The organism is Rivihabitans pingtungensis (genome assembly GCF_003201855.1).
In the GTDB taxonomy this organism is placed as follows: Bacteria; Pseudomonadota; Gammaproteobacteria; order Burkholderiales; family Aquaspirillaceae; genus Rivihabitans; species Rivihabitans pingtungensis.
This window is the reverse complement of sequence record NZ_QJKI01000002.1, coordinates 57056-171890: the sequence shown is the minus strand read 5'-3', so window position 1 is coordinate 171890 and position 114835 is coordinate 57056. Positions and strand designations below refer to the sequence as shown.

Sequence of the window (114835 nt, the reverse complement as noted above, 5' to 3'; positions counted from 1 at the left end):
TCGGCAAAGTCGGTCAGCGCGCCGGCCGGTTCGAAGCGCAGGTCGCCTTGTTGCAGGTGGGGGTCGTCGGCGGCGATATAGGGTGGGTTGGACACCAAGAGATCAAACTGTTCGCCCGTCACGGCGGCATACCAGTCTGACAGCCGCCAGGTGACCGCCAGGTTCAGCCGCTGGCCATTGGCCTGTGCCTGCGCCAGCGCCTCGGGCGAGGCGTCCAGCGCCCAGATGTCGGCGTCGGGACGGCTGTGCGCCAGCGCCAGCGCCACCGCGCCGCTGCCGGTGCCCAGGTCCAGCGCGCGGCCGTCGGCTGGCAGCCGCGCCAGCGCTGTGTCCACCAGGATTTCCGTGTCCGGGCGCGGAATCAGCACGGCCGGCGACACGGCCAGGTCCAGGCCAAAAAACTCGCGCTCACCCAACAGATAGGCAATCGGCTCGCCCGCGTGGCGGCGGGCGCACAGCGCGGCAAAGCGCTGAGCCACCTCGGCGCCGGCTTCGCGCTCGGGCCAGGTCAGCTGGGTGACGCGGTTGCCGCCGCCGGCCATGTGCAGCAACAGTTGCGCCTCCAGGCGCGGCAGGCCAGCGTCGGCCAGCAGTTGGGCAAGGGTGCTCATAGCAGGAACAAGGTCGCCAGGCCAAGAAAGATAAAGAACCCGCCAGAATCGGTGCAGGCGGTGATCATCACCGACGAGCCCATGGCCGGGTCGCGGCCAGCGCGCACCATCAGCATGGGAATCATCACGCCAATGGTGGCGGCCAGCATCAGATTCAGCGTCATCGCCGCCGTCATCACCAGCCCCAGCGAAGCGCTGCCGTACAAGAGCGAGGCAATCAGGCCGATGATGCCGCCCCACACCAGGCCGTTGACCATCGACACCCCCAGCTCCTTGCGCCACAGCCGCATGGCGCTGCTGGTTTGCAATTGGCCCAGGGCCAGCGCGCGCACGATCATGGTGGTGGTCTGGTTGCCGGAGTTGCCGCCAATGCCGGCGACAATCGGCATCAGCGCGGCCAGCGCCACCAGTTGCTCGATGGCGCCTTCGAAGACGCCAATCACCCGGCTGGCGACAAAAGCCGTCACCAGATTGATGGCCAGCCAGGCCCAACGGTTTTTCACCGAATCCCACACGCTGGCGAACAGGTCTTCTTCTTCCTTCAGGCCGGCCATGGACAGCACTTCGCTGTCGGATTCCTCGCGGATCACGTCCACCATCTCGTCCACGGTCAGCCGGCCAATCAGCTGATTGTCGGCGTTGACCACTGGCGCGGTGATCAAGTCATAGCGTTCGAAGGCCTGGGCGGCGTCGCCGCTGTCGTCTTCGGGGTGGAACACCACCACGTCACGCGCCATCACCACTTCCACCAGCGCATCCGGGTCGGACACCAGCAGGGTTTTCAGCGGCAGCACGCCTTGCACGCGGTTGTCTTCGTCCACCACAAAAATCTTGTCGGTGTGATCGGGCAGCTCTTCAAAGCGGCGCAGGTAGCGCAACACCACTTCCAGGGTGACGTCGGCGCGAATCTTGACCAGCTCGAAGTCCATCAGGCTGCCGACTTGATCTTCGGTGTAGGACAGCGCCGATTGCAGCTGCTCGCGCTCTTTGCTGTCCAGGCCGTCCATCACCTCGTACACCACCTGCTGTGGCAGGTCGGGCGCCAGGTCGGCCAGTTCGTCGGCGTCCAGCTGTTCGGCGGCGGCCACCAGCTCGTGGGTGTCCATCACCTCGATCAGCGATTCGCGCACCGCGTCGGAGACTTCCAGCAGGATGTCGCCGTCGCGCTCGGCCTTGACCAGCTCCCACACCACCAGCCGGTCTTCCAGCGGCAGGGATTCCAGGATATAGGCCACGTCGGCGGTGTGCAGTTGGTCGAGCTTTTTTTGCAGGGCGCGCAGGTTCTGCTTGTGCACCAGCGATTCCACCAGGGTATGCTTGGGCATATCCTGTTTGTGGACGAGGTTTTCCACCAGGCGGTGGCGATGCAGCAAAGCCAGCACCTGCTGGAGGCTGCCTTGCAGGCTATCCTGCGTTTTTTGAGTATCGAGCGTATTCATGCGCGCATCCTCTCCCCGGCCCTTGGCGTCACGGGCATGGTGAGAATGCGGTGAGGCGGGCGGTCAGCGGGGAAGTGCTGTTATGGCGTTCAGTAAGCGGTAACTGGGTAAGTCCATGGTCGTAACTGGGCGAAGCCCGAGCATTTCAACGGAAGGCGTAAATATACCACTGGCGGGCTAGGCCTGCCAGTGGCCGGATGTTGCAGTGCAATGAATCTTGCTTGATGTCCTCAGGTTCGCGCCAGGGCCAGCGCAACCAGCGCCAATGTGGCTGGCGCGCCCTGAATCCAGAAAATCTTGCGGCTGACGCTGTAACCCCCATACACACCCGCCACCAGCACGCAAGCCAGAAAAAACCACGGCAATTCCGCCGGGCTGCCCGGCCACAGCGACCACGCCAGCCCCGCTGCCAAAAACCCGTTGTACAGCCCCTGATTGGCAGCCAGCCGGCGGGTTTGTTCAGCAAACTCAATGGTCAGCCCAAATGCGCGCCGGCCTGCCGGGCGCGTCCATCCACACATTTCCAGCCACATAAAATAGCCGTGCAGCACGGCAATCAAGGCGGTCAAGGCGGTGGCGATTGTCATCCACATAGTGTTGTCTCCAGTGTTTTTAGTGTAAATGCAGCAAGGCGATAGGCCGGCTTGCTCAGGCGTCCGATTCAGGCGCTGCGGTATTGCGGTTGCGGCAGCGGGGTGAAATCCACCTGTGTCAGCGCGGCAAAAATCTCAGCCAACACGGCAGGCGGCGCAATGAGTTTGCGGGTGGCCAAATCCAGCCAGGCGCCCGCCACGCGATGGGTGGCGGCCAGACGGCCGTCGGCCTTGTGCATATCCTGGCGCAGCTTCCAGCGGCCATAGTCCGGGCTGGCAGCCTCCAGGCGAATGTCGATGGTCAGCACTTCGCCCAGATGCACTTCACGAAAATACTCGGTGCTTTCCTGAAACAGCACCGGCCCCAGGCCCAGGCGGGCGAATTCGCCACCGGCAAAGCCGGATTGCGCCAGCCAGCCCAGCCGGGCGTGGGTGCATAAGTCAGCATAGGCGCTGTGGCGCATGTGCTGGTTGGCGTCCAGATCAGACCAGCGCACCTCGACGGTTTGGGTGAAAATAGCCGGGGACATGATTCCTCCAATAAAAAAGCACGAACGGTCGTTCTTTTTTTACCGTAAAATCGAACGGATGACCAGTATGACAGCCAAAAAAATGCAAACCCGTGAACACATCCTGCGCCAGGCGTTGGCGCTGGCCAGCCAGGTGGGGGTGGCCGGGCTGACCATTGGCAGCGTGGCCGAGGCCTGTGGTTTATCCAAAAGCGGCATGTTTGCCCACTTTGGCAGCAAAGAAGCGCTGCAATTGGCGGTGGTGGAAAACGCTCAGCAGCACTTTGTACGCGAGGTGTTTCAGCCCATTCTGACCCTGGAGCGCGGCTTGCCACGCTTGCAGGCCTTGATGGCCGCCTGGCTGGGCCGGCTGGACGACGGCCACGACCTGCCCGGCGGCTGCCCGCTGATGGCGGCTGTGTATGAATTTGACGACCAGCCCGGCGCGGTGCGCGATGCACTGGTGGCCGGCCAGGGCTGGCAGCGCGACACGCTATTGCGTCTGGTGCAAAGCGCCTGCGAAGCCGGGCAGCTGCCGGCCGACACCGACGCCGAAGTGCTGGCGCTATTGCTGTTTGGCCTGGTGCAGGGCGTGCACCACGACGCACGCCTATTGGGCCGCGCCGACAGCGCCGCGCTGGCCCGCCGCGCCTGCGCCATCTTGCTGGCGCAACCGCCCCGCCTGAGCACCATGCCAAGGTGACACCTGCCACCTGGCCCGGCCTGAGCCCACCGCGCCCGGCGCATACAAGCGGTATAATGGTCGGCAAGACGCGCCACGCGCGCGCAACGCACACGCCAACATCTCGATATCAGGATTTTTTCATGCTTGACATTCAACTGCTTCGCAACGAGCTGGACGCCGTGGCCGCCCGCCTGGCCGCCCGTGGCTTCACCCTGGACGCCGAGGCGTTTGCCCAGCTGGAGCACGAGCGCAAAACCCTGCAAACTCGCACGCAAGACCTGCAAGCCCGCCGCAACAGCCTGTCCAAACAAGTAGGCGAAGCCAAGCGCAAGGGCGAAGACGCCTCGGCGATTCTGGCCGAAGTGGCCGGCCTGGGCGACGAGCTGAAAGCCAACGAAACCGCGCTGGCGCAGCTGCAAGACCGCCTGTCGGCCCTGCTGATGACCATCCCCAACCTGCCGCACGACTCCGTCCCGGCCGGCCGCGACGAAAGCGACAATGTGGAAGTCCGCCGGGTGGGCGAGCCGCGCGCGTTTGACTTCCCGGTGAAGGACCATGTGGACCTGGGTGCCGCGCTGGGCCTGGACTTTGACACCGCCGCCAAGCTGTCGGGCAGCCGCTTTGCCGTGCTCAAGGGCCAGATGGCCCGCCTGCACCGCGCGCTGGCGCAGTTCATGCTGGACACCCACGTCAGCGAACACGGCTACACCGAAGTGTACGTGCCGTATATGGTCAACGCCGACTCGATGCGCGGCACCGGCCAGCTGCCCAAGTTTGAAGAAGACCTGTTCCGCATCCCGCGTGGCGACGACACCTTCTATCTGGTGCCCACCGCCGAAGTGCCGGTGACCAACTTCATGCGCGACGAGCTGGTGAAGGCCGAGCAACTGCCGATGCGCTACTGCGCGCACACCCCGTGCTTCCGCTCGGAAGCCGGCTCGTATGGCCGCGACACCCGTGGCATGATCCGCCAGCACCAATTCGACAAGGTGGAAATGGTGCAGATCGTGCGCCCGGAAGAGTCGTTTGCCGCCCTGGAAGCGCTGACCGGCCACGCCGAAGCCATCCTGCAAAAACTCGGCCTGCCCTACCGCACCATCGTGCTGTGCACTGGCGACATGGGCTTTGGCGCGTGCAAAACCTACGACCTGGAAGTCTGGCTGCCGGCGCAGAACACCTACCGGGAAATCTCCAGCTGCTCGAATATGGGCGACTTCCAGGCCCGCCGCATGCAGGCACGCTTCAAGAACGAACAAGGCAAAAACGAGCTGGTGCACACGCTGAACGGCTCTGGCCTGGCCGTGGGCCGCACTCTGGTGGCGGTGCTGGAAAACTACCAGAACGCCGATGGCAGCGTGACCGTGCCGGAAGCGCTGCGTCCGTATATGGGCGGGCTGGACACCCTGCGCCCGTAATCGGAACGGCGCATGGCGGGCGATGCTCGGTCACGCCGTGCATCAAAAATTTGCCCCCGGCCAGTGTTCTGGCGCGGGGGCAGATTTTTTGATTCGCCTGATTTGATAAGCGTCGCTCACAAAATCCAGCAAAGCGGTCCTGGCTAAGCGTGTGCAGACAGTGCAACACGTACGGCAAGGTCACACCACAACGCCAGGAGGGTTTTGTCAGCGGCGCTACGCTCAGCGCGCGCTCATCGCCTCCCCCATCCGCACCGGCCGTGCCGGAACCCAATCCGGGTTGAAATCCAGCATGCCCTTGGGGAACAGCATCACCACGGTGGAGCCCAGCAGAAAGCGGCCCATTTCCTCGCCCTTGGCCAGCTGCGGCGCATCGGCGCCGTCGTAGCGCCATTCGCGCACAAGGCCCGGACGCGGCGGGTTGATCACGCCATGCCAGGTGGTGGCCATGCTGCCGACAATGGTGGCGCCGACCAGGGTCAGCACAAACGGACCGTCGTCTGATTCAAACACGCACACCACCCGCTCATTGCGGGCAAACAGGCCGGGCACGCCGCGCGCGGTGGTCGGGTTCACCGAAAACAGCGCGCCGGGCACGTAGATCATCCGCGTCAGCCGGCCAGCGCACGGCATGTGGATGCGGTGATAATCGCGCGGGCTGAGGTAGAGCGTGGCAAACGCGCCATCCTGAAACTGCGCCGCCAGCGCCGCATCGCCGCCCACCAGCGCGGTGGCGCTGTAGTGATGGCCCTTGGCCTGAAAAATCTGCTCGCCGGCAATCGGCCCACACTGGCTGATGGCGCCATCCACCGGACAGACCAAGGCCGTTTGCGCCAGCGGCCGCGCGCCGGCTTTAAGCGGGCGGGTAAAAAACGCATTAAAGCTGGGGTAGCTGGCGATGTCCGGGTTGGCCGCCTCGTGCATGTCCACCTGATAGCGCTGCACAAACCAGCGGATCAGCTGCGTGGTCAGGCCGCCGGCCTGGGCTTGGGCCACTTTGCCGGCCAGCGCAGTCAGCGCCTGCTTGGGCAACAGGTATTGGGGCAATACGGCAAGACGGTCGGACACGGCGGCGGCCTGAGAATGAGAAAAAGGGCGCTTATTATAGCCAGATTGCCGGGAAATGCGGTTTGATGCGCGGCAAAAGGCCGCGATGCTGAGGGCGCGAAAAACAAAAAGCCCGTTGATTGCTCAACGGGCTTTTTCGCCAAATTCTGGCGGAGAGGGGGGGATTCGAACCCCCGATAGGCTATTAACCTATACACGCTTTCCAGGCGTGCGACTTAAACCACTCATCCACCTCTCCGGGACAAGAGCTGCGCATTATAGCCAGGGTTTTTTCTGTACGCAAGCCCCTGCGCTATTCTGCGAGGGCACCGCTTAAAGAGTCGCTCACAAAACCCAGCGCAGCGATCCTGGCTAGGCGTGTGACCGCAGACAGTACAAGCAGTACGGCAAGGTCACACCACAAGGCCAGGCGGGTTTTGTGAGCGGCTCTTAAACGGCCCGGCAGCGCTTTGCTCGTCAATCCAGCCGCGCACGGCCTGGGCTTCTTCCGCCAGCCAGCGGCTGACTGCCTGCTGAAACATCGGCGACTGCAAGCGGTGCAGCGAGCAGGTTTCCACCGGGGTGAAGCCGCGCGCCAGCTTGTGTTCGCCCTGGGCGCCGCCCTCAAACACCGCCAGCCGCTCGGCCAGCGCGTATTCGATGCCGACGTAGTAACACAGTTCAAAGTGCAGGCAGTCTACTTCTTCCAGCGCGCCCCAGTAGCGGCCGTACAGACGCTCGGCGTCGCGCAGGCACAGGCTGGCGGCAATCGGCGCGCCGTGGCGCTCGGCGATGAACAGCACACAGCATTGCGGCAGACGCTCGCCCAGCTGCAAAAAAAAGCTCAGCGGCAGATAGGGCTCGCCGCCGTGGGCGTGGTAGGTGTGGCGGTAGCAGCGCTCAAAAAACGCCCAATCCGCCTCGCCAATCTCCCGGCCAACCAAGGTGCGCACAGTCACGCCAGCGCGCGCCACCTTATTGCGCTCCTGGCGGATTTTTTTGCGCTTGTCCTGGCGCAGCGCCGCCAAAAAAGCGGCAAAGTCCGGCCAGCCCTGGTTAAACCAATGAAACTGCACGCCCAGCCGCAAGGCAAAACCGGCGTCCAACAATGCCGCGCGGTCGGCCTGTTGGGCAAACAGCACATGGCAGCCGCTGACGCCATCCTGCTCGGCCGCCAGCGCCTGCGCCAAGGTCGCGCGGCTGGCCGCATCGCCAGCCAGCAAGCGCGGGCCAGGAATCGGCGAAAACGGCGCCGCGCACAGTTGCTTGGGGTAGTAGCGCAGACCATGCTGGGCGTAGGCGCGCGCCCAGGCCCAGTCGAACACATATTCGCCGCGCGAATGGGTTTTCAGGTAGCGTGGCGCGGCGGCCAGCAATTGGCCGTCGCGCCATAGCGCCAGATGCGCCGGCCGCCAGCCACTGTGCGCGCCCACCGCGCCGCTGTCTTCCAGCGCGGACAATAAAGCATGCGACAGCCACGGCGAATCGCCAGCCAGCGCATCCCAGTCGGCGGCGGCAATATCATGCAGGCAGCCCACGGCAGAGACGGTGACGGTCATCGCTCAATGCTGCTTGTAGTAGTCATAGGCTTGTTCAGCAGACATCGGCAGTACCTGGGTGTAACAGCGCTGATACAGCTGGTTTTTTTCGGTGGCGCGGGCGCGTGCCTGGGCGTCGTGCTCGGCCAGTTTTTCTTTTTCCAGCGCGCCGTCGATCGGCACCGGAATATCCCGGCAGATGCGCTTGTATTTGCCGTTTTGCTCTTTGCTGCACCGCGTGTCGCCGCTGCGGCTGGCGCTGGACGGGCAGACAATCTCTGGCGCCTTGCTGGCCTCGACCGTGCGGCAGGATTCATGCAGGCGATAACCGCGATCCAGCACCTGGCGTATCTCGGCCGCCTTGCGCGCGTGCTCGCGCTCGTCACTATCCAACTGAGTGTAAGCATCGATGCCGGTGCACACCTCGCGGGCGCGTTGCGCTGGCGTCATCTTGCGAAAGCTCTCGACACTGGCGCAGGCCGACAGCCATAGCGCCAGCATGAGCAGTATGCCGGTACGAAACACCATGAAAGCCGCTCCCTGAAGTGTGCCAGCCCGCACAGTACGGCAGTGTCGCCATTTGCGCCAGCTACCCCACTTCAAGAAAGCGGCCACATCAATCCGGCCGTCACCAGCAAAAAGCCGACAAACACCGCGCGCAACACGCGCTCGGGCAGCCGCCGGGCGCAGGCCACGCCCCAGGAAATGGTGGACAAGCCGCCCAATGCCAGCGGCGCGCCCAGCGACCAGTTCACCTGATCGGCACGGGCATAGGTGGTCAAGGCAATCAAAGACCCCGGCACCACCAGGGCCAGCGCCAGGCCCTGCGCCGCCGCCTGCCGCTGGCCAAAGCCGCGCACCAGCATCGGCGTGGCCACCAGGCCGCCGCCCACGGTAAACAACCCCGAAAACACCCCGCTGACCACGCCCACCAGCGGCAAGCAGCGCGGCGACAACAGCCGTGGGGCGTGCTCAGGCTGCGGCGGGCGCGCCACCAGCCAGCTCAGATAACCGCACAAACCCAGCAGGAAGGCAATGAACACCCATTGCAGGGTGAGGTGATCCAGCGTCACCGCCAGCCGCGCTGCCGGATACGAAGTCAGCATGGCCAGCGCGCCCAGGCCCAGCGCCAGCCGCAGCGAAATGGCGTGATGTTGGCGATAGCGATAAAACGCCAGCAGCACATTCGGCACAATCATCACCAGCGCGGTACCCTGCGCCATGGCCTGCTCCATGCCAAACAACAGCGCCAGCACCGGGATGGCCAACAGGCCGCCGCCAATGCCCAGCAGGCCGCCAATGCCGCCCAGCGCCGCGCCCAGGCCCGCCATGGCCAGCGCCGTCCCCAGCATGCCCCAATGCGCCATCATGACAAAATCCTTGTTCAGCAAACTCAGCAGCCGACAGTGTAATCCATTCTCCCAACGCTATAATCCACGCTATTGACAAGCTATTATTGTGCTGGAGGTCAACAATGGACGGATGGTCAGACCTGGCGTTTTTTGCCGCACTGCTGCGTGCCGGCAGCCTGACTGCGCTGGCGCGCGAGCAAGGCGTTACCCCGCCGGTGATCAGCCGACGGCTGGCGGCGCTGGAGGCGCGACTGGGCATGCGACTATTGCAGCGCACCACCCGACGCATGCATTTAACCCAGGAAGGCGAGCTGTACGCCCAGCGCGGCCAGGTGCTGCTGGCCGAGCTGGAAGCGCTGGAAGCCGACGTCAGCGCCCGCCACCAAACCGTCAGCGGGCTGTTGCGGGTGAATGCCTCGTTTGGCTTTGGCCGCCGCCACATCGCCCCGGCGGTGGCGGCGTTTTCGCGCCAGCATCCGCGCGTCAGCGTGCAACTGACGCTGACCGACCGGCCGCTGAACCTGGTGGACAGCGGCTTTGACCTGGGCATTCGCGTGGGCGGCCTGCCCGACAGCCGCGACCACGCCTGCCTGCTGGCCGGCAATCGCCGGCTGCTGTGCGCCGCGCCCAGCTATCTGGCGCGCAACCCGGCGCCCGAGCGGCCCGAGGCGCTCAGCCGGCATCAATGCATTGTCATTCGGGAAAACAATCAGGCGTATGGCAACTGGCAGCTCAGCCGCGCCGGCCAGCAGGTGACGGTCAAAGTCACTGGCGGGCTGTCCACCAACGACGGCAGCACCGCGCTGGCCTGGGGGCTGGCCGGCCACGGCATTTTGCTGCGCTCCACCTGGGAAATCGCCCCGCATTTGCGCGCGGGCGAGTTGCTTGAAGTGCTGCCGGACTGGCGCTTTGCCCCGGCCGACGTGTATGCCGTCTACTCGCAGCGTGCGCAAGCGCCGGCCAAGCTCAGCCGGTTTGTGGCGTTTTTGCAGGCGCACTTTGCCGCGCACCGGGACGGGTTGGCGTGGTAGCGTCCCCTAGCCCTTCGGCAGCATCAACACCACGGTGATCATCAAGAACACCAGAAAAATCCCACGCAATTTACGATCCGGCAGGCGCTGGGCCAGCGCCACGCCGCGCGAGATGGTGGACAGCCCGCCAATCGCCAGCGGAATACCCAGTTGCCAATCCACCACGCCGGCGTGGGTGTAGGTGCCCATGGCCACCAGTGAGCTGGGCACAATCATGCACAGCCCCAGGCCCTGCGCTGCCGCCTGGCGGTAGCCAAACAGGCCCACCAGCATCGGTGAGGAAATTGTGCCGCCACCGACGGTAAACAAACCCGAAAACGCACCCGCCACCACCGACACCAAGGGCAGCCAGCGCTCGGACAGTATGCGCGGCGCCGGCGCACCCTTGGTGCGACGGGCGTACAGCTGCCAGCCCAGATAGCCCACCAGCCACAGCAAAAAGCCGATGAAAATCCAGCGCAGGGTGTGATGATCCAGCGACACCGCCAGCCGCGCGGCAGGATAAGACACCAAAATAGACACCGCGCCCAGCGTCAGCGTCCGCCGCAGCGCAATCGGGTGATGCTGGGAATAACGCCAGAACGCCAGCACCACATTGGGCGCAATCATCACCAGTGCCGTACCTTGCGCCGTGGCCTGATCCATGCCAAACAACAAGGCCAGCACCGGAATGGCCAGAATCCCGCCGCCGATGCCCAATAAGCCCCCCAGAAACCCCACCAACGCGCCCAGGGCCAGCATCCCTGGCCACACCACTATCCAACTGCTCATACCCACTCATTCGTTTTGCCTATGCACCTTGGCAGTGTAATCCATCCATTTGTCGTGGCAATTGCGATTTGAAGAAAAGTTCAGGATTCGTGCGCCATGGCCCTGCTGACGCATTGCCTCTTGCCTTGTGGGCAAGGCATCCCATCTAATACCGGATTCCCCATCGCATATGATGAATCATGGTTGCCGTTACCCGTCCCCTGGCCGACTCGCTGGCCGACGCCGCCGACCCGCAGCACTGGCTGGCCTCACTGGCCCCGCAATACACCGATGCCGAATTCGCCATGCTCGACAAGGCGTTCCGGCTGGCGCGCGAGCAATACCAAGGCCGCACGCTCAGCCACACCGGCGAAGACATGTTCAGCCACGCGGTGGCGGCGGCGGCGATTGTGGCCGACCTGAACCTGCTGGCCGACGCGGTGGCGGCGGCGCTGCTGTTCGCCACGCCAGACCTGCGCGCCGACAGCGAAGCCTGGCTGGCGCGCGAATTCAACCCGGTGGTGGCCAGCCTGGTGCAGGGCTGCCTGCGCGTGCGGCAGATTCAAGAACTGGGCAGCCAGCACGACGCCGCCACGCCTGAAGCCCGCCGACATCAGGCCGAGGCCCTGCGCCAGATGCTGCTGGCCATGGTGGCCGATATCCGCGTGGTGCTGATCAAGCTGGCCTGGCGCACGCAAACCATGTATCACCTGTCCAAAGTACCGGACGACGCCGTGCGGCGGCGGGTAGCGCGCGAAACGCTGGATATTTTTGCCCCGCTGGCCAACCGCCTGGGCGTGTGGCAAATCAAGTGGGAGCTGGAAGACCTGGCGTTTCGCCATCTGGAGCCGGACACCTACAAAAAAATCGCCAAGCTGCTGGACGAACGCCGGCTGGATCGGCTCAGCTATATCGAACAGGTGCTGGCCACGCTGCGCAACGAGCTGGCCGGCGCCGGCCTGCACGCCGACGTGGCCGGCCGGCCCAAGCACATCTACAGCATCTGGAAAAAGATGCGCAAAAAAAACCTGGATTTTTCCGAGCTGTACGACATCCGCGCCGTGCGCATCCTGGTGGATTCGATCAAGGACTGCTATACCGCGCTGGGGCTGATTCACAGCCTGTGGCAGCCGGTGCCCGGCGAATTTGACGACTACATCAACCAGCCCAAGGCCAACGACTACAAAAGCCTGCACACCGCGGTGATTGGCCCGGAAGACAAAGTGGTCGAGGTGCAAATCCGCACCTTCGAGATGCACGAGCACGCCGAATTTGGCGTGGCGGCGCATTGGCGCTACAAAGAAGGCGGCAAGGGCGACGCCGCCTACGAAGAAAAAATCGCCTGGCTGCGCCAGCTGCTGGACTGGCGCGAGGATGTCTCCGACCGCGCCGGCCTGGCCGACGCCTTCCAGACCGAGCTGTTTGCCGACACCATTTACGTGATGACGCCAGTGGGCAAGGTGCTCAGCCTGCCCACCGGCGCCACGCCGATTGATTTTGCCTACGCGGTGCACACCAATATCGGCCACCGCTGCCGCGGCGCCAAGGTGGAAGGACAGATCGTGCCATTGTCCACCCCCTTGCAGAATGGCCAGCGGGTGGAAATCCTCACCGTCAAGGAAGGCGGGCCGTCGATCAACTGGCTGCACGACGGCTGGGTGGTCAGCCACCGCGCCATCAGCAAGATTCGCCAGTGGATTCGCCAGCAAAACGCCCATATCGCCATCGACGCCGGCCGCGTGCTGTTCGACAAAGAACTGGCGCGCCTGCCCGGCCTGCAACCCAATCTGGAAGCGCTGGCCGAGCGGCTGAACCAGCGCGGCATGGACGAGGTGTACGCCGCGCTGGGCCATGGCGAATTGTCGCTAAAAGCCCTGCATCAGGCGCTGACCAGCTTTGCCGCGCCCGAACCCGCCGCCGAGCCCGACCCGGAAAGCCTGGTGCGCCGCAGCCGCGCCGGCCACGACGCCGGCGGCATCCTGATCGAAGGCGTGGACAACCTGATGACCGTGCTGGCCAAGTGCTGCAAACCGGCGCCGCCCGACCCGGTGGTGGGCTTTGTCACCCGTGGCCGGGGGATTTCCATTCACCGGGTGAATTGCCGCACGCTCAAGCGCTTGTCCGCCGACGCGCCCGAGCGGCTGATCGCCGCCGACTGGGGACGCCAGGACAACAGCCTGTTCGCCATCGACGTGGACGTAGTGGCGCGCGACCGCCCCGGCCTGCTGCGCGAATTCTCCGAAGTACTGTCGCGCGACAAGGTGAATGTCACCGCCGTGCACACCCTGAGCCGCGACGCCCACGCCCGCATGCGGCTGACCGTGGAAGTGCGCACGGTGGCCGACATCCAGCGCGTGCTGTTTCATCTGATGGAGGTCAAGGGCGTGCTGGAAGCGCGACGGGTGTAGCCGCCGCCTGGGCACGCGGATTCAGTATTTTCCGGGGGGCGCAGGCTGCCGGTTTGTGCGCAGCAACAATTTATACTGCACTGCACAAAAAATACTTGCCAAACCGCCGCGCCGGTTCGATAATCAAACCTACATCAGGACGTTGCATGCAATGTGTGCGTTTTGGTGTTGTCTCCTCCATCCTCCTTCTATAGGTGGAATTCAGCGCAACCGCCCAACCGGCCGTTGCGCTTTTTTTTTGCGGGTCTGGCCGGTAGCGGGCACCAGCACACAGTGATTTTGCAGTGCAAGATAAGTACCCTATGTGCAAGGTTTTTCTCCTGCCTTGGCCCATCACGGTTTTGCCAGCCAAAAACCGCCCCGTCACACTACACGTGCAGCCAGAAAAATCAGGCCCTTGCTGACTTTCCTGTGCGGTTTGACAGTGGTCTTCGTGCTGTAATAGAATCTACAACTTTCAAGAATTTTGACTGGAAGAGTTTCCATGAAAACCTTTTCTGCCAAGCCGCACGAGGTAAAGCGCGAATGGTTCGTGGTGGACGCCACCGACAAGGTGCTCGGCCGCCTGGCCGCCGAAATCGCCCGTCGTCTGCGCGGCAAGCACAAGCCGGAGTTCACCCCGCACGTTGATACTGGCGATTACATCGTGGTGGTTAACGCTGAAAAAATCCGCGTGACCGGCACCAAGGCCCAAGACAAGAAGTACTACCGTCACTCTGGCTACCCGGGCGGCATCTACGAGCGCACCTTTACCGAAATGCAACAGCAATTCCCGGAACGCGTGCTGGAAAAAGCCGTCAAGGGCATGCTGCCGAAAGGCCCGCTGGGCTACGCTATGCTGGCCAAGCTGAAAGTGTACGCCGGCAACGAGCACCCGCACACCGCGCAGCAGCCGAAAGCGCTGGAAATCTGATAAGGGCTGGATGAAATATGAACGGTAAATACTACTACGGCACCGGTCGTCGCAAGAGCGCAGTCGCTCGCGTCTTCCTGGCCAAGGGCAACGGCCAGATCACCGTTAACGGCAAGCCGCTGGACCAATACTTCGCCCGCGAAACCGGCCGCATGGTCGTGCGTCAACCGCTGGCGCTGACTGAGCACCTGGAAAGCTTCGACATCATGGTGAACGTGACCGGCGGCGGCGAAACCGGCCAAGCCGGCGCAGTGCGCCACGGCATCACCCGCGCCCTGATCGACTTCTCTGCCGAGCTGAAGCCGACCCTGTCCGCCGCAGGTCTGGTGACCCGCGACGCACGTGAAGTTGAACGTAAGAAGGTCGGTCTGCACAAGGCCCGCCGTCGCAAGCAGTTCTCCAAGCGTTAATCCGCTGGACTGCCGAAAAAAGCCGCCGCGAGCGGCTTTTTTCATGCCTGCGCTCTTGCGCGTGGGGTGATTGGCCTTATTTGGCAAAGTGGCTGCGCTGCGCGCAGCGCTACATTTTGGGCGGGGTTTCACCCCGCGCCCGACCCTATTTCTTTGTCTCGCCAAAGAAATAGGGGAAAGAAAGGCGACCCGGGTGTCGCGGTCAGCCCTGCGGGCTGACCGCCTTGCGCTTCTCGAAAGTCAGGGCCGGCCCGGAATGACGCGCCGCCTGCGGCGTCGCTTAGCCGGGCCGGACGACCCCCTGACTTTCTGCGATGCTCAGCGCGCCACACGGGAATCACCCCGGCTAAGCACCACCGTCTGGGCACAGCCACACGGCGCCAGAAACACGCACAAAACACCCGATGCCCCTGCTGGCAACCCTGTTGATTTTCCGCCACAGCAGTGGATAATCAAACCATCCCCCATTCTTGCTGGAGAACACTCCCCATGACTGCCGCAACCGAAACCCCGATGCCGTTCGTTTTCACCGATAGCGCCTGCAACAAAGTCAAAGACCTGATCGCCGAAGAAGGCAACCCCGAGCTGAAACTGCGCGTGTTTGTCACCGGCGGCGGCTGCTCCGGTTTTCAATACGGCTTCACCTTTGACGAAATCGCCAACGACGACGACACCCTGGTAGAAAAAGAAGGCGTGCAACTGCTGGTTGATCCGATGAGCTACCAATACTTGGTGGGCGCAGAAATCGACTATCAAGAAAGCCTGCAAGGCTCGCAGTTTGTCATCAAGAATCCGAACGCCAGCTCCACCTGCGGCTGCGGTTCGTCGTTCTCGGTGTAACAACGATTCACCCTGGCGCAGGTTTTGCCCGCGCGCACAAAAAGACGGAATCGTGCGCACAATCGCCACGCCCTGCCCTTGACGCCGCTCAAGCAGCAGGGCAGACTGAATCGAATGTCTGTCCGTCAGATACAAGCCCAAGCTCACGCTTGGGCTTTTGCCATCCTGCCGGCCAGACCCGTCACGACAGAAGAAACCAGGTGTCATGAAAACCCCGCTGCCGCCCGCCATTGTGCTGCCCAAACTGCCGCCGATTCAACGTGAATTTGTCTTCACCGACGACGACTTCGACCGCATCCGCCGCTTTATCCATCAGCGCGCCGGCATTGCCCTGAATCCCAGCAAGAAAGACATGGTGTATGGCCGGCTGGTGCGGCGCATCCGCGCATTGCAACTGCCGTCATTCACCGCTTATCTGGAACGGCTGTTTTCCGAGCGCGGTGGCGAAGAGCTGGAGCACTTTGTCAACGCGCTGACCACCAACCTGACCTATTTCTTTCGCGAAGAACACCACTTTCCGATTCTCGCCGACCACCTGCGCAGCCGCAGCAGCGAAGTCAGCATTTGGTGCTGCGCCGCCTCCACCGGCGAAGAACCCTATTCGCTGGCGATGACCGCACTGGAAGCCGCCAGCAACGGCGCGCGTCAGAATGTCAGCATTGTCGCCACCGACCTGGACACCAATGTGCTGCGAGTGGGCGCCGAGGGCATTTATGGCGCCGAGGCGATCAACAAACTGGCGCCAGGCATGGCCAGCCGCTACTTTGACCGGCTGGATGACCTGCGCTGGCGCGCCAAGCCGGCCTTGCGCCAGATGATCCGCTTTCAGCAACTGAATCTGGTCGATACGCAATGGTCGGTGCGCGGGCCGTTTGACGCGATTTTCTGCCGCAATGTGATGATTTATTTCGACCGCGACACCCAACTGGCGGTATTGCGCCGCTTTGCGCCACTGCTTAAACCGGATGGCCTGTTGTTTGTGGGTCATTCGGAGAATTTTTATCACGCGACCGATCTTTTCCGCCTGCGCGGCAAGACCGTGTACGAGCGGGTCAGCAAGGCGTAATCCCGCACAGCGGGCTATGGCGCGCCTCAACGGCGTGTCATAATCTGACGCAAGAAATTAAGAGCCGCTAACAAAACTCAGCGAAGCGGCCCTGGCCAGGCGTGTGACCGCAGACAGTACAACAAGTACGGCAAGGTCACACCACAACGCCAGGGGGTTTTGTTAGCGGCTCTAAACGCCGACGCATGCGCAGCCTTGGGCGCCTGCCGGTTATGGACCGCAATCACGCCAGCCCCGCTGGCACAAGAATGAGAAAACCCTATGAAAGTCGTGGTGTTGGGCGCCGGCGTTGTCGGAGTTTCCACTGCCTGGTTCTTGGCCAAGGCCGGTCATGAAGTCATCGTGATTGATCGCCAGGCGCAAGCCGGCATCGAAACCAGCTATGCCAATGGCGGCCAGATTTCTGTCAGCCAGTCCGAACCGTGGGCCAACCCCGGCACGCCGATGCGCGCGCTGAAATGGATGTCCAAAGAAGACGCCCCGCTGCTGTTTCGCTGGCGCTTTGATAGCCGGCAATGGTCGTGGGCGCTGAAATTTCTCACCGAATGCCGTCCGGGCCGCGCCAAGCAGAATATCCGCCAGTTGCTCAATCTGGGGCTGTACAGCCGACGGACCTTGCAGGATATCCGCGCCGAAACCGGCATCCACTACGACGAACAAACCCGTGGCATCCTGGCCATCTACCAAACCCAGCAAGCGCTGGACGAAGCGGCCAACACCTGTTTGCTGATGCAAACCTACGGCATGGACCGCAAGGTGGTCACTCGCGACCAGATTGTGGAAATCGAACCCGCCCTGCGCCATATCGCCCCCAAGCTGGCCGGCGGCACCTATTGCCCCAGCGATGAATCCGGCGACGCACGCATGTTCACCCAGCGCCTGGCCCTGCTGTGCGAAGCCGAAGGCGTGGAATTCCGCTACCACACCCGCATCAACGCCCTGCTCACCCGTGGCAGCAGCCTGAGCGGCGTGTCCATCACCGGCTCGGATGGCCAGTACGAAACGCTGACCGCCGACGCCTTTGTGATGGCCATGGGCAGTTATTCGCCGCTGCTGGCGCGCACCATCGGCATCAATCTGCCGATTTACCCGGCCAAGGGCTATTCCGCCACCGTGCCGATTGAAGAACCCGAAGTCGAAGTGCAAAACGGCGAATTTGTCGAAGGCGACAACGCGCCGATGGTCAGCATCACCGACGAAGAACACCGGCTGGTGTTCTCCCGGTTGGGCGACCGCCTGCGCATTGCCGGCACCGCTGAGTTCAATGGCTATTCCACCGAGCTGAACGCCGTGCGCTGCACCGCGCTGATCAACCGCGCCAAACAGCTGTTCCCCAGCGGGGCCGACTACAGCAACGCCATGTTCTGGACCGGCCTGCGCCCGGTGACGCCGTCCAATGTGCCGATGATTGGCCGCACCAAGGAATACAATAATCTGTTCCTGAACACCGGCCATGGCGCGCTAGGCTGGACACAAGGCCCCGGCTCGGGCCGCGCGCTGGCCGACATCATCAACGGCGACCGCCCGGAAGTGGATTTCCGCTTTATGGGCCTGTAAAAACCCGCTTCAGGCCGCAGCCACTTTTCACCCCGCCCCGCGCCACCTGCGCCTGGCGGGGTGAAGTTATTGCGGCCCCCCACGAGGATACGAATCATGTCTGAACTGTCTTTTGGCACCCCGCTCTCGCCCAACGCCCTGAAAGTCATGCTGCTGGGCAGCGGCGAGCTGGGCAAGGAAGTGGTCATCGCCCTGCAACGCCTGGGCGTGGAAACCATCGCCGTAGACCGCTACGCCAACGCCCCGGCCATGCAAGTGGCGCACCGCAGCCATGTAATCGCCATGACCGACGCCGCCGCGCTGCGCGCGCTGGTGGAAAGCGAGCGCCCGCACCTGATCGTGCCGGAAATCGAAGCCATCGCCACCGACGAGCTGGCGCGCATCGAAGCCGACGGCCTGGCCGAAGTCATCCCCACCGCCCGCGCCGCGCAACTGACCATGAACCGCGAAGGCATCCGCCGCCTGGCCGCCGAAACCCTGGGCCTGCCCACCTCGCCCTACGCCTTTGCCAGCAGCCTGGCCGAGCTGCAAGCCGCCATCGACGCCGGCATCGGCTACCCCTGCGTGATCAAGCCGGTGATGTCGTCCAGCGGCAAGGGGCAAAGCCTGGTGAAAACCGCCGACGCGCTGGCCGCCGCCTGGGATTACGCCGCCAGCGCCGGCCGGGTGGACGCCGGCCGGGTGATCGTGGAAGGCTTTATCGACTTTGACTACGAAATCACCCAGCTGACCGTGCGCGCCCGCAACGCCGATGGCGACATCGACACCTATTTTTGCGAGCCCATCGGCCACCTGCAACAACATGGCGACTACGTGGAAAGCTGGCAGCCGCAGGCCATGAGCCCGGTCGCCCGGCAAAAAGCGCGCGACTACGCCGCCGCCGTGGTCAACAACCTGGGCGGACGCGGCCTGTTTGGCGTCGAGTTGTTCATCCGTGGCGATGAAGTGTGGTTCTCTGAAGTCAGCCCGCGCCCGCACGACACCGGCCTGGTCACCCTGGCCAGCCAGACGCAAAGCGAATTTGAACTGCACGCCCGCGCCATCCTCGGCCTGCCGGTAGACACCACCATGCGCGCGCCGGCCGCCGCCAGCGCGGTGATTTACGGCGGCATGGACGCCCAGGCCATCGGCTTTGCCGGCGTGGCCCACGCCCTGACCGTGCCCGGCAGCGACCTGCGCCTGTTTGGCAAACCAGAAAGCTTTGTCCGCCGCCGCATGGGCGTGGCGCTGGCCAGCGGCGAACACGAAACCCAAGCCCGCGAGCGCGCCAAACTGGCCGCCAGCCGCGTCACCCCCGTGCAAGGAAAACCCTGATCATGAGCACCGCCACCCCCACCGAAAGCAACCCGCTGCACACCGTCACCCCGTATGAGCTGCTGGGCGGCGAAGCCATGCTCGCCCTGCTGGTGGACCGCTTTTACAATGTGATGGACCACGACCCGGCGGTGGCCGAAATCCGCCGCCTGCACCCGGCCGACCTGGAAAGCTCGCGACAAAAACTGTTCATGTTTCTGTCCGGCTGGCTGGGCGGCCCCAATCTGTATATGGAACAATTTGGCCACCCACGCCTGCGCGCCCGCCATTTGCCGTTTCCCATCAATCAATCGGCCAGCGACCAATGGATGTACTGCATGGAAAAAGCCTTTGAAGGCCTGGCAGTCGATCCCACCCTGCGCGACCAATTGATGGCCGCGCTGCGCAATACCGCCAATTTCATGCAAAACCAGCAGCCCCACCCCTGAACGCCACAGGAGCCCCCATGCAACACTGGACCGCCCTACTGGGCATCACCGCCGCCATTGGCATCGGCGCCGCCAGCCCCGGCCCCAGTTTTGTCATGGTGGCGCGCACCGCCGCCAGCCAGGGCCGCCCGCATGGCCTGCTGGCCGCCGCCGGCATTGGCACGGGCGGGCTGATATTCGCCATCCTGGCGCTATTGGGCCTGCACAGCCTGCTCAACCTGGCTCCCACCCTATACCTGGCGCTGAAACTGGCCGGTGGGCTGTATCTGGCCTGGCTGGGCTGGCGCATCTGGCGCGGCGCCCGCCAAGCGCTGGCCCTGCACGCCGCACCCAGCCCACACAGCCAGCACCGCGCCTTTGCCGCCGGCCTGGCCACCCAGCTGAGCAACCCGAAAACCGCCATCGTCTACACCAGCGTCTTTGCCGCTTTTCTGCCCGAACAGCCCGAACTGAGCTTTAAAATCCTCACCGCCCTGGCCGTGCTGCTGGTGGAAACCGGCTGGTACACCCTGGCCGCCTGGGCACTCTCCGCCCCACTGCCGCGCCAAGCCTACCTGCGCAGCAAAACCTGGGTAGACCGCGCCGCCGGCGGGGTGATGATGGCGCTTGGGCTGAAACTGGCGTGGGAAGCGGTGGAATAAAAGTGGCGCAGAACCACACACAACGCCTTAACCCCGGTACACGACCACAGATAGTGCGGGCAGTACAAGACCGTGCAAACACGCCAGGGGACTTTGTTCGCTACTCTTTATTTTGCTGCGGCATATCTCTGCTTACGCGGGGGACACTGCATCTTCGACGATCTCAATCGGGGCAAAACCCGGCTCATCCCCGCTTACGCGGGGAACTCGCGCCCTCAATTTCGCCAAGCAGCGCATACATCTTTTCGTTGAGTTTGAGCGTATTACTTGCTGTGCATACATGATGCTCAAGTTCCCCTGAAGGCTGGTCTTCGCAAGAAAACCAAGACGTTGCGCCGATGCAGTGCGCGCATTTTCATGTCACCCACCCGCCTTTTTGATCCACGAGTTCAGCACCTTGACCCGAGCTGAGTAAAAATCAGAATGGCACGAATAGTTGGCATCCGCCCATCCCAGTTCGCCCTGGTCAAAATTTGACAAAAACCCACAGGAATCTGAAACAAACTTTTCCCAGCTCACCTGGGAGGCGCGAAGATCGTTCAGTAGGTCGGGTTTTCGCAACAGCTTTCGCTCTAGCTTTTGATAGGTAGCGTTTACGAACTTGTATTGCTCATTCTGCATGCAGGCATATACGGCAGACATTGTTCCCCCGCCTGATTCTGTTTCGCAGTCCTTGGCCATCGCCGATTGCGAGCCGGCCAGCAGCACTGCCAGCAATATACGCTTCATCATGATGTCTCTCCGGTAGGCCCGGCCTGCACCAGCAGGCCGGAAATATCACGATATCATGCAGCGCAACGGAGGGCGAATTACTTCGCCAATTACTTCGCCAATCTCTCGCGCTGCTGAGTCGAACATTTCGAGGTGGTAGCGCATGGATTTCAGTTCGAGCCTAAGCGCGCCAACGTCCATGCCCAGGGCGTCGAGCTCGCGCAGCAGGTTGTCCAGCGCCGTGATTTGGCGATCCATGCCGAGGCTGACCATCACTGCGCCAGGGGAAAATCGCGGCTCATCCCCGCTTACGCGGGGAACACCTCAATCCACTGGCGCATTTTTTCAGCGGCGGCGGTTCATCCCCGCTTACGCGGGGAACACCACGTCAGTTTTTTTGCGCCATGTCGTTGCATCGGTTCATCCCCGCTTACGCGGGGAACACGCCACATCTGATTTTTTGAAAAATTTCGCCTGCGGTTCATCCCCGCTTACGCGGGGAACACTCCCTCAGCTTCCAACCAGTCGTATTCATCGACGGTTCATCCCCGCTTACGCGGGGAACACATATCGTCAGATTGGCGTTGAGTCATCGCTTGCGGTTCATCCCCGCTTACGCGGGGAACACCATTGATCCAATCAATTTCGGCAAGGTTATTGCGGTTCATCCCCGCTTACGCGGGGAACACGTTTGGATTTCGTCTGCGTTGCATTTGGTGATCGGTTCATCCCCGCTTACGCGGGGAACACGCTTAGCGCAGTTTACTGGAGAGAAAACAAATCGGTTCATCCCCGCTTACGCGGGGAACACGCGGCTGCGGCTGTGCTTGCGGCTGCGGCTGTGCGGTTCATCCCCGCTTACGCGGGGAACACGCAAGCGGCGGTCGCTGACGGCTATACCGGCACGGTTCATCCCCGCTTACGCGGGGAACACGTGGCCGGGTGATGGCGGTGGACAATCAGGTGCGGTTCATCCCCGCTTACGCGGGGAACACCGCGGCATGCGCTTCAACTTGGCGCAGCCGCGCGGTTCATCCCCGCTTACGCGGGGAACACAAGATGCGCTGTCGCAGTACACAATTCCGAAACGGTTCATCCCCGCTTACGCGGGGAACACCCGGCACGGAGTGGGCCATCCGAGATGGCCAGCGGTTCATCCCCGCTTACGCGGGGAACACTGGCCGGTAATCCGGGCGTCGGCGGCGTCCAGCGGTTCATCCCCGCTTACGCGGGGAACACCTCGATCACCTACGTTGTGCGCGATGGCAAATCGGTTCATCCCCGCTTACGCGGGGAACACGTGCGCCATGTGTATCCGGTTGACCCAACCGTCGGTTCATCCCCGCTTACGCGGGGAACACGCGGTCGATTTCAGCGGCAATAACTGCCCGACCGGTTCATCCCCGCTTACGCGGGGAACACGCTAACGGCCGACTGGATGCTGTCGAGTTTGCCGGTTCATCCCCGCTTACGCGGGGAACACATTCGCTTGATGTTGTCATCATCGGAACGATTCGGTTCATCCCCGCTTACGCGGGGAACACGGGTCTCGCGCGGGTGCGCCATTACAGCACCCGCGGTTCATCCCCGCTTACGCGGGGAACACCCGGGTTCCGGTTTTGGCCGCATCGGCCGCACCGGTTCATCCCCGCTTACGCGGGGAACACAGTTTGGCCGCCGGTGGCGCGCACGGCCCAGTAGGTTCATCCCCGCTTACGCGGGGAACACGAGCTGAAGAAGGCACATATTGAAGACCCTGACGGTTCATCCCCGCTTACGCGGGGAACACCATGGCCTGCCTGTGTCGTTTACCACAGCGGGGCGGTTCATCCCCGCTTACGCGGGGAACACCCAAAGCCATTCAGGCCGGAAATGGGGTTGATCGGTTCATCCCCGCTTACGCGGGGAACACTTGATTTTCAGCACCATTTCGACAAAGTACGGCGGTTCATCCCCGCTTACGCGGGGAACACGATGCTCCCCGCGCCAAACAACTCTGCAGCCACGGTTCATCCCCGCTTACGCGGGGAACACGCGCGGCGGGGACCTGGGCGATGGGGAGTTCCGCGGTTCATCCCCGCTTACGCGGGGAACACGTGGGACATAGCGCAGCGCGCGGGCGGGTTCTACGGTTCATCCCCGCTTACGCGGGGAACACCCGCTGCGCGATTGACGAGAACCACACCATGAGGGTTCATCCCCGCTTACGCGGGGAACACTCTGCCAAAGCGTAGTTCTTGGCAAAAAACGCCGGTTCATCCCCGCTTACGCGGGGAACACAAACACGGCCCGCCGGTCTATCTCTCGTCTGTCGGTTCATCCCCGCTTACGCGGGGAACACCCTTCGTTAAGCTTTTCATGGGCTAAACCAGTCGGTTCATCCCCGCTTACGCGGGGAACACTTCCGAGAGTTGCTTTTCGGCTTCAATGCGCGCGGTTCATCCCCGCTTACGCGGGGAACACAGATTCCCCGCGAATCGCTGGGGGTGGCGGTGCGGTTCATCCCCGCTTACGCGGGGAACACTCAAAAAAAATCCTTCAAGGCCACACGGGCATGCGGTTCATCCCCGCTTACGCGGGGAACACTTAGACCGCTCACTCACCAAATCTTTCCAGCGCGGTTCATCCCCGCTTACGCGGGGAACACAATTTTTGGACGGCTACGGCATGCCTATGCGCCGGTTCATCCCCGCTTACGCGGGGAACACTGGTCGGTATGCCATGGGCTGTTTTTCCCGCTCGGTTCATCCCCGCTTACGCGGGGAACACCAAGATTTTAGCGATTGACCGCATCGACACGTCGGTTCATCCCCGCTTACGCGGGGAACACGTTATTCCCTTTCAATCGGATTTTTCTTGCCGCGGTTCATCCCCGCTTACGCGGGGAACACCAAAATTTCGCGAGCGCGAAAAATCGCGCTGGCGGTTCATCCCCGCTTACGCGGGGAACACCCAGCACCCACAAGGCGCGGTTCAGCTTAACACGGTTCATCCCCGCTTACGCGGGGAACACGCTGCTTGGCGTCCATCCGATGGTCATCATGACGGTTCATCCCCGCTTACGCGGGGAACACCTATTTGGGGCTGTGCGCGACCACATGCATGACGGTTCATCCCCGCTTACGCGGGGAACACGCCTTGATTGAGTCAGTGAGCTGGTCAACCTGCGGTTCATCCCCGCTTACGCGGGGAACACAGGTAGGCGCGTCGCATTTTGACCTGTTTTACCGGTTCATCCCCGCTTACGCGGGGAACACTTTGCCGTCGATGATTTTGCAGATGGCGTTGTCGGTTCATCCCCGCTTACGCGGGGAACACCTGAAAATGAAGGACGATGAACAACTGGCTGCCGGTTCATCCCCGCTTACGCGGGGAACACCGCTGAGATAGCCGCTTCCAGTGCAGTTTGCCCGGTTCATCCCCGCTTACGCGGGGAACACACCAAATCCAAGCAACTGATCCAAAACAGCTTTTTCCCCCATCAAAAATCCACCAACTTTTTCCGTGGTGAACTCCCTCCAGGCGGCCATCCGGATCGACCATTAATTTAGCATTTTTTAACCTGCCAGTTACACTACGTTACAAAACCCGGCGCGCTCGACACCCTGGGGACACATGGCTCTGTTTCAATGGTCTGATGCGTTCAGGCCCGGCGTGTGGCCGGGGCGGACAGGGGAGGATGGCGTGAAATTTCCAGGCAAGTGGCCGGCATGGGGCTGGCGCGGGTGGGGTGTGGTGGTGATGCTGTTGGCGGCGGCCGGGTGGTGGGGGTGGCGGCAGTGGTCGGCGGCGGCGCAGCCGGGCTATGTCACCCAGACGGTAGCCGTGGGCACGCTGGAAAAAGTGGTCACCGCGCTGGGCAGTGTGCAGCCCAAGGATTATGTGGATGTCGGCACCCAGGTGTCGGGGCAGTTGCGTGAGCTGCACGTGAAAATTGGCGACACGGTGCAAAAAGGCCAGTTGCTGGCCGAGGTGGACCCCACCGTGTACGCCACGCGGGTGGCGGCGGATAAGGCCAGTTTGCGCGATTTGCAGGCGCAGCGCGCGCGCCAGGCCTCGGTGTTGCAGCTGGCCGAGGTGCAGAAAAAACGCACGCGCGAGTTGCTGGCCTTGAGCGCCGCTTCGCAGGATGCGGTGGACATGGCCGACGCCGCAGCGGCGCAGGCGCGCGCCACGCTGGAATCGCTGGCGGCGCAGATCGACAAGGCGGAATCCACCCTGGCCGGCGACGAGGCCAATCTGGGCTACACCAAGATTTATGCGCCGATGGATGGCGTGGTGGTGTCGCAGCCGGTGTTCAAGGGTCAGACGGTGAATTCGGCGCAGCAGGCGCCCACGCTGATGCGGGTGGCCAATCTGGATGTGATGACGGTCAACGCCCAGGTGGCCGAGGCCGATGTGCCGCAGCTCAAGCCCGGCATGCCGGTGTATTTCACCACGCTGGGCCACGCCGAGCGGCGCTATCAAAGCCGCATTCGCCAGATTTTGCCCACCCCGGAAAAAGTCAACGATGTGGTGTTGTTCACCGTGCTGATCGACATCGACAACCGCGCGCGCGAGCTGATGACCAGTATGACCACGCAAACCTTTTTTGTGCTGGGCCGCGCGGAAAATCTGCCGGTGGTGCCGCTGTCGGCGCTGCGGCCGCTGGGCGAGGGCGGCAAGCTGTATGGCGCGCGGGTGCTCACCGAAAACGGCATTGAGCGGCGCCAAGTCAAGGTGGCGTTAAGCAGCCGCACCGAGGCGGCGATTGCCAGCGGCCTGGCGGCGGGCGAGACGCTGATTGTCAGCGATGGCCGGCCGCGCGCGGGCAAGGCCGGCGGCGGCAAGAGCAATAACCCCAGCGCGGGCGCGCGTCCGCCCGGCCCGCCGGGAGGCCCGATGTGAGCGCGCCCCTGATCGAACTGGCGGCGGTGTCGCGCTGCTACCCCAATGGCGACAGCGAGGTGCGCGCGCTGGATGAAGTCAGCCTGCGCATTGCCCAGGGCGAGTTTATTGCCCTGCTCGGGCCGTCCGGCTGCGGCAAGTCCACGCTGATGAATGTGCTGGGCTGCCTGGATCGGCCCAGCAGCGGGGTGTATCGGGTGAATGGCCAGGATGTCAGCGCGCTGGATGCCGACACGCTGGCCAGCCTGCGCCGCGACACCTTTGGCTTTGTGTTTCAGCGCTATAACCTGATCGCCACCGCCAGCGCCACCGACAATGTCGCCCTGCCGGCGATTTATGCCGGCCTGCCCTTGGCGGCGCGTCAGGCGCGGGCGCGGGCGCTATTGGCCAAGCTGGGTCTGGCCGAACGCGCCGGCCATCGGCCCGGACAGTTGTCCGGCGGCCAGCAGCAGCGGGTGTCGATTGCCCGCGCGCTGATGAACGACGCGCCCGTGGTGCTGGCCGACGAGCCTACCGGCGCGCTGGACACCCGCAGCGGCCAGGAGGTGCTGGCGCTGCTCAAGCAGCTGCACGGCGAGGGCCGCACCATTATTTTGATTACCCACGATCTGGACATCGCCCGCCACGCCGAGCGCATTGTGCGCCTGCGCGATGGCCGGGTGGAGTCCGACAGCGGCCCGGTGGCGCGCGCGTCTGCGCCGCTGCCGGCGCGGCCGCCCTCCGGCCAGCCCAGCTTGCGCGCCGAGCTGGGCGAATCGCTGAGCATGGCGTTTACCGCCTTGCGCGCCAATGTGTTTCGCACCGTGCTGACCTTGTTGGGGGTGATTATCGGCGTGGCGGCGGTGGTGGCGATGATGGCGATTGGCGACGGCGGCAAGCGCGATGTGCTGGCGCGGATTTCCGCCATGGGCACCAATCTGCTGCTGGTGCGCCCCGGCGCGCCCGGCGTGCGCCCCAGCGGCGAGCTGGCCTCGCTGACCCTGGCCGACGCCGCCGCGCTGGAAAAAGTCAGCGGCGTGGAGGCGGTGTCGCCCGAGCGCGGCGGCAGCGTCACCTTGCGGGTGGGCAATCTGGATTACCGCACGCAAATCAAGGGCGTGTGGGCCAATTATCCGCAGGTGCGCGATTGGCCGGTGGCGGAGGGGATGTTTTTCAGCAAAGCGGACGTGGACGGCTACGCGCCAGTGATTGTGTTGGGCAGCACGGTGGCGGACAGTTTGTTCCCCGATGGCCGCTCGCCGCTGGGCCGCTATGTGCTGGTGAAAAACGTGCCGTTTGAAGTGGTGGGCGTGCTCAGCAGCAAGGGCGCCACGCCGTTTGGCAGCGACCAGGACGATATTGTGCTGATTCCGCTCACCACCGGCTTTATGCGCGTGTTTGGCAAGCAATACGCCAGCTCGGTGACGGTGCGAGTGAAAGACGTCAGCCAGATCGACGCCGTCGAGTCCGCCGTGCGCGAGCTGCTGCTGGCGCGCCACCAGACCGAGGATTTTCAGGTGCGCAATACCGCGTCGATTCTGGAAACCGCCAGCGAAACGCAAAACACCCTGACCGTGCTACTGGGCTCGGTGGCGGCGATTTCGCTGCTGGTGGGCGGCATTGGCGTGATGAACATCATGCTGGTGTCGGTGACCGAACGCACCCGCGAAATCGGCGTGCGCATGGCCACCGGCGCACGCATGCGCGACATTTTGCTGCAATTCAATATCGAAGCCATTGTGGTGTGCGGCGCTGGCGGCGCGCTGGGCATTGTGCTGGGCGTGCTCAGCGCCTGGCTGGCCGCCAGCGCCGGGGTGAGCGTGGCGTTTTCGCCCTGGCCGGCACTGCTGGCCTTCAGTTGCGCCTTTGTCACCGGCTGCGTGTTTGGCTACCTGCCGGCGCGCAAGGCAGCCAGCATGGACCCGGTGCAAGCCCTGGCGGCGGAGTAAGCCATGCGCCGCCATCCACTCCTGCCAGAAAGAACCCAGATGATGATGTCTCTGCGCCCCTTGATCCGCCTGACCTGGCTGGCCCCGGTGCTGGCGCTGGCCGCCTGCGGCGCGCAGGTGGCCCCGTTGGTGAAACCCACGCTGCCGGCCAGCCACTGGCAAGCCGCCCTGCCGGCCGACACGCCGCAGGCCCACGGCTGGCAGGATTATCACAGCGCCGAATTGCTGCGCCTGCAAGCGCAGGCGCTGGCCGGCAACCCCGGCTGGCAAGCGGCGCTCAGCCGGGTGGCGCAGGCGCGCGCCAGCCTGGCGGCGGTGGACGGCGCCCGCCAGCCGCAACTGAACCTCAGCGGCAACCGCGCCAGCAGCCAGACCCGCCAGCAAGGTAGCGAGCAAAACACTGAAAACTGGCAGGCCGGCGCCAGCGTGGCCTACGAAGTCGATCTGTGGGGCCGGCTGGCCGCAGGCAGCCGCTCGGCACAAGCCAGCGCCGAGGCCAGTGAATACGCCGCCGCCAGCACCCGGCTGCTGCTGGAAACCGACGTCGCCAGTGGCTATTTTCGGCTGTGCCTGCTGGACGAGCGCCTGCGGCTGAACGACGAGGACATTGCCGCCGCCCGCACCATCCTGCGTGGGCTGGAAGGCAAGCAGCGCGTCGGCGCCGCTTCGCAGCTGGATATCGCCCAGCAGGCGCAATTGCTGGCCACGCAAGAAGCCGCGCGCGCCAGCCTGCTGGCGCAACGTGGCGCGGCGCTGACTGCGCTGGCGGTGCTGGTGGGCGCGCCGCCGCAGGGCTTTGCCGTGGCCACCCAGCCGCTGGCGCAGCTGACGGCGCTCAGCCCGGCCTTGCGCCAGCCGGGCGAGCTACTGGCCCGTCGGCCAGACATCGCCCAGGCCGAGGCGCTGTTGCGCGCCGCCGATGCCGATGTGGACGCGGCGCGGGCGGCGTTTTTCCCCAAGCTCACCCTCAGCGCCAGCAGCCTGTGGGCAGCCAGCGGCGGCGGGCCGGCCGGGCTGGCGGCGTCTTTGCTGGCCGGCTTGTCGGCGCCGCTGTGGGACGGCGGCCAACTGAACGCCGGCTTGCAGCGCAACGCCGCCCGCCGCGACGAACTGACCGCCAACTACCGCGCCAGCCTGTTGACCGCGCTGAAAGAAGGCGAAGACGCGCTGGATGGCCTGGCCCGCCAGCAAAGCCGCGACGCCGCGCTGGCGCGGGCGCTGACGGCAGCTGAGCAAAGCTACGCGCTGGCGCAAGGCCGGCTGCGCGCCGGCGCGCTGGACGGCCTGTCTTTGTTGAATGCCCAGCGCACACTGATCGCCAGCCGCGACAGCCGCGCGCAATCGCGCTTTGACAGCCTGCAAGCCGGCATTGCCTTGTACAAGGCGCTGGGCGGCGGCTGGACAAGCGAGCACTGAGCCGTGCGCGCCGTCATGTGACACACCTGCGCTGCGCTTACAGCGTGCCCAGTACGTTAAGAAACCAGCCCCGGCTACGGTAGGACAGATCCGTCAAGTCGTCGGAATAGCGGGTGAAGTTGTAGCCCACGCCAATCTTGACGTGCTTGTCGATATGGCGATACACGCCCAGCAGCAGGCCGGCACGGGCATCCTGGGCTTCTTTGGCACGCAGGGTGCGCCATTCGGCCAGCGCGTCCCATTCTTTTACCACGTGCCAGTCGGCGCGCAGCACCAGCAGGTCGGCGCGGCTGGAAAACCACTCACCACTGGTTTTGTTGGCGCGCAGCTCGCCAATGCGCAAACCATATTTGGCCCCTAGCGACAGCCTGGGCCAGACGTCCCAGACGGTGTCCACGCTGAACACCTGGCTGCGCTGGGCATAATCAGCGCTGCCCACGCCCGAGGGCGCCAACTGGCCGGCGGTGGGGGCGTTGTACAGATTGGTGTATTTGAACAGCGTGTTCCAGCGGTCGTTATCCACCGGACGATAGGCAGCGCCGAGCACCACTTCATGAAAATTGCCGTCGTAGAACGCGCCCTGGCTATTGCTGCTGCGGGAGAGATTCAGCTTACCCAGCAGGCGCCAGGCCGGGTCCAGCTGATAGCCCAGGCTGTTGCGCAGCAGCCAGACTTGCCGCTGGGTGCGGGTGCCAGCGCTGTTGCCGTGTTCGTTGCGCAGCTCCAGCGCGCCGGCATAGCTGAGTTGCTCGAATTTATACGCCGCCGAAAAGCCCAGCGCCAGGCGCTTGAGGTCGCCGCCTTGCATATCGCTGAGCGTGCCGGCTTCGGTTTTCACCCCCAGCGTCCAGCGGTCGTTGGGGGCCAGGTCCACGCCAAAGGCCTGGGTCAGGCTTTGCGGGCCGGCGCCGTGCACGGCGCGGGTTTCGCCAAACAGGCGCATCTGCTCGCTCACCCGATAATCCGCCCCGCTCACCCAGGCGCCGCTGCGGCCGCGATAGCTGTGCTCGGGGTTGTCGCTTTCCAGCCGGTAGTCCAGATAGGCGGTGCTACGGTCGGAAATCCGGTAATCCACCCCCAGCTTGCCACCCACGCCCAGGCTGCCGTCCGAGGCTTCGGCGTTCAGGCCGGCGCGGTCGTTCAGGCGCAGGCGGCCACCCAGGCCAGCGCGGTGGTTGGCCTCGCGCTCGCCACTGCGCGCCAGCGTGGCCTGCACAAAGCCATAGGCCGACCAATCTTCGGTCTGTCCGGGCGTGCCATCTTCCTTGGGCGGGGTGTAATCAGCGCGGACAATGGCATCGGTGCGCGCGCCGTTTTGCGATAGCGTGGGGCTGGCGTTGGCCACGGCGTTGTCGCGGCGGTCGTGGCGCAGCGCGCCAGAAAGCTTCCACTGGGCGTCCAACTGGGTGACCACACCCACTTCGACATTGCGCTGGGTTTGCGTGTCGGCCACGCGGCTGTCGGCCTTGACCCGCAGTTCGCTGGCCTCGCTCAGCGCCATGCTGCCCTGCACGCCAAACTGACGCACCGCTTCGCCATTGCCAAACACCTGGCCCGGTGCGGCAAAGCCGCGCTCGCGCTGCTGCCAGTAGCCGGTGAACTGGCCCTGGCCGCCGTCGATCCAGTCGGCCAGGTCCAGCCGGGCTTCCAGCCGGCGGGCACTGGCATCGCGGATCACGCTGCTGGCCTGGGCATTAAAACCAAAGCCGCCGTCCTGCGAATAAAAACTGGTGGTGCCCGGCCCGCTGGCGCGGGCAAATTCGGCGCGCAGCTGGCTGCCGGCAGACAGGCGCAAGGTGGCGTCCAGCCCGCGCAAGGTTTGCTGGCTGGCATTTTCGCCCTGACGATACTGGGTAATGCCCAGTAGCAGCAGATCATTCAGCCAGTGGGTGGCGCGCAGGCCGACGGTCTGATTGCCGATTTCGCTCAGGCCCGGCACATATTCATAGCTGCTGACCAGATACAGCGGCCGCCCGCTCAGGCTGCTGGTATACACCAGCCCGCCGCCGCTGGCGGTGGACGGCAAAGGTTCGCGCAGCAGGATGCGGCCTTGCAGATAGTTCACTTCGTAATCCGCGCCGGCGGTCAGTTGGCGGCGCTCCAGCACCAGGCCAGAATCCGGGTCGCGTACTTCCACCCACACGCGCTCGGAACCCTGGGTGATGTCCTGGTGGCGCAGGTAATACAGCGAGCCGCCGGTTCCGCGAAATTCTTCGCGCGCGCCCAGTGTGCCAGGGTCGGCGGCAAAGGCTTCCAGCTGGCTGCGTCGCTCGCCAAACGGGGTGGCGTCTTCCGAGCGCCAGCGCGCCAGCGCGCCGTACAGGCCGCGCGAGTATTGAATCAGCTCGCTGCCTGCCCATTGCGTCTGGAAGTTCCCCCACATCACCTGTGAGTCGCCACGCGCCAGACGCACAAAGAATTTGCCCTGGGTGGGGGCGTCGTCCACCGTGCTGCTGTCGTCGCCGTATACCGGGTAATACTGGTTGGGGTCGATATTGCGCAGCAGATAGCGCGGGTCTTTGGCGGTAAAGTTGGAAAACAGATTTTTTACCGGCTGTTCGCGGGTGTCTGCGGCGGCGGTGAGCAGCCAGTCGCCCTTGATCTTGCCCTTGAGGTAAAACGCCGCGCGGCCGTCCAGATGGCCGCCAGAGGTGGCCTCGTTGTCGCCGCTCACCAGTTGCGCCGGGCCGCTCACCTGGCTTTGGCTGAGGGTCAAATCCCCCACGGCGATATAAAACCAGTCCTGATCGGGAATGGACACATTGCGGCGGAACATCGCCTCGCGGCCATCCGGCTCGCTGACGATCACGTCCAGCTGATGCGGGCCGGCGGGCAGAATCTGGCGCAGCACAAAGCGGCCTTGTCCATCCACCGGGGCGGACAGGCCCAGCGCCGTCACGCGCTGGCCGGGACGCAACTGGCCGCTGACGCTGACCGTGCCGCCGGTGACCGGAATATGCCCCAGCGCGCGGACGTTTTCGCCCCAGCCGGTCAAGGCTTCGCGCGCGGGCGCCTGCAAGTCGGCCAGCGGCCGGGCGCGGCTGGCAAGGTTCAAGGCTTTCAGCGCGGTTTCGTCAAAGCGGCCATCGCGGTCGTACACGCGCAGCAGATAGGCGTATTCATCCTGGCCTTCAGCCGGCGGCGTCCATTCGCCCCCTTTGGCCCAATCCAGCGGCGCCACCGCCAGCGGCCGTTCGTCCGGGCGCTGGCCGCGCTTGAACACCCGCAGTTCGGCGCGCTGAATCCAGCGCACATAGTTGCTATAGGCGGCAAACGCCACCGGCTGGCCACGCAAGGCCAGGTCACGCAGCGTCCACACATTCAGGCTGGGGGTGGCCGCGAGGTCGTCGTACTTGATCTGGATGTCAGCTTGTTCCAGCGCCACATCGGTGCAGCGCTGGCGGTCGGCCTCGTTCACCGGCTGGCCCAGCACCAGCGGCTCACCGTCCACGGTTACCCGAAACGGCAGATCCGGCTGTTCGGCCTGGGCGGCGCAGGCCGGGCGTGGCGGCGTCACGGCGGCAAGCGGGGCATCGGTGGCGGCCCACAGGCGGATATCCACCCGGCGGTTGCGCGCCATGCCGGCGGCACTGGCATTGCTGGCGCGCGGCGCGCGCGCGCCCTGGCCGGCAATCGACACCTGTTCTGCCGCCAGTTGCCAGCCCTGGCGCAGATACTGCGCCACGCTCAGCGCGCGGGCTTCAGACAGCGCCTGGTTGTCGGCAAATTGCTGACGGGCGCGCGCCGACAAGCGTTGATTGTCGGTGTGGCCCACCACCGCCAGGCGCAGGCCAGGCTGACCGGCATGGCGCGCCAGCAGCGCATCCAGCGCCTGGCGGGCGGCCGGGGTCAGCTCGGCGCGGCCAGACACAAACAAGGCGCCGCTGGCGTCGTCCAATGCCAGTTCGCGCAGCGGCGCGGCGGCCGGTGGGCTGGCGGCGCGCCAGGCGGCCCAGTCGGCGCGGCTGACGCCGGAAGGCAGCGGATAGGGGGCGAGCGGCTGGCGCTCTCCCGGCGCGGGCAGGGCCTGTTCGTCAAGGCGGGCGTTGTCGCGGCGCTTGCCATCATCGGCGTGCGCCAGCGGGGCGTTCAGCGTGGACCAGGCCAGCAGGATGGCGCCCAGCAGGCGCGATGGGGTGCATGTGGCCGCCATCATTGCGCGCCTCCTTGCAATGACGGGTGGGCGGGCAGGGTTTCTTGCTCGATCAGCAGCGGCGGCGCGCCATCCTGGCGATACAGCCGGTACAGCTCGCCGCGCAGGGCGTCCAGCCGGCTGGCCTCACGGCTCAGCGGCGGATGGGCCAGGCGCAGCACCGACGGGCGGGCGCGCAAGGCCTCGGCCAGCGCCGGCAACTGCGCCGCCCAGCCAGACTGCAGGCGATCTTCGCCAGGCACAAAGGCGCGGTCGTCAAACTCCAGACGGAATACCTTGTGAATGGTGGCGCCAAAGTTCAGCTTGACCAGCTTGCCGCGCGTCACCCGCACATCGCGCGGGTTTTCCGTGGTGAGACGGTAGCCAGATGGCAGGGTGCGCTCGTCCAGCTTCATGACAAAGTTGCTGCCACGGTCCGCCTGCGGCACGGCGGCGCACGGCACGTGAAAGCGCCCGTCAGCGTCGCTGGTCACCAGCAGGCCACGGGCAGTGACCACGCGCACATTGGCAATGCCCGGCTCGCCGTCGTCCTGATAGCCGTTGGCGTTCTGGTCGTCAAACACCTTGCCGATGATGTCGCTGCAATCAAAGGTGGGGTCGGGCACGATGCGCACGGTGGCGCTGGCGATATTGGACAGCACGCTGCCAGCGGCGTCGGCCGCCCAGGCTTCGTTGCTGTATTCGCCCTCACCCACGCCGCTGCCCACCAGCAGGATCAGCTTGAGCTGGCGGTTTTGCCCGCTGCCCACGCTCAGCCCCGGCCAGCTGAGCTGGCGACCGTTGACGCGCGGTTCGATGGCCACGCCATCCAGGCGCGCCGAACCTTGCCGGTAGCGAAAGCCCGGCGGCACGCGATCCACCAGACTCACACCAGCCGCTGGCGCACTGTCGGCGGCATTGCTGACGGTGACGGTATAAGGCACCAGACCACCACGGCTGACATTGACCAGCGGCGAGGTTTTGCTCACCCGCAGCCGTCCGCTGGTGAACGGGTCCAGTGGGAGATGGTTGTTGACCACATTGGCCGATGAGGCCACGCCGCCAATCACCAGATCAAAGTCAAAGTAATACTGCGTGCTGTTGGCGCCGCCCGTCACGATGCCCTGGCAGGCGGCTGGCTGATGCAGCGGCACGCTGGCCGCCGGCTGGCGGTTGCTGGCCTGCACCAGTGACGGTTCGGGCAGGTTGGCCACCCGCAAACCGCCCGCACATACCGGAATCAGGCTGGATGGCGCATTGACATAGCCGGCCGGGTAGGTGGTGATCACCAGGCTGTAGCGGCCAGATGGCGCGGTGGGGTTGAGCAAAAATTGATACATGCCATCGCTGCCGGTGGTCACCGCGCCGACGCCGCCCACCACATGGCTGCTGGCGTCAAAGCCGGCCGGGCCGCGAATGGTGACGACGGCGCCAGCCACGGGCTGGCGGGTGACGGCGTCGTAAACAATCCCGGCCGGGTCCAGCGGCAGGCTTTGTTCCAGCACATTGGCGCCTGGCTCCAGGGTCAGGCCGCTGAGCGTGCCGCCGCTCTGGCTGGCGCCGGCCGGGTTGGCGCTGCTGACCACGCCATTGGCAAAGCTCACGCCTTGCTCGTTGGGGCGGGCCAGGCCATACACCAGGCCGGTTTGCGGGTGGCGGAAGCGAATTTGATAGCCGCTGCCCGGCGACAGCTCGACAAAGGCATAGCCGCCCTGGGCGTCGGTTTGCGTGCTGGCCAGCACGGCGCCATCACGCAGCAGCTCTACCGTCCAGCCAGCTTGCGGCTGCGAGGCCGGGTCGGCAAAGCGGCGGGTGTGCGATTGATCCAGCCAGACATGGCCGCGCACGCTGGCCAGCAGCGCCACTTCGGCCACGTCGGTGGCGGTGTTGTTGCCGGTTTTATCCAGCGGCTCGCTGACGCCGCTGACCCTGGCGCTGTTGCTGACCTGCTTGCCGCCCAGGCTGGCATCCACCTTGACCTTGATCACAATTGGCGCGGCGCTGCCGCCAGCGGCCAAGCTCATGCTGCTGGCGCAATGCACCGTGCGGCCGCTGACCGTGCAGGTCCAGCCGTCGCCAGTGACAGCGCCCTGCACGCTTAGGCCCTCTGGCAGGGTGTCATCCACAAACACATTGCCAGTGCTGGCGCTGCCGCCCTGGTTGCTGACGGTCAGCATATAGCTGCCCACTCCGCCCGCAGTGAACACCGCCGGGGCGTGGCTCTTGCTCAGGATCAGATCAGGCTGGGCGCCGCCCGCAGAGGTTGCCACGGGGATTTCGGCAAAGTTGTTATCTGCCGACACGGTGTTGCTGCCAGCCAGGTTGATGCCGGTAATCGTGCTGGGCACCACGGCCGGCACACTGGCCACCCCGCCGGTAGAACCTGCGATGGTTTTGCCGTTTTTGCTGGATGGCGGTTGCACTGGCTCGGTGACGGTATAGCTGCTGCCTTCCGGCACCCCGCTGAACATATACGAGCCATCTGCCGAGGTGTTGACCGTGCGGGTGACGGCGTTGCCGTTGATGTCATTGCCGGTGAGGTTGAGCGTGACATTGGCAATGCCCAGGTCGCCGGCATTTTGTACGCCATTGTCGTTGCTGTCGTAGAACACCTTGCCGGACAGGGTGCGGCCATTGGGGATTTCGGCAAAGTTGTTGCCGGTGGACACCGTGCCCGGCGGCAGAATGATGCTGTTGATCTGGCTGGGCAGCACCCCCACCGCCGTGGCAGTCCCCGCCGTGCCACCATTGCCCACCGCGCCAACCGTGGTGATGCCATTGCTGGAACCGGTGGGTTGGGTGGGTTCCACCACGGTGTAGGTGCCGGGTGACAGCCCGGTAAAACTGTACTGGCCGCTGGCATTGGTGGTGGTGGTGGCCACCAGGGCATTGCTGGCGTTGAACAGCTGGATGGTGACCGAACCCAGGCCATTGTCGGCGCCGTTTTGCACGCCGTTGTTGTTCTGGTCGAGGAACACCGTGCCGGAGATTTCACCCGCCACCACTTCGGCAAAGTTGTTCTGCACCGAGCCGCCCACCTGGCCGCCGCCGGCTGCGTTCAGCATGATGTTGACGATCTGACTGCTGCTGGCCGACGGGTTGCTGGCGATGCCGGTCGTGCCGGTGCTGCCACTGTTGCTGACAATGCTGCCAGCGCTGGTGATGCCGTTGCTGGTGCCGGTCGGTTGTGCGGGCTGGCACACCGAATAGGCGCCGGCAGCCAGTTCGGCAAACAGATAATTGCCCAGCGCATCGGTGCTGGCGCTGCTCAGCAGCGCACCTGCGCAGCTGGCGCCCGCACGCAGCTCGATCGACACGCCTTCCAGCGGGGTATCCACCCCGCTGTCGTACACGCCATTCGGGGTGACGTTATTGTCCTTGAACACCCGCCCAGAGATATAGCCCTTGTCGCTGATGGTCAGCGTGGCATTGGCCGGGGTGGGGTTATTGCCCAGGCTGGTTTTCAGCGCGCCAGCCGGGATATTGTTGGTGTGCACGCCGGCCGTGGCGCCGGTGACATCCACGCTCAGCGTGCAACCGCCAGCCGGAATGGTGGCGCCATTGTTCAGACGCACCGTGGTGGCGCCAGCGGCAGCGCTGGTGCCGCCCACGCAGGTGGTGCTGACATTCGGCGTGGTGGCCACTTGAATCTGCCCCGGTGCGCTGGGCAGTACGTCGTCAAAATCGCTGGTCAGGGTGATGGCGCTGGCGTTGCTGTTGCTGAATACAATCGTCAGCCGCGACACGCCAGACGGTGGAATCACCGCCGGGCTGAACTGCTTGCTCACCCCCACCGGCTGCGACACGATCAGCTGCGCGCTGGTGGGTTCTTCGTTTTTCACCCCTTCCAGCGTGCTCACCACTTGCGTGGCCAGCGTGTTGGTATACGTGCCAGGGGTGTTGCTCAACACATTCACCTGTACCGTGCAGCTGCCGCTGGCCGGGATAGTGGCGCCAGTCAGCCGGAAGCTGGTGGCCGATGGCGTGGCCGTCACCGTGCCGCCGGCACAGGTGGTGCTGGCGCTGGGCGTGGCAGCCACCACCACACCGGCCGGCAGGCTGTCGGTAAACAGCGCCTGGGTAACGGCAGCGGCATTGGGGTTGGCAATGTTTACCGTCAAGGTAACAGCTGCCCCGGCCAGGGCAGTGGCAGTGCCCGTGGTAAAGCCCACCGGGTTGCCGCTGTCCAGGGTTTTGTTGGCAAAGGCTTTGTGAATCACCAGCGGCGATTTGACTTTCAGCGTGTCGCTGGCCGGCTGCGAATTGGTGGTGGGCACACCGCCGGTGGTGGCAGTCACCGCATTGGCCGGGATGGTGTTGGTGTAATCGCCCTGGGCAGCCACCAGCACATCCAGCTCGGCATAGCAGGTGCCAGACACCACGCCCACCGCAGCGGCCACGGTGGCGCCAGTAATCTGTACCTGATTGGCCGTCGGCGCCGTCAGGCTGCCGCCCGCGCAGGTGATGGTGGGGTTGGCGCCAGCCGGCACGCTCATCGCTGCCGGCAGATTGTCGGTGACCGAGACATTGTTCACCGCCTGGGCGGTGGGGTTGTAAAAAGTGATGCGCAGGCGAGCGCGCTCGCCCGGCTTGACCGGGTTGGGGGTGAACTGCTTGACCAGGCCCAGATTGCTGTTGATGGTCAGGCTGGTGTTGGCCGGGCCGACATTGCTCAGGCCCTGATCCGTGCTGACCGCCCCCACCGGAATAAAATTGGTGATGCCGCCCACTTTGGACGAGGTGACGTTTACCTTGATCGTGCAACTGCTGTTGGCAGCCAGCGTGGCGCCAGACAAGGACAGCTGATTGCTGCCGGCGGTGGCAGTCACCAGACCGCCCGGGCAGGAGGTTTGCGCGGCCGGATTGGGGGCAATCGCCCAGCCATTCAGCGGCGACGAAGAAACCCCATCGGTAGTGAAATAATCGCTCAGCGACAAGCCAGTCACCGCCTGGGTGCCGGCGGTGACTGTGATGGTCAGCTCGCTGACCTGGCCCGGAAAAGTCAGCGTGCTGGGGTTGGTGGCCTTGGCCAGGGTGATATTGGTAGGCGGACTCCAGTTCAGCGTGCCCACCACGGCGGTGGCGTTCATCACCCCGCCGCTGGCAGTCAGATTGCCGGCCGGAATGGTATTCACCCAGTTGGCCGCGCCCGTGGCCACCACGTCGAACAGCACATCGCAATTGCCGCCGGCCGCCAGCGTGGCGCCGCTCATGCTCACCGAATTCCCGCCAGCGGTAGCGCTGACCGTCGGGCTGCCCGAGCAGGTGGAATACGCATTGGTCGGGCTGGCCACCACCATGCCGGCCGGCAGCGGGTCGGTGACCGAAACATTATTCAACAGGGTGGCGCCGCCATTATTGATGCGAATCAGCACGGTGGCGCGCCCGCCGGACGACACCGAGGTGGGCGAAAACGTCTTGCTGGCGCCCAGCGAGCCGGTGTAGGTCAGCGTGGCGGTATTGCTGTTCACCGCCGCCAGCAAATGGGTGGTGCCGTCGGCGTAGGTTTCGGTGCCCGAGGCGGTCGCCGTGTTATTGAACACCCCGGCCGGGCCGACTACATCCACCTGCACCACACACGTGCCATCGGCACCGGTGCCATTGCTGGCGCGTGCCGGCACGGTGCCGCCATTCAGCGCCAGCGAAGTCGAGCCAGAGGCGGCGGTGATCACGCCTGCGCCGCAGGTGGTGGCGGCATTGGCCGGGGTGGCAATGCGCAATTGCCCGCCGCCAGATACCGCCAGCGGCAAGGTATCCGCCACCGCCAGGCCGGTAATCGGATTGGCCGAGCGGTTGCTCAGGGTCAGGGTCATGCGGCTGATGGTGCCTTCCGACACCGGGCCAGCCGGGCTGAACGCCTTGTTCAGGCTGAGCACGGCGCTATTGACCGAAGTGCTGGTGGTGCCAGACGGCGCGCCATTGCACAAGGCGCCGCCACTGTGGCACACGCCGTTGGCGGCGATATTGTTCTGGATGGTGGCGCCATTGGCCACGCCGGTATTGACCATGGCCCAGAAGGTGATGCTGCAACTGCCGGGCGTGCTGGCGCTGCTGCGTTGCGGCAGGTTGCCGATGGTGAACACCGGCGTGGTGGCGCCGACCGCACCAGCCACCCCCAGCGTGCCGCAGCCGGCACTCAGCGTCGGCGTGTAGTTGTTGCCGTTGATGGTGCCGGTCAGAAAGCGGGTGTTCACCAGGGTATCGCTGACGGTGACATTGGCGCGATCCGAGCCAGAATAATTATTCACCGTCAGGGTAAAGCGGATCGGGTTGCCTGGCGCGACGTTGCCGCTGCCGGACGGCGTGGCGCTTTTCAGCACTTCCAGGTCATCAGCCACCAGGACCGAGGCCGAAGCGGACTTGCTGACAATGCCAGGCGCGGTGGTGCCCACTGCACCTTCGGCCAGGGTATTGGTAAAGGTGATCGGCACCCCGGAAGCTTGTGACGTGCCGACAAAGGGCACGGTGACGGTGCAGCTGCCATTGGCCGGAATGCTGCCGCCCGTCAGCGTCACCCCCAGATTGCCCGCCGTGGCGGCTACCACGCCGCCGGCACAGGTGGTGCTGGCCCCGGCGGCCACTTTCAGGCCATAGCCGGCATTGCCCACGCCATCAATCGGGCTGTCGGTCAATGAGGTCAGGGTCAATGCGCTGGCGCCATCGTTGTACAGGGTGATGGTCATGTTGTCGCTCTGACCACTGGCCAATGCGGCATGGGCAAAGGCTTTGCTGACCCGCAAGGGTGAATTCACCGTGATCGACGCCGTGGCATTGGCCGGCACCAGGCCCAGATCGCTGGTGAAGTTGGCGCTGCCCTGAATCACATTGGTTTGTGCGCCGGTGCTGTACAAGCCATTGGATTGGCGTGCCTCCACCTTGACCGTCAGCGTGCAGCTGCCATTGGCCGCCACCGTGCCGCCCGTGGCGGTCAGCGTGGTATCACCGGCCGCGGGGGCAAATGTGGGCGCGGTGCCCGCCCCAGTGCAGGTGGTGGTGGCCGCCGGCGGATTGGCCACCTGAATCACTGCGCCGCCACCGCCCAGGGTGGGGAAAACATCAGTGATGCTGAAATTGGGGATGGCAATCGGGTTGGTGGGGTTGTTCAGCGTAATGGTCAGCGTCACGGGTGCGCCACCCAGCACGGCGGTGCTGTTGCTGAAGTTTTTGTTCAGCGTGGGCAAGGCCACCGGCTTGACGTTGACGGTCTGGCTGACATTGCCGACGTTGGTCTGCGCGCCCGGATCAGTCCCGGTCACGGCATTGCTGGCCACGGTATAGGTGTAGGTGACACTGCTGCCTGACGAGGAGCCGGCCGTCACCGGGATACGGATCACACACGTGCCGTCAGTGCCTGCCGCACGCATGGGAATCACCCCGCCGGTCAGCGAGATGTTCTGCGTGCCAGGGGTGGCAGTGAGCACGCCCACGCCGGCCGAGGTGGTGGGGCCGGCCGGGTCGGTGCAGGTATAAGTGGCCGCACCGGCAATCCGCAGGGCATTGGGCCAGACACCAGGCAGGGTATTGGCAAACGCCACATTGGTGATGGCTGCCGTGGTGTTATTGTTGGACAGGGTGATTTGCAGCTGGGTGGTTTCACCCGGATAGATGTCGGTGGCCCCCACCAGCGTCACCGAGGCCCCCAGGCCCGCCCAGGCCGGCATGGCCGCCAGCCAGAGCATTCCCACCAGCAGCATGCGCAGCCGACATATCCATCCCACCACTTGCATCATTTGGCAACCATCCCCGGCCTTCACCTCAACGGCAAAGACACGCAAAACATGTCAGGAAAATGTCGCGACGGCAGGCCATGGCCCAGCCCATGAGGCAAAAGTGGGAAATGCGCAGGACAGTGCACAATCCAGCATACGTATGCACGATTTTTTGGCGACAAAACGCTTTTGGCATGCGATGGCAGACATAATATGCCAGCCAGACACGCCCACAGCACTTTCAGCACAGAAACTAGGTATACATACTAATAGTCATGCACTACCGCGCTATTTTATGATATGGCGGTAGTTTTTGCGTCACTTTATTGCGGCCACGATCTACATCCCGACAGTTTTCACCCTGAACAGCCTGTTTCAGCAGGCAGGATGACGTCAGGAAAGGTCATGGCACAGACAGGGACAGCTTTGGTTGAGCCGACGCGAACGATCTTGGTATTTTTACGTAATTCTCGTGCAAAACCTAGTGTGAACTTGTGCTGACAGGTAAAAAACCTATGTCAGCGCGCATTTTTTTGCGCAGAACCCACAGGACAGCGGGCCAAATCGGCGTCTGAACAGCCACCACGCCCCCCCCCATCGCCTTCACCCCAGGGGAGAGCTTGCCTCACCCCCCCCCCGCTTTGCCGGAGAACCTGCATGTCCACCACCACCGCGCTTGGCGCGGCCCCCGCGCACGATAGCCGCTCGCGCATTCTGGGCTTGATCAGCCTGTGTCACTGCCTGAACGACATGATGCAATCGCTGATCCTGGCCAGCTACCCGCTGCTGAAACAGAATCATGGCCTGAGTTTTACCCAGATTGGCCTGTTGACACTCACTTACCAGTGCACCTCATCACTGTTGCAACCGCTGGTGGGCTTGTATACCGACCGCAAGCCACAGCCGCGCTCGCTGATGGCGGCGATGGCCTTTACCCTGATGGGACTCTTGCTGCTCTCGCAGGCCAGCCACTTTCCTGCTCTGCTGTGTGCCGCCGCGCTGGTGGGCATGGGCTCATCCATCTTTCATCCGGAAGCCTCGCGGGTGGCGCGCATGGCCGCCGCGGGCGGCAAGGCCGGCTTTGCCCAGTCACTGTTTCAGGTAGGTGGCAATGCCGGCTCGGCACTGGGGCCACTGCTAGCGGCCACCGTGGTCTATCCACACGGCCAGACCAGCCTGGCGGCGTTTTCTGCGGTGGCGCTGGTGGCCATGGTGCTGTTGAACCAGGTCAGCCACTGGTACGCCAGTCATCCGCGCCGCCACGGCCAGCGCCCACCGGTCGAGCATGGCTATAGCCGGGCAAAGGTGGCGTTGATCCTGGGCATTTTGCTGTTGCTGGTGTTTTCCAAGTATTTCTACATGGCCAGCATGACCAGCTATTACACGTTTTACCTGATGTCGCGCTTTGCCCTGGATGTGCAAACCGCCCAGATGCTGTTGTTTGTGTTCATGTTTGCCGTGGCGCTGGGCGCCTTGCTGGGCGGGCCGCTGGGTGACCGCATCGGCCGACGGCGGGTGATCTGGTTTTCCATCCTCGGCGCAGCGCCGTTCACCTTGCTGTTGCCGCACGCCAATCTGGCTGGCACGGTGGCGCTGAGCTTTGGCGCAGGGATGATTCTGGCCTCGGCGTTTTCTTCGATTGTGGTGTATGCGCAAGAGCTGCTGCCCGGTCGGGTGGGGATGGTGTCCGGGCTGATGTTTGGCTTTGCCTTTGGCGTGGGAGGGATCGGCGCAGGCGCGCTGGGCCAGCTGGCCGACCATTACGGCGTGGAAGCGGTATACCAGTGGTGTGCCTGGCTGCCGCTGCTGGGGGTGTGCGCAATGTGGCTGCCGGATGTGCGCCACGAGCGCGCCTGACTCAGCGCGCTTTGGTGATCGCGGGTTACAAGCGCGCCAGACCATCCTCAAAAATCAAGCCATTGCGCAGCATGGCGCTGCCAACCTCTGGGTCAAAACAGGTGGCGCCGCTTTCATCGGCGGGAATCAGATTGGCGTGCGGAATCGAGATAATCGGGTGATAGACATAACACCAGGCCAGATACGACACGCCATGGGCGGTGGTGCAGTTGACCACGTCGCGCAGATACACGCGCAGCGGATATTGCCGGGTGCTCAGGCTGGGGTCGCGCATGCGCGCGGCGTTACTGGCGTCAAAGTTGAACTCCAGCTCGTCCAGCCGCGACAGCAGGCTGTAATATTCGCTGGCGCGCGGAAAGAGCAAGGTGCCCGCGATAGGAAACGGGCCATCGGGCGAATACGCCGCCGTCACCTCACGTCGGCCGGTCTGATTGCAGTTGAATATTTTGTAGTACAACGAACCCCGGGTGGTGGCCTCATCGGAGCCTTCAATCTGATGCGCAATCAGATGGTGATACAGGCCGCCGGCTTTCAAGGTGCCATACACAAACACAGGCAGGGTGACGGGATGAAGTTTCATGGGCGGGCAAGGGCAAAAACGTCATGCCCGCCCGGCAACCGGGCGGGCCTATTCTAGAACCACAGCGTAGAACGCTAACCATCGTCAATATGGCATAGACATTCACTCAGGCCAAGCCCGGCGCGCAAAAAAGCCGCCCGCACGGCCATGATTGGCCAGGCGGGCGGCTTAGAGCGGCTCACAAAACCCAGCGCAGCGCTCCTGGCTAGGCGCGCGACCGCAGACAGTACGGGTAGTACAGCAAGGTCGTGCAACAACGCCAGGAGGGTTTTGTGAGCGGCTCTTGACCTCAGGCGCGCAGCGGCTCCAGCGCGCCGGTCATGTCCACACCCTGGATGTCGGCCTGTTCGACCAGCACATGCAGAAACTGATGCAGCGCCTGGCCATGGGCTTGCGCCATCAGGTGCTGGCCCAGCATGTCGCGCACTTCTTCAAACGGCAGCGTCTGGCCGTCGCTGCGCTCGGTCACCTGAATAATGTGCAGGCCAAACTGGGTTTCCACCAGCTCGGGAGCAATCTGGCCCGGCGCCAGGGTAAAGATCATGGCGTCAAATTCCGGCACGGTCTGGCCGCGCGCCAGCATGCCCAGCTCGCCGCCTTCCATGCGCGACGGGCAGGTAGAGTGCTCTTGCGCCAGCTCGGCAAAGCGCGCCGGGTTGGCCTGAATTTCTGCCAGAACGCCCTCGGCCTTGGCGCGCAGCAGCGACAGCGGAGTGTTATCCAGCGGCTGGAACAAAATATGCCGGGCCGCCACCGATTCACCGGTCGCAAAGGCCTCGGGATGAGAGTCGTACCAGGCCTGGCAATCGGCTTCGCTGACTAGCGGGGCCGGAATGGACACCTGAATGGCCTGATTGATGCGCTCGTCATCATCCTGACCCTCCAGCCCCAGCCGCGCGGCCTCTTGCAACAACAACTGACGCAGCACCAGCTCGTGGGTGGCGTGTTGCAGCGGATTGGCTGCCTCGACATGGCGCGGCAGTTCGTATTCAATCATGGCGTCGGAAATTTCCACGCCGTTCACAGTAATGGCCATAAGCGCGCTTTCATGAAGGTCGGTCGCGCCGACCCGCCGGCGCGACCGGGCGATTATGCGCGCTTGCCCGGAGGGCGGCCACTGTGGCGCGCGCAAATTGCGCGTCTGGCTGTCGCCCCCGCGCCTGGCTTTTGCTACCCTTACGGCATCGCGCGCGGCCAGCGGCCGCCCCACCGCCCCGAATCAACAAGGAGACCCGATGCGCTCGTCCCGCCTGACCAGCCTGCTGCTGGCCGCCGCCATCGCCCCGGCGCTGGCCCTGCCCGCCAGCTACACCCCCGATCCCACCCACACCTATGTGTATTTTGAAGTAGGGCATCTGGGTTATTCCATCCAGCGCGGCCGCTTTGAGCAGGTGGCCGGCAAAATCCGGCTGGACGGCGCCGCCCAGCAAGGCACGCTGGACATCGTGGTCAGCGCGGCCTCGGTGACCACCGGCTTTGCCCAGCGCGACGAGCAATTGCGCGGCGTGGAGTTTTTTAACGTCGCCCGCTTTCCGACAGTGACGTTTCGCTCCACCGAAATGAAATTTGTTGGCGAACGGCCGATTTCAGCCAAGGGCGTGCTGACACTGCTGGGGGTGAGCAAGCCGGTCGAGCTGAAAATCAGCCAGTTTTACTGCGCCCCGCACCCGATGAGCAAAAAAGAAATGTGCGGCGCTGAGGCCAATGTCAGCATCAAACGCAGCGAATACGGCATGAACCGCTACCTGCCGGGCATTGGCGACGAAGTCAAGCTCGCGGTGCAGATCGAAGCCTTCCGCGATTGACGCCAGGCGTCAGCCGGCCATGCAAAAGCCCACCGTCAAATCGGTGGGCTTTTGCATGATTAAGCGCCGCTCTTAGCGCGGCGGCAGGATCAGCCCTGGGCCGTCGTCGTCCGGCAGCGGCTTCACCTCGGGGTCCGGGTCGCGGCCCAGTTTGCGGTCCAGGCAGTGCAAATACAGCTGCGGGTCGGGCGGGGTTTGGTAGCGCTGGGCGTGCCAGATCATTTCCGCCAGGCCGTCCATGGCGTCGTGCAAGGCCGGGTGGCGGTCTTGATGCTGGAGGCTGAGCGCGTCGATGCGGGCGCGGATGCCGGGCGGTTGGTCGATGGACAATTGCTCTTCAATCGACAGGTGCATGGCCAGGTGCAAAAAAGGATTGGTCTGGCCGTCTTCCGGCAGCCATTCGCGCTCCAGATAACGCGCTGGCGCATCCAGCACCGGGTGATATTCCGGGTGCAGCAGGATGATGGCCAGCGTCATGCGCTCCAGATCAGTCAGCGTGTCGTTGGCCTGGTGCTTGCGCCAGGTGTCGAAGAAAAAGCGGCGCGCTTCGTCGCGCGAGGGGTTGAACATCGCCGTTCTCCAGGTCAGCCGCGTTTGCGAAACACCAGGTCCCACACGCCATGGCCCAGGCGCAGGCCGCGCTGCTCGAACTTGGTCAGCGGGCGGTAGTCCGGGCGCGGCGCGTAGCCGTCGGCGGTGTTTTCCAGGGTGGCTTCCTGGCTGAGCACTTCCAGCATCTGGATGGCGTAGTCTTCCCAGTCAGTGGCCAGGTGCAGATAGCCGCCGGGCTTGATGCGCGAGGCCAGCAGGGCAACAAAGGGCGGCTGGATCAGCCGGCGCTTGTTGTGGCGCTTTTTGTGCCAGGGGTCGGGAAAAAACACATGCACGCCGTCCAGGCTGGCCGGGGCCAGCATATGGGTGAACACTTCCACGGCGTCGTGCTGAATCACCCGCACATTGCCCAGCTGGCGCTCTTCCACCAGCTTGAGCAGGCTGCCCACGCCGGGGCCGTGCACTTCCACGCCCAGGTAATCGGTGTCCGGGCGGGCCTGGGCGATGTCGGCGGTGGCGCCGCCCATGCCAAAGCCGATTTCCACCACCTTGGGGGCGGCGCGGCCAAACACGGCGTCCAGATCCGCCACCTGCGGCTGATAGCCCACGCCCAACACCGGCATCAAGGTGTCGTAAGCGCGTTGTTGACCCTTGGACATATAACCCTGGCGCAGCACAAAGCTGCGGATCGGGCGATGGGTTTGCGGGGTGTCCATTGATTATCCAGCTGATTTCAAAGGGCGCGATGTTACCGAATGGCTGGCGTGCGCGCCAGTGCGCGTCAGCCGGCCGCCGGCAGGCTGGCCAAAAAATCACCCACGGTCGGGTAGCGCAGCGGCCAGGCCAGTTCGCGGCGGGCGCGTTGGCTGTCGATGCGGCGCGATTCGCGCAAAAACGACCACAGCGCGGGCGACACTTGCTGACGCAGTTGTGCACGCGGCAGGCGCGGCGCGCGCGGCAGGGCAAAGTGCTCGGCCAGGGCGTCAAACCAGGCGCCGGTGGCCAGCGCTTCATCGTCGCCGGCGTGATACACGCGGATGCCGCCGCGTCGGCGCAAGGCGGCGCACGCCAGGCCGGCCAGATCGTCGGCGTGGATATGGTTGCTGTAGCCGTCTTCGCTGGCCAGCGCCAGCGGCGTGCCGGCGCGCAGACGCTCCAGCGGCAGGCGTTCGGCGGCGTAGATGCCGGGCGCGCGCAGGATGCTCAGGCTGGCGCCGTGGCGGCGGGCGTAGTCGCGCCAGGCGCGCTCGGCGTCCACCCGGCGCCAGGCGCGGGCCGATTCGGGGTTGAGCGGCCGGGTTTCGTCCACCCAGGCGCCGGCGCAGTCGCCGTACACGCCCGTGGTGCTGATGTACACCACCTGCTGTGGTACCATCGCGTGATATTGCAATGCGGCAATCAGCCGACGCGCGCGCGCGTCGCGCTGGCCTTCAGCAGGCGGCGGCGCGGTGTACAGCAGCGCCTGCGCCAGCCCGGCCAGCCGGCGCAGGCTGTCGGTTTGGTCCAGGTCGGCCCACACCACGCGCGCGCCCAGCGCGCGCCACTGCGCCGCCTGTTCGGCGCGCCGGCACACGGCCAGCACCCGGTAATGCCGGGAAAGCGCCGGCATGGCGCGACGGGCGACATCGCCGCATCCCACGATCAATAAGCTTGGCTTCATCCGCCAGATTGTAGCCGGGCCCCAGCAGGAAGCAAAACCGAATGACAGCGCAAGTCACCCTTCAGCCCAGCGGGCATACTTTTTCTGTTGAAACCGGCGAAACCGTGCTGGAAGCGGCCACCCGTCAGGGCGTGGCGCTGCCGTACAGCTGCCGCAACGGCGCCTGTGGCGCCTGCAAGGGCAAAGTCACCGCCGGCGAGGTCAGCCACCGTGATTACCAGCCGCACGCGCTGAGCGAAGCCGAGCGCGCCCAGGGCATGGCCTTGCTGTGCTGCGCCGAAACCCAGGGCGACCTCGCCGTGGAAGTGCGCGAGGTGAAAACCAGCGGCGACATCCAGGTGAAAACCCTGCCGTGCCGAGTGGAAAGCATCCAGCGCGTGCACGATGTGGCGGTGCTCAAGCTCAAGCTGCCGGTGTCCGAGCGCCTGCAATTCATGGCTGGCCAATATATCGACATCCTGATGAAGGACGGCAAGCGCCGCAGCTTCTCGCTGGCCAACGCCCCGCACGACGACAGCGCGCTGGAGCTGCATATCCGCCATATGCCGGGCGGCAGTTTTTCCGAGTATGTGTTTCACCAGATGAAAGAAAAGGAAATCATGCGCTTCCAGGGCCCGCTGGGCTCGTTCTTTCTCAATGAAGACTCGGACAAACCCATCCTGCTGCTGGCCAGCGGCACCGGCTTTGCCCCGGTAAAAGCCATTGTCGAGCAGGCGCTGCACGCTGGTGTCACCCGCAAGATGGTGCTGTACTGGGGCGCGCGCCAGGCGGCGGATTTGTATATGAACGAGCTGCCGCAGGCCTGGCAGGCGGCGCACGAGCATTTCAGCTATGTGCCGGTGCTGTCCGAGCCGGCGGCAGAAGACCACTGGCAGGGCCGCACCGGCCTGGTGCACCAGGCGGTGCTGGACGACTTTGCCGATTTGTCCGGCTGGGAAGTCTACGCCTGCGGCGCGCCGGTGATGGTGGAGGCCGCGCACAGCAGCTTTATCGGCGAGCGCCAGCTGCCGGCCGATGCGTTTTATTCTGATGCGTTTTTCTTGTCCAAGGACATGAAGCCGGCCGGCAAATAAGCCTGCTGCAGTCTGATGGCCCATGACGGCCGCACGCCCCACGGCGTGCGGCCGTGTGTTTTGGCCCTGGCGCGTTCACCAGCGCCACGCCAGCGCGTTCCCGGCGATGTTGCTGATCTCTACGCCAGAACGCTTATGTCCATTTTTCGCTTTTGCCTGCCTGCGGCCCTCTGCCTGGCCCTGGGCAAGACGTGCGCAGCTGAACCCGACGCCATCACCCTGCATGTGCGCGGCGCCGCCGAGCTGGCGCCGCGCCTGCAGGCTGCCGCTGAACGCTATATGACCCTTCACCGGCGCGCCAGCGTGGTGATTGTGCGCGGCGGCAGCGTGTTTGCCCTGAAATCCCTGCTGCATGGCTCGGCCGATGTGGCCATGGTGTATGGCCCGCCGCCGCTGGTGATGCGCGAGGCCCTGCGCGAGCGGCGCAACAGCCTGAACAGCGTATTGCTCGAACAGCTGCCGCTCACCCCGGTGGTGCATCCGGGCAATCCGCTGCGCGAGATCCGGCTGGACCATCTGCGCGCCATTTTTGCGGGCGACATTCAGGACTGGCGCGTGCTGGGCGGCCCGGCTGGGCCAATGACGCCCTTGGTGGAGACGCCCACCTATGGCGTGGGGCTGGCCTGGAAAGAAGCGATGGTGGGCGAACGCGGCCGGCTGGCGCGCAGTGCGCAGCTGACCACGGCGGAAGACAAAGCCGCAGACATGGCCCGCATGCCTGGCGCCATCAGCTTTGCCGCCCCCTGGCAGCTGGGCCCGGGGCTGAAGCCCTTGCGGATTGTCGCCGACGCCGCCGAGCAGGCGCGCCTGCCCTCGGCGGCGCTCAGCGCCTGGACGCGGCGCGACAGCCCGCCCGCCGTGCACGCCTTTGTAGCCGCACTGCGCGCCGGGCGAGGTGAATCATGAACACGGCGCGACACTGGCTTGCTTCGCGCAGCGGATTACTTACCCTGCTCACCCTGGCGACGCTGCTGGGCATGCTTGGCGTCGCCTGGCGGCTATACACGCCGCCCCCGCCGCCGCCGCCCCTGCTGATTGCCGGCGGGCGCTTGATCCAGCCCTTGGTGGCCGAGTTGGCGCAACGCTTCAGCCAGCAAACCGGCGAAGAAGTGCAGGTGGAGGCCGGCGGTTCGATGGCGGGCATGGCGGCGGTCAAGCGCGGCGCCATCGACATCGCCATGGTCGGCCAGCCGGTGCCAGGGCTGTTTTCTGACCCGCAAACCCGCCAGCACCTGCTGGCGCGCAATAGCCTGGCATTTATCGTTCACCACCAGTCGCCCGTGCGCAACCTCAGCCAGGCGCAGATTCGCCAGGCGCTGACCGGGCAGGTGCGCAACTGGAAAACCCTGGGCGGCCCAGATGCGCCGATTGAGGTGCTGACCTGGCGCAAACCGGCGCTGATAGCCTTATTTGTCGAGTGGATGGTGCTGGGCGGGCAAAACGTCACCCATCAGGCCAGGCAGGTGGACGACGCCAGCGACATGCTGGCCAGTGTGGCCGGCAATCCGCTGGCGCTGGGGCATGTGTCTTTGCAGGATTTGCCGTCGCGGGCCGCAGTCAGGCCATTGTCGGTCGACGGCGCGCCGTTCTCGCGCGCCACGATTTTGTCTGGCCACTATCCATATATCCAGGACATGTATCTGGTGGGCTACGGCGCCTGTAAACCGCAAGAAACCGCCTTCATGCGCTTTATTCGCACGCCCGAGGCGCAAGCCATCATCGCCCGACACAATCTGGCGCCAGTCTACCCCCACGCCACAGAAAGCGAGCCCCACCATGGCCAATGAACTGGAAGCCCTGGCGCGCCGCCACCTGGTGCGCCTGCAACGCCATACCCCCACCCGCCAGTTGCTGGCCATGCTCTGCCTGGCCGGGCTGCTGATTCTGGGCGGTTATTTTTTATATCAGTCCTTGCCACGCCAATATACCTTGCGCATTGCCGGCAGCGAGGTGGTCAGCAACCGCCATTATCTGATGCACATCCTGCAAGAAGAAGTGCTGCCGGCCGGCGTGCGCCTGCACATCGCCAGCGCCAGCGACACCAACGACACCATGGCCCGTCTCAGCCGGGGCGAGCTGGATCTGGCGCTGATGCAGGACGCCGACGCTGAGCGCTATCCCAATATCCGCCATATCGCCACCCTGCCCACGGAAGTGCTGCATGTGCTGGCGCGCCCACCGATCAAACAATTGTCCGAGCTGCGCAACCGACAGATCAACCTGGAGCCGCGCGGCAGCGAATGGCGCGAACACGCGGTGCAGGCGCTGGAATTTGCCGGCCTGCACAGCGGGCGCGACTATCTGGAAGCCAATCTGGACGAAGAAGCCTTGATGGTGCTGCCCGGCAATGTGCTGCCGGATGCGGTGGTGATTGCATCGTTCATTCCGTCGGCCTTGGTGGAATTTTTGATCCGCGAGCACGGTTACACCCTGCTGGAATTGCCGTTTCCGGCCAGCGCCCCGCATCATCTAGACTGGGGGCAGGCCAGCCAGATTCCCGCCTTTGCCTACGGCGCCGAGCCCGCCACGCCGCCACGCAATCTGCTGACCGTGGGCTCGTCGCTGCACCTGGTTGGCCACGACCACATCGACGCCCGCGCCACCCGCATTTTGCTGCACACCCTGTACGGCCCGGCGCTGACCGCCCGCTTGCACCTGCCGTTTGAAGAAAAACGCCTCACCGACTCGGCCGGTTACCCGCTGGCGGCCGGGGTGGAGGATTTTATCAAGCGCAACCACCCGCTGATTTCCAAAGAAAACTACGACAAATTCAAATCTCTGGGCGGCATGTTGTTTTCGCTGGCCTCCGCGCTGCTGGTGGCGCTGAAATGGTTTCGGGGCGAGCCGGTGATTGAAGAAGAATAAGCGCGGCAAACACCAGTTCGTGCATGGCACAAGACCAATCCGGCTTGTGCGCGGCGCCGGCCGGATCGCTTGATGCAAATCATGGGCGCCTGGGCTGCCGGCCGCCGACAATGCAGACTCCCCCGATTTTGTGAATCCGACCCATCATGCCCCCCGCCCTCACCCTTGCCCCGCACCGGGCGCTGTTCACCACTGGCGCGCTGGCCACGCTCTTGCCCATGCTCTGGTGGTTGCTGGAACTGCTAGGCCGCGCCAGCGGCATGCCCCTGCTGGATCATCCCGTGCCGGCGATGCTGGCGCACGGCCAATGGATGCTGTACGGGGTTTTTCCGCCGTTCATGGCCGGCTTTATTTTTACTGCTGGCCCGCGCTGGCTGGGCGTGAATGGCCCTGGCGCACGCGCCTTTGCCCCCTTGGCCGCCGCCTGGCTGCTCGGCCATCTGGTCACCCTGGCCGGGCTGGTGCACAACTGGCAGTGGCTTTACCAAAGCGGTCAAGGTTTGTTTGCCGTCGGCATGCTGGGATTGTGCGGGGTATGGCTGGGGGTGATCCAGCAAAGCCGCCAGCCAGACCGCCGCCACGCCTGGCTGGTGGCCGCCGGCTTTGCCTTGGGCGCAGCGGGCGCGCTGGCCGGCCTGGGCTGGGCGCTGACTGGCCGCGCCGAGCTGTGGAGCGCCATGCGCGGGCTGGCGCTGTGGGGGTTTTTATTGCCGGTGTTTCTCACCGTGGCGCACCGCATGCTGCCGTTTTTCAGCGCCAATGTGCTGCAACCCTATCAACCCTGGCGGCCGGATGGACTGTTGTCGGCGTTCTGGGCCGGCAGCCTGGGCCATCTGCTGCTGAGCCTGCTGCCGTGGGCCTGGCCGCTGTCGCTGTGGGACGCCGGCTTTGCCGCGCTGCTGGGCTACACCAGCTGGTGCTGGGGCGTGCGCCGCAGCCTGATCAACCCGCTGCTGGCCATGCTGCATCTGTCGTTTGCCTGGGCGGCGCTGGCGCTGGCGCTGTCGGCGCTCACCCCCTGGCTGGCGCTGGGCGCCGCCGCCACCCACGCGCTGGGCATCGGCCTGTTCGCCAGCCTGATGATGGGCTTTGTCAGCCGTGTGTCGCTGGGCCACTCCGGCCAGCCGCTGCGCGCCGCGCCCTGGCTGTGGCGGCTCTATCTGGCCTTGCACGGCCTGGCCCTGCTGCGGCTGGCCAGCGACTGGCTGCCGCCGTTCGCCGCCATCGGCCACCTGCTCACCGCCGCCGGCTGGCTGCTGCTGTGGGGCATCTGGTGCGCGCGCTTTGTGCCGCTGTACTGCCAGCCGCGCGCGGATGGGCAGCCGGGCTAAGCGCCGCTCACAAAACCCTCCTGGCGTTGTTACCCGACCTTGCCGTACTTCCTTGTACTGTCTGCGGTCGGGCGCCTAGCCAGGCGCGTTGCGCTGGGGTTTTGTTAGCAACTCTAAGCGCGGCTCTTTAGGAAGCAGAAGCCACCGCCCCAAGGGCGGCCTCACCGCCTCGCGACTCACCCCCCCACCAGCACAGCCCCAGCACGCACATTGCGTATTATTACCATGGTATTTTCCCGAATTGATTGGGATTAGCAAGGTGGTTAGCATAATCCACTCAGATCAACCAAAACCAGGAAATAACATGGCAAGCAAAACCGGCTCTGAAGGAAATGACATCTTTTACATGAATTCTCTGCCGATGAACCCCGGTGAAACCGCACACAGCTACGACGCCCTCGGTGGCGACGACATCGTGTACGGCAGCAGCTATGTGGACTTCATCCATGGCGGTGCGGGCAATGATCAGTTGTTTGGCAATGGCGGCGACGATGCGTTGTTGGGCTGGGCCGGCAACGACACGCTAAAAGGCGGCGTTGGCAACGACCTGCTGCATGGCGGTGATGGCAACGACGTGCTGATTGGCGAAGGTGGCTCCGATGCCCTGCTGGGCGGCTTTGGTGATGATATCTATGTGCAATACATTGGCTATGGCAACGGCCAGGACACCATCAATGATGGTGTGACTGCCAGCTACACCCCTGGTTATGGTGGCGGAATCGACTGGCTATATATCCCCAATGCGACACTTGACCAACTGATTCCTTTACGGCAAGCAAATGATTTGTGGATCAGCAGTGTAGCCGATGCCAGTGATGGTCAGATCACCGAGGGGGTGGTCATCTCAAACTTTTTCCTGGGTGGAATTTATACCATTGAAAATTTACAGACCCAGGATAGAGCGATCAGTCTGTCTGGGTACTTTGGCATAGTTTAAATATCATTGCAGGCAGCTCAGCATTTCTTGGCGCTGCCTGCACGTTTAAATACATTGACGTCATGGAGGCCATATGCGAGTCAACACCAGTACTTCGGTTGTGTTGCCCCTCAGTAGTAAGCCAAGCAACAAATCCAGTAGCGAAGCAGAAAATTACCCACTTGCGTCCTACAGCACCCAAGTCCAGGTAGGTGAGCCATTTTCTGCTGATCCAAGGTTTGCCGAAATGGTTCAGTATGGCACTCAAGCGCTCGCGGAAGCAATGACCGGGCTGAAAGGTGAAAAAGCGCAAGAGGCATTTGCAAAAAAAATGGAATTATTTGGACCGGAAACCAGAGAGCATCGCCCCTCTGCGGCCGAGCTTGAAAAGCAACTGCAAATGCAGGCTGACAGTATTTTCCGTGGCCCGGCGGGCAATATCTTGGCGGTGGTGTATAAGGATGGCTCAGCCTATTCACATGCCAATATCGACCTATCTGCTTTGGCCGCATCCGCCAAAGGTTTAAGTGAGCATGAATACCGTGCCGCCATGCGCAATGGCGTTGCCGCTGCCCTGGGCAGCCGCGCGGTGGCCAGTTATTACGACTACAACAAGCCGGCGCCGACCATGAGAGAAATTCACGAAGAAGAGCATGCTTTTAATCGTCGGGCGTGATGCACTTTACGTGTTTTGCCAATCGGCCAGTACGCTTGGGATGCACTGAGCCATTCAGAAAAATCGCACCCATAAAAAATACCGCAAAATCAAAAAATTAAGCCACCACTCCTTCAGAAGTCACTTTTTTCAGCGCATCCCTTGCTGATCTCTTCGCGGGCAGCCCACCAGCCCAGTGACGCTGCCTGCATCGACTTTGTCGTTCAAATTACCGTCAGCAATAGCTCACGAGCGCACAGCCCATGTTCATATCTCGATTTGGCTTGATGCATTGGCAAGCACCGCTCACCCAACCCGCCTGGTGTTGTCGCGCGGTTTGGCCATACGCCTTGCACCGTCCGCCAGAATCGCAGACAGCGCGGGTAGCGCGCCAAGGCCGTACAACAAAGCCAGGAGGGTTTTGTGAGCGGCTCTAATTCGCGTCAGCAGGCGCCACCGGCAGCGTCACCCAACCCATATCCGCCGCCGCGCCCAGCATCACCGCCAACAGCATAGCGCCCAGCGGCAGGAACATCACTACGCCGGCGGCCACCCGCCAGGCGGGCATGCCGGTGGCGCGCGCCACACCCAACACCAGCACCAATATCGAATACACCGCCAAGAGTCCGCTGAGCGTTTGCCCGGCGGCCTCGCCCAGCCAGCTGGTCAGCGGCTCCAGCGCCTGCACGCCACTGGACAGCACCACCAGCGGCCACAGTGAATCCCGCTCGCGCCAGCCGCTCAGCCGCAGCCATAACGTCAGCACGGCGGTGACCAGCACACTTTCCAGCAGCGCAAACACGGCAAAAAACCCCAGCCGCGCCGGCAAGGGGCCGGTAAAATTTTCTGCGCTGGCGCTGTTGATCACCGACAAAATCAATAAGGCGCACAGCAACTGCCAGGCCGGATGGCGGTATTCAGCCAGCGGGCGGGCGCGCAGGCAGGCCAGCTCGATCAAATCGTCAATCAGGCGCATGGAAGAGTCTCAGGCAGGCGTCCGCCGCGTGCGCGGCGGACGTGGGGCGGGGTCAGTCGAAGATAACGGTTTTGTTGGCGTAGGCCAGGATGCGGTTTTCGATATGCCAGCGCACGGCGCGCGACAACACGACTTTTTCCAGGTCGCGGCCTTTTTGCACCAGGTCTTCCACGTCGTCGCGGTGCGAGATGCGGGTGACTTCCTGCTCGATGATCGGGCCGTCGTCCAGCACTTCGGTGACGTAGTGGCTGGTGGCGCCAATCAGCTTCACGCCACGGGCAAAGGCGCGGTGATAGGGCTTGGCGCCGTCAAACGCGGGCAGGAAGGAGTGATGGATATTGATCACCCGGCTCGGATAGCGCTCGACAAAGGACGGCGACAGCACTTGCATATAGCGCGCCAGCACGATGAAATCCACCTGGGCTTCTTCCAGCAGCGCCCACTGGCGGGCTTCCATTTCGGCTTTGTTGTCACGGGTGACCGGCACGACATGGAAGGGAATGCCGTTGAATTCCACTAGGCGGCGGCAGTCTTCGTGGTTGGAAATCACCAGGGCGATGTCGCAGTTCAGTTCGCCAATGCGCCAGCGGTGCATCAGGTCCACCAGGCAGTGTTCGTATTTGGAGACAAACAGCGCCATGCGCGGCTTTTTGCTGGACAGGGTGACCCGCCAGGTCATCTGGTTTTCGTCGGCAATCGGCTGAAACGCGGCGGCGAAGTTTTCCATCGGCAGGGTAAAGCCGCTCAGGTCCCATTCGACGCGCATCAGAAACAGGTTTTCGCTGGAATCCTGGTGCTGGTCGGCGTGCAGGATGTTGGCGTTGTAGGCCATCAAAAAGTTGGCGATGGTGGCCACCAGCCCCTTGCGGTCAGGACAACTGATCAGCAGGGTTGCGGAGTTGCGCTCGGACATGATTTAGGTTTTTCGTCAGCAATCGGTCAAAAAACGGCTCAGGCGTGCAGATTGGCCGAGTCCAGGGTGTTTTGCAGCAGGGTGGCCACCGTCATCAGGCCCACGCCGCCCGGCACCGGGGTGATCCAGCTGGCGCGCTCGCTGGCGGCGGCAAAGTCCACATCGCCCACCACCTTGCCATCCGGCAGACGGTTGATGCCCACATCCACCACCACGGCGCCTTCCTTGATCCAGTCGCCCGGCACAAAGCCCGGCTTGCCCACTGCCGCCACCACGATATCGGCGCGACGCACTTCGGCGGCCAGATCAGCAGTGGCGCTGTGGCAGACGGTGACGGTGGCGCGCGCCAGCAACAGCTCCAGCGCCATCGGTCGGCCGACAATATTGGAAGCGCCAATGATCACCGCGTGCTTGCCCTTGGGGTCGATGCCGGACATTTCCAGCATGGTCATCACCCCGCGCGGGGTGCACGGGCGCAGCAGCGGCATTTTCAGCGCCAGGCGGCCGATGTTGTAGGGGTGAAAGCCGTCCACGTCTTTTTTCGGGTCGATGCGCTCAATCACCGCATCGGCGTCGATATGCGCCGGCAGCGGCAATTGCACCAGAATGCCGTCGATTTCCGGGTCGGCGTTGACCTGGTCAACAATGGCCAGCAGTTCAGCCTGAGTGGTGCTGGCCGGCAGATCAAACGCCACCGAGCGGATGCCGACTTTTTCGCACGAGCGCTTTTTGTTGCGCACATAGATTTCCGAGGCCGGGTTATTGCCCACCAGCACCACGGCCAGCGCAGGCGCGCGACGGCCCTCGGCCAGCCGGGCGTCCACGCCGGCTTTGACACGGTTGAGCAGGGCTTCGGAAATGGTTTTGCCGTCAATAAGCTGAGCCGCCATGGTGTTGGGTCTTTCCAGTCAAGATGTTCGTAAACAAAACCGGGATTTTCGCATTGTTGGCCTGCACGGCTCAACCATTGACCGCCACGCACCCGGCAAATGCTGACACGCCAGGCGCTGCGCTCAACGCAAATGACTGGCTGAGCGATTTTATCAAGTCAAAGCTTGACAGCCTTCCAAAGCCTGGGTATAGTCCTGTTCTCTTGTTCGGGGTGTAGCGCAGCCTGGTTAGCGCACCTGATTTGGGATCAGGGGGTCGTGAGTTCGAATCCCACCACCCCGACCAGTTGCAACCGACAGTTGAGCGCCCGTAGCTCAACCGGATAGAGCATCGGCCTTCTAAGCCGGCGGTTACAGGTTCGATTCCTGTCGGGCGCGCCAGTCAAACAAGACAGTTTTTCTGATTTTGCACTGTATTCAGCAAGATCATTATGGTTTCAGCGGTGGGTGTAGCTCAGTTGGTAGAGTCCCGGATTGTGATTCCGGCTGTCGTGGGTTCGAGTCCCATCATCCACCCCAAGCATTAAAAGCCCAGTCAACAGACTGGGCTTTTTTGCATTCAAACCAAACCAAAACAGCAAACCCCAAAAAACACCAATCCACTCAGGGCCCTTCGTCCAGCCAGGACAACACCCGCGCAGCACCACGCACACGCTTGCGCTGACAGGCCAGCATGTCATCACCCTCACCAGACGGGGTGGCACTCAGATAAAAGCCATCTACCGGATAGCGAGTGGGAATATAACGCTTTTCCTGCACCGCCCAGCGCACCGGCTGATAGTCAATGCGATAAGCACTACCATCGCGCACCAGATGAAAATTGCCGTTCAACTCATCGCCATCTACGCTGCGCCAGCGAAAGCGCCCATCGCCACTGAATTGCAGCTCCATATCGCCACACATCCAGATACCGATAAACACCGGATTACGTTGCTCACACGCCACACCGGCCACTGCCAGCAACGCCACCACCCCACACGCCTGCACAGCGCGCCACAAACCGCGCATATTGGTTCCCGGATCACACAGATGTCATGAATATACCAGAGGCTATCCGCAAAAATACTTAGCATCAGCAATTTGTGCACAAAAACAAAAAAGCCAGCACATCTGTGCTGGCTTTTTTGCTGAATCTGGCTCCTCGACCTGGGCTCGAACCAGGGACCTGCGGATTAACAGTCCGTCGCTCTACCGACTGAGCTATCGAGGAATTGAGAAAGAGATAATAACGATCTTAGAAAGCCAGGTCAAGCACTTTCTGCACTTTTTAGCGGGGCAGTTGGACAAGCACATCCAACCGCCCCGTGAGCGCGATCAATCGCGGGTTTGCACCTGAACCATATCCATCGCCTCGACACCAGACAGCGTGGCCAAACGATCACGACGGCGCAACGGTTGCGAGATGGACTGGCTGGCAGCTGGATCCAGAATGGGACCAGGCAGACTCAGCGTTTCCACCTGCTGCAAAGCAGCTTGCTCGGAGCCGGCCGCCGGCGATTCAGCCACATCACGACGACGGCGACGCGGTGCTTGTACTTCGTCCATCACAGCCAACGGCTCAGCCACACGGGTGCTCACCAGCTCCAGCCCACCCAGCTCGACACTGGCCACGGCAGGCTCGGCGACCGGGGAAACTGGCTCGGCGACCGACGATTCAGCCGCGACGGGCTCATTGACCGGCTCAGCCAGCGCAATTGCTTCGGCGATGCTCACCGGGGCTGCCAGCGGTTCCGGCATGGCCGGCATGGCTACCTCAGCGACTGGCTCAACAGCAGGCTGAACGGCCACCGGCTCGATGCTGGCGACGGCATGTTCTGCCGGAGCCACTTCCGGTTCGACCGCCACAGCATCTGCCACCACAACAGCCTCCACCACCGCTGCGACGGCCACAGGCGGCAACTCAACCGGAGCAGATACGGCGGGCGCAAGCACCGGCTCGTCCACCACGACTTGCGCTTGCGGCTCAGGCATCGGCTCAGGCATCGGCACAGTCTCGACAGCCACAGGCGCAGACGCTGCCACCGCCACGGGTTCGAGCGGGGTCGGCACGGCCACCGGAATCACCGCTACCGGCGCAGCAGCCTGCTCGGCCTCTGGCGCTGCCACCGGAACAGCCTCCTGCACGACAGAGGCAAGCGGCGTCTCAGCGGCCACTTCGACCGCCACCGCAGCAGCGGCTACGGCAACCGCAGCGGCAACCGGGGCAGCAGCAGACGGCACGGCATCATGCTGGGTTTCAGGGTCAATCTGCGGGGCAGCGGCTTCAAGGTTGCCATCCGCCTGAGCCTCATCACGACGGCGTTCGCCACCACGACGGCCACGACGGCGACGGCTGCGCGGCTCACGGGCTTCACCTTCGGCCGGGGCGACATCGGCTTGCTCGTCCTGGGCAGCGGCGGTTTGCGCCACGGCTTCAGCGGCCTTCAGTTCGGTCTCGACGGCTTCGGCTGCCGGTGCGGCTTCAGGCTGACGACGGCGACGTTCCGGGCGCTCGGCGCGTTCTGCGCGCGGCGCGTCGGCATCGGCCGGGGCCGCGTTCGGGCGTTCGCCTTGTTGTTGCTCGCGGGCTTCGCGCTCTTCGCGTTCGCGCATTTCATGGCGCAGGGCCTGACGCTCGGGGCGGGCGCCGCGTTCCGGGCGTTCGCTGCGCTCGCGCGGCTCACGCGGTTCGCGTTGTTCACGCGGCTCACGTTCGGCGCGTTCAGGACGCTCAGCGCGCTCCTGGCGTTCGGCACGCGGGGCGCGCGGTTCGCGTTCCGGACGCGGGGCGTCGGCGTCGCGCTCGGCACGTTCGTTGCGGTTGTCGTCGCGGCGGCGCGGCGCGCTGTCGTCACGCGGCGGGCGCGGGCGGCGGTCACGGTCGCGGCGCTGGCCATTGCCTTCGCGGCGCGGGCTGGCAGCGGCCGGCTTGACCGGCTCGGGCGCCGGGGCCGGGGCGGGAACTTCAGTAGTGAACAGCGATTTCACCCAACCCACCAGACGCGCCATCACGCCAGGCTGAGCCGGGGCTGCCGCCACCGGGCTCGGCGCCGGGGCAGCGGCGGCAGGCGCCGCCACCGGGGCGGGCGCCGGCTCTTGATCGCGGGCAGACACCGGCGCCGGCTGGGCCGGGGTGATGCCTTGCACGGCGGCCTGCTGGCGCTCGGGTTTGGCTTTTTCCGGCTGGGCGCCGGCGTAGCCGTTTTCTTCGGTGGGGGTTTCCACCATCTTGTAGCTGGGCTCCTCGCCTTCCGGCAGATCGTCGGCGCGCAGGCGCACGATCTTGTAGTGCGGGGTTTCCAGATGGATATTGGGGATCAGCACCACGCTGACCTTCAGTCGCGCTTCGATGGTGAACAGATCCGCGCGCTTTTCGTTCAGCAGGAAGGTGGCCACGTCCACCGGCACCTGAGCGTGCACGGCGCAGGTGTTGTCCTTCATCGCTTCTTCTTGAATGATGCGCAGGATATGCAGGGCGGAGGACTCAATGCCACGGATAAAGCCGGTGCCATGACAGCGCGGGCAGGGCATGTGGCTGCTTTCGCCCAGGCTGGGTTGCAGGCGCTGACGCGACAGCTCCAACAGGCCAAAGCGCGACAGCTTGCCCATTTGCACGCGGGCGCGGTCGGTTTTCAGCGCTTCGCGCAGGCGGTTTTCTACTTCGCGCTGGTTTTTCGGGTTTTCCATGTCGATGAAATCGATCACGATCAACCCGCCCAGGTCGCGCAGACGCAGCTGACGGGCGATTTCGTCGGCGGCTTCCAGGTTGGTGTTCAGCGCGGTAGTTTCGATGTCGCTGCCCTTGGTGGCGCGCGCCGAGTTGACGTCCACCGACACCAGCGCTTCGGTGTGGTCGATGACGATGGCGCCGCCGGACGGCAGGGTGACGGCGCGCGAGAAGGCGGTTTCGATCTGGTGTTCGATCTGGAAGCGCGAGAACAGCGGCACGTCGTCTTTGTACAGCTTGACGCGGTTGACGTTGCCCGGCATGACATGGCTCATGAACTGACGCGCCTGGGCGTGGATTTCCTCGGTGTCGATGAGGATTTCGCCAATGTCGGGCTGGAAGTAATCGCGGATGGCGCGAATCACCAGGCTGCCTTCCTGGAAGATCAGGAACGGCGCATTCTGGGCGCCGGCGGCGCTTTCAATCGCGGTCCACAGTTGCAGCAGGTAGTTCAAATCCCATTGCAGCTCTTCCAGCGAGCGGCCAATGCCGGCGGTGCGGGCGATCAGGCTCATGCCGGCCGGGGTTTCCAGCTGGGCCAGCAGCTCGCGCAGCTCGTTGCGCTCTTCGCCTTCGATGCGGCGCGACACGCCGCCGCCACGCGGGTTATTGGGCATCAGCACCAGATAACGGCCGGCCAGGCTGACGTAGGTGGTCAGCGCCGCGCCTTTGTTGCCGCGTTCGTCTTTTTCTACCTGGACGATGATTTCCTGGCCTTCGCGCAGCACATCCTGGATGCGCGGGCGGCCGCCGCCGTCAAACTGACGGAAATAGGCGCGGGAGACTTCCTTGAACGGCAGAAAACCATGACGCTCGGTGCCGTAATCGACAAAGCAGGCTTCCAGCGAGGGCTCGATGCGGGTGATCACGCCCTTGTAGATATTGCCCTTTTTTTGCTCCTTGCCGACGGTTTCGATATCGAGGTCGATCAGCTTCTGGCCATCGACAATGGCGACGCGCAGCTCTTCGGCCTGCGTCGCATTGAATAACATGCGTTTCATTTTAGTAAGGTCCTGCGCGGCACTCGACGCAGGGGTTGGCGGCATTCTGGCCGCCAACGGCGCACACTTCTCCACTGCAAGCCGGCAACAGTCCGGCGCAGCGCCCGACAGCAAGACGGGCCTGAACAGGCAATCCGCGCTGACAGCCCCGCCAGTGGCGGCGTCAAAGCGGCTCGGAAAAATGGGCGCACTGGGCGCAGCAAGTTTTCGACAGCCCCAGGCAGGGGGCGCACCGAAAGGAAGTCCTTCACAAAGAGCGGTACGGCAATGGGTTCAGCCGACTTCCTGTATGTTTCGCGGGGCCACGGGTAAAGCGGCTGTTCTGCCTGCTGCCGCAGGCGCGTCTTGGTGTCAGTAATGCCCGCCCCGGCATTCGGTTGTTCAAGGGGGCGAGCATGGAATCACGTCGGATCGGGCCACCGCGTCGGGTCAAACTTTGCTGCATGGTTTTCTGGCGGGCTTGAACGCCGGAAAACGAAAATTCTGGTGAGTGCGTGTTGCGCGTAAATGCTTTACCATCGCTGCTTTTCGGTGAGCGAGACAACCGTGTCGCCGCCGCATGGACGATGCCGGACCGGGCGCGTTTGGCGCGTGGCCTCGACGTGATCGCGTCGGGACGATGAGGCGACAAGAGTCTGGGTTTCCCGAACTTATTCACCGGGGATTCACGGGTTATCCACAACCCGCCCCGGTTCGGCGCAGTATAAGCAAAATGACAGACTTGCGTAAAGACTCCGTCACCTTTGTGACAGTTGACGATGCTGGCCATGACCAGCGCGTTGACAATTTTCTCCTTCGCCACCTCAAGGGCGTGCCCAAAAGTCACGTCTATCGCATCCTGCGCAGCGGCGAGGTGCGGGTGAACAAAGGCCGGGTGGACGCCAGCCACCGGCTGCAACACGGCGATGTGCTGCGCATTCCGCCGGTGCGCGTGGCGCAAAGCGCGACGCCCGCCGGTCGCGCCGCGCCCGCGCAGGAATTCGCCATCGTCTACGAAGACGACGCCCTGCTGGTGATCGACAAACCGGCTGGGGTGGCGGTGCATGGCGGCTCGGGCGTGTCGTTTGGCGTGATCGAGCAATTGCGCGCCGCGCGGCCCGAGGCGCGCTTTCTGGAGCTGGTGCACCGGCTGGACCGGGAAACCTCCGGCCTGTTGATGCTGGCGAAAAAACGCTCGGCGCTGGTCAAGCTGCACGAGATGATCCGCGACAACCACATGGACAAGCGCTATCAGGCGCTGGGCGTGGGCGACTGGCCCGAGGCGCGCAAACAGGTCAAGCTGCCCTTGCTCAAGTTCAACCTGCCCGACGGCGAGCGCCGGGTGCGGGTGGCCGACGATGGCCAGCATGCGCACACCAATTTTCGCGTGCTCAAGCGCGCCAGCGGCTTTGTGCTGCTGGAAGCCCAGCTGAAAACCGGCCGCACCCACCAGATTCGCGTACACATGGCCGCCAGCGGCGCGCCGATTGCTGGCGATGAAAAATATGGCGACTATGCTTTCAATCGTGAGCTGCACAAGCGCGGGCTCAAGCGCATGTTTCTGCATGCCTGGCGGCTGCGCCTGAATCACCCGCTGACCGGCGCGCCGCTGGAGCTTCTCGCCCCGCTGCCGCGCGAATTGCAATCTTTTCTGGATACCCTGAGCGCATGACCCTGCCTGCTGATGCCCACGCTTTTGATCTGGTGGTGTTTGACTGGGATGGCACCCTGATGGACTCCACCGCCCACATCACCCGCTCGATCCAGCGCGCCTGCGCCGACCTGGGCCTGCCGGTGCCCGAGCGCGCCCGCGCCAGCCATGTGATCGGCCTGGGGCTGGTGGACGCCATGCGCCATGTTTGCCCCGGCCTGCCGGCCGAGCGCTACCAGGACATGGTCAACGCCTACCGCACCCACTACCTGGCCGGCGACCAGGCCATCGAGCTGTTCGATGGCGTGGCCGAGGCGCTGGCGCGCTGGCGCGCGCGCGGCGTGCTGCTGGCGGTGGCCACCGGCAAGAGCCGCATCGGCCTGGACCGCGCGCTGGCCGCCACGGGCCTGGGCGAGTGCTTTGCCATCACCCGCACGGTGGACGAATGCCGCTCCAAGCCGCATCCGCAGATGCTGGACGACATCACCGAGTTTTTGGGCGCCGACAAGCGCCGCACGCTGATGGTGGGCGACACCACCCACGATTTGCAGATGGCGCAAAACGCCGGCACCTGGGGCGCCGGCGTCAGCTATGGTGCGCACCCGGTGGAAGCCCTGCGCGACTGCGCGCCGCTGGCGTGTTTTGATTCGTTTGCCGAATTCGACACATGGCTGACGCCGCGCCTGGCCAACTGATCGGCGCCGCCAGCGCGCTGCAAGACAGCCGCCCTGGCCTGCGCTTCACCCTGCCCGACGGCCGCCCCGGCATTGCCGTGCGCTTTCGCGGCCAGGTGTACGCCTATGTCAACGCCTGCGCGCATGTGCCGGTCGAACTAGATTTAGTGGAAGGCGATGTGTTTGACATTTCCGGCCAGTATCTGGTGTGCGCCATGCATGGCGCGTACTATGATCCGCAAACCGGCCGCTGCCTGGGCGGCCCCTGCCCAGGCCGGCGGCTGACGCCGCTGACCGTGATTGAGCGCGACGGCCAAGTATGGCTTGCCGCCTGAACCCGATGCGCCGCGCCCCGCGCGTGCGCCAGCCACAGGAAATCTTGCATGAGTGAACCGCAGTGGGAACGCCAGGTGCTGGAAAAACTGGCCACCGCCGCCCTGACCGAGCAACGCCGCACCCGCCAGTGGAAGCTGTTTTTCCGCCTGGTGTGGGTGCTGCTGGCCATCTTGCTGCTGTATGGCCTGCTGCGCAACGGCGACAGTGAGGGCGCGCTGGCCAGCACCGGCGACCATGTGGCGCTGCTGACGCTATCCGGCGCCATCAGCGCAGAAAACCACACGGCAGATCGCATGATTGCCGGCCTGCAAAAAGCCTACAAGAACAGCGGCACGCGCGCGGTGGTGATTCGCGCCAACAGCCCCGGCGGCAGCCCGGTGCTGTCTGGCATGGTCAATGACGAGATTCGCCGGCTGAAGGGCGAGCACCCGGATATTCCGGTGTATGTGGTGGTTGAAGAAGTCTGCGCCTCGGGTTGTTATTACATCGCCGCCGCCGCCGACAAGATTTTTGTCGATAAGGCCAGCATTGTCGGCTCGATTGGCGTGCTGTCCGATGGCTTTGGCTTTACCGGCGCGCTGGAAAAACTCGGCGTGGAGCGCCGGCTGATGACCGCCGGCAGCCACAAGGCGCTGGCCGACCCGTTCTCGCCGCGCAAGGCAGAAGACGAAGCCATCCGCCAGGCGCTGCTGAACGATATTCACCGCCAGTTCATTCAGGTGGTGAAAACCGGACGCGGCGCCCGACTGAAGGACGACCCGACTATTTTCACCGGCCTGTACTGGCTGGGTGAAAAAAGCATTCCGCTGGGCCTGGCCGACGGCTATGGCACGGTGGACAGCGTAGCGCGCGAGCTGGTGAAAACCGACAATATTGTCGATGTAACCCCCAGCGACGACCTGGTGGACCGCTTCACCAAACGCTTTGGCGTGATGCTGTCCGCTGCGCTGTTGAGCCAGGGCGACAGCGGCCCGCAACTGAAATAAGCCCGCAGGAGAGCCCCACCCATGCGCCGCCGTCCGCCGGAAGACCCCGACCACCACGAACGCTGGATGGTGTCCTACGCCGACTTTGTCACCTTGCTGTTTGCTTTTTTTGTGGTGATGTACGCCATCTCGTCGATCAACGAGGGCAAATACAAGCAGATGACCCAATCCATGATTGCGGCGTTCAATCAGGGCTCGATCTCGCCCAAGGTGATTGGCCAGTCCGGCAGCGCCAACACCCATGTGGCGGTGGAAGACGCCAACCCGATGACCAGCAAGGTGGCCGCCTCGCTGAAACAGCAGCAAGACATGCGCGTGCGCCAGCTGGCGGCGCAGGTGCGTCAGCTGCTGGATCCGCTGATGCAGCGCGGCCAGGTTCGGGTGACCGACAGCCCGCTGGGCATCGCCGTAGAAATCAACGACAGCGCCTTGTTTGAATCCGGTCAGGCCACCCCCTCCACTGCCTCGGTAAGCTGGCTGGGCCGGCTGGGCGGCGTGCTGAAAGGCCATCCCAACCGCATCCGGGTGGAAGGCTACACCGACGACCGGCCGATTCGCACCAGCGTCTACCCCTCCAACTGGGAATTATCCGCCGCCCGCGCCGGCAGCGTGGTGCGCCTGTTTGTCGAAAACGGCGTCGCCTCGCCGCGCCTGGTGGCCATCGGCCGCGCCGAAAACCGCCCGGTGGCTAGCAACGACCACGCCGACGGCCGCGCCCGCAACCGCCGGGTGACCATCAGCATCCTGCCGGAAAGCGCTGGCGATAATGATCTGGTGCCGGTGGCGACGCTCAGCAGCGCACCGCAGTGAGCGTCGCTCACCAAACCCAGCGCAGTAATCCTGGCTAGAGGTGTGCGGCCGCAAAACAGCAAGACAGAACAGCAAGGCCGCGCAACGACGGCCAGGAAGGCTTTGTGAGCCCCTGATGTGACACAGCCCAGACATGCTTGCCCGGGCTGCCAGCCTACTTACTTGACGATCTTCAACGACGGCCGTCCGCCGCCACCGCCCGCCGGGCGCGGCGGCGGCTCATCCGCAGGCGGTGCACTGCTGGCCACCGGCTGCAAGGCCAGCACTTCCGCCTCGGCGGCGTCTTCCTCCGCCGGGCGATGCTGCAATTCCACTTCAAAACCCATGCCTTCGCCGGTTTCCCGGGCAAAAATCGCCATCACATTCCCCACCGGCACCCAGATATCGTGCGACACCCCGGAAAATCGGGCAGAGAACGACACATATTCATTGTCGATCAGCAGTTTATGGGTGGCGTTGGCGCCAATGTTCAGCACAATTTCATTGTTCTTCACATAGGCCATCGGCACTTGCACATGCTCATCCACCCAGACGGTGAGATGTGGGGTGTAGTGGTTGTCAGCGCACCATTCGTACAGCGCGCGCAGCAGGTAGGGCTTGGTGGAGGTGCTCATCAGGGTATCCCGAAACAATCAGCAAAACGCTTACAAAAAACCCCTGGCGGCAGGACAGCCTGGCCAGGGGCGCGCATGGCGGGGCCACCGCTTACTTGCGCATGGCCTTTTCTGCCGGGGTCAGCGAATCAATGAACGCCTGACGGCTGAAAATGCGCTCGGAGTATTTCAGAATCGGCGCAGCAGCCTTGCCCAGGTCGATATTGTAGTGCTCCAGACGCCACATCAGCGGGGCAATCGCCACGTCGATCATGGAGAACTCGTCACCCAGGATGAACTTCTGCTTGGTAAAGATCGGCGCAATCTGGGTCAGGCTGTCGCGAATCGCCTCACGGGCGCGCTCACCGGCCTTGCCGCCTTGCGATTGCTCCAGCTGGCGCACGTGCACAAACAGCTCTTGCTCAAAGCGGAACAGGAACAGACGGGCGCGAGCGCGCATCACCGGGTCGGCCGGCATCAGCTGCGGATGCGGGAAGCGCTCGTCGATGTATTCGTTGATGATGTTCGACTCGTGCAGGATCAGGTCGCGCTCGACCAGCACCGGCACTTCGTTGTACGGGTTCATGACCGCGAGGTCTTCCGGCTTGTTGTGCACGTCAACGTCGTTGATCTGGAAGTCCATGCCTTTTTCGAACAGGACAATGCGGCAGCGATGGCTGAACGGGCAGGTGGTGCCGGAATAGAGCGTCATCATGGTCTGTATGATCTCCGTCAGAGGGGCCAAATCAGGCCCAGGTAGGTGATAACAATCACATAGTGTAGCATTCTGGGCGGGGCAATCGCCAGTTTTAGCACATAGTAGATTGTTTTAAAAAAGAAAAACGGAGAGCGAACTCTCCGTTTTTCATGCCTGGCAGAAGGGCGGGCAGCTGTTTTTCCGGCGCAAGCGCCGAGAAAACATCCTGCTGAGCACCACTCACAAAACCCGGTGAAACAGTCCTGGCCAAATATGTAACCGTAAAGATCACACAACAAGGCCAGGCGGGTTTTGTCAGCCGCGCTTAGTGCACGTCCTTCCAGTATTCCTTCTTCAGGAAATAGGCCAGCGGGAACATCACCAGCGCCAGGAACAGGATGACCACATAGCCAATCTGCTCACGCTTCACTTGCGACGGCTCGGACATGTACACCATGTAGTTGACCAGATCCGCAGCGCGCTTGTCGTATTCGCTGGTGTCGGCCTTTCCGTTTTCCAGCTTGGTCAGCGAACCCGGCTTGACCAGCACGAGCTTGTGCTCTTCGTGGCCTTCCTTGTTCTTGACCGTTTCCAGACGCTGCTCGCCTTGCCATTCCCACAGGATGTGCGGCATGCCCACCTTGTCGAATACCTGGTTGTTCCAGCCAGTCGGACGGCTTTCGTCGCGGTAGAAGCCGCGCATATAGCCGTACAGGTAATCGGCGCCGCGCGAGCGGGCGATCACGGTCAGGTCAGGCGGAGTGGCGCCGAACCAGTCCTTGGCTTCTTTTTTGTCCATCGAGACAGCCATGGTGTCGCCAATCTTGTCGGTGGCGAACATCAGGTTGTCCTTGATTTGCGTTTCGGACAGCGCCAGGTCTTGCAGACGGTTGTAGCGCATGTAGCTGGCCGAGTGGCAGGACAGGCAGTAGTTGTTGAAAATCTGGGCGCCGCGTTGCAGCGATTCGACGTCCTTGACATTGATCGGCGCTTTTTCCAGAGCCGGGCCTTCGCTATTGGCGAAAGCAGCCACTGGCAGAACCAGAGCCAGCGCAGCGATCAGGTGACGAAAATGCTTTTTCATTGTTGTCATCCCCTGGATCAAACCATCTTGGCGAACAGCGTGGCGCCGCCGATTGCCAAGGCCATGAGCACGAAGAACAGCACCTGACGGCCACCAGTGTTGTCGGTGACGCGAGCCGGCGTGGCGACACTGCCCACGTCGTTCTTGGTGAAGAACGGCATGCCCAGGAAGAAACCGAAGTACATCACCGAGAAGATCTGAGCGATCACGGTGCGCACGTTGGTGGACGGCATGGCGCCCAGAATGCCCAGGCCGATGAAGGCGATGATGAACAGGGTGACCATCACCTTGAACTTGGTGCTGCGATAGCGGATCGACTTGACCGGGGATTTATCCAGCCACGGCAGGAAGGCGATCAGCACCACGGCGCCGCCCATGCCCAGCACGCCCCACACCTGGGTGCCGGCAAACGACGGAATCGCGCGCAGAATGGCGTAGAACGGGGTGAAGTACCACACCGGCGCAATGTGCGGCGGGGTCTTCAGCGGGTCAGCCGGGTCGAAGTTCGGATGCTCAAGGAAGTAACCGCCCATTTCCGGCACCAGGAACACCACAGCGCTGAACACGATCAGGAACACCACCACACCCAGCACATCCTTGACGGTGTAGTACGGGTGGAACGGAATGCCATCCAGCGGAATGTGGGTGACCGGATCCTTGTTTTTCTTGATCTCGACGCCATCCGGGTTGTTGGAGCCGACTTCGTGCAGGGCGATCAGGTGAGCTGCCACCAGCGCCACCAGAATCAGCGGCACAGCGATCACGTGCAGGGCAAAGAAGCGGTTCAGGGTGGCGTCGCCGACAACAAAGTCACCGCGGATGAACACCGACAGATCCGGGCCGATGACCGGGATCGAGGCAAACAGGTTCACAATCACCTGCGCGCCCCAGAACGACATCTGGCCCCAGGGCAGCAGATAGCCCATGAAGGCTTCGGCCATCAGGCACAGGAAGATCAGGCAGCCAAAAATCCACACCAGTTCGCGCGGTTGCTTGTACGAGCCGTAAATCAGGCCACGGAACATGTGCAGGTAGACCACGACGAAGAACATCGAGGCGCCGGTGGAGTGCATGTAGCGGATGATCCAGCCGCCGGCCACGTCGCGCATGATGTACTCGACCGAGGCGAAGGCCACCGGCACGCCAGAGGCGTTCAGGGTGCCGTCCGGCTTGTAGTTCATGGTCAGGAAGATGCCGGTGACAATCTGAATCACCAGCACCAGCATGGCCAGCGAACCAAAGAAGTACCAGAAGTTGAAGTTTTTCGGCGCGTAGTACTCAGAAACATGCGCCTTCCAGGTCGACGTCAGCGGGAAGCGGGCGTCGATCCAGTCCAAAACAGCTTGTTGCTTGCTCATTTTGTGTGTGCCCTTCGCTTATTTGTCATCGCCGATCAGCAGGCGAGTGTCCGACATGTATTTGTGCGGGGGGATTTCCATGTTCTTCGGAGCCGGCACGCCCGAGTAGACGCGAGCGGCCAGGTCGAACTTGGAACCATGGCACGGGCAGTAGAAGCCGCCCAGCCATTCCGGGCCCAGATCAGCCGGGGCCAGATCGGGGCGGAAGGTCGGGGAACAGCCCAGGTGGGTGCAAATACCGACGGCGACCAGGATTTCCGGCTTGATCGAACGATGCGGATTCTTGCAGTAATCCGGCTGTTGCGGCACTTCGGAAGCCGGATCGACCAGCTTGCCATCCAGCTTGGGCAGGTTTTTCACCTGTTCCGGCGTGCGGTTGACCACCCACACCGGCTTGCCGCGCCATTCAACGTTGATCTTTTGGCCTGCCTCCAGTTTGCTGATGTCCACTTCCACCGGGGCGCCTGCAGCCTTGGCACGCTCCGAGGGGAAGAAGCTCAACACAAACGGGGTGGCTACAGCCGCTGCGGCCACGCCACCTGCGGCGCTGGTCGCAACCGTCAGGAACCGGCGACGGCCCGTATCGACTTGTTGCTCACTCATTTACTCATCCTCAAACATGAAAACCGAGCTAAAACTGGTTGATTTTACCTGATTGGCGGTAGGGACTTAAAGCATTTATGCAAAAAACTTAGTTATCCACTGCCTGTCCGTCCGACATCGGGCGCATTGCGCCAGAACAGGCCGAACACAGGTCTTATATAAAACAGACGATTAGCCTGACCGTATTAACACATGGCCAGTCAATTGGCTTGTGCGCAGCAATCCGGGTCAGGCGTGTGGCGGCAAACGGTGTGGCCAAGCCGGGCACTCTAGGGGCTTGGTCAGCCACACTAAATCGGGTTGTCGATGTCCACCCAGCGCACGTCCAGCCCCAGCGTTTGCGCCAGATGCTCGCCCAGCGCCTGTACGCCATAGCGTTCAGTGGCGTGGTGGCCAGCGGCGACAAAGGCCACGCCGGTTTCCGCGGCGATATGCGCGCATGGCTCAGACGCCTCGCCGGTCAGGTAGGCATCCACCCCCAGCGCCACGGCGTCGGCCAGCATGCCCGGCGCACCGCCGGTGCACCAGGCCACCTGGCGGATCAGCTTGTCCGCCGCGCCCAAGGCCAGCGGCGCGCGGCCCAACTGGCGCTGCACATGGTCAGCCCAGTCGGCCAGACGCATCGGCTGGGCCAGCTCGCCGCGCCACAGCAGATTTTGCTCGCCGCCCTGGCCCAGCGGGGTGATGCCCAGCACGCGCGCCAGCGTGGCGTTATTGCCCAGCGTCGGGTGAGCGTCCAGCGGCAGGTGATAGGCGATCAGGTTGATGTCGTGCGCCAGCAATTGCGCCAGGCGGGATTTTTTCATGCCCAGCACGCGCGGGTCTTCGTTTTTCCAGAAGTAACCGTGGTGCACCAGAATGGCGTCGGCTTGCAGGGCAATCGCCGCGTCGATCAGCGCCGCGCTGGCGGTGACGCCCGTGACGATGCGGCGGATGTCCGCGCGCCCTTCCACTTGCAAGCCATTCGGGCAGTAATCCTTGAACCGCCAGGGCTCCAGCACACTGTCCAGAGCCTGAAGCACATCGCTGCGTTGCATCGCACCAATTCCCTGAACTTCAAACAGGGCGGATTGTCGCACGGACTTAGCCTTAGCCCCAAGTAGGAATACGTAGCGAAGCGCAGAAAGACATAAAAAAACCCGCGCTTGCGCGCGGGTTTTTCGTCAGGCCAGGCAAATGCCCGGCCAGTAAGGCTGTCAGGCCGACATTACATCATGCCGCCCATACCGCCCATGCCACCCATGTCCGGGGCTGCCGGCTTGTCTTCCGGCAGCTCGGCGATCATGCAGTCGGTGGTCAGCATCAGGCCGGCGATGGACGCGGCGTGTTGCAGTGCGGAGCGGGTGACCTTGGTCGGATCCAGCACGCCCATTTCCACCATATCGCCGTATTCGCCGCTGGCAGCGTTGAAGCCAAAGTTGCCCGTGCCTTCGAACACCTTGTTCACCACCACCGACGGCTCATCGCCAGCGTTGGCGACGATCTGGCGCAGCGGGGCTTCGATGGCCTTCAGCACGATCTGGATGCCGGCGCTTTGCTCGGCATTGTCGCCCTTCAGGTTGCCCAGGTTGGCGCGGGCGCGCAGCAGGGCCACACCGCCGCCAGGCACAATGCCTTCTTCCACCGCAGCGCGGGTGGCGTGCAGGGCGTCTTCCACGCGGGCTTTCTTTTCTTTCATTTCGACTTCGGTGGCGGCGCCAACCTTGATCACGGCCACACCGCCGGCCAGCTTGGCCACGCGCTCTTGCAGCTTCTCGCGGTCGTAGTCGCTGGTGGCTTCTTCGATCTGGCGACGGATTTGCTCAACGCGCGCCTGGATGGCAGCAGCTTCGCCCACGCCGTCGATGATGGTGGTGTTTTCCTTGCCCACTTCGACGCGCTTGGCTTGGCCCAGCAGATCCAGGGTGACCTTTTCCAGGGTCAGGCCCACTTCTTCGGCGATCACGGTGCCGCCGGTCAGCACGGCGATGTCTTCCAGCATGGCCTTGCGGCGGTCGCCAAAGCCCGGGGCCTTGACGGCACACACCTTCAGGATGCCGCGGATGGTGTTCACCACCAGGGTGGCCAGCGCTTCGCCGTCCACGTCTTCAGCGATGATCAGCAGCGGGCGGCCGGACTTGGCCACTTGCTCCAGCACCGGCAGCAGGTCGCGGATGTTGCTGATTTTCTTGTCGAACAGCAGCACAAACGGGTTTTCCAGCTGGGCGATCTGCTTTTCCGGCTGGTTGATGAAGTACGGGGACAGGTAGCCGCGGTCAAACTGCATGCCTTCCACCACGTCCAGCTCGTCTTCCAGGCCCGAACCGTCTTCTACGGTGATCACGCCTTCTTTGCCGACTTTTTCCATGGCGGCGGCGATCTTGTCACCAATCACGGTGTCACTGTTGGCGGAGATCGAACCCACCTGGGCGATTTCCTTGGTGGTGGCGCACGGCTTGGAGATTTTCTTCAGCTCTTCCACCACGGCGATCACGGCCTTGTCGATGCCGCGCTTCAGGTCCATCGGGTTCATGCCGGCGGCCACGTACTTCATGCCTTCTTGCACCACGGCTTGCGCCAGCACGGTGGCGGTGGTGGTGCCGTCACCGGCGATGTCGTTGGTCTTGGAAGCCACTTCCTTGACCATTTGTGCGCCCATGTTCTCGAACTTGTCTTTCAGTTCGATTTCCTTGGCCACCGACACGCCATCCTTGGTGATGGTCGGCGAACCATAGCTGCGGTCCAGCACCACATTGCGGCCCTTCGGGCCCAGGGTCACTTTGACGGCGTCGGCCAGGATATTGACGCCGATCACCATCTTGGCGCGAGCGGAATCACCGAACTTGACTTCTTTGGCAGCCATTTTTTTACTCCGAAATTCTGTCGTTGTCGTACTTGACGATTACTAATCTGAATACAGCAGGGTCAACAGGCGGTTGATTATTCAACGATACCCATGATGTCTTCTTCGCGCATCACCAGCAGCTCTTCGCCGTCCACCTTGACGGTCTGGCCGGAGTATTTGCCGAACAGCACCTTGTCGCCCTTTTTCACTTCCAGCGGGCGGCGTTCGCCGTTTTCCAGGATCTTGCCGTTGCCCACCGCGATCACTTCGCCCATGTCCGGCTTCTCGGCGGCTGCGCCCGGCAGAACGATGCCGGAAGCGGTTTTTTCTTCAGCTTCGAGACGCTTGATAACTACACGGTCGTGCAGGGGACGAATAGCCATGAGAACTTCTCCTAAATTCGGGTTGGATGTCGAGAAACAAAAAAGCAAGTCAAATCATCGAGATGGCCTAGCTGATTAGCACTCAACGCTTGCGAGTGCTAATAGTATGGACGCACGCCAAGGTTTTCAAGAGCGGAAAATCATTTTTTTTGTCCGCCACCGGCCACATGTGCAGCCAGCCTGTCTCGCCACGGCCAGCGCCACTCACCACAAACTGTCCTGCCGGGTGTCCAGCAAGCGGCGCACCGGCGCCGGCAAGCCCAGCGCCAGCGCGGCCTCCTGCGTCCACCAGCGCCCATCGGCCGGGCCTGCCCCCGCCGTGGCGCGCACCTGCACCGGCTGCGGGGTGATGTCCAGACGAAAATGGGTGAACACATGCTGCACGGTGGGCCACGGCGGCGTCAGCGGCGCCGCTGTCCAGCCCGCCGCCGCCAGCCAATGGGGCGCTTCGCCGATGTCCGCCAGCTCGGGCAGGCTCCACAGCCCGCCCCACACGCCGCTGTCCGGGCGGCGTTGCAGCCACACCTCGCCAGCGGCATTGCGCGCCAGCAGCATCACCGTGCTGCGCAAGGGCTGCGCCTTGCGCGGACGGGCAGTGGGCAGCGCGCGCTGGCGGCCCTGCGCGCGCGCCACGCAGCCGTCGGCCATCGGACATTCGCCGCAACGCGGCTGGCCGCGCACGCACAGCAAGCTGCCCAAATCCATCAGCCCCTGGGTGTAGGCGGCCATGTGCGCCACCGAGTCCGGCAAGAGCTGCTCGGCCAGCGTCCATAGCTGGTTTTCGATGGCTTTGTCGCCGGGCCAGCCCTCAATGCCATAGCAGCGGGTGAGCACGCGCTTGACATTGCCATCCAGAATCGCCGCACGGCGGGCAAAGGCAAAAGCGGCAATCGCTGCCGCGGTGGAGCGACCCACCCCACACAGCGTCATCAAGGCATCCTGGCTGTCGGGAAAACGGCCGGCAAATTCGTTCATCACCTGGCCGGCAGCGCGGTGCAGATTGCGCGCGCGGCTGTAATAGCCCAGCCCGCTCCAGGCCGCCAGCACATCGTCCAGCGGGGCAGCAGCCAGGGTGGCGACATCGGGAAAGCGCTGCAAGAAGGCCGGGTAATACCCCAGCACGGTGGACACCTGGGTTTGCTGCAACATGATTTCCGACACCCACACCTTGTAGGGGTCGTCCACCTGCCAGGGCAGGCCGTGGCGGCCATGCTGGCGCTGCCAGGCAATCAGGCGGGGGGCAAATTCGGCAAAGGACACAGCAACAGACATGGCGCAGGCAACCAGCAAGACAAGAGGCGGCAGCATAGCCGCGCCAGCGCAAAAAACAAAGCTGCCAAAAACACGCGCGCCATCGCCGGATCAACCGGGGATGGCGCGCCATGCAGGATGTGCGGTCAGCGGATGGGGATTACAGATTCATCCAGTTGGGGATTTCGTCTTGCAGGAACGGCGCTTCGGCGGTTTCTTCGCCCATCAGCACAAAGCCGGACAGCTGGCCGCGCTCGCTGATAAAGCTGGCGTTCAGGCCGTGTTCCACCATCAGGGTTTCCCACTGGCCGGTCAAACCCGGGCGTGGCTGGGCAATCACCGTAGGGCAGCATGGGATGTTGAGCTTCAGCGGCATAGGCGGGAAGTTCAACTGGACATTCTGTCCCGTCAGCACACGCGCCAGTGCCGAGACTTCGTGGTGAATGGCCTGGCTATACGGCAGCCAGACGCCGTTGATTTCGGCGCAATCACCCAGCGCGTAGACATCGGGCGCACTGGTGGCCAGCTTGCGGTCCACCATGATGCCTTTGCGCACCTTCAGGCCGGCATCACTGGCCAGCTTGGTGTTGGGCACCACGCCGATGCAGGCAATGACCAGATCACCCTCGACATGCTTGCCATTGGTCAGCGCCAGCTGGGCACGGTGGCCTTCTTTGCTGGCACTGGCGCAACGGGCATTGAAGTGGAACTTCACCCCGCGCTCTTCCAGTTGCTCAACCAGATAGCGGCGCGCATCCAGTGGCATCAGCTCGAACAGCGGGCCGGCGTGTTGTTCGATCACCGTGACATTCTTGCCGGCATCCGCCAGGGTATTGGCCAGCTCGCAGCCAGACTGGCCGGCGCCAATGATGATCAAGTCCTTGACCGAGGCCAGGCGGGCGCGCAGCTTGTTCACTACGCTGGCGTGAGTCACCGCAGCTACCAGGCCAGGCAAATCGCGGGCGAAGCTGGGCAGCATCGGGCTGGAACCCAGCGCCAGCACCAGCTTGTCAGCCTGATATTCGCCATGGTCGGTCTGTACACTGCAATCCGCCACACGGATCGACTGCGCCGTGCAGTTGGGCACCATATCAATGCGCAATTGTTCACCCAGCGCCAGCAAATCCTCGGTGCTCAGGGTTTTTTGCGAGGGCCCCAGCGCCTGCACAAACTCGGAACGATTGAACCCATACGCATCGCGCCCCAGCAGGGTGATCGGGCGACGCGGGTCGAGTTTGCGGATTTCCCGGGCCAGGGCGATGCCCGCCTGACCATTACCAAGAATGAGCACGGATTCCATTTGCAGTCACTATTCCAGTGCGACGGTGAAAACACTCCATCATAAAGGATGATGGGGATGGTCGGCAAAGCCGACAGCATGCAAGCGCTCAGGATGCCTCGGCGGACATCGGCGCATTGTCCAGCCATTGCACGCCGGGCAAGGCACTGTGACGCACCGCCTGACACAGCGCGGCGATGGCGTTGCGCCGGTAAAACTGCTTGCGACAGGCCAGCACCACCCGCCGGGTGGGGGCGGGGGCAGCAAACGGCACAATGCCCAGCAAAGCCTCATCCCCCGGGCCCACCGAGGTCACTGGCATCACGGTGATGCCCACGCCACTGGCCACCATATGGCGGATGGTGGTCAAGGAGCTGCCCTGCAGGGTTCGTGACAGTGCATGACCACCCGGCGCTGCCGGCTGCTGCAAGCGGTCGCACAGCGCCAGCACCTGATCACGAAAACAGTTGCCCTGAGTCAGCAGCAGCACGCTTTCATTGGCCAGCTCAGCCGAGCTGATGGTTTTGCGCTTGGCCCAGGGATGGGTTCTGGGCGTAGCCACCACAAAGGGCTCATCGTACAGGGGATAGGTGACCACGCCAGGCTCGTCAAAGGGTTCGGCGACAATCACCGCATCCACCTCGCCGCGCTTGAGCATGTCGGCCAGCCGGGCGGTGTAGTTTTCTTCCAGGTAGAGCGGCATATCCGGCGCCAGCTCGCGCAGGGCCGGAATCAGCGCCGGCAGCAGATACGGCCCGATGGTGAAAATCACCCCCAGGCGGAACGGCCCGACCAGCTCGTTTTTCAGCTCGCTGGCCAGGGTTTTGATCACCGAGACTTCTTCCAGCACCCGCTGCGCCTGCTCGATGATGCGCTCGCCGGTGTCGGTGACGGTGATTTCATTGCTGCCGCGCTCGAACAGGGTGATGCCCAGTTCTTCTTCCAGCTTGCGCACGGCAATGCTCAACGTGGGCTGACTGACAAAGCAGGCCGCCGCCGCCCGGCCAAAGTGGCGCTCGCGCGCCACGGCCACGATGTAGCGCAATTCGGTGAGAGTCATCCGCGCGAATCCGGCAAGACGATATTCACTTCCAGGACTTCCAGCTGATCCTGACGCTCCAGCTGCACCTTGATGTTTTCTGCCGACACGGCGACGTATTTGGAAATCACCGCCAACAGCTCTTTTTGCAACGCTGGCAGATAATCGGGCGTGCCGGTGCGGCCATTGCGCTCATGGGTGAGGATAATCTGCAAACGCTCATGCGCCACGGCTGCCGACTGTTTTTCCATGCTGCGTCCCAGCCAGCGATCAATCAACGACATGGTCAGCCTCCAAAAAGGCGCTTGAGCAGGCCAGGCTTGGGCGGTGCATCCAGAAAGCGCATCGGCAGTTCGTCGCCCATGAAACGGCTCACCACATCCTGATATGCCTGCGCCACATCAGTATCGGCCTTGTGGATCACCGGCACGCCTTCATTGGAGGCCAGCAGCACCGCCTGGGATTCAGGCACCACGCCAATCAGCGGAATGCACAGGATGTCGCAAATGTTTTCAACTGATAGCATTTCGCCCTTGTCCACCCGCGCCGGGGCATAACGGGTGATCAGCAGATGTTCCTTGATCGGCTCTTCGTTGCGCTCGGCGCGGCGGGACTTGCTGGCCAGAATACCCAAAATGCGATCAGAGTCACGCACCGACGAGACTTCCGGATTGGTGACCACCAGGGCCTCATCGGCGTAATACAGCGCCATCAGCGCACCGCTTTCGATGCCGGCTGGCGAGTCGCAAACAATATATTCAAATTCTTCGGCCAGTTCGGCCAGCACCTCACCGACACCTTCACGGGTCAGTGCTTCTTTATCGCGGGTTTGCGAGGCCGGCAGCACAAACAGATTGTCGCAGTGCTTGTCCTTGATCAGGGCCTGATTGAGCTTGGCTTCCTTGTTGATGACATTGATGAAGTCATACACCACGCGGCGCTCGCAGCCCATGATCAGGTCGAGATTGCGCAAGCCGACGTCAAAATCGATCACCACGGTGCGATGGCCCTGCAAGGCCAGGCCAGTAGCGAAATTGGCGCTGGTAGTGGTTTTACCGACGCCCCCCTTACCCGAGGTCACTACAATAATTTTTGCCACGGTATTTTCCTGAACGTTGAACGTTTCTGCTGGCTGGCGCGCAAGCACGCGGCAAGCCCCTTCACGGAGCCCTGTGTGCTCGCGCGGCACGCGCAGTTTACACACAGTATTTCAGGATTTCGAGCGCGGCTCAAAGCCATATTGCACAAGGCTTTGCTCAAGAGTTCACGATTAAGTAGATTTACTTAGAAAATAAGCAAGACGCATGAGAAAGCCCGGTTTTCCGGCCACATCCTCAAGGAGAGGCGCCCGCAGACACCACATCGTGACCCCCGGTCAGGGCCACGGTAGAGAAATGGTTTCCGCTACACTCAGCCCGACACCGCCATGGCCGCCAGCACCAACTTGCTGCCATCCAGCGACACCTGCACGGCACGCTCATGCAGCGTCTCCGGCAGGTCTTCTTCCAAAGTACGATACACCCCGGCAATCGACACCAGCTCGGCAGCCATCTGCTGCATGAAAATCCGCGCATCGACATTGCCGCGCGCACCGGCCAATGCCCGGCCACGCATGCGGGCATACACATGGATATCGCCATCGGCAATCAACTCGGCGCCAGGGCTGACAGCAGCCAGCACCACCAGATTGCCATCCCGGGCATACACCTGCTGGCCGGCGCGCACCGGACGATCCACCACCAGGGTTTTGCCCGTACAGCCTAGCCCACCACCCGACACTTGCGGCGCGGGCTCGGGCTCAGCCGCCACGGGCTCAGGCAAGGATTCGGGTACGCTGACGGGTTCGGCGGGTTCAGCAACAGGCGCGGATGGGCGTTCCAGCTTGGCCGGAAACCACCCCCAGCCCAGCGCCCGCGCCTGCTCGCCCACGGCGGCGCTGCTGTGGCGCACGCCGATGATGCGCACCCCCTGGGATTGCAACAGTTCACACAGTTGCGGCAGAGCATCGGCCACGCTGTCATCCAGCGCCGACACATCCAGCAGAAAAGGTTCGCTGGCAAACGCCTTCGGTCGGCGCGCCAGCCGTGCCGACAATTCGTTGCGGAGCAGTTCAGGGTCGGCTGAACGCAACAGCAGGGACAGCACATCCAGCGAGGCGGATTTGATATCAAGGACAGACAGGGAATGGGTGGCGGTCATGGTGTGAACGGTCGCTCCCGGAAACAGGACACCGATGGCATGGGCACATGGCGCCGGGCCGGGCGGGAGCACTGGCAAGCAAGCATGGGCACACCTTCTGTCGGTCGTCAGGTGAAGACCAGTCAGCCCACGCCAGCGCAGGACCCAGTGCGATGACGAATGGCTCAACCGGTCAGGAAATATGGAAGATGAGTGTACCCGCTGGCCGGGTCTGCTTCAAGGCGGGCAAACCCTGCCCTCCCAAGCAAAACTGGCGCATTCCGCCCGCTTGTCAGTCACACAGAGGGATGGCTGCTGTAGCGCGCAAAACCATAGTCATGTGACAAAAACTTGTGACCAACTGTTGCAACTGAATAAAAATCCAATAAAAAATAGCCACTTGCCCAATGTTGCAGCGCAACAAAACACTTGACGACAGTTTCAGAATGCAGTAATCTTCAACTCAGGATGCTGCAACGCAACATCACGATCGATTCCAGGCGGACACGCAGCAGACGGCGGTACACTTCGTCCTGGCACATCCACCGGAAGACGAAGACAACACCAACCTTGACCACGCGAAAGGAAGCACCATGTTCAACAACAACGAGCAACTGAAGTCCCTGAGCCAAGCCCAATTCGACAAGGCCGTGCGCCTGTCCAACATCGTGCTGGCCAGCGCCGAACGCTTTGCCAACCTGCATCTGGAACTGTCCAAGAAGCTGCTGGCTGACCAAGCCGCCACCACCAAAGCCCTGGTGGAACTGAAAGATCCGAAGGCCGTGCTGGAATATCAAGCCAGCCTGGCACAACCGGGCATCGACCAAGCCTTCTCCGTGGCTCGCTCGGTGTACGACGCTGCCCTGCAAACCCAGACCGACATCCAGTCCTTCGTGGAAGAGCAAGTGCTGGAATTCAACAAGCAGCTGTGCGCCAACCTGGACAAAGTCACCAAGAACGCGCCGGCCGGTTCCGAAGTGGCCATCAACGCCGTCAAGAACATGCTGACCTCGGCCACCGCCGCTTACGACAACGTGACCCGCACCGCCAAGAAAGTCGGCACCGAACTGGCAGAAGCCGGCGTTGAAGCCGCTGCCAACTCGGCCAAGGCCGCCAGCGCCGCCGTGGCTCGCACCGCCGCCGCCGCCAAGAAGTAATTCAAGCAGGACCCGCTGAGTCAAGGTTGCGGCGCCGTTTCGCATCGGCGCCGCGCACCATGACCGCACACAGAATTTCGCCCCATGGCCCCCGCCGATGGGGCTTTGTTTTTTGGCGCTGGCCACCAAGTGGCGGCGCGCCAACACGCCGCCGCTCACCGAAGAAGCATTACCCGCGCAAGGCGCGCGCAGCGTCCAGGGCAAAATACGTCAGCACGCCATCCGCCCCGGCGCGCTTGAACGCCAGCAGGCTTTCCAGCATGCAGGCGCGCTCGTCCAGCCAGCCATTTTGCGCGGCGGCCTTGAGCATGGCGTACTCGCCCGACACCTGATAGGCAAACGTCGGCACGCCAAACTGATCCTTCACCCGGCGAATCACGTCCAGATACGGCAGCCCCGGCTTGACCATCACCAAATCCGCGCCCTCGGCCAGATCCATCGCCACCTCGTGCAGCGCTTCATCGCTATTGGCCGGATCCATCTGATAGGTTTTCTTGTCCGCCTTGCCCAGATTGCCCGCCGAGCCCACCGCATCGCGGAACGGGCCGTAGAACGCCGAAGCGTATTTGGCGGCGTAGCTGAAAATGCGGGTGTGAATATGGCCATGCGCCTCCAGCGCCTGACGCAAAGCGCCAATCCGCCCGTCCATCATGTCCGACGGCGCCACCATATCCACCCCGGCCTCGGCATGACACAAAGCCTGCTTGACCAGAATCTCGGTGGTGATGTCGTTCAGCACATAACCGTGCTCATCAATCACCCCATCCTGACCATGGCTGGTGTAGGGATCCAGCGCGCCATCGGTAATCACCCCCAACTGCGGAAACTCACGCTTGAGCGTGCGCACCACGGTGGGCACCAAGCCCTCTGGATTGCACGCCTCCATGCCATCCAGCGTCTTGCCCGACTCGATCACCGGAAACAAAGCCAGCGCCGGAATCCCCAGCTTGACCGCCTCCTCCGCCGTGGCCAGCAAGCGATCCAGACTCTGCCGCACCACCCCCGGCATCGACACCACCGGCTCCTCACGCCGCTCGCCCTCCAGCACGAACACAGGGTAAATCAAATCATCCGCCGTCAGCGTGTGCTCACGCATCAAACGACGGGAAAAATCATCACGCCGCATGCGACGCATGCGGGTAGCGGGAAAACTGCGGGAAACAGGGATCATGACGCGTCCAGACAAACAATCAACACCACGCCCACCCCAAGGGCAGACGCACGAAAATACAGTCACTCACACCGCGTGAAACCGCCGCCAAGGCAGCGTAACCAGGCGCGGGAAAGACTCGCCCGACGGCAATAGGTTCGACAAGACAATAGACGGGCAGCGTGGCCCACCAGCCTCAGTGCGCTGCGACGTAAACATGAGGAAAGGAAACACGCAACACGCCGCCCAGGTCTATTCACGGCACGGGCCGCAGCGCCCCACCGGTTTTTTGGGCCCCATAAAGCCCGCTGAGCATCGCAGGAAACCGGGGGGCTTTTCGCCACGGCTAAGCGGCGGCGCAGCCGACGCGCCATTCCGTGGCGGCCCCGGTTTTCGAGAAGCGCAAGGAACCACCGTCGCCGCAGGCGGCGGACAGGCGGGCGTCCTGGGGTCGCCTTTCTTTGCCTACTTTCTTTGGCGAAGCAAAGAAAGTAGGTCGGCCGCGGGACGAACTCCCGCCCAAAATCAGCCCCGCGCGACAGCGCGGCTCAACACACACAAGCACTCACACCCAATAACTACTCTTCTTCATCACCAACGACGTCACATGCATCAAGCCCTTCACCGGCAAAGGCAACTTCGCCGCCCCCAACTCATGCGCCGTCTCGGCGTGCCGCACCTCATCCTCACGCATCTGACTGACAATCGCCCGGCTCTTGGCATCCTGCGCCGGCAAACTCTCCAGATGCTCGTTCAGATGCGCCTCCACCTGATACTCGGTTTCCTCCAGAAACCCCAAGTTCCACTTATCGCCCAGCAAACCCGCCGTCACCCCCATCGCCAGCGAACCGGCATACCACACCGGATTGAACACGCTCTTATGCCCGCCCAACTCGGCAATGCGGCGCTCGGTCCAGGCCAGGTGCTCGGTTTCCTCCCACGCCGCCTGCTTGAGCGCCTCGCGCGCCGCCGGGTCGCGCGCAGTCAGCGCCTGGCCCTGATACAAGGCCTGCGCGCACACCTCGCCGCAATGATTGATGCGCATCAAACCCAGCGCATGCCGGCGCTCGGCGTCGCTCATCTCGGCCTCTTCCAGCCCGTCATCCGGGTAGGCGCGCAAGGTGGGCGCCGGCGCCAGCAAGGTGCGCAGGCCTTTATCGAACTCGGTAATCAGCAGGTCGAGCATGGTGTTTCACTTTCTCCACAAGGACGCCAGGATTATACCCCCGCCCCCTGCGCGCGGTGGGCGAGCTGTTATATAATCTGGCCGGATTTTGACCCATAACAACCCGAATACTACGACTGGAGAGCCCCATGATTCTCGACCGCGTCCCCGCTGGCAAGGATATCCCGAACGACTTTAACGTCATCATCGAAATCCCGGCCGCCGGCGCTCCGATCAAATACGAACTGGACAAGGACACTGGCGCCATGTTCGTTGACCGTTTCATGGGCACCGCCATGTTCTACCCGGCCAACTACGGCTATGTGCCGCAAACCCTGTCGGAAGATGGCGATCCGGTGGACGTGCTGGTGGTCACCCCGTTCCCGCTGCAAGTGGGTGTGGTGGTGCGCTGCCGCGCGCTGGGCGTGCTGAAGATGGAAGACGAATCGGGCATCGACGCCAAGCTGGTGGCCGTGCCGGTGGAAAAACTCTGCCCGATGTACAAGGACGTGCAAAAGCTGGAAGACCTGCCGGAACTGCTGCGCGCCCAGATCAGCCACTTCTTCGAGCACTACAAAGACCTGGAAAAGGGCAAGTGGGTGAAGGTTCAGGGCTGGGACGGCATCGACGCCGCCAAGCAAGAGCTGCTCGACGGCGTGGCCCGTTATAAATAAAGGCAGCGCACAGCCAGCCTGAAAAGCCAGCCTGCCGGCTGGCTTTTTGTTTGGGCGGCGCGCCGTGCAAACAAAAAGCCAGCGCACACGTCATTACAACCCACGGTCAAAATCCGGCTACACTACACACACCATGAGCACCCTCACCGACCTCAAATACCTGAAACAGGTGGTGGAAACTGCGCTGCTCACCGCGCAGGAGCCACTGTCGGTGCACGACCTCAAGCGGCTGTTCACCGAAACCCTCACCAACGGCCTGCTGTACGAAATGGTCGAAGAGATTCAGGCCGACTGGCAGGGGCGCGGCATTGAGCTGGTCAAGCTGGCGTCGGGCTGGCGGTTTCGCGCCCGCGCCGAGTTTCAGCCCTATCTGGCCCGGCTCAACCCGGAAAAACCGCCGCGCTACTCGCGCGCCGTGATGGAAACCGTCGCCATCATCGCCTATCGCCAGCCGGTCACCCGAGGCGATATCGAAGCCATTCGCGGCGTCAGCGTGTCGTCGTCGGTGACGCAAACGCTGACCGAACGCGGCTGGATTGAAGTCATCGGCCATAAAGAAGTGCCAGGCCGACCCGGCCTGTACGCCACCACCCGGAAATTCCTGGACGACCTGGGCCTGGCCAGCCTGAAAGATTTGCCGCCGCTGGCCGATCTGGGCAGCCTGGTTGTCCCCGAGAAAGCAGAAGAACCCCAAGATGTCGAAAGCCAAACCGAGTAACGCTGGCGGCGCCCGCCAGCCGGTGTCGCGCACCCGCCGCGACCAACCGCAAGCCCCGCGCACGCCCAAGGGCGCGCAGGGCCGCAGCCTGCCGCGCCATCCGGCCGATGAATTCACCACCCGCAAGCCGCGCACCCCGCTGACCGGCAAGCCCGCCCCGCAGGGCGCGTCCGCCCCCCCTGGCGCCCGCCGCCCGGTGGCCGACGGCGCCCAGGCTCAGGACGGCGTCAGCCAAACCCCGCGCCCGCCGCGCGCTGGCAAGCCGTCTGGCCCCAAGGTGCAACGCGCGCGCAAGATGGCGCAGCGCCATGGCTCGCAAAAAGCCGAAAAAATCTCCCGCGAGCTGCGCGACAAGCGCGTGGATGTCTCGCACATCACCGAAATCCGCCTGCAAAAAGCGCTGGCGCAAACCGGCATCGGCTCGCGCCGTGATATGGAAGAACTCATCGCCGCCGGGCAAGTGGAAGTCAACGGCAAGGTGGCCGAGCTGGGTTGCAAGATCACCCCGGACGACAAAGTGCGCGTGCAGGGCAAGGCGGTGTACATCAAATGGCCGGATCGCCTGCCGCGCATCATCATCTACCACAAGCAAGAAGGCGAACTGGTCACCCGCGACGACCCGGAAGGCCGGGTGACGGTGTTTGAGCGCCTGCCGCAAACGCGCAGCAGCAAATGGGTGGCGGTGGGCCGGCTGGACTTGAACACCAGCGGCCTTCTGGTGCTGACTACCTCGGGCGAGCTGGCCAACCGCATGATGCACCCCAGCTTTGAAGTCGAGCGCGAATACGCCGTGCGCACGCTGGGCGAGCTGACCCCCGAGCAAATGCAGCAGGCCACGCGCGGCGTGGAGCTGGACGACGGCCCGGCGCACTTTCAGCATATTTCCGAGCAGGGCGGCGAAGGCGCCAACCACTGGTACAAGGTGATTCTGCGCGAAGGCCGCAACCGCGAAGTGCGCCGCCTGTTCGAGCACTTTGGCCTGACCGTCAGCCGGCTGATCCGCGTGCGCTTTGGCAGCCTGCACCTGCCCACCCGCCTCAAGCGCGGCCAGTTTCACGAGCTGGACGAAGCCGAGGTGCTGCTGGTGCTGAAATGGGCTGGCCTGGGGCTGACCGGCCAGCAAAAACCCTGACCCTACCCTCTGGCGCGAACCCACCATGAGCAAGGCCTTCACCCGCGAACAAGACGCTGACGACGACGATGCGCTGCCCGCCGAACAGCAACTGCCAAAAAGCAGCAAAAACTACCTGACCCCGGCCGGCTGGCAGCGCATGAAGGATGAGCTGTATCACCTGGTGCACCGCGAGCGCCCGGAGATCGTCAATATTGTCTCCTGGGCGGCCTCCAACGGCGACCGCTCGGAAAATGGCGATTATCTCTACGGCAAGAAGCGCATGCGCGAGATCGACCGGCGCATCCGCTTTTTGACCAAACGCCTGGAAATCGCCGAAGTGGTGCATTCCGCCGGCCGCGACAGCGAGCAAATCTTTTTTGGCGCCACCGTCACCCTGCTGCGCGGCGATGGTCAGGAGCAAACCGTGGCGATTGTCGGCGTGGACGAAATCGACCTGCCGCGCAACCGCATCAGCTGGATTTCACCGCTGGCGCGCACCCTGCTGAAGGCGCGCGAAGGCGACACCGTGGTGTTGCGCGGCCCGGAAGGCGACGAAGACATCGAGATTCTGGAAGTCCAATACCTGGCGCTGGACTGAACGGGCGCGCCCTTGATGATCATCTGGCCGGCGCAGCGAAAGCTTATCTTAATCCCGCACACGCGCCGCCCCAGGCGCCCATCAACCCATCTCACCACGCCGCAGCACATGCCCCAAGAGCGCGCGCAGCCGCGCCGGGCGCACCGGCTTGCCCAGCCATGCCCAGCCGGCGGCTTCGGCCTCCTGGCGCACTTCGGCGCTGCGGTCGGCGGTGATCAGCGCGGCGGGGATGTTTTGCCCCAGGTGCTGGCAGATGCGGCGAATGGCCTCGCTGCCGGTGGCGCCGTCGTCCAGATGGTAGTCGGCCAGGATGGCGTCCGGGGTCAGGCCGTGGGCGTCCAGCAGGGTGAGGGCGGCCTCGGCGCTGCTGGCGGCCAGGGTTTGGTAATCCCAGTCTTCCAGCAGGGTGACCATGCCTTCCAGAATGGCCGGGTCGTTGTCGATCAGCAGCAATAAGGCGTCGCCGGTTTGCGCCGGGTGGTTGGCGCTGGGGGCGTCGTCGTGCGGGGCGTCAAACTGCACCGCCGCCGGGCGGCCATACGGAATATCAATGGCAAAGCACGAGCCCTGGCCGGGGATGGAGCGCACATACAGCCGGTGTTGCAGCGCGCGCGCCAGCCGGTGGACGATGGCCAGGCCCAGGCCCATGCCCTTGTTGCACATACTGCTGTGCTCGGACAGGCGCACGAACTCGCCAAAGATGGTGGGCAATTTTTCTGGCTCGATGCCCGCGCCCTGATCCCATACCCCCACGCGCACGCCGCCGTCGATGCGTCGGCAGCCCAGCAGCAGGCTGCCATGGCGGGTGTAGCGGATGGCGTTGGACAAAAAGTTGCGCAGCACCCGGCCCAGCAACACCCAGTCGCTATGCACCACCGCCGCGCAGTTGTGCAGGCGCAGGCTCAGCCCGCGCGCCTCGGCCAGCGGGGCGAACTCGGTGGCCAGTTGGTCCAGCAGCGCCGCCACCGGAAAGTGGCGCATATCGGTTTCCACCGCGCCGGCATCCAGCCGGGAGATTTCCAGCAGGGTGTTGATCAGGTCGTCCACCGCCTCCAGCGAGGCGCCGGCATTGTCGGCCAGGCGGGCGGCGTTGGGCGGCAGCGGTTGGCCGGCCAGCGAGGCCAAAAACAGCCGGGCGGCGTTCAGCGGTTGTAAAAGATCATGGCTGGCGGCGGCAAAAAAGCGGGTTTTGCTGCGCTGGGCTTCTTCGGCGGCGTGGATGGCCTCTTGCAGGCGGCTGTTGGCGTGGCTGAGCTCAATGGTGCGCTCGGCCACGCGCTGCTCCAGTTGTTCTTTGGAATGCTCCAGCGCGCGGGCGGCGCGGCGGATATCGGTGATGTCCTGAATCAGGGCAAAAAAGCCCAGCACGCCGCCGTGGTCGGGGTCGAAGTGCGGAATAAACGTCGCCTTGGCGAATTCAATATTGCGCCGGGGGGCGGGCAGCTCCAGCTCAAACACCGAGGCGCGGCCTTCCAGCGCGCGCTCGACATAATGCCGGCGGCCGTCAAACAGGCGCGGGCCCAGCACTTCGCGCATGGGGCGGCCGTTGATTTCGCTGCGCGGGATGCCAAACCAGTCTTCGTAACCCTGATTGGTGAAGCGGTAAATCTGCTGGTTGTCCACATAGGCAATCAGCGCCGGCAAGGCGTCGGTGATCAGGCGCATCTTGGCTTCGCTGTCGCGCAGCGCCTGCTCGGCGGCCTTGCGCTCGCTGATGTCGGTGTAGGTCATGGCAAAGCCGCCATTGGGCATCGGGTTGTATTGCACTTCCAGCGTGCGCCCGCGCGTGCCGGCCATTTCCAGCGCGCCAGACAAGGGGCAGCACAGCGTGCGCTCGCGCGGGCTGATGCGCTTGCCCACCGCCAGCGCCTGCGGCGACAAGCCCACCAGATCAGAAAAACGGTGATTCCACGCCAACAGCGCGCCATGGGCGTCGAACACGGCAATGCCCTGGCGGATGCTGTTGAGCGTGGCTTGCAGCAGCAGCGAATGCGCGGCCAGATCGCTTTCGCGCAGGCGCATTTCCTGGCGCTTGATGTCGGTGATGTCGGTGTAAATGCCCACCCGGCCGCCGTCGCCGGTGCGCCGCTCGCTGATGCGCTGCCAGGTGCCGTCGGCCATCGACAAAATCAGGCTGCCTTCGGGTTCGCGGTGGTAGGCGACGCGGCGTTGCAGCCAGCCAAACGGGTCGTCGCGCGCTTCCAGCACGCCGCCGTCGCTGACCACGGCGGCGACAAAATCCTCAAAATGCAGGCCGGGGCGAATCATGCCGCGCTGATTGGGAAACAAATCCAGAAAACGGCGATTGCAGCGCGCCAAGGTGTCGTCCGGCTGCCACAGGGCAAAGCCGTCGGCAATGGTGTCCACCGCCACATCCAGCCGGCCTTGCGCGGTTTCGGCGGCGCGCTTGGCCTGGGTCAGGGCAAAGTTGGCCGCTTCCAGCTCGGCCATGGCCTGCTCCAGCGCGCGGGTGCGCTCCTGAATGCGGTGCTCCAGCTCAACCGCCACCTGAAAAAAAGTAAACGAGTTGCCATTGTCGGCCAGGCCCTGCTCCACCCGGCGCATCAGCGCGGCGTTGATTTTTTTCAGTTTGGCGTTTTCCCGCTCCAGGGCGGCCAGACGCAGCGCGTCGCCGTTAACGTCGTTCATGCCGGAAGTCCGTATCCGATGGCAATGCCGGTAAAAGTCTGGTTGACATGCATGGCGTTGAATTGCTCGCCATAGGTGTTAAAGCCCACCACATGATTGGCGGCCAACAGGGCCGACAGCCGGGCGCGGGTGGCGCTGTCGTGCTCGGCCAGGGTGCGCAAAATACAGTCGCAGCCCAGCACAATCTGCAAGGGCCCCAGCCGTCGGCGCAGGCCATCAAAGGTGCGCGCCAGATTGCTGACCACGTCGTGGGCGCGGGTGCCCGACAGCACCAGGCCTTCGTCGATGGCGCAAAAAAAGCTCAGGCTCAGGTCCGGGTTCACCCGCTGAATCGAACGCACATAGGGCACGCCGCCCACCTGCAACACCAGGGGGTGCGCGGCAAACGCCTGCGGGGTGAGTTTTTCCGGGGCCAGGCCCAAGAGCCGGGCGTATTCGGCGGCGGCCGGCTCGGCGTTGATTTCGGTGACGATGCGCCGGTCGGCGTCGGCCTCGGTGACCACCACCCGCTCGCCGTAACCCGCCGCGTGTTCGGATTTGAACACCTCGAACGGATGCGGCGTGCTCACCAGCACCAGCGCGGCGGCGGCGCTGACAAACTGGCCGTCGATCAGTACGGCGGTGCGCTCAAAGCGCATATTGTCGCCGGCCGAGCCGCCAAACATCGGGATGTCGCCCAGCGCGCGCGACAGCCGGCTGGCCACTTGCTCTTCGCGCGCGGACAGGCCATCAATCAACAGCAGGGCAAAGGTGCGCCGCTCTATGGGAAACGGCGAGCGCACGCCCAGTTGATGGCGCGCACCCATGGCCACGCCCAGCGCGTCCGACAGGCTCATGCCAGCCAGATCGTCAATGCGCTGGGCCACCGCGCAAAAATCCGGCGCGGCAAAGCTCACTGCCGAAATCGAATGATGTTGATAACCGCCGGGGCCAATTTCGCCGGCCGTGGTGCAGCCCACCACCAGGGTGTCGGCAAAGCGCCGGTTCAGCGCCGCCGCCAGCGCCTCGGGCGGGTAGTCGGGTGAGGCAAAGATCAGCACCAGGGTGCTGTCGGCTTGATCGAGCTGAGCGTGCAGCTCGTCCACAGCAGCGTCAACGTCGGCCAGGGTGGTGTGGCCGCGCCGCACGCGCGGGGCGAAGTTCATGATGGCGTGTCTCCTCGCGCCTGCCGCCCCCGATCGGGCGCCGGGGTGTCTGACAAACGGTCGGACCATTTTGCCCGCCCCCCCGACGAAAGTCGAATGGGCAGCGCCCTGGCTTTTGCCCACGCTGAATGTTTGTTGTTGGTTTGCACAGGAGCATCGCCATGCGCCGGTTTTCTCTGATTGCCTTGCTGGCCGTGGGCCTGGCTGGCTGCGCCCAGCTGGCCGCGCCCGAGCTGCCGCCGCCGCCCGCCGGCTACCGGCTGAGCCACTACCGCGCGCCCACCCCGGCCGAGCTGCCCGGCGCCCAGCGGGTGGACGCCCGCCAACTGGCCGCCCGGCTGCAAACGGCGCCGCGCCCGCTGTTGATTGACGTGCTGCCCGCTGGCCGCTTGACCGACAGCGACGGCGTCAGCCACTGGCTGCCCAATGCGCCGCGCCGCAACCTGCCCGGCAGCGTGTGGCTGCCCAATGTCGGCCACGGCGAGCCCGAGCCGGCCATGGCCGACTGGTTTGCCCGCGAGCTGGCGCGGCTGAGCGCCGGCAACCGCGACGCGCCGCTGGTGTTTTACTGCCTGCGCGATTGCTGGATGTCGTGGAACGCCGGCAAGCGCGCGCTGGCGCTGGGCTACCGCCAGGTGCTGTGGTTTGCCGACGGCAGCGACGGCTGGCAAGACGCCGGCCTGCCGCTGGAAGACGCCGCGCCGCTGCCCTACACGCCGCCGCGTTGACCCGCGCCGCGCGGCGCTCATGCCCGCTGGCGCGGCCGGTAACCGCGAATGGCCAGCGCCAGCAACACCGCCGCGCCCGCCAAGGTCACCAAGGCCGGCTCCAGCGCCAGTTGGCCATACAGGGCAAAGCGCAGGGTTTCCACCGCCGAGGAAAACGGATTCACCGCGCACACCCAATACAGCCAGACGCTGGATTCCTGCATTTTCCATAGCGGGTACAGCGCGGTGGACAAAAAGAACACCGGGAACACCACAAAATTCATCACCCCGGCAAAGTTCTCGATCTGGTTCACCCACGACGAAATCAACATCCCCGCCGCGCCCAACAGTACGCCCGTGATCAACAGCGCCGGAAACACCCAGATAAAACCCATCCACGGAATATCCACGCCCCACAGCCGGGCGATCAGCAAAAAGCCATACACCTGCACCACCGACACCACCACCCCGGCCAGCAGCCGGCAGGTGAGCAGCCAGGACAGCCGGTGCGGGCTGGTCAGCAGCACGCGCATGCTGCCCATCTCGCGGTCGTAGACCAGCGACAGCGAATGCTGCATGCCGTTGAACAGCTGGATCATGCCGACCAGGCCGGGGGTGATGTACACGTCGTAGGTGATATAGGTTTCGTAGGGCGGAATAATCGACAAGCCCAGCGCGGCGCGAAAGCCCGAGGCAAACACGATCAGCCAGATCAGCGGGCGCACCAGCGCGCCAAAAAAACGCGAGCGCTGCTGCCAAAAGCGCAGCAATTCGCGCCAGACAATCGCGCCCAGCACGGTCAGGGCCACAGGCATGCGCTGTCCTCCTTGCCAGTCTGGCGGTCAAACCATTGCGCCAGCGAATCACATTCGGCCTGGGCGGTCAGCTCGCCGGCCACGCCGCTGGCCAGTAGCCGGCCCTGGTGCAACAGGGCGATATGGTCATCGGCGCGCACTTCGTCAATCAAATGGGTGGCCCACAGCACGGCCAGGCCTTCTTCCCGCGCCAGCCGGTGCACATGCTCGACCAAAAACCGCCGCGCCGGCATGTCCAGACCGACGGTGGCTTCGTCCAGCAGCAACAGACGCGGGCGGTGCAGCAGGGCGCGGGCGATTTCCACCCGGCGGCGGTGGCCGCCATTGAGCAGGCGCACCCGCTCGTGCCGGCGCTCGACCAGCGCCATGCGCTGCAATTCGGCGTCGATGCGCGCGCGCCGCTCGCTGCCGCGCAGGCCATGCAGCGCAGCAAAATACGCCAGGTTTTGCTCGACGGTGAGATCCAGGTCCAGCGTCGGCTGCTGAAACACCACGCCCAGCCCGGCCATGGCCGGGGCGGACAGAGTTTGGCCAAACAGCTCAATCGCCCCGCTCTGGCAGGCCAGCAGCCGGGTAAGCAAGCCGTACAGCGTGCTCTTGCCGGCGCCGTTGGGCCCCAGCAACACGCGAAACTCGCCGGGCGCCACATTCAGGCTGACGCCATCCAGCGCCAGCCGCGCGCCGTAGCGGTGGCTGAGCCCGGCAATATGCAAGGCTGGCGTGCTCATGGCTTGATCGCCACGCCCCACGGATAACGGCCAGTGGCAATCGACTTGACCACTTTCAGGTTATCCACATCGATCACCGACACATCATTGCTGATGCCATTGCTGACCCACAGCTGTTTTTCATCGCCGGTCAGCGCGGTGTGCCACACCCGGCGGCCGACCAGCAGGTATTTGATTGGCGCATAGGTTTTGGCGTCCACCACCGCCACATGGTTGGCCGGGCCCAGCGCCACAAAGGCATAGCGGCCGTCGCGGGTCAGGCGCATGCCCACCGGCTGGATGCGGTCTTTGGGGATGCCGGGAATGGCAAAGCGGATGGTGTGAATGCGCTTGCGGGTGGCCACATCAATCACCGACACGGTGCCGCCGACTTCCGAGCTGACCCACAGCAGCTTGCTGTCGTCAGTAAAGCGGGCGTAGCGCGGGCGCTGGTCCACCAGGGTGTTGTCCACCAGCTTGCGGGTGCGGGTGTCGATCCAGTGCACCATATTGGTGGTTTCCGAGGTGTTCACCGCCCAGCGGCCATCCGGGCTGACCGCCATGCCTTCCGGCTCGACGCCGACATCCACCTGGCCGGCCACCTTGCGGCTGGCGATGTCGATGATGGTCACCACATTGCTGTCTTCGTTGGCCACATACAGCTGCTTGCCGTCCGGCGACAGGGCAAACTGCTCGGGGTCTTCGCCCGAGGGCAGGTTGTGAATCACCTTCAGCGTGGCCAGGTCCATCACCTGCACGGTGTTGTCGTCGCTGGCGCAGATATACAGCTGCGTGCCGTCCTTGGACAGGGTGATGCCGCGCGGGCGCTTGCCCACCGGCACGGTTTTCAGCACCTTCATGCTGACGCTGTCGATCACCGACAGGGTGTGGTCTTTTTCATTGGACACATACACGGTGTCGGCCAGCGCCGGCAGGGCGGCAAGCAGGGCGGCGCAATAGGCCAGGCGGGGGAATACAGTCATCAATTGGCTCCAGTGCGTCAGGAAAAACACCCCACACGCGGTGGGAAAATCACCATCAAGGCTTGCACTTCACTTCCGGCGCATCAAAACCCAGCGTGTCCAGATCGCTGCTGGGGTGCAAAAACCCCTCTTGCGGCGACAGGCTGACCAAGGCGCGCGGCTGGGCAATCAGCATCGGCTGGCGCAATTCGCCGTTCCAGGCGCGATAGCTCAGGCTGCGGCCCTTGAACGCCGCCAGCTCGAATTCCGGGCTGCGGATATAGTCGCGCAACACCTTGGCGTCGCCCGACTGGGTGCGCGCGGCGGCCTCGCCCACGCTGCGCACCGCCGCCCAGCCGGCGTAATCCGCCGCCTGCATCGGCCGCTTGGCGTAGGCGCGGAAGCGGTTTTGCAGCTGCACCGCGCCCCATTGCTCGGCGCTGGCGTGCCAGCCGGCGGCCACCAGGCCCTGGGTGCCGGCCACCGGGCGCGGCAGCCAGGTGCGATACAGGAAATAATCGCCAAAGTCGCCGCGCTCGTCGGCGACAATCATCACATCGTGCTCGGCCACCTGGGTAAAGGTGGGCACTTCGGCCTGGGCGGTGCGGCGGGCGTCGTGGCTGTAGCGCCAGGCTTTTTCGCCAACAATCTGCCCGCCAAAGCGCTTGGCCGCGCGGCGCACCGCGGCAGCGTAGGCGGCGTCTTCCGGCTGCGGGCCGGTCACCAGAAACCATTTTTTCCAGCGCCGCGCCACCAGATACTGCGCCAGCGCGTCGGCCTGCATCGCCCGGCCGGGCAGGGTGTGCAGCAGATTGGGCCGGCAGCGGCTCTGGCGCAGCGCATCGTCGGCGGCGCCGGCGTTAAACCACAGCACGCCCTCCTGGCCCGGCTGCTTGAGCAGGGTTTCCAGCGTGGCGGCCGGCAAATTGGCCACCACCAGCCGCGCCTTGGTTTTGTTCAGCCGCGCCAGCCACTCGCTGGCCGGCGCGCCCACCGGCAACTGAATGCTGTGCAGCTGAAAACGCTGCTGCAGGAATTTGCCGGTGGAGTCATTGTCGCGGATGCCCAGCTCCACCCCGGCGCGCCCCAGATCCGCCGGCGGCGGCTCCAGATTGGCCAGCGTGGCGACCGGCGGGCGGGTTTCTTCCAGGTAGGCGATGTCCACCGTGGTCAAGGCCCAGGCGGACGAAGCCGCGCAACACAGCGCGGTCAGGGCAAGATGAAACGGTCGCAACAGCATGGGCGCGCTCGACAAATGGGGATGCTCTGATTGTGGCAGGCTGGGGATGGCTGTCTATTCGACTAAGGTGGGGGACGGCGGAGTGGCTTGCGCCGACAAATGACATGGTGTTTAAATCCAGGGGACCTTGCGCCTCACGCGCGCCCGGCTTGCCCGCCCACGACTGACCTTAGCGACCGACTCACCATGATTATTGCTGCCGAAGCCGCCAATGCGTTTATCCATGGCTATTCCCACATCTTGCAGCAAATCCACGCTGAATCTGGCCAGCCACAGCCCACACAGGATATGCATATCTACCAGTTGCTGATGATGGCCCGAAACATCTATATGCACACCCCCAGCCTGCTGGATCAAGCCTTGGCCACCCTGCAAGCCACAGGACAACTGCCGCCTGAAGACGTGGTCGAGGCCGTGCGCCAGCTGCGTGTCTCCCAGTGGGTTTACCTGAAGGACACCCGCTATTACTCGGTATTTATGCACCCCACCGAGCAAGCCGCGTATGCCGTACAAGGCCTGACAAATCGGCTGCGGGAGATCATTGGCGGCACTGGAGCGCTGATTGAAGTCGGCATGACGTCTTATGCCGGCCACTACATCAGCGATAGCCTGATAGCCAAGGTGGTGTGGCTGGGCCCGCAGTACAAGCGCGAGCTGAACGAGAAGCTGGCCCAGCTGCGCCAGGCCGGGCATTTTTACGCCCAGCCCACCAGCCACTGACGCCCAGGCAGGCAAAAACATCCGCGACTGCCACTGTCCATCCCACCAAAGTATCCCCCACCAAGGGCGGATGGCCGCCGCAGGCGATTTGCCGGTAGAACGCCTCTTATAACAACATGCCCGACGCGCGCGCGTCGCACGCATACGCCGCGCCCAGCGCGGCGATGAGGAGAGAAACCGATGCATTCGTCCGCCCCGCCTGCGGCGCCGCCGCGCGCCGCGCTGCCCGAGCACCTGCAAGACGCCTGGCGCCGTTGCCAGCGCGCCGGTTTGCAGCCCGACAGCCCGCTGCCGGCGCAGCCAGACAGCGACAGCGCGCTCTACGCCCTGCGCCAGCGCCATCGCAGCCTGCTGCGCGCCGCCTCGCCGCTGATGGCGCGGCTGGCCCGCCAGCTGACCGACTGTGGCAGCGCGGTGCTGTTGTGCAACGCCGACGGCGTGGTGCTGCACCGGCTGGGGCCACCGGCGTTTCTGGACGAATTGGCCCGGCTGGGCCTGCATGCTGGCGCCGACTGGCGGGAAAGCCGCTGCGGAGTGAACGCCATGGGCAGCGCGCTGGCCGCTGGCCGGGCGCTGACCGTGCACGGCCCGGAACACTATCTGCACGCCCTGCGCCAGCTGACCTGCGCCGCCGTGCCGCTGGCGCTGCCGGGCGGCGCGCGCGCTGGCGCGCTGGGCATTGTCGGCCCCTGTCGCCACCGCCAGCCGCACACCCTGGCGCTGGTGCAGCTGGCGGCAAACGAAATCGAACTGCGGCTATTGGACGACACCCCCGGCGGCGCCTGGCTGTTGCAATTGCGCGACGACGACGAGCAAGACTGTCGGCTGGTGTTTGCCGACGACGGCCGCTGGCTGGCCGGCTGTGGCGAAGGCCGCGGGCGCTTTGCCGCGCTGGGCGCGCCAGACGACGCCCGGCATTTTGAACAGCTGTTTGCCGCGCCCTTTGAATGGTGGACCCAACTGGCCCGCCGCGCGCCCGAGCGCCGCCAGCCGCTGCAAGACCAGCTGGCGCGCGACTGGCGCGGCTGTCTGCGCCCGCTGGCGGCCGGCGGCGACGACGTGTTTGCCCCACCGCCGCCCAGCCATGGCCTGCCGCGCCACCTGTTGGCGCTGACCGGCGGCGACGCCCGGCTGGACGCCGCCGCCCGCCGTGCGCTGCGCCTGGTGGGCAAGGACATTCCGCTGTTGATCGAAGGCGAAACCGGCACCGGCAAAGAAGTGTTCGCCCAGGCCTTTCACGCCAGCAGCCCGCGCCGCGACGGCCCGTTTGTGGCGGTCAACTGCGCCGCCATCCCGGAAGGCCTGATCGAATCCGAACTGTTTGGCTATGAAGACGGCGCCTTTACCGGCGCGCGGCGCAAGGGCCACGTTGGCCGCATTGCCCAGGCGCACGGCGGCACGCTGTTTCTGGATGAAATCGGCGACATGCCGCTCAGCCTGCAAGCCCACCTGCTGCGCGTGCTGCAAGAGCGCGAAGTCACCCCGCTGGGCGCCCAGCGCGCGCAAACCGTGGACATCGCCGTGGTGTGCGCCACCCACCGCGACCTGCGCCAGGCGGTGGCCGACGGGCGTTTTCGGGAAGATTTATATTACCGCCTGGCCGGCGTGCGCGTGCGCCTGCCGGCGCTGCGCGAACGCAGCGACCGCGCCGAACTGTGCCAGCGCCTCTTGCTGGAAGAAAACCACGGCGAAGCCGTGGCGCTCAGCCCGGCGCTTTGCCAATGGCTGGACACCCACCCCTGGCCGGGCAATCTGCGCCAGCTGCGCAGCGTGCTGCGCTCGGCGCTGGCCAGCCGCGAACACCCGGACGACGCGCTGGACCTGCGCCACCTGGACGAAGACGCCCCCAGCCCACCGCGCCTGCACCTGGCCCCCAGCCCGGACGGCCGGCTGGCCGACATCGAACAACGCGCCATCCTGCACACCCTCAGCGCCTGCGCCGGCAATATGTCCGCCGCCGCCCGCCAGCTGGGCATCAGCCGGGCCACGCTGTACCGGCGGCTGCGCGGGGCGGCGGCGTAGGGCTCACCCACACCGCCAGCTTGCTTCACCGCCGTTTTACCCATACGCGGATAGCATCGCGCCCAGGCCGGAAAAACCCCGCATGGCCATTTTGCGGGGTTTTATGTTCTGCACGAGCCTATCCGCACACCTCAAAAAAGCGACGATAGGCCTATCGTCGCTTTTTCTTTTTACGTCAGTTGGTTACTGCATGGCCATCGCCATCTCCTCACCGCCACGCACTCGCCAACCACCACTGCGCATACCGCGCCACGCCCTCCTCCACGCTCAGCATCGGCTGTGCATAGCCCGCTGCGCGCAGGGCGCTGATATTGGCTTCGGTAAAGCTTTGGTATTTGCCTTTCAGCGCTTCCGGAAAGTCGATGTATTCCAGCACGCCTTGTTCCACCAGTTCGGCCAGGCTGAGCGCGGCTTGGCCTTGGTGTTGGCGGCAGGCGTTGACGGCGGCGACGGCGACGTCGTTAAACGGTTGGGCGCGGCCGCTGCCCAGGTTGAAGATGCCGGAGCTTTCCGGGTGGTCCAGAAAGTGCAGGTTGACCTTCACCACGTCTTCCACCGAGACAAAGTCGCGCATCTGGCCGCCGTTGGGGTAGCCGTCGTAGCCTTCAAACAGTTTCACCTTGCCGGTTTGCAGGTATTGGTTGAAGTGATGAAACGCCACCGAGGCCATGCGGCCTTTGTGTTGTTCGCGCGGGCCGTAGACGTTGAAATAGCGAAAACCCACCACTTGCGCGCGGCGTTGGTCAAAGCGGCGGCGCACCACTTGGTCGAACAGAAATTTCGAGTAGCCATACACGTTCAGCGGGGCTTCGTGTTCGCGTGATTCGCTGAACACCCGGCCAGCGCCGTAGACGGCGGCGCTGGAGGCATACAGCAGCGGCACGCCGTGGTCCTGACACCAGTCAAACAGGTCCAGCGTGTACTGATAGTTGTTGGCCATCATGTATTTGCCGTTGTGCTCCATGGTGTCGGAGCAGGCGCCCTGGTGCAGGATGGCGCGCAGTTTGCCGGTGTAGTCGCCGGCTTTCAGGCGGGCGAGAAAGTCGTCTTTGTCCAGGTAGTCGGCGATGTCGCAGTCCACCAGGTTGCGGTATTTGGGGCCGTCGGTGAGGTCATCGACGGCGATGATGTCGGTGTCGCCGCGCAGGTTGAGCGCCTTGACCAGGTTGGAACCAATAAAGCCGGCAGCGCCGGTGACGACGAGGGTCATGGGGGTAAGCTCCAGAGTTTCGGGCGGCGTCAGGCCGCAAACAGTTCCTGTTGGTCCACCACGGCGGTGCCCAGCTTGGCCACCACGATGCCGGCGGCGGCGTTGGCCAGGTGCATGGCGTGCGGGCGGCTCAGGCCGGCGGCCAGCGCCAGGCCCAGGGTGGCAATCACCGTGTCGCCCGCGCCCGACACGTCAAACACTTCGCGCGCCAGGGTGGGCTGGTGTTCGGCGCCGTCGGCGTCGAACAGGCTCATGCCTTCTTCGCTGCGGGTGACCAGCAGGGCGTCGAGTTGCAGTTGCTGGCGCAGCGTCTGGGCGCGTTGGGCCAGGTCGGCTTCGTCGCGCCAGCTGCCGGCCACTTGGCGGAATTCGCTTTTATTGGGGGTGAGCAGGGTGGCGCCGGCGTATTTGCTCCAGTCGTCGCCCTTGGGGTCGATCAGCACCGGCTTGCCGGCGGCGCGCGCCAGCTCGACCATGCGGGCGACGTGGGTGAGGCCGCCCTTGCCGTAGTCGGACAAAATCACCACGTCGTGCTGCGCCAGGCGGGCGGCAAAGTCGTCCAGCTTGTCGGCCAGGATTTCGTGGCTGGGGGCTTCTTCAAAGTCGATGCGGATCAGTTGTTGCTGGCGGGCCACCACGCGCAGCTTGGTGGTGGTGCTGATGCTGGGGTCGCGGCGCAGCGAGGTGGCGATGCCGTCGCGCAGCAGCAGGGTTTCCAGCGCGCTGGCGGCTTCGTCGTCGCCCACCACAGACAGCAGGCTGGCCTGGCCGCCCAGGGCGGCGATATTGCGCGCCACATTGGCCGCGCCGCCGGCGCGTTCTTCGATGCGGGTGATTTTGGCCACCGGCACCGGGGCTTCGGGGGAGATGCGGTTGACTTCGCCAAACCAGTAGCGGTCTAGCATCACGTCGCCGACCACCAGCACGCGGGCGCCGGCCAGGCAGGCGGAAAGGTCGGCACAGTTCAGGGACAGGGTTTCAAGCAGGCTCATGCAATACTTTCAGGGGCGGCCAATCGCGTGGTATTCCAGCCCGGCTTCGCGCACGCTGGCCGGGTCGTACATATTGCGGCCGTCAAAAATGGCCGGGGTGCGCAGGCGGGCTTTGAGGTCGGCAAAGTCCGGGCTGCGAAATTCTTTCCATTCGGTGACAATCGCCAGCGCGTCGGCGCCGTCCAGCGCGCTCTGCATGCTGTCGGCAAAGCGAATGCCGGGGCGGCCAGCCAGCACGCGGGCGGCTTCGTCGCGCGCCACCGGGTCGTAGGCGGCCACCGTGGCGCCGCGCGCCAGCAGGGCGTCGATCAGCGTCAGGCTGGGCGCTTCGCGCATATCGTCGGTGTTGGGCTTGAAGGCCAGGCCCCACAGGGCAAAGCAGCGGCCGGTGAGGTCAGCGCCAAAGCGGGCGATGATTTTGTCGGCCAGCCGGCGCTTTTGCGCGTCGTTGGCGGCTTCGACGGCGCTGATCACCCGCAGCGGCAGGCCGTGTTCGTCGGCTGTGCGCGCCAGGGCTTTGACGTCCTTGGGAAAGCACGAGCCGCCATAGCCGCAGCCGGGGTAGAGAAAATGGTAGCCAATGCGCGGGTCAGAGCCAATGCCCTGGCGGACTTTTTCAATATCCGCGCCCAGCGCTTCGGCCAGGTTGGCCAGCTCGTTCATGAACGAGATGCGGGTGGCCAGCATGGCGTTGGCGGCGTATTTGGTCAGCTCGGCGGAACGCACGTCCATGACGATCAGCCGCTCGTGGTTGCGCTGGAACGGCAGGTACAGCCGGCGCATCAGTTCGGCGGCATGGGCGTCGTCCACCCCCACCACGATGCGGTCCGGGCGCATAAAGTCGTCAATCGCCGCGCCTTCTTTGAGAAACTCCGGGTTGGACACCACGCTGAAGGCGATGTCGGCGCCGCGTTCGGCCAGGGTGGCGGCCATGGCGTCGCGCACGCGGTCGGCGGTGCCCACCGGCACGGTGGATTTGTCCACCACCACGGTAGGGCGCTCGATATGGCGGGCAATGCCGCGCGCGGCGGCCAGCACATATTGCAGATCAGCCGAGCCGTCTTCGTCGGGCGGGGTGCCCACGGCGATAAACTGAATCTCGCCAAAGCGGGCGGCGGCGGCCACGTCAGTGGTGAAGCTCAGCCGGCCGGCGGCGGCGTTGCGGCGGATCATGTCTTCCAGGCCGGGCTCGTAAATCGGCACGCCGCCGCCCTGCAACAGGGCGATTTTGGCCGGATCGACATCCAGGCACAGCACCTGATTGCCGACTTCGGCCAGACACGCGCCAGTGACCAGGCCCACATAGCCGCTGCCAATCACCGAGACTTTCATTGCGCGCCTCTGGCTTGCGCCACTTCGGCGTTAATGCGTTGCAGCACGGCAAACGGCTCGTCGGCGCGGGTGATCGGCCGGCCAATCACCAGATAGTCCGAGCCGGCGGCGATGGCGGCGCTGGGGGTCATCACCCGGCGCTGGTCGTCGGCGGCGGAGTCGGCCAGGCGGATGCCGGGGGTGACCAGCTTGAACGCCGGGCCGCGCTCGCCGCGCAACAGCGGCGCTTCTTGCGCCGAGCACACCACGCCATCGGCGCCGCTGGATTGCGCCAGCGCCGCCAGCCGCGACACTTGCCCGGCGGGGTCGGACAGGCCGATTTCGGCCAGATCGCTGGCGTCCATGCTGGTCAGCACGGTGACGGCAATCAGCAGCGGGCGGGCGGACTGGGTGTCCAGCGCCTCGCGCGCGGCTTCGATCATGCGCCGGCCGCCGCTGGCGTGCACGTCCACCATCCACACGCCCAGGTCGGCGGCCACCTTGCAGGCGGAGGCGACGGTGTTGGGGATGTCGTGGAATTTCAGGTCGAGAAACACCTCAAAACCGCGCGCCACCAAGGTTTGTACCAGATGCGGGCCGGTGGCGGTGAACAATTCCTTGCCCACTTTCAGCCGGCAGCTGCCCGGCTCCAGCCGGGAAATAAATTCCAGCACCGAACGTTCATCATGAAAATCCAGCGCGACAATCACCGGAGACACCGTCGCCAGCGGCGACGGCAGATCAACAAAAGGATTCATGCCCAAATTCCTGTGTGGCGTTGCCTGACAACGCCGCCGGCGCCCGCTGGCGGCCCACGCGCATAGCGTGGCCGACAGGGTTGACAAAGTGATGACAGCAGCGCGCCCGGCGCTCACCGGCGCGCTGCCCAGACCCGCGCAAGGATGACCTGCGCGGGCAATGGTGTGATTCAGGCCGCCTGCACCGCCAGGCAGCGCAGGCAAGCCGACAGCGACAAGGCCGCGCCACCGTGCGAGTAGCCAGGACAGATGAAACACAAGCGTTCATGTTCCACGCAACAGCACTCGCCGCACTACAGCACGTCATTCCCGCGCAGGCGGGAATCCAGACGTGTCCACAGCGTACAGCGGGGGGGGTCTCACTAGCGCGGACCTGCGCCATGCCCACCGCACACGCTGTGGTGCGGCCTGGGTTCCCGCCTTCGCGGGAACGACACCGGGGGTGAGGCTCATGCCGAAAGTGGTCTAAGAGCTGCTCACAAAACCCTCCTGGCATCGTTGCCCGACCTTGCCTTACGCCCGTACTGTCTGCGCACGCCTAGCCATGATCGCTGCTCGGGGTTTTGTGCGCCGCGCTTAGAGCCGCTAACAAAACCCCCTGACGTTGTTGTGTGACCTTGCCGTACTTGTTGTACTGTCTGCGGTCACACGCCTAGTCAGGACCGCTGCGCTGGGTTTTGTTAGCCGCGCTTATTGGGTTTCGGTGCGATTGGGGGTAAAACTCTCCCACTCGCCGCAAGCCGGGCAGTGCCAGAAAAACACTTTCGAGCGGAAGTTGCAGCGCTTGCAGCGGTACACATTCAGCCGCTTGCCATGGCTTTGCACCAGGGTGCGCGCCACGTCGGCGTCCACCCGCTGTTCCGGCTCCAGGCCGGGCAGTTGCGCCTCAATCAGCCGGCCCAGGCCGGTCAGGCTGGGGCGACCGCGCACGGTTTCGCGCAGAAACTCCAGCGCGGCGGCGTCGCCATGCAGGGCGGCGATTTTGGGGTAGAGCACGTCCAGCAGTTCCAGCTGCGGATAGCTGCGCAAATAGCCGCGCAACAGCACCACGCCTTCGGCGGCGCGGCCCTGGCGCTCGTAGGCGTCCAGCAGGCGCTCGGCGGCCAGGCTGAGGTAATCCGGGTTTTGCGATTCAATGCCCTGCCAGGCGCGAATGGCTTCGTCCACTTCGCCTTGCGCCAGATGAATATCGCCGGCAATCAGGCTGGCGCGGCAGGAGCGACGGCTGGCGGCCAGCGCGTCGGCCACATGGCGGCGGGCGCCGTCAAAGTCGGATTTGATCAGCGCGCCTTGCGCCAGTTCGCAGTGGTATTGCGCCAGCTCATGCTGAAAGCTGAAGTCTTCGCTTTTCAGCTCGCGCGCCAGTTCGATGGCGCGCGGCCAGTTGCGCTCTTGCTGGTAGATTTCCAGCAGGCATTTGCGCGCCTCGTGCGCCAGCGCGCCCTGGCCCAACTTGACCAAAATTTCTTCGGCGCGATCCACCAGCCCGGCGCGCAAGAAGTTCTGCGCCAGCTCAAAGCGGGCGGCGTCGCGTTGCGAGGGGGTCAGGTCATCGGCGTGGTCTTGCAGCAGGCGGGTCAGCTGGCGGATGGCCAGGTCGTGCTCGCCGCGTTTGCGATACAGCCGCGCCAGCGCCACTTGCAGCTCGGCGGCGCGCGGCTGGTGGCGCACCACCTCGGCCAGCGCAGCGGCGGCGCGGTCGGTTTCGTCATCCACCAAGGCTTGCAGGCCGGTAAAATAAGAGGCCGGCACATGCTTGGCCTGACCCAGCACCTCGCGCATGTCCACCCGCGCCGCCAGCCAGCCCAGCCCAAAGAACACCGGAAAAATCAACAACCACCAAAGTTCAAAATCCTGCACGGTAAAACCATCCTCGGCGTCGCTCAGTCGGCGATCGAATCACTGGGGTCGTGGGTGACCTGGGTTTGCTGACGGGCGCGCAGTTCTTTTTTCAGCGCGGTGAGCTGACGGCGCAGCTTGAGCGAATAGGTAAAACCAGCGGCCAGACCAAAGGCGGCGCCCGCGGCAAAAAACGCCAGCAACAGCAAAATCAGCGGGGCTTCCCACACACCGCCCAGCAACAGATTCAGGCTGACTAGCTGGCTGTTTTGCATGGCCAGCAGCAGCAGAACGATAAAAACGGCGAGCTTGAGACCCAGAAACAGATAGCGCATGGCGACGCTCCCGGCAAAAACCAAAAGACCGTTAGTGTAAACGATTCAGGGCGGGTCGCGGCAGCCGTCAAGTCAAGGAGAGACAAAAGCGGGCGTCATGCGCAGCAGATGGCGTGGCGCATTGGCGGAGGCGTCTGCACTTCAGAGCGGCTAACAAAACCCAGCGAAGCGATCCTGGCTAGGCGCGCGACCGCAGACAGTACGGGTAGTACGGCAAGGTCGGGCAACAACGCCAGGAGGGTTTTGTTAGCCGCTCTTAGTGCGTCTGCGGGGCAAACACCTCGTCCAGCGAAGCCGCATCCAGCACCCGCTCGCCCCACAGTTCGAGCTCGGCGTGACTTGCCTGCTGCACGCGCAGCACCCACTCGGCCGGCAAGGCGCCAAAACGGCGATTCAGCAGCCGCAGCAAAAAAGCTGCCTCACCTTGCTGTATCCCTTGTTGCATTCCTTGCTGCAGCCCAGTCAGCACACCTTCCTCACGGGCTTGTCGCTCCACGCTGGTCACATAACGCATGGTGTTCTCCTGTTCATAATCAGCCAATTGCTGGCGAAATTGCTGGGTCAGCGCCTCGGGCAGGTGCATCATCCAGTCGATGACGGAAAAAAAATCCAGCACGGCCTGACGGGTCCAGCCTTTATGATACAACAGCTTGATTAAGCGCAACTTGCTGGCCAGGCGCTCGTCCATATTGCGCTTGCTGCGGCGAGTCAGCCAGTGGGCAGCGGTCAGAATGGCAAAGGGGTTGTCGCTGGCCAGCAGAGCATCCAGAGATTGGGCGTGTTCGCTCAATTTCACGGAGGGGAAGGCAAACTCCAGCGCGCATCCCCAACGCTGATAGCCATAGCGACTTGGCTTCCAGTGCGGATGCTCATCGGCTAACACCGCCAGAGAAACCGGCGGCTGGCCAAAGCGGTCAAAAATCCGGTAGTGATAGACAAACATGCGCTGGGCAAAGTCAGGGTCGTGCTGACCCTGCACTTCGATATGCACATAAACCAGATCATGCTGGCCCTGGCGGGTGCGCACTTTCACCAATTTGTCGGCGTAACGCTGCCCCAGGTCGGCGTCGCGCGCCAGGCCGGGCAGCTCCTTGTCCAGGGTTTCATAACCGGCCGCCCAGTCGATGTCTTGGTGGGCTTGCGGAAAATAGCAGGCGATGAAATCGGCGAAATACTCATCAATCGCCTGCTTCCAGGGGTTGTCGTAATCGTCGGCATCCATTGTGCGCTCCGGTCATCCATCACCCAGAAAGCATAGAACGCGCCCGCGCACCTGGCCAGGCGCGCGGCGGCAGGCGACAAAGCGCCAGGAGAGGGAGGTGTGGTCAGTGCCCCTTGCCAGCCGCCGGTTCGCTGAGGATGCCGCGCACGGCGCGCACCACGGTGGGCTGTTCCTGGATATTGGCCAGCACATCGGCCAGATGCAGGATGTTTTCCACTTGCAGGCGGAAGCGAATCTGGATGGCGCCTTCGCCGGTGTGGGCGTTCTGCATGTCCACGCTTTCGATATTGGCATGCGCTTCGGTGATGGCGGCCGCCACCGCCGCCAGTGCGCCGCGTTCGGTGTGCGCCAGCACGGTGATTGGCACGCCAAACAGACGTGGCTCGTCCAGGTCCCATTCGACTTCCAGCTGGCGGTCGTGGTCAATGCGCCCCAGCGTCGGGCAGTCGTGGGCGTGAATCATCAGGCCCTGGCCCTTGTTGATCACGCCGGCGATGCGGTCGCCCGGAATCGGGTTGCAGCAGGCGGCAAACTGCACGGCGGCGCCTTCGTTGCCGCGAATCATCACTGGGCCGGCGCGCACGTCTTCGCCCAGCGCTTCGCCGGCCAGCTCCAGCAGGCGGCTGGCCACCACCATCGGCAATTGCTTGCCGATGCCGATTTCCATCAGCACATCGCTGGACTTCTGGCCTTTTTCGGCGAATTCGCGCAAATACGCCTGCCAGGTGTCGGCGCCCACCGACAGGCTGCGGGTGGCCAGCGCCTGCACGGCTTGTTTGAGCAGACGCTCGCCCAGGTGGGCGGCTTCGTCGCGCTCCAGGCTTTTCAGATAGTTGCGGATGTGGCTGCGCGCGCGGCCGCTGGCGACAAACGACAGCCAGGCCGGGTTGGGCTTGGACTGGGTGGTGGTGATCACTTCCACCTGGTCGCCGTTTTTCAGCGGCGTGCGCAAGGGCGCCAGCTCGTGATTGATCTTGGCGGCAATGCAGCGGTGGCCGATGTCGGTGTGCACAGCATAGGCAAAATCCACCGGGGTGGAGCCTTGCGGCAGCACCAGGATGCGGCCCTTGGGGGTGAACACATAGACTTCGTCGGGGAAGAGGTCCACCTTGACGTGTTCGAGAAACTCGATGGCGTCGCCCGAGCCGGCTTGCAGCTCCAGGATTTCTTGCAGCCACTGATGGGTGCGCTGCTGGGCCTTGTCGATGGATTCGTCGCCGCTCTTGTACATCCAGTGGCTGGCCACGCCGGCTTCGGCGATATGGTGCATGTCCAGCGTGCGAATCTGCACCTCGATCGGCGTGCCATAGGGGCCAAACAGCGTGGTGTGCAGGCTTTGGTAGCCATTGCTCTTGGGAATGGCGATGTAATCCTTGAACTTGCCGGGAATGGGCTTGTACAAGGCGTGCATGGCGCCCAGGGCGAGATAACAGCTGGGAATGTCGTTGACGATGACGCGAAAGCCGTAGATGTCCAGCACTTCAGAAAACGACAGCTGTTTTTCCTGCATCTTGTGATAGATGCTGTACAGGTTTTTTTCGCGGCCCTTGATCGAGGCCTCGATATTGGCCTGCACCAGTTTTTGCGACAGCGCCTGCATGATCTTGCTGACCAGCTCGCGGCGGTTGCCGCGCGCGGCGCGGATGGCCTTGTGCAGCACTTGGTAGCGGTTGGGGTGCAGGTGCTTGAAGCACAGGTCTTGCAGTTCGCGGTAGACCTTGTTCAGGCCGATGCGGTTGGCCACCGGCGCGTAGATGTCGATGGTTTCCTGGGCGATGCGCCGGCGCTTGTCCTCGCGCATGGCGTCCAGGGTGCGCATATTGTGCAGGCGGTCGGCCAGCTTGACGATGATGACGCGGATGTCTTTCGCCATCGCCAGCACCATCTTGCGGAAATTCTCCGCCTGGGCGGTTTCTTTGGTCTGGTATTCCAGCCGCTCCAGCTTGGACAGGCCATCCACCAACTCGGCCACCACCGAGCCAAAGCGCTCTTCCAGCGTGGATTTGGCCACGCCGGTGTCTTCCATGGTGTCGTGCAGCAGGGCGGCGGCCAGGCCGTGGGCGTCCATCTTCCAGTCGGTGAGGATGTGCGCCACCGCCAGCGGATGGGTGATGTACGGCTCGCCGCTCTTGCGCACCTGGCCTTCGTGGGCGTCGCGGCTGAAGTCAAACGCCTGCCGGATCAGCGGCAGGTCGTCTGGCTTCACATAGGCGCGCGCGGCGCTCAGCAACTGGGCGGCCTCGTTGGCCACCAGTGCGTCGTAGTCGATCCGTTCGTTCACGTCACTGCTCATGCGCGTCTCGCTCTTTCGCCCGTTGCGCCGTCAGTCTCAGCCGCGATGGCGATCGAGCATTTCCCGGCCGACGTGGCCATTGGCCACTTCACGCAGCGCCAGCACGGTGGGCTTGTCCTTGCCGGCTTCCACCAGCGGGGTGGCGCCAGAGGCCAGTTGGCGGGCGCGGTAGGTGGCGGCCAGGGTCAGGTCGAAGCGGTTGGGGATGCGTTTCAGGCAGTCGTCAATGGTAATGCGGGCCATGGGTGTGTTTTTCCAGTGCGTAAAACTAAGGTGAAAGAGACAAGAACAGCCAGAATCAACGCGCCTGGCTTTGCATGGCGCGAACCTGTTCGCCGCGCGCCTGCATCTGGCGGGCAGTGCGCAGGCGTTGGGCGCGCACTACGGCGATCAGGTCGCGCACGGCGTCATCCAGCTGTTCATTGATGATCAGATAATCGGCTTCTTCGGCGTGGTCGATTTCCGAGCGCACCACGGCCAGACGCGCCTCGATGGTGGCTTCGCTGTCCTTGGCGCGGCCGCGCAGGCGCTCGCCCAAGGCTTCGACCGACGGCGGCAAAATAAAAATGCCGACCGCCTGCGGAAACGCCTTGCGCACTTGCTGGGCGCCTTGCCAGTCGATTTCCAGCAGGATGTCGCGCCCCAGCGACAGCTGCTCGCGCAGCCAGCGCAGCGAGGTGCCGTAGTAATTGCCATACACCTCGGCGTATTCCAGAAAATCCTTGCGGGCGATCATCGCCTCGAAGGTGGCGCGGTCAACAAAATGATAGTGCTCACCGTGCACCTCGCCCGCGCGCGGTTGGCGCGTGGTGTGCGACACCGACAGCTGCACGTCCTTGTCGGCGGCCAGCAGGGCGGCCACCAGCGTGGTCTTGCCCGCGCCGGACGGCGCGGTGACGATGAAAATGTTTCCGGTTTGCATGGCGGGAATTCCTTGGACAATCACCGTGGCAATCGCTCAGGGTAGCACAATTTGGCCCTGAATTGGACCATGACCAAGCCGCTGCGCACCTATCCGTGGCGCCATGCGCGGTGGCATGGTCAACCAAGCAGTCAAATTGGCGCAGTTTTGCCCTGGCGTGTTTTTGTGCAAACGCCGCATAATCCGCCCTGTTTTATCGTTTGTCAGGAATTTTCATGTCCACGCTTGACCCGCTGAACCACGCCGATTACATCCGCTCGCGCATCCGCACCGTGCCCGACTGGCCGCAAGCCGGCGTGCAGTTCCGCGACATCACCCCGCTGTTGCAAGACCCAAAAACCTTTCGAGTGCTGGTCGATGTGTTTGTGCACCGCTATATGGACCAGCGCATTGACTTGATCGCCGGCCTGGACGCGCGGGGTTTTATTTTGGGCTCGGTGGTGGCGTATGAGCTGAACATCGGCTTTGTCCCGGTGCGCAAAAAGGGCAAGCTGCCCTACACCACGGTGGCGGAAGAATACGAGCTGGAATACGGCAACGCCACTGTCGAAGTGCACACCGACGCTTGCCAGCCTGGCCAGCGCGTGGTGGTGCTGGACGATCTGGTGGCCACCGGCGGCACGATGATGGCCGGGGTGAAGTTGCTGTCGCGGCTGGGCGGCGAGATTGTCGAAGCCGGCGCCATTGTCGATCTGCCCGAACTGGGCGGCTCGCAGCTGATTCGCCAGGCCGGCATTCCGCTGTTCACCCTGTGTGACTTTGCCGGCCACTGAGCGCGACAGAGAACAACACAAAACAAAGCCGGCACGGTGTCTACTCACCGTGCCGGCTTTGTTTTTAGGTTGCGCGCCCAGGCGCTCAGGTCGGGCGGCGTTTCTTGCGCGGACCGCTGGCCATATAGGCGTTGGCGGCCTTGGTGGTGGCGATGATCGTGGGCGCTTGCGACGCATCTGCCGTCGGCTCGGCCGGCGCGGCGGCGGCGACAGGCGCCGGTCCAGCGCCAGCATCCGCCGCCGGGGCATCCGGCTGCGGGCGCGGCGGAACCACTGGCGCCACGGCGGCAGCCAACATCTGATCCAGCGTCATCTTCTTGGGCGGCTCAACCGGTGCGGGGACAGGTGTGGCCGGAGCAGGTTCGGTAAACGGCTCGTCCACCGTCGGCGGCTCAACCCCCGGCGTAATCTGGATCACGCCATGATTGGCCGGCGGCGCGGTGGCATCGCCTTCATTGGGCGAAGAGACCGCCCCCTCAGGATTGGCGACAGTGGACGTAGCAGCATCAGTTGCCGGGGTTTGCGCATCGGCCGCAGGCGTTTCTGCCGCTGGCGTCTCACCTGGCGTCAGGGTGGAGGCTTGCACATCCGGACCACGACGACGCGGGGTGACGCCGTGAGTAATAAAATACGGCCGGCAGGCATTGACCGCGGCTTCGATCAGTTGCGGGCCCTGAAAGATCAGGCCGCTGTAAATCTGCACCAGCGAAGCGCCGGCGTTGAGCTTCTCCCAGGCGTCGCCGCCGCGGGTAATACCGCCCACGCCAATGATGGGGATGGCGCCGTCCAGCGCATCGGACAGGCGGCGAATTACCCGGGTGGAGCGCCCCTTCAGCGGCGCGCCGGACAGGCCGCCATCCTGGGCGGCTTGCGGAATGTGCTGCACGCCATCACGCGACAGCGTGGTGTTGGTGGCGATCACGCCGTCGATTTCCTTGGCCAGCAGCACCTTGGCGATGTCGTCAATCGCCTCGTCTTCCAGATCCGGGGCGAGCTTGACCACCAGCGGCACATAGCGGCCATGCTGTTGGGCCAGCTCCAGCTGGCGCATCTTCAAGCGGCCCAGCAGCTCGGACAGCGCGGTCGAGCTTTGCAGGTCGCGCAGGTTTTTGGTGTTGGGCGACGAGATATTGATGGTGACGTAGCTGGCGTACAGATACACCTTGTTCAGGCAGGTGAGGTAGTCGTCCACCGCGCGCTCCATCGGCGTGAGCGCGTTCTTGCCGATATTGATGCCGAGCACGCCCTGGAACCTTGAGCGCTTGATGTTGTCCACCAAGGCGTCCACGCCATCGTTGTTAAAGCCCATGCGATTAATGATGGCTTCGGCTTCCGGATAGCGGAACAGGCGCGGCTTGGGGTTGCCCGGCTGCGGCAGCGGGGTGACGGTGCCGATTTCGACAAAGCCAAAACCCAGCGCGGCCAAGGCGTCCAGATAGTCGCCGTTCTTGTCCAGGCCAGCGGCCAAGCCCACCGGATTGGGGAAGGTCAGCCCCATCACTTCAATGGGCTGAGCCGGAATGGGCTTGTTGAGCAGGGTGTCCAGACCGTAGTCGTTAAGGAACCGCAAGGTGCCCAAGGTCACATTGTGCGCGGTTTCAGCATCCAGCCGGAACAGCAGGGGGCGAATGAGAGAATAGAGCATGAGTGCGGTTCTTGTTTAGCTAAGGTCAAGGGACAGTTGGCATGTTATCGGCGGCAACTTTACACAACTTGAATTGCCGCGCTTTTTTACGCCCACTCGTTATTCTTTTTTCATAATTCAAAGCTGAAATGGCGCGTCTCCGTGTCGCCATCCAATGACTGCCATGCAGGATTTTACCTGACAGTCAATGACAAGCGGGCAGCATGTTGCCGTTATAGCATGCCAGACCGTCAGGTCGCACGCGCTATGCGGCGAAAGCTCAACTCAACCCGGCTTGGCGCCGCGCAGCACACTCAGCCCAGCGCGCCAGGCCAGGCGCGCGCAGATCAAGCAGACACGGGCAACAATGCCAGGCGGGTTGTGTGAGCGGCGCTTGGCCCATGCCATCATCAACCGTATTCCTACGTAGCCAGTCTCATGATAGACACATCGCCAAGGGAAGGCCAGCGCGCCAGCTGAGCGTGTGACGCACGCGCCACACTGCCTACGCTCAGGCCTCGTCAAACCATTCTGGATCCGGCAGCGAGGCAAACACCTGACGCAGCCCGCTGGCCCAGCGGCCGCGCAGTTGCTGGAAGTATTCGTCGCCTTCGTCGATGCGATGCGGGCGCAGCTCGGCAAAGCTGTCGATGCGATAGCGCAGGGTTTCCATCGGCAAGCCGACGGACAAATTACTGCGGATGGTCGAGTCAAACGAAATCAACAGGCACTTCAGCGCCTCGTTCATATCGGTTTCGTAGCGAATCACCCGGTCCAGAATCGGCTTGCCGTATTTGGATTCGCCAATCTGGAAAAACGGCGTGTCGGTGGACGACTCAATGAAATTGCCCTGCGGATAGACATTGAACAAACGCGGCTGCTCGCCACGAATCTGCCCGCCCACCAGGAAAGAACAGCCAAAGTCGATATTGGACGCCTGCTGGCCGGTGTCGCGGTCCACCACTTCGCGCACGGTTTCGCCCACCAGCCGCGCCGCGTCGTACAGGCTGCTGATATTCAGCAGATGCTCGCCATCGTGCAAGGTGCGGGCGCGCAGCAGGCTGACCACCGATTGCGTGGTGGCCAGGTTGCCAGAGTTCAGCAACACGATGGCGCGCTCGCCCGGCTGCTGAAACAGATGCATCTTGCGGAAGGTGGCGATGTGATCAACGCCGGCATTGGTGCGCGAATCCGAGGCAAACACCAAGCCGTCTTTCAGGTTCAGGGCGGCGCAATAAGTCATGGCGAAGTGGCGAGTCTGGTCGAGTTAATAAAAAGTCGCGGCATTATCCGGGAAATTCCGGAACAAACACAGCATGATGAACGATTTGGCGGTTATTGCTGCGCCGAGTGTTGCGCTTGTCGCAGCATATCTTCCATGCTGGGCCGGCGCAGGCCGCGAATCGGGCAGGCGTCCAGCTCGTCCATGCCTACCGCCAGTTTGACATGGCCGCCGCCGGCTGGGGCAAGCGACATGGGGTCCACGCTGGCCCAGACGCCATCCCGCCACAGCTCCACCCAGTTATGGTGTGCCACCTCGCCGCCGTCGGCCAGCGACAGATAGCCGCTGACATAGCGGGCCGGTTGCGCCAGCGCGCGCAGGCAGCCCAACAGCGCATGGCTGGCGCCGACGCTGTCCTTGGCGGCGCCGGGCTGTTCGGCCAACGCCTGCGCCAGGCTCAGCGCGCCATGGCGGCCATGCTGGCGCACGGCCTCGGCGTGGCGCTGGGCCAGCGCCAGCCGCGCAGCGCTGGGCGCGGTGCGCGTGGTTTGCCGCAAAAACACCAGCGGGGCCAGCTCGTCGTCCACATCGTCGGCCAGCGCTTCGTCCACCTCCACCACGCCGGTGGCCAGCACGGTGATGTCCTGGTGGGGATAATCCAGCGTCAGCACATGCTGGCAATTGCCGTACGGGTCACGCCCGCTGCTGGCGCGCGCCGGCAGGCCCAGCTGCCAGGACAATACGCGCTGGCGGCGCGAGCTTTGCGGCGTCAGCCGCAGGCATTGGGTGCTGTGGCGCACCCGCTCCGGGTAGTGATAGACGCTGCGGTGGCTGATGTGCAGTTTCATGCGGCCTCCATATATGCGGCATGCAGTTCGTCGTTTAATTGCGTCAGCTGGTCGAGAAACTCGCCCAGATAATTTTGCAGGCCGTGCGCCAGAATATCTTGCAGTTCGCCGTACTCCAGCGCGGCGGCCAGCTCGGTGGCGCGCTTTTTGGCGGCGCGGCCGCGCGGGCCGCCGATTTGCGGCAGGATTTGGCGAATTTCGGCAAAACACGCCGCCAGGCTGCGCGGCGCGTCCGGGTTAAGCAGCAAAAGCTCGGCCACCTTGGGCGCGCTGACCGTGTCGTGGTACACCGCCAAATAAGCATCCTGGGCGCTGACCGACTCCAAGAGCGCCATCAGCCCGTAGTGATCCGCCATGCCGGCGCGGTGGCCGCGATAGCGCAGCTTGAGCAGGCGGGCGGTGTTGTCGGCGCGCTCGATAAAAGTGCCCAGGCGAATAAACCGATAGGCGTCGTTGCGGTGAATCGCCCCATAGGTGATGCCGCGAAACAGCTGCGAGCGTTCTTTCACCCAGTCGGCAAAATTGGCCGGGTCGGCCGGCGGCGCGTCGATGGCGGCCTGCATGCCCAGCCAGGTGGCATGGATGGCCTGCCACATTTCGCCGGTCAGCGCGTCGCGGGCGGCGTCGGCGTTGTCGCGGGCGCGCGCCAGGCAGCTGCGGATGCTGGCCGGGTGCGCGGAAAACCCCAAAAACGCCCACAGCGCCGCCGGGGTGAGCTCTGCGCCGTGCTGCGCGGCAAACGCCGCCTCGCTGTCGGTCAGCCGCAGCGGCGCGGCCATGTCCTCGCCGGGGCGGGCGGCCTTCAGCCAGGCCAGGCCCTGGTTCACCTCCAGCACGCGCGCCAGGTTTTCTGCGCGCTCCAGATAGCGCGACATCCAGTACAAATTGGCTGCGGTTCTTGCCAGCATCACGCGCCCTCCACAATCCAGGTGTCTTTGGCGCCGCCGCCCTGGGCGGAATTCACCACCAGCGAGCCGGCCTGCATCGCCACCCGGCTCAGCCCGCCAGCGACAATGCGGATATCGCCGCCGCTGAGCACAAACGGGCGCAAATCCACATGGCGCGGCGCCAGGCCGGCCTCGACCACGCTGGGGCAGGTGGACAGCGCCAGGGTGGGCTGAGCGATGTAATTGGCCGGCGCGGCCAGAATGCGCTGACGGAATTCGGCAATCTCGGCGCGGCTGGCCAGCGGGCCAATCAGCATGCCGTAGCCGCCGCTGCCATGAACCTCTTTCACCACCAGCTCCGGCAGGCGGGTCAGCACATAGGCCAGATCATCCGGTTTGCGCAGCTGCCAGGTTTGCACATTGTTCAGCAAGGGCTCCTGGCCCAGATAAAAGCGGATCATGTCCGGCACATAGGGGTAAATCGATTTGTCGTCGGCCACCCCGGCGCCGGGCGCATTGCACAGCGCCACCTGGCCCTTGCGGTACACCGACAACAGGCCGGGCACGCCCAGCAGCGAATCGGGGTTGAACGCCAGCGGGTCCAGAAACGCGTCGTCGATGCGCCGGTAAATCACGTCCACCGCCTGCGGGCCGGCGGTGGTGCGCATCCACACCCGGTCGTTTTGCACAAACAAATCCTGGCCTTCCACCAGCTCAACGCCCATTTGCCGCGCCAGAAACGCATGCTCAAAATAAGCCGCGTTATGCCGGCCGGGGGTGAGCACCACCACGGTGGGCTGCGCCACCGGGCTGGCTTCGCGCAGCGTGCTCAGCAGCAGGCTGGCGTAGTGCTCCACCGGGGCGATGTCCAGCCGGGCGAACAGCTCGGGAAACAAGCGGCGCATCATCTTGCGGCTTTCCAGCATATAGCTGACGCCGGACGGCACGCACAGATTGTCTTCCAGCACATAAAACGCACCGTCGCTATGTCGCGCCAGGTCCACCCCGGCGACATGGGCGTACACCCGATTGGGCAAGTCCAGCCCGTGCATGGCCACTTGGTATTGCGGATTGGTCAGCACCTGCTCGGGCGGAATCACCCCGGCACGCAGGATGTCGCGGTCGTGGTAGATGTCGTGCAAAAAGGCGTTCAGCGCCGCCAGACGCTGGCGCAGGCCGCGCTCCAGCTGCACCCATTCATGCGCAGGCAAAATGCGCGGC

General features: G+C 63.9%; 97 protein-coding genes, 5 tRNA genes, 1 pseudogene and 1 CRISPR repeat array (2 of these 104 cut by a window edge). Of the genes and pseudogenes, 41 read left to right on the top strand and 62 right to left on the bottom strand.

Annotated elements, in window-relative coordinates; all coding sequences use genetic code 11:
• The 4 genes from prmC to DFR34_RS02695 all read right to left on the bottom strand — a co-directional run.
• A protein-coding gene (gene prmC / locus DFR34_RS02710) for a peptide chain release factor N(5)-glutamine methyltransferase (RefSeq protein ID WP_110389620.1) crosses the window boundary here: on the bottom strand, positions 1–611 show its 5' portion. It extends 196 nt beyond the left edge of the window; 611 of the gene's 807 nt are visible here — the first part of the coding sequence; it begins with the start codon at positions 609–611; its stop codon lies off the left edge, out of view.
• A complete protein-coding gene (mgtE, locus tag DFR34_RS02705) occupies positions 608–2050 on the bottom strand; it encodes a magnesium transporter (RefSeq protein ID WP_110389619.1) in 1443 nt (480 codons plus the stop codon). Before mgtE ends, prmC begins: the two co-directional genes overlap by 4 nt.
• A 230-nt stretch (positions 2051–2280) precedes the next feature.
• The gene (locus DFR34_RS02700) at positions 2281–2643 is read right to left on the bottom strand and encodes a DUF1304 domain-containing protein (RefSeq protein ID WP_245906793.1); all 363 of its coding nucleotides are present in this window, start codon (positions 2641–2643) and stop codon (positions 2281–2283) included.
• A 68-nt stretch (positions 2644–2711) separates the two neighbouring features.
• A complete protein-coding gene (locus DFR34_RS02695; RefSeq protein WP_110389708.1) occupies positions 2712–3173 on the bottom strand; it encodes an acyl-CoA thioesterase in 462 nt (153 codons plus the stop codon).
• A gap of 67 nt (positions 3174–3240) precedes the next feature.
• Here DFR34_RS02695 and DFR34_RS02690 point away from each other — a divergent pair, with 67 nt between their 5' ends.
• A complete protein-coding gene (locus tag DFR34_RS02690) occupies positions 3241–3855 on the top strand; it encodes a TetR/AcrR family transcriptional regulator (protein WP_158281720.1) in 615 nt (204 codons plus the stop codon).
• 122 nt (positions 3856–3977) lie between these two features.
• Positions 3978–5252 carry a serine--tRNA ligase gene (gene serS, locus DFR34_RS02685; protein WP_110389617.1) on the top strand — a complete coding sequence of 425 codons (1275 nt, stop codon included), beginning with the start codon at positions 3978–3980 and terminating at the stop codon, positions 5250–5252.
• Positions 5253–5474: 222 nt separating this feature from the next.
• On the opposite strand, the gene asd is transcribed toward serS, so the two are convergent.
• From asd to DFR34_RS02660, 5 genes are all read right to left on the bottom strand, one after another.
• Positions 5475–6320 carry an archaetidylserine decarboxylase gene (gene asd, locus DFR34_RS02680; protein WP_110389616.1) on the bottom strand — a complete coding sequence of 282 codons (846 nt, stop codon included), beginning with the start codon at positions 6318–6320 and terminating at the stop codon, positions 5475–5477.
• 147 nt (positions 6321–6467) lie between these two features.
• A tRNA-Ser gene (locus DFR34_RS02675) sits at positions 6468–6558 on the bottom strand.
• A gap of 154 nt (positions 6559–6712) precedes the next feature.
• On the bottom strand, positions 6713–7858 hold the full coding sequence (locus tag DFR34_RS02670) for a GNAT family N-acetyltransferase (RefSeq protein ID WP_110389615.1): 1146 nt from the start codon (positions 7856–7858) through the stop codon (positions 6713–6715).
• A 3-nt stretch (positions 7859–7861) separates the two neighbouring features.
• Positions 7862–8365 carry a hypothetical protein gene (locus tag DFR34_RS02665; protein ID WP_146215036.1) on the bottom strand — a complete coding sequence of 168 codons (504 nt, stop codon included), beginning with the start codon at positions 8363–8365 and terminating at the stop codon, positions 7862–7864.
• Between the two features lie 71 nt (positions 8366–8436).
• A complete protein-coding gene (locus tag DFR34_RS02660; protein ID WP_110389707.1) occupies positions 8437–9207 on the bottom strand; it encodes a sulfite exporter TauE/SafE family protein in 771 nt (256 codons plus the stop codon).
• Between the two features lie 104 nt (positions 9208–9311).
• Between DFR34_RS02660 and DFR34_RS02655 the strand changes: the two genes are divergently transcribed.
• Positions 9312–10220, top strand: a complete 909-nt coding sequence (locus DFR34_RS02655; RefSeq protein ID WP_110389613.1) for a LysR family transcriptional regulator — start codon at positions 9312–9314, stop codon at positions 10218–10220.
• A 6-nt stretch (positions 10221–10226) separates the two neighbouring features.
• Here DFR34_RS02655 and DFR34_RS02650 read toward each other — a convergent pair whose 3' ends face one another.
• Positions 10227–10991, bottom strand: coding sequence for a sulfite exporter TauE/SafE family protein (locus DFR34_RS02650; RefSeq protein ID WP_110389612.1), 765 nt, complete (start codon positions 10989–10991; stop codon positions 10227–10229).
• Between the two features lie 179 nt (positions 10992–11170).
• Between DFR34_RS02650 and DFR34_RS02645 the strand changes: the two genes are divergently transcribed.
• The 9 genes from DFR34_RS02645 (at position 11171) to DFR34_RS02605 (ending at position 20547) form a co-directional block, all read left to right on the top strand.
• Positions 11171–13378: a RelA/SpoT family protein gene (locus tag DFR34_RS02645; RefSeq protein WP_110389611.1), complete on the top strand. Its 2208-nt coding sequence runs from the start codon at positions 11171–11173 to the stop codon at positions 13376–13378.
• 484 nt (positions 13379–13862) lie between these two features.
• Positions 13863–14291, top strand: a complete 429-nt coding sequence (rplM, locus tag DFR34_RS02640; protein ID WP_110389610.1) for a 50S ribosomal protein L13 — start codon at positions 13863–13865, stop codon at positions 14289–14291.
• A 17-nt stretch (positions 14292–14308) separates the two neighbouring features.
• Positions 14309–14701, top strand: coding sequence for a 30S ribosomal protein S9 (gene rpsI / locus DFR34_RS02635; protein WP_110389609.1), 393 nt, complete (start codon positions 14309–14311; stop codon positions 14699–14701).
• 489 nt (positions 14702–15190) lie between these two features.
• Positions 15191–15541, top strand: a complete 351-nt coding sequence (gene erpA / locus DFR34_RS02630) for an iron-sulfur cluster insertion protein ErpA (RefSeq protein WP_110389608.1) — start codon at positions 15191–15193, stop codon at positions 15539–15541.
• A 205-nt stretch (positions 15542–15746) separates the two neighbouring features.
• Positions 15747–16607: a CheR family methyltransferase gene (locus DFR34_RS02625; protein ID WP_110389607.1), complete on the top strand. Its 861-nt coding sequence runs from the start codon at positions 15747–15749 to the stop codon at positions 16605–16607.
• A 261-nt stretch (positions 16608–16868) separates the two neighbouring features.
• Entirely contained in the window at positions 16869–18164 is a 1296-nt protein-coding gene (locus DFR34_RS02620) for a D-amino acid dehydrogenase (protein WP_110389606.1), read from the top strand.
• 96 nt (positions 18165–18260) lie between these two features.
• Positions 18261–19478: a formate-dependent phosphoribosylglycinamide formyltransferase gene (gene purT, locus DFR34_RS02615; protein ID WP_211309270.1), complete on the top strand. Its 1218-nt coding sequence runs from the start codon at positions 18261–18263 to the stop codon at positions 19476–19478.
• Positions 19479–19480: 2 nt separating this feature from the next.
• Positions 19481–19906: a group II truncated hemoglobin gene (locus DFR34_RS02610; RefSeq protein WP_211309269.1), complete on the top strand. Its 426-nt coding sequence runs from the start codon at positions 19481–19483 to the stop codon at positions 19904–19906.
• Between the two features lie 17 nt (positions 19907–19923).
• Complete coding sequence (locus DFR34_RS02605; protein ID WP_110389605.1) at positions 19924–20547, top strand: LysE family translocator; 624 nt, start codon at positions 19924–19926, stop codon at positions 20545–20547.
• 360 nt (positions 20548–20907) lie between these two features.
• Here DFR34_RS02605 and DFR34_RS02600 read toward each other — a convergent pair whose 3' ends face one another.
• Entirely contained in the window at positions 20908–21279 is a 372-nt protein-coding gene (locus tag DFR34_RS02600) for a lysozyme inhibitor LprI family protein (protein WP_110389604.1), read from the bottom strand.
• 45 nt (positions 21280–21324) lie between these two features.
• Complete coding sequence (locus DFR34_RS02595) at positions 21325–21516, bottom strand: hypothetical protein (RefSeq protein ID WP_146215035.1); 192 nt, start codon at positions 21514–21516, stop codon at positions 21325–21327.
• A gap of 36 nt (positions 21517–21552) precedes the next feature.
• Positions 21553–24698: a CRISPR direct-repeat array (repeat unit 29 nt; unit sequence CGGTTCATCCCCGCTTACGCGGGGAACAC).
• Between the two features lie 244 nt (positions 24699–24942).
• On the opposite strand from DFR34_RS02595, the gene DFR34_RS02590 reads away from it, so the two are divergent.
• The 3 genes from DFR34_RS02590 to DFR34_RS02580 are packed head-to-tail and all read left to right on the top strand — an operon-like array spanning position 24943 to position 29489.
• Entirely contained in the window at positions 24943–26145 is a 1203-nt protein-coding gene (locus DFR34_RS02590; RefSeq protein ID WP_158281719.1) for an efflux RND transporter periplasmic adaptor subunit, read from the top strand.
• The gene (locus DFR34_RS02585) at positions 26142–28073 is read left to right on the top strand and encodes a MacB family efflux pump subunit (protein WP_110389601.1); all 1932 of its coding nucleotides are present in this window, start codon (positions 26142–26144) and stop codon (positions 28071–28073) included. The genes DFR34_RS02590 and DFR34_RS02585 overlap by 4 nt, the downstream gene beginning before the upstream one ends.
• Positions 28074–28112: 39 nt before the next feature.
• Entirely contained in the window at positions 28113–29489 is a 1377-nt protein-coding gene (locus tag DFR34_RS02580) for an efflux transporter outer membrane subunit (RefSeq protein ID WP_158281718.1), read from the top strand.
• Positions 29490–29526: 37 nt separating this feature from the next.
• Here DFR34_RS02580 and DFR34_RS02575 read toward each other — a convergent pair whose 3' ends face one another.
• Together DFR34_RS02575 and DFR34_RS02570 are read right to left on the bottom strand one after the other, a co-directional pair.
• On the bottom strand, positions 29527–33645 hold the full coding sequence (locus DFR34_RS02575) for an OmpA family protein (RefSeq protein ID WP_211309268.1): 4119 nt from the start codon (positions 33643–33645) through the stop codon (positions 29527–29529).
• On the bottom strand, positions 33642–41315 hold the full coding sequence (locus DFR34_RS02570; RefSeq protein WP_211309267.1) for a DUF7933 domain-containing protein: 7674 nt from the start codon (positions 41313–41315) through the stop codon (positions 33642–33644). The genes DFR34_RS02575 and DFR34_RS02570 overlap by 4 nt, the downstream gene beginning before the upstream one ends.
• Positions 41316–41987: 672 nt before the next feature.
• Here DFR34_RS02570 and DFR34_RS02565 point away from each other — a divergent pair.
• On the top strand, positions 41988–43187 hold the full coding sequence (locus tag DFR34_RS02565; protein ID WP_110389598.1) for an MFS transporter: 1200 nt from the start codon (positions 41988–41990) through the stop codon (positions 43185–43187).
• A gap of 25 nt (positions 43188–43212) precedes the next feature.
• Here the strand turns inward: DFR34_RS02565 and DFR34_RS02560 are convergent, their stop codons facing one another.
• Together DFR34_RS02560 and DFR34_RS02555 are read right to left on the bottom strand one after the other, a co-directional pair.
• Positions 43213–43767, bottom strand: a complete 555-nt coding sequence (locus tag DFR34_RS02560) for a gamma-glutamylcyclotransferase family protein (RefSeq protein WP_110389597.1) — start codon at positions 43765–43767, stop codon at positions 43213–43215.
• A 289-nt stretch (positions 43768–44056) separates the two neighbouring features.
• On the bottom strand, positions 44057–44803 hold the full coding sequence (locus tag DFR34_RS02555) for a peptidylprolyl isomerase (protein WP_110389596.1): 747 nt from the start codon (positions 44801–44803) through the stop codon (positions 44057–44059).
• 199 nt (positions 44804–45002) lie between these two features.
• Here DFR34_RS02555 and DFR34_RS02550 point away from each other — a divergent pair, with 199 nt between their 5' ends.
• Positions 45003–45572 carry a YceI family protein gene (locus tag DFR34_RS02550; protein ID WP_110389703.1) on the top strand — a complete coding sequence of 190 codons (570 nt, stop codon included), beginning with the start codon at positions 45003–45005 and terminating at the stop codon, positions 45570–45572.
• 72 nt (positions 45573–45644) lie between these two features.
• Here DFR34_RS02550 and DFR34_RS02545 read toward each other — a convergent pair whose 3' ends face one another.
• From DFR34_RS02545 to DFR34_RS02535, 3 genes are all read right to left on the bottom strand, one after another.
• Positions 45645–46142: a DUF1841 family protein gene (locus tag DFR34_RS02545; protein ID WP_110389595.1), complete on the bottom strand. Its 498-nt coding sequence runs from the start codon at positions 46140–46142 to the stop codon at positions 45645–45647.
• Between the two features lie 14 nt (positions 46143–46156).
• Positions 46157–46840, bottom strand: coding sequence for a tRNA (guanosine(46)-N7)-methyltransferase TrmB (gene trmB, locus DFR34_RS02540; RefSeq protein ID WP_110389594.1), 684 nt, complete (start codon positions 46838–46840; stop codon positions 46157–46159).
• 65 nt (positions 46841–46905) lie between these two features.
• On the bottom strand, positions 46906–47784 hold the full coding sequence (locus DFR34_RS02535) for an SDR family oxidoreductase (protein ID WP_110389593.1): 879 nt from the start codon (positions 47782–47784) through the stop codon (positions 46906–46908).
• Positions 47785–47825: 41 nt separating this feature from the next.
• Here DFR34_RS02535 and DFR34_RS02530 point away from each other — a divergent pair, with 41 nt between their 5' ends.
• The 7 genes from DFR34_RS02530 (at position 47826) to DFR34_RS02500 (ending at position 54645) form a co-directional block, all read left to right on the top strand.
• Positions 47826–48857: a CDP-6-deoxy-delta-3,4-glucoseen reductase gene (locus DFR34_RS02530; protein ID WP_110389592.1), complete on the top strand. Its 1032-nt coding sequence runs from the start codon at positions 47826–47828 to the stop codon at positions 48855–48857.
• 135 nt (positions 48858–48992) lie between these two features.
• Positions 48993–49763, top strand: coding sequence for a substrate-binding domain-containing protein (locus DFR34_RS02525; protein WP_158281717.1), 771 nt, complete (start codon positions 48993–48995; stop codon positions 49761–49763).
• Complete coding sequence (locus DFR34_RS02520) at positions 49760–50644, top strand: substrate-binding domain-containing protein (RefSeq protein ID WP_110389590.1); 885 nt, start codon at positions 49760–49762, stop codon at positions 50642–50644. Before DFR34_RS02525 ends, DFR34_RS02520 begins: the two co-directional genes overlap by 4 nt.
• Positions 50634–51722 (top strand): type 2 periplasmic-binding domain-containing protein, encoded by a 1089-nt coding sequence (locus tag DFR34_RS02515; RefSeq protein WP_110389589.1) that lies wholly within the window; start codon positions 50634–50636, stop codon positions 51720–51722. Before DFR34_RS02520 ends, DFR34_RS02515 begins: the two co-directional genes overlap by 11 nt.
• Positions 51723–51868: 146 nt before the next feature.
• Positions 51869–53053, top strand: coding sequence for an NnrS family protein (locus tag DFR34_RS02510; protein WP_110389588.1), 1185 nt, complete (start codon positions 51869–51871; stop codon positions 53051–53053).
• 304 nt (positions 53054–53357) lie between these two features.
• Entirely contained in the window at positions 53358–53990 is a 633-nt protein-coding gene (locus DFR34_RS02505) for a calcium-binding protein (protein ID WP_110389587.1), read from the top strand.
• A 73-nt stretch (positions 53991–54063) separates the two neighbouring features.
• On the top strand, positions 54064–54645 hold the full coding sequence (locus DFR34_RS02500) for a hypothetical protein (RefSeq protein WP_146215034.1): 582 nt from the start codon (positions 54064–54066) through the stop codon (positions 54643–54645).
• Positions 54646–55057: 412 nt separating this feature from the next.
• On the opposite strand, the gene DFR34_RS02495 is transcribed toward DFR34_RS02500, so the two are convergent.
• From DFR34_RS02495 to folD, 3 genes are read right to left on the bottom strand one after another with little or no spacing between them, the layout of a single operon-like run.
• Positions 55058–55600, bottom strand: a complete 543-nt coding sequence (locus DFR34_RS02495; protein WP_110389585.1) for a hypothetical protein — start codon at positions 55598–55600, stop codon at positions 55058–55060.
• A 52-nt stretch (positions 55601–55652) separates the two neighbouring features.
• Positions 55653–56513: a formyltetrahydrofolate deformylase gene (gene purU, locus DFR34_RS02490; protein WP_170121683.1), complete on the bottom strand. Its 861-nt coding sequence runs from the start codon at positions 56511–56513 to the stop codon at positions 55653–55655.
• A gap of 38 nt (positions 56514–56551) precedes the next feature.
• Positions 56552–57403: a bifunctional methylenetetrahydrofolate dehydrogenase/methenyltetrahydrofolate cyclohydrolase FolD gene (folD, locus tag DFR34_RS02485; RefSeq protein WP_110389583.1), complete on the bottom strand. Its 852-nt coding sequence runs from the start codon at positions 57401–57403 to the stop codon at positions 56552–56554.
• Positions 57404–57611: 208 nt separating this feature from the next.
• On the opposite strand from folD, the gene DFR34_RS02480 reads away from it, so the two are divergent.
• From DFR34_RS02480 to DFR34_RS02470, 3 genes are all read left to right on the top strand, one after another.
• Positions 57612–57689 (top strand) — tRNA-Pro (locus DFR34_RS02480).
• An 18-nt stretch (positions 57690–57707) separates the two neighbouring features.
• Positions 57708–57784, top strand: a tRNA-Arg gene (locus DFR34_RS02475).
• Positions 57785–57846: 62 nt separating this feature from the next.
• Positions 57847–57922 (top strand) — tRNA-His (locus DFR34_RS02470).
• 84 nt (positions 57923–58006) lie between these two features.
• Here DFR34_RS02470 and DFR34_RS02465 read toward each other — a convergent pair.
• From DFR34_RS02465 to rne, 3 genes are all read right to left on the bottom strand, one after another.
• Positions 58007–58411 carry a hypothetical protein gene (locus DFR34_RS02465; RefSeq protein WP_110389582.1) on the bottom strand — a complete coding sequence of 135 codons (405 nt, stop codon included), beginning with the start codon at positions 58409–58411 and terminating at the stop codon, positions 58007–58009.
• Between the two features lie 126 nt (positions 58412–58537).
• Positions 58538–58613 (bottom strand) — tRNA-Asn (locus DFR34_RS02460).
• 104 nt (positions 58614–58717) lie between these two features.
• Positions 58718–62110 carry a ribonuclease E gene (gene rne / locus DFR34_RS02455; protein WP_110389581.1) on the bottom strand — a complete coding sequence of 1131 codons (3393 nt, stop codon included), beginning with the start codon at positions 62108–62110 and terminating at the stop codon, positions 58718–58720.
• 712 nt (positions 62111–62822) lie between these two features.
• Here rne and DFR34_RS02450 point away from each other — a divergent pair.
• The 5 genes from DFR34_RS02450 to motD are packed head-to-tail and all read left to right on the top strand — an operon-like array spanning position 62823 to position 66546.
• Positions 62823–63761, top strand: a complete 939-nt coding sequence (locus DFR34_RS02450; protein ID WP_110389580.1) for an RluA family pseudouridine synthase — start codon at positions 62823–62825, stop codon at positions 63759–63761.
• Positions 63758–64435, top strand: a complete 678-nt coding sequence (locus DFR34_RS02445) for an HAD-IA family hydrolase (RefSeq protein ID WP_110389579.1) — start codon at positions 63758–63760, stop codon at positions 64433–64435. The genes DFR34_RS02450 and DFR34_RS02445 overlap by 4 nt, the downstream gene beginning before the upstream one ends.
• Positions 64408–64749: a Rieske (2Fe-2S) protein gene (locus DFR34_RS02440; protein WP_110389578.1), complete on the top strand. Its 342-nt coding sequence runs from the start codon at positions 64408–64410 to the stop codon at positions 64747–64749. The genes DFR34_RS02445 and DFR34_RS02440 overlap by 28 nt, the downstream gene beginning before the upstream one ends.
• Before the next feature lie 48 nt (positions 64750–64797).
• Entirely contained in the window at positions 64798–65736 is a 939-nt protein-coding gene (locus DFR34_RS02435; RefSeq protein WP_110389577.1) for a S49 family peptidase, read from the top strand.
• A 21-nt stretch (positions 65737–65757) separates the two neighbouring features.
• A complete protein-coding gene (motD, locus tag DFR34_RS02430; RefSeq protein WP_110389576.1) occupies positions 65758–66546 on the top strand; it encodes a flagellar motor protein MotD in 789 nt (262 codons plus the stop codon).
• A gap of 158 nt (positions 66547–66704) precedes the next feature.
• Here motD and DFR34_RS02425 read toward each other — a convergent pair whose 3' ends face one another.
• The 14 genes from DFR34_RS02425 to minC all read right to left on the bottom strand — a co-directional run bounded on the left by DFR34_RS02425 (position 66705) and on the right by minC (position 79856).
• Entirely contained in the window at positions 66705–67160 is a 456-nt protein-coding gene (locus DFR34_RS02425) for a ClpXP protease specificity-enhancing factor (protein ID WP_110389575.1), read from the bottom strand.
• Between the two features lie 91 nt (positions 67161–67251).
• Entirely contained in the window at positions 67252–67854 is a 603-nt protein-coding gene (locus DFR34_RS02420; protein ID WP_110389574.1) for a glutathione S-transferase N-terminal domain-containing protein, read from the bottom strand.
• A gap of 307 nt (positions 67855–68161) precedes the next feature.
• Entirely contained in the window at positions 68162–68920 is a 759-nt protein-coding gene (locus tag DFR34_RS02415; RefSeq protein WP_110389573.1) for a cytochrome c1, read from the bottom strand.
• Positions 68921–68937: 17 nt separating this feature from the next.
• Positions 68938–70278: a cytochrome b gene (locus DFR34_RS02410; RefSeq protein WP_110389572.1), complete on the bottom strand. Its 1341-nt coding sequence runs from the start codon at positions 70276–70278 to the stop codon at positions 68938–68940.
• 18 nt (positions 70279–70296) lie between these two features.
• On the bottom strand, positions 70297–70881 hold the full coding sequence (gene petA, locus DFR34_RS02405) for a ubiquinol-cytochrome c reductase iron-sulfur subunit (protein ID WP_110389571.1): 585 nt from the start codon (positions 70879–70881) through the stop codon (positions 70297–70299).
• 290 nt (positions 70882–71171) lie between these two features.
• Positions 71172–71918, bottom strand: a complete 747-nt coding sequence (locus DFR34_RS02400; protein WP_110389570.1) for a Nif3-like dinuclear metal center hexameric protein — start codon at positions 71916–71918, stop codon at positions 71172–71174.
• 170 nt (positions 71919–72088) lie between these two features.
• On the bottom strand, positions 72089–73723 hold the full coding sequence (gene groL, locus DFR34_RS02395) for a chaperonin GroEL (protein WP_110389569.1): 1635 nt from the start codon (positions 73721–73723) through the stop codon (positions 72089–72091).
• A 77-nt stretch (positions 73724–73800) separates the two neighbouring features.
• Complete coding sequence (gene groES / locus DFR34_RS02390; RefSeq protein ID WP_110389568.1) at positions 73801–74088, bottom strand: co-chaperone GroES; 288 nt, start codon at positions 74086–74088, stop codon at positions 73801–73803.
• Positions 74089–74292: 204 nt separating this feature from the next.
• Positions 74293–75360 (bottom strand): A/G-specific adenine glycosylase, encoded by a 1068-nt coding sequence (mutY, locus tag DFR34_RS02385; protein WP_211309266.1) that lies wholly within the window; start codon positions 75358–75360, stop codon positions 74293–74295.
• Between the two features lie 139 nt (positions 75361–75499).
• Positions 75500–76639 carry an NAD(P)/FAD-dependent oxidoreductase gene (locus tag DFR34_RS02380; protein ID WP_110389566.1) on the bottom strand — a complete coding sequence of 380 codons (1140 nt, stop codon included), beginning with the start codon at positions 76637–76639 and terminating at the stop codon, positions 75500–75502.
• A gap of 88 nt (positions 76640–76727) precedes the next feature.
• Positions 76728–77678, bottom strand: coding sequence for a LysR substrate-binding domain-containing protein (locus tag DFR34_RS02375; RefSeq protein WP_110389565.1), 951 nt, complete (start codon positions 77676–77678; stop codon positions 76728–76730).
• Positions 77675–77941, bottom strand: coding sequence for a cell division topological specificity factor MinE (gene minE / locus DFR34_RS02370; RefSeq protein WP_110389564.1), 267 nt, complete (start codon positions 77939–77941; stop codon positions 77675–77677). The genes DFR34_RS02375 and minE overlap by 4 nt, the downstream gene beginning before the upstream one ends.
• A gap of 2 nt (positions 77942–77943) precedes the next feature.
• On the bottom strand, positions 77944–78756 hold the full coding sequence (gene minD / locus DFR34_RS02365; RefSeq protein WP_110389702.1) for a septum site-determining protein MinD: 813 nt from the start codon (positions 78754–78756) through the stop codon (positions 77944–77946).
• 311 nt (positions 78757–79067) lie between these two features.
• A complete protein-coding gene (gene minC / locus DFR34_RS02360) occupies positions 79068–79856 on the bottom strand; it encodes a septum site-determining protein MinC (RefSeq protein ID WP_110389563.1) in 789 nt (262 codons plus the stop codon).
• Positions 79857–80428: 572 nt separating this feature from the next.
• Here minC and DFR34_RS02355 point away from each other — a divergent pair.
• A complete protein-coding gene (locus DFR34_RS02355) occupies positions 80429–80992 on the top strand; it encodes a phasin family protein (RefSeq protein WP_110389562.1) in 564 nt (187 codons plus the stop codon).
• A gap of 169 nt (positions 80993–81161) precedes the next feature.
• On the opposite strand, the gene hemB is transcribed toward DFR34_RS02355, so the two are convergent.
• The gene (gene hemB / locus DFR34_RS02350) at positions 81162–82163 is read right to left on the bottom strand and encodes a porphobilinogen synthase (protein WP_110389561.1); all 1002 of its coding nucleotides are present in this window, start codon (positions 82161–82163) and stop codon (positions 81162–81164) included.
• A gap of 544 nt (positions 82164–82707) precedes the next feature.
• Positions 82708–83328 carry a 2-polyprenyl-3-methyl-6-methoxy-1,4-benzoquinone monooxygenase gene (gene coq7, locus DFR34_RS02340; protein WP_110389559.1) on the bottom strand — a complete coding sequence of 207 codons (621 nt, stop codon included), beginning with the start codon at positions 83326–83328 and terminating at the stop codon, positions 82708–82710.
• 128 nt (positions 83329–83456) lie between these two features.
• Here coq7 and ppa point away from each other — a divergent pair, with 128 nt between their 5' ends.
• The 4 genes from ppa (at position 83457) to greB (ending at position 86411) form a co-directional block, all read left to right on the top strand.
• Entirely contained in the window at positions 83457–83981 is a 525-nt protein-coding gene (gene ppa, locus DFR34_RS02335; protein WP_110389558.1) for an inorganic diphosphatase, read from the top strand.
• A gap of 133 nt (positions 83982–84114) precedes the next feature.
• The gene (gene scpB, locus DFR34_RS02330) at positions 84115–84699 is read left to right on the top strand and encodes an SMC-Scp complex subunit ScpB (RefSeq protein WP_110389557.1); all 585 of its coding nucleotides are present in this window, start codon (positions 84115–84117) and stop codon (positions 84697–84699) included.
• Positions 84677–85831, top strand: coding sequence for a 23S rRNA pseudouridine(2605) synthase RluB (gene rluB / locus DFR34_RS02325; RefSeq protein WP_110389556.1), 1155 nt, complete (start codon positions 84677–84679; stop codon positions 85829–85831). The genes scpB and rluB overlap by 23 nt, the downstream gene beginning before the upstream one ends.
• Positions 85832–85856: 25 nt before the next feature.
• Complete coding sequence (gene greB / locus DFR34_RS02320; protein WP_110389555.1) at positions 85857–86411, top strand: transcription elongation factor GreB; 555 nt, start codon at positions 85857–85859, stop codon at positions 86409–86411.
• A gap of 81 nt (positions 86412–86492) precedes the next feature.
• Here greB and DFR34_RS02315 read toward each other — a convergent pair whose 3' ends face one another.
• The gene (locus DFR34_RS02315; protein ID WP_110389554.1) at positions 86493–89060 is read right to left on the bottom strand and encodes a hybrid sensor histidine kinase/response regulator; all 2568 of its coding nucleotides are present in this window, start codon (positions 89058–89060) and stop codon (positions 86493–86495) included.
• Positions 89057–90205 (bottom strand): nitric oxide-sensing protein NosP, encoded by a 1149-nt coding sequence (gene nosP, locus DFR34_RS02310; RefSeq protein ID WP_110389553.1) that lies wholly within the window; start codon positions 90203–90205, stop codon positions 89057–89059. Before nosP ends, DFR34_RS02315 begins: the two co-directional genes overlap by 4 nt.
• A gap of 161 nt (positions 90206–90366) precedes the next feature.
• On the opposite strand from nosP, the gene DFR34_RS02305 reads away from it, so the two are divergent.
• On the top strand, positions 90367–90933 hold the full coding sequence (locus tag DFR34_RS02305) for a rhodanese-like domain-containing protein (protein ID WP_110389552.1): 567 nt from the start codon (positions 90367–90369) through the stop codon (positions 90931–90933).
• Positions 90934–90950: 17 nt separating this feature from the next.
• On the opposite strand, the gene pedC is transcribed toward DFR34_RS02305, so the two are convergent.
• The 4 genes from pedC to pedA1 are packed head-to-tail and all read right to left on the bottom strand — an operon-like array spanning position 90951 to position 94636.
• A complete protein-coding gene (gene pedC / locus DFR34_RS02300) occupies positions 90951–91727 on the bottom strand; it encodes a lanthanide ABC transporter permease protein PedC (protein ID WP_110389551.1) in 777 nt (258 codons plus the stop codon).
• The gene (gene pedB / locus DFR34_RS02295; RefSeq protein ID WP_110389701.1) at positions 91712–92455 is read right to left on the bottom strand and encodes a lanthanide ABC transporter ATP-binding protein PedB/LutE; all 744 of its coding nucleotides are present in this window, start codon (positions 92453–92455) and stop codon (positions 91712–91714) included. Before pedB ends, pedC begins: the two co-directional genes overlap by 16 nt.
• The gene (locus DFR34_RS02290) at positions 92452–93417 is read right to left on the bottom strand and encodes a YVTN family beta-propeller repeat protein (protein WP_110389550.1); all 966 of its coding nucleotides are present in this window, start codon (positions 93415–93417) and stop codon (positions 92452–92454) included. Before DFR34_RS02290 ends, pedB begins: the two co-directional genes overlap by 4 nt.
• Positions 93418–93472: 55 nt before the next feature.
• The gene (gene pedA1, locus DFR34_RS02285; RefSeq protein ID WP_110389549.1) at positions 93473–94636 is read right to left on the bottom strand and encodes a lanthanide ABC transporter ABC transporter substrate-binding protein PedA1; all 1164 of its coding nucleotides are present in this window, start codon (positions 94634–94636) and stop codon (positions 93473–93475) included.
• 186 nt (positions 94637–94822) lie between these two features.
• Between pedA1 and DFR34_RS02280 the strand changes: the two genes are divergently transcribed.
• Together DFR34_RS02280 and DFR34_RS02275 are read left to right on the top strand one after the other, a co-directional pair.
• Positions 94823–95356, top strand: coding sequence for a hypothetical protein (locus DFR34_RS02280; protein ID WP_110389548.1), 534 nt, complete (start codon positions 94823–94825; stop codon positions 95354–95356).
• Between the two features lie 180 nt (positions 95357–95536).
• Positions 95537–97378 (top strand): sigma-54-dependent Fis family transcriptional regulator, encoded by a 1842-nt coding sequence (locus DFR34_RS02275; protein ID WP_110389547.1) that lies wholly within the window; start codon positions 95537–95539, stop codon positions 97376–97378.
• Between the two features lie 208 nt (positions 97379–97586).
• Here DFR34_RS02275 and rfaD read toward each other — a convergent pair whose 3' ends face one another.
• The 10 genes from rfaD to gmk form a co-directional block, all read right to left on the bottom strand.
• Positions 97587–98588: an ADP-glyceromanno-heptose 6-epimerase gene (rfaD, locus tag DFR34_RS02270; protein WP_110389546.1), complete on the bottom strand. Its 1002-nt coding sequence runs from the start codon at positions 98586–98588 to the stop codon at positions 97587–97589.
• A 29-nt stretch (positions 98589–98617) separates the two neighbouring features.
• A complete protein-coding gene (gene rfaE1 / locus DFR34_RS02265) occupies positions 98618–99580 on the bottom strand; it encodes a D-glycero-beta-D-manno-heptose-7-phosphate kinase (protein WP_110389545.1) in 963 nt (320 codons plus the stop codon).
• A gap of 9 nt (positions 99581–99589) precedes the next feature.
• Positions 99590–100912 carry a UDP-glucose dehydrogenase family protein gene (locus DFR34_RS02260; RefSeq protein WP_110389544.1) on the bottom strand — a complete coding sequence of 441 codons (1323 nt, stop codon included), beginning with the start codon at positions 100910–100912 and terminating at the stop codon, positions 99590–99592.
• The gene (gene pyrF, locus DFR34_RS02255) at positions 100909–101649 is read right to left on the bottom strand and encodes an orotidine-5'-phosphate decarboxylase (protein ID WP_110389543.1); all 741 of its coding nucleotides are present in this window, start codon (positions 101647–101649) and stop codon (positions 100909–100911) included. The genes DFR34_RS02260 and pyrF overlap by 4 nt, the downstream gene beginning before the upstream one ends.
• A 690-nt stretch (positions 101650–102339) precedes the next feature.
• A complete protein-coding gene (gene lapB / locus DFR34_RS02250) occupies positions 102340–103509 on the bottom strand; it encodes a lipopolysaccharide assembly protein LapB (RefSeq protein WP_110389542.1) in 1170 nt (389 codons plus the stop codon).
• A 23-nt stretch (positions 103510–103532) separates the two neighbouring features.
• A complete protein-coding gene (locus tag DFR34_RS02245; protein ID WP_110389541.1) occupies positions 103533–103823 on the bottom strand; it encodes a lipopolysaccharide assembly protein LapA domain-containing protein in 291 nt (96 codons plus the stop codon).
• 256 nt (positions 103824–104079) lie between these two features.
• The gene (locus DFR34_RS02240; protein ID WP_110389540.1) at positions 104080–105045 is read right to left on the bottom strand and encodes a DUF4351 domain-containing protein; all 966 of its coding nucleotides are present in this window, start codon (positions 105043–105045) and stop codon (positions 104080–104082) included.
• A gap of 103 nt (positions 105046–105148) precedes the next feature.
• Positions 105149–107338 (bottom strand): RelA/SpoT family protein, encoded by a 2190-nt coding sequence (locus tag DFR34_RS02235; RefSeq protein ID WP_110389539.1) that lies wholly within the window; start codon positions 107336–107338, stop codon positions 105149–105151.
• A gap of 36 nt (positions 107339–107374) precedes the next feature.
• Positions 107375–107581 (bottom strand): DNA-directed RNA polymerase subunit omega, encoded by a 207-nt coding sequence (gene rpoZ / locus DFR34_RS02230; protein ID WP_110389538.1) that lies wholly within the window; start codon positions 107579–107581, stop codon positions 107375–107377.
• Positions 107582–107636: 55 nt separating this feature from the next.
• Entirely contained in the window at positions 107637–108260 is a 624-nt protein-coding gene (gene gmk / locus DFR34_RS02225) for a guanylate kinase (RefSeq protein WP_110389537.1), read from the bottom strand.
• A 215-nt stretch (positions 108261–108475) separates the two neighbouring features.
• On the opposite strand from gmk, the gene DFR34_RS02220 reads away from it, so the two are divergent.
• Positions 108476–109033 carry an adenine phosphoribosyltransferase gene (locus DFR34_RS02220; protein ID WP_110389536.1) on the top strand — a complete coding sequence of 186 codons (558 nt, stop codon included), beginning with the start codon at positions 108476–108478 and terminating at the stop codon, positions 109031–109033.
• A gap of 634 nt (positions 109034–109667) precedes the next feature.
• On the opposite strand, the pseudogene DFR34_RS17480 reads toward DFR34_RS02220, so the two are convergent.
• The 5 genes and pseudogenes from DFR34_RS17480 to DFR34_RS02195 all read right to left on the bottom strand — a co-directional run.
• Positions 109668–110678: pseudogene (locus DFR34_RS17480) on the bottom strand (quinone-dependent dihydroorotate dehydrogenase); the annotation flags it as partial.
• A gap of 490 nt (positions 110679–111168) precedes the next feature.
• Entirely contained in the window at positions 111169–111900 is a 732-nt protein-coding gene (locus DFR34_RS02210; protein WP_110389535.1) for a proteasome-type protease, read from the bottom strand.
• A gap of 92 nt (positions 111901–111992) precedes the next feature.
• Positions 111993–112727, bottom strand: coding sequence for a transglutaminase N-terminal domain-containing protein (locus DFR34_RS02205; protein ID WP_110389534.1), 735 nt, complete (start codon positions 112725–112727; stop codon positions 111993–111995).
• The gene (locus tag DFR34_RS02200; RefSeq protein ID WP_211309264.1) at positions 112724–113635 is read right to left on the bottom strand and encodes an alpha-E domain-containing protein; all 912 of its coding nucleotides are present in this window, start codon (positions 113633–113635) and stop codon (positions 112724–112726) included. The genes DFR34_RS02205 and DFR34_RS02200 overlap by 4 nt, the downstream gene beginning before the upstream one ends.
• Positions 113635–114835: the 3' portion of a circularly permuted type 2 ATP-grasp protein gene (locus DFR34_RS02195; protein ID WP_308418004.1), read on the bottom strand. The gene runs 281 nt beyond the window's last position; only the last 1201 of its 1482 coding nucleotides appear in the window; its start codon lies off the right edge, out of view — the gene reads right to left on this strand; the stop codon is at positions 113635–113637. Before DFR34_RS02195 ends, DFR34_RS02200 begins: the two co-directional genes overlap by 1 nt.

Bases quoted from the DNA above. Each gene is read 5' to 3' on its own strand.
- mgtE (WP_110389619.1), bottom strand. From the start codon at position 2,050: ATGAATACGCTCGATACTCAAAAAACGCAGGATAGCCTGCAAGGCAGC.
- DFR34_RS02700 (WP_245906793.1), bottom strand. From the start codon at position 2,643: ATGTGGATGACAATCGCCACCGCCTTGACCGCCTTGATTGCCGTGCTG.
- DFR34_RS02695 (WP_110389708.1), bottom strand. From the start codon at position 3,173: ATGTCCCCGGCTATTTTCACCCAAACCGTCGAGGTGCGCTGGTCTGAT.
- DFR34_RS02690 (WP_158281720.1), top strand. From the start codon at position 3,241: ATGACAGCCAAAAAAATGCAAACCCGTGAACACATCCTGCGCCAGGCG.
- serS (WP_110389617.1), top strand. From the start codon at position 3,978: ATGCTTGACATTCAACTGCTTCGCAACGAGCTGGACGCCGTGGCCGCC.
- DFR34_RS02670 (WP_110389615.1), bottom strand. From the start codon at position 7,858: ATGACCGTCACCGTCTCTGCCGTGGGCTGCCTGCATGATATTGCCGCC.
- DFR34_RS02665 (WP_146215036.1), bottom strand. From the start codon at position 8,365: ATGGTGTTTCGTACCGGCATACTGCTCATGCTGGCGCTATGGCTGTCG.
- DFR34_RS02660 (WP_110389707.1), bottom strand. From the start codon at position 9,207: ATGATGGCGCATTGGGGCATGCTGGGGACGGCGCTGGCCATGGCGGGC.
- DFR34_RS02655 (WP_110389613.1), top strand. From the start codon at position 9,312: ATGGACGGATGGTCAGACCTGGCGTTTTTTGCCGCACTGCTGCGTGCC.
- DFR34_RS02650 (WP_110389612.1), bottom strand. From the start codon at position 10,991: ATGAGCAGTTGGATAGTGGTGTGGCCAGGGATGCTGGCCCTGGGCGCG.
- DFR34_RS02645 (WP_110389611.1), top strand. From the start codon at position 11,171: ATGGTTGCCGTTACCCGTCCCCTGGCCGACTCGCTGGCCGACGCCGCC.
- rplM (WP_110389610.1), top strand. From the start codon at position 13,863: ATGAAAACCTTTTCTGCCAAGCCGCACGAGGTAAAGCGCGAATGGTTC.
- rpsI (WP_110389609.1), top strand. From the start codon at position 14,309: ATGAACGGTAAATACTACTACGGCACCGGTCGTCGCAAGAGCGCAGTC.
- erpA (WP_110389608.1), top strand. From the start codon at position 15,191: ATGACTGCCGCAACCGAAACCCCGATGCCGTTCGTTTTCACCGATAGC.
- DFR34_RS02625 (WP_110389607.1), top strand. From the start codon at position 15,747: ATGAAAACCCCGCTGCCGCCCGCCATTGTGCTGCCCAAACTGCCGCCG.
- DFR34_RS02620 (WP_110389606.1), top strand. From the start codon at position 16,869: ATGAAAGTCGTGGTGTTGGGCGCCGGCGTTGTCGGAGTTTCCACTGCC.
- purT (WP_211309270.1), top strand. From the start codon at position 18,261: ATGTCTGAACTGTCTTTTGGCACCCCGCTCTCGCCCAACGCCCTGAAA.
- DFR34_RS02610 (WP_211309269.1), top strand. From the start codon at position 19,481: ATGAGCACCGCCACCCCCACCGAAAGCAACCCGCTGCACACCGTCACC.
- DFR34_RS02605 (WP_110389605.1), top strand. From the start codon at position 19,924: ATGCAACACTGGACCGCCCTACTGGGCATCACCGCCGCCATTGGCATC.
- DFR34_RS02600 (WP_110389604.1), bottom strand. From the start codon at position 21,279: ATGATGAAGCGTATATTGCTGGCAGTGCTGCTGGCCGGCTCGCAATCG.
- DFR34_RS02595 (WP_146215035.1), bottom strand. From the start codon at position 21,516: ATGGATCGCCAAATCACGGCGCTGGACAACCTGCTGCGCGAGCTCGAC.
- DFR34_RS02580 (WP_158281718.1), top strand. From the start codon at position 28,113: ATGATGATGTCTCTGCGCCCCTTGATCCGCCTGACCTGGCTGGCCCCG.
- DFR34_RS02575 (WP_211309268.1), bottom strand. From the start codon at position 33,645: ATGATGGCGGCCACATGCACCCCATCGCGCCTGCTGGGCGCCATCCTG.
- DFR34_RS02570 (WP_211309267.1), bottom strand. From the start codon at position 41,315: ATGCTGCTGGTGGGAATGCTCTGGCTGGCGGCCATGCCGGCCTGGGCG.
- DFR34_RS02565 (WP_110389598.1), top strand. From the start codon at position 41,988: ATGTCCACCACCACCGCGCTTGGCGCGGCCCCCGCGCACGATAGCCGC.
- DFR34_RS02560 (WP_110389597.1), bottom strand. From the start codon at position 43,767: ATGAAACTTCATCCCGTCACCCTGCCTGTGTTTGTGTATGGCACCTTG.
- DFR34_RS02555 (WP_110389596.1), bottom strand. From the start codon at position 44,803: ATGGCCATTACTGTGAACGGCGTGGAAATTTCCGACGCCATGATTGAA.
- DFR34_RS02550 (WP_110389703.1), top strand. From the start codon at position 45,003: ATGCGCTCGTCCCGCCTGACCAGCCTGCTGCTGGCCGCCGCCATCGCC.
- DFR34_RS02545 (WP_110389595.1), bottom strand. From the start codon at position 46,142: ATGTTCAACCCCTCGCGCGACGAAGCGCGCCGCTTTTTCTTCGACACC.
- trmB (WP_110389594.1), bottom strand. From the start codon at position 46,840: ATGGACACCCCGCAAACCCATCGCCCGATCCGCAGCTTTGTGCTGCGC.
- DFR34_RS02535 (WP_110389593.1), bottom strand. From the start codon at position 47,784: ATGAAGCCAAGCTTATTGATCGTGGGATGCGGCGATGTCGCCCGTCGC.
- DFR34_RS02530 (WP_110389592.1), top strand. From the start codon at position 47,826: ATGACAGCGCAAGTCACCCTTCAGCCCAGCGGGCATACTTTTTCTGTT.
- DFR34_RS02525 (WP_158281717.1), top strand. From the start codon at position 48,993: ATGTCCATTTTTCGCTTTTGCCTGCCTGCGGCCCTCTGCCTGGCCCTG.
- DFR34_RS02520 (WP_110389590.1), top strand. From the start codon at position 49,760: ATGAACACGGCGCGACACTGGCTTGCTTCGCGCAGCGGATTACTTACC.
- DFR34_RS02515 (WP_110389589.1), top strand. From the start codon at position 50,634: ATGGCCAATGAACTGGAAGCCCTGGCGCGCCGCCACCTGGTGCGCCTG.
- DFR34_RS02510 (WP_110389588.1), top strand. From the start codon at position 51,869: ATGCCCCCCGCCCTCACCCTTGCCCCGCACCGGGCGCTGTTCACCACT.
- DFR34_RS02505 (WP_110389587.1), top strand. From the start codon at position 53,358: ATGGCAAGCAAAACCGGCTCTGAAGGAAATGACATCTTTTACATGAAT.
- DFR34_RS02500 (WP_146215034.1), top strand. From the start codon at position 54,064: ATGCGAGTCAACACCAGTACTTCGGTTGTGTTGCCCCTCAGTAGTAAG.
- DFR34_RS02495 (WP_110389585.1), bottom strand. From the start codon at position 55,600: ATGCGCCTGATTGACGATTTGATCGAGCTGGCCTGCCTGCGCGCCCGC.
- purU (WP_170121683.1), bottom strand. From the start codon at position 56,513: ATGTCCGAGCGCAACTCCGCAACCCTGCTGATCAGTTGTCCTGACCGC.
- folD (WP_110389583.1), bottom strand. From the start codon at position 57,403: ATGGCGGCTCAGCTTATTGACGGCAAAACCATTTCCGAAGCCCTGCTC.
- DFR34_RS02465 (WP_110389582.1), bottom strand. From the start codon at position 58,411: ATGCGCGGTTTGTGGCGCGCTGTGCAGGCGTGTGGGGTGGTGGCGTTG.
- rne (WP_110389581.1), bottom strand. From the start codon at position 62,110: ATGAAACGCATGTTATTCAATGCGACGCAGGCCGAAGAGCTGCGCGTC.
- DFR34_RS02450 (WP_110389580.1), top strand. From the start codon at position 62,823: ATGACAGACTTGCGTAAAGACTCCGTCACCTTTGTGACAGTTGACGAT.
- DFR34_RS02445 (WP_110389579.1), top strand. From the start codon at position 63,758: ATGACCCTGCCTGCTGATGCCCACGCTTTTGATCTGGTGGTGTTTGAC.
- DFR34_RS02440 (WP_110389578.1), top strand. From the start codon at position 64,408: ATGGCTGACGCCGCGCCTGGCCAACTGATCGGCGCCGCCAGCGCGCTG.
- DFR34_RS02435 (WP_110389577.1), top strand. From the start codon at position 64,798: ATGAGTGAACCGCAGTGGGAACGCCAGGTGCTGGAAAAACTGGCCACC.
- motD (WP_110389576.1), top strand. From the start codon at position 65,758: ATGCGCCGCCGTCCGCCGGAAGACCCCGACCACCACGAACGCTGGATG.
- DFR34_RS02425 (WP_110389575.1), bottom strand. From the start codon at position 67,160: ATGAGCACCTCCACCAAGCCCTACCTGCTGCGCGCGCTGTACGAATGG.
- DFR34_RS02420 (WP_110389574.1), bottom strand. From the start codon at position 67,854: ATGATGACGCTCTATTCCGGCACCACCTGCCCGTTCAGCCATCGCTGC.
- DFR34_RS02415 (WP_110389573.1), bottom strand. From the start codon at position 68,920: ATGAAAAAGCATTTTCGTCACCTGATCGCTGCGCTGGCTCTGGTTCTG.
- DFR34_RS02410 (WP_110389572.1), bottom strand. From the start codon at position 70,278: ATGAGCAAGCAACAAGCTGTTTTGGACTGGATCGACGCCCGCTTCCCG.
- petA (WP_110389571.1), bottom strand. From the start codon at position 70,881: ATGAGTGAGCAACAAGTCGATACGGGCCGTCGCCGGTTCCTGACGGTT.
- DFR34_RS02400 (WP_110389570.1), bottom strand. From the start codon at position 71,918: ATGCAACGCAGCGATGTGCTTCAGGCTCTGGACAGTGTGCTGGAGCCC.
- groL (WP_110389569.1), bottom strand. From the start codon at position 73,723: ATGGCTGCCAAAGAAGTCAAGTTCGGTGATTCCGCTCGCGCCAAGATG.
- groES (WP_110389568.1), bottom strand. From the start codon at position 74,088: ATGGCTATTCGTCCCCTGCACGACCGTGTAGTTATCAAGCGTCTCGAA.
- mutY (WP_211309266.1), bottom strand. From the start codon at position 75,360: ATGTCTGTTGCTGTGTCCTTTGCCGAATTTGCCCCCCGCCTGATTGCC.
- DFR34_RS02380 (WP_110389566.1), bottom strand. From the start codon at position 76,639: ATGGAATCCGTGCTCATTCTTGGTAATGGTCAGGCGGGCATCGCCCTG.
- DFR34_RS02375 (WP_110389565.1), bottom strand. From the start codon at position 77,678: ATGACTCTCACCGAATTGCGCTACATCGTGGCCGTGGCGCGCGAGCGC.
- minE (WP_110389564.1), bottom strand. From the start codon at position 77,941: ATGTCGTTGATTGATCGCTGGCTGGGACGCAGCATGGAAAAACAGTCG.
- minC (WP_110389563.1), bottom strand. From the start codon at position 79,856: ATGACCGCCACCCATTCCCTGTCTGTCCTTGATATCAAATCCGCCTCG.
- DFR34_RS02355 (WP_110389562.1), top strand. From the start codon at position 80,429: ATGTTCAACAACAACGAGCAACTGAAGTCCCTGAGCCAAGCCCAATTC.
- hemB (WP_110389561.1), bottom strand. From the start codon at position 82,163: ATGATCCCTGTTTCCCGCAGTTTTCCCGCTACCCGCATGCGTCGCATG.
- coq7 (WP_110389559.1), bottom strand. From the start codon at position 83,328: ATGCTCGACCTGCTGATTACCGAGTTCGATAAAGGCCTGCGCACCTTG.
- ppa (WP_110389558.1), top strand. From the start codon at position 83,457: ATGATTCTCGACCGCGTCCCCGCTGGCAAGGATATCCCGAACGACTTT.
- scpB (WP_110389557.1), top strand. From the start codon at position 84,115: ATGAGCACCCTCACCGACCTCAAATACCTGAAACAGGTGGTGGAAACT.
- rluB (WP_110389556.1), top strand. From the start codon at position 84,677: ATGTCGAAAGCCAAACCGAGTAACGCTGGCGGCGCCCGCCAGCCGGTG.
- greB (WP_110389555.1), top strand. From the start codon at position 85,857: ATGAGCAAGGCCTTCACCCGCGAACAAGACGCTGACGACGACGATGCG.
- DFR34_RS02315 (WP_110389554.1), bottom strand. From the start codon at position 89,060: ATGAACGACGTTAACGGCGACGCGCTGCGTCTGGCCGCCCTGGAGCGG.
- nosP (WP_110389553.1), bottom strand. From the start codon at position 90,205: ATGAACTTCGCCCCGCGCGTGCGGCGCGGCCACACCACCCTGGCCGAC.
- DFR34_RS02305 (WP_110389552.1), top strand. From the start codon at position 90,367: ATGCGCCGGTTTTCTCTGATTGCCTTGCTGGCCGTGGGCCTGGCTGGC.
- pedC (WP_110389551.1), bottom strand. From the start codon at position 91,727: ATGCCTGTGGCCCTGACCGTGCTGGGCGCGATTGTCTGGCGCGAATTG.
- pedB (WP_110389701.1), bottom strand. From the start codon at position 92,455: ATGAGCACGCCAGCCTTGCATATTGCCGGGCTCAGCCACCGCTACGGC.
- DFR34_RS02290 (WP_110389550.1), bottom strand. From the start codon at position 93,417: ATGACTGTATTCCCCCGCCTGGCCTATTGCGCCGCCCTGCTTGCCGCC.
- pedA1 (WP_110389549.1), bottom strand. From the start codon at position 94,636: ATGCTGTTGCGACCGTTTCATCTTGCCCTGACCGCGCTGTGTTGCGCG.
- DFR34_RS02280 (WP_110389548.1), top strand. From the start codon at position 94,823: ATGATTATTGCTGCCGAAGCCGCCAATGCGTTTATCCATGGCTATTCC.
- DFR34_RS02275 (WP_110389547.1), top strand. From the start codon at position 95,537: ATGCATTCGTCCGCCCCGCCTGCGGCGCCGCCGCGCGCCGCGCTGCCC.
- rfaD (WP_110389546.1), bottom strand. From the start codon at position 98,588: ATGACCCTCGTCGTCACCGGCGCTGCCGGCTTTATTGGTTCCAACCTG.
- rfaE1 (WP_110389545.1), bottom strand. From the start codon at position 99,580: ATGAGCCTGCTTGAAACCCTGTCCCTGAACTGTGCCGACCTTTCCGCC.
- DFR34_RS02260 (WP_110389544.1), bottom strand. From the start codon at position 100,912: ATGAAAGTCTCGGTGATTGGCAGCGGCTATGTGGGCCTGGTCACTGGC.
- pyrF (WP_110389543.1), bottom strand. From the start codon at position 101,649: ATGAATCCTTTTGTTGATCTGCCGTCGCCGCTGGCGACGGTGTCTCCG.
- DFR34_RS02245 (WP_110389541.1), bottom strand. From the start codon at position 103,823: ATGCGCTATCTGTTTCTGGGTCTCAAGCTCGCCGTTTTTATCGTTCTG.
- DFR34_RS02240 (WP_110389540.1), bottom strand. From the start codon at position 105,045: ATGGATGCCGACGATTACGACAACCCCTGGAAGCAGGCGATTGATGAG.
- DFR34_RS02235 (WP_110389539.1), bottom strand. From the start codon at position 107,338: ATGAGCAGTGACGTGAACGAACGGATCGACTACGACGCACTGGTGGCC.
- rpoZ (WP_110389538.1), bottom strand. From the start codon at position 107,581: ATGGCCCGCATTACCATTGACGACTGCCTGAAACGCATCCCCAACCGC.
- gmk (WP_110389537.1), bottom strand. From the start codon at position 108,260: ATGCAAACCGGAAACATTTTCATCGTCACCGCGCCGTCCGGCGCGGGC.
- DFR34_RS02220 (WP_110389536.1), top strand. From the start codon at position 108,476: ATGTCCACGCTTGACCCGCTGAACCACGCCGATTACATCCGCTCGCGC.
- DFR34_RS02210 (WP_110389535.1), bottom strand. From the start codon at position 111,900: ATGACTTATTGCGCCGCCCTGAACCTGAAAGACGGCTTGGTGTTTGCC.
- DFR34_RS02205 (WP_110389534.1), bottom strand. From the start codon at position 112,727: ATGAAACTGCACATCAGCCACCGCAGCGTCTATCACTACCCGGAGCGG.
- DFR34_RS02200 (WP_211309264.1), bottom strand. From the start codon at position 113,635: ATGCTGGCAAGAACCGCAGCCAATTTGTACTGGATGTCGCGCTATCTG.